This is a genomic window from Pseudactinotalea sp. Z1732, from assembly GCF_049724975.1.
In the GTDB taxonomy this organism is placed as follows: domain Bacteria; phylum Actinomycetota; class Actinomycetes; order Actinomycetales; family Beutenbergiaceae; genus CALKWS01.
Genome location: NZ_JBMPQC010000003.1, coordinates 170624 through 284791, shown reverse-complemented (window position 1 = coordinate 284791; position 114168 = coordinate 170624). Strand labels below are relative to the sequence as shown.

Below are 114168 nucleotides of genomic sequence, written 5' to 3'. Positions count from 1 at the left end.
AGGGGTCCCGTCCGCGAGGTCCAGCGCCAGGTCGAGTCCGGCGCCATCGGCCACGCGCGGGGCCTGGATCAGCACCAGATCATCGAGCACGGCCATGGAGACCGCGCCGAGGTCGGCTTCGGGTGCGCCGGGTACACGGTGGGTCCAACGATGTTCCCCGGAATCGCCCGAGCGCATCACGCTGATCGCCTCGGCATCGGAGTACACGGTGATGTGTCCGCCGTCGTGGGGGAGTGCGGCCTCGAGCCCGGGTTGCACGGTGCGGCCGGTCTCGCCGGAGGCCATCGTCATCTCGATCAGTTCCGATCGGGCCCCCTGTCGGCTCACGCACGCGATGTCGGCCTCCTCCCGTCCGCACTGCATCTGTGGGGCCCGCACCTCCCAGACCACGTCGCCGGCGTCCAGGTCCACACCCCGGACGAGGGTGGGGCTGGCCGCGACCACCCGGTTCTCACCGAGCCAGACGTGCCCGTCAGAGGACCCTCCGGCCTGGATCGGCAGGTGCCACTGCAGTTGCGGCTCGGATTCGAGAGAGGCGACGAGGCCGCGCTCACCCGGTTCGGGGGTGGGGGCGAGCACGACGCCGATGGCGACGAGCACGAGCCCGAGCAGGAAGAAGCCGACGGCGGAACGGGCCGGGCGGGCTGGCTGCGGCGGTGACGTGGCGGCCGGAGGAGGAGCTTCGACATCGAATTCCTCATCCGGGCGGGTCATGGGGCGATTGTGTCAAATCGTCCGACGGCGCATGCCGGGCCGCCCATGGGGCCCGCGCCGTATCCGGGTGGGTGGTGGCACCGGCCGGTCGCCTACGGACGGCGGGCTGCGCCGTCGTCGGGGGTGGTGGCACCGGCCGGTCGCCTACGGAGCGCGGGCTGCGCCGTTGTCGGCCCTTACAGGTGGGGTGCCACCAGTTGGGTGTAGCGCCGGGCCATGGTGGCCACGGTCCGCGCGCCCGGAGCGGCCCAGATGTCGGCGTTGAAGATCTCCACTTCGACATCCCCGGTGTAGCCGGCCTCGGAGACCCATGAGGTGATGGTGGGGAAGTCGACGTACCCATCGCCCATGAAGCCGCGGGACAGCAGCGTGTCCGCGGCCAGTGGCAGGATCCAGTCGCACACCTGGTAGGAGGCGATCCTGCCGGCGGCGCCGGCGCGGTTGATCTGCTCGCGCAGGTCCGGGTCCCACCACACGTGGTAGGTGTCCACCACCACCCCGACGGTCTCGGCCGGGAACGGCTCGGCCATGTCCAGGCACTGCTTCAGGGTGGTCAGCACCGCCCGGTCCGCAGCGAAGATCGGGTGCAGGGGTTCCAGCACCAGGCGCACGTCATGCTCGGCGGCGAAGGGCGCCAGTTCGGCGATCCGCTCAGCCACCCGCGTGCGTGCGGCGACGATGTCCTTGTCCCCGTCCGGGCGTGCCGGCCCGCCGGGTTCGGTGGCGGCGTCCAGGCCGCCGACCACCATGACCAACTCCCGGGTGCCCAGGGTCGCGGCCTCCTCGATCGCGGCGCGGTTGTCCTGCAGTGCTGCGGCGATTCCCTCGGGCTCGGCGGTGCTGAGGAACCCGCCCCGGCACAGTGATGACACTCGGAGGCCGGCCTCCTTCACGATCCGGGCCGACTCGTCAAGCCCGGTCTCGGCGACCCGGTCCCGCCACAGCCCGACCGCGCCCAGGCCGGCCTCGGTGGCCACCTGCACGGCCTCCGGCAACGTCAGCGCCTTGGTGGTGGCGGTGTTCAGGGACAACCGGGACAGATCAGCCATGTGTTCCTCCATCGCCACGCTCGCTGCGGGCTCGGCTCGTGTGTGGTGCCGTGCCGGCGGGGTCCGCCCGCCGGCGGGGTGATCAGAGTTCGATCGGGGAGAGTTCCACTCGCTTGCCCTGTGCGCTGGAGGCCAGGCCGGCCTCGGCCAGTTGGACGCCGCGGGCGGCCGAGAGCAGGTCGTAGCGGTGCTCACGGCCGGCAAGGACGTCGCGCAGGAACTCCTCCCACTGCACCTTGAAGCCGTTGTCGAGGTCGGCGTTGTCGGGCACCTCCAGCCACTGGTCCCGGAAGGACTCGGTGACCGGCAGATCGGGGTTCCACACGGGCTTGGGGGTGTGGGCGCGCTGCTGGGCCACGCACTTGCGCAGTCCCGCCACGGCCGAGCCGTGGGTGCCGTCCACCTGGAACTCCACCAACTCGTCCCGGTAGACCCGCACCGCCCAGGAGGAGTTGATCTGGGCCAGGATCGGGTCACCGTCGGGGGAGGTGACCTCGAAGAACCCGTAGGCGGCGTCGTCGGCGGTGGCGTCATAGGCCTGCCCCTGCTCGTCCCAGCGGGTGGGGATGTGGGTGACGGTCTTGGCGGTGACGGCGTCCACGGTGCCCAGGATGCCCTCGAGCACGTAGTTCCAGTGGCAGAACATGTCGGTGGTGATGCCGCCGCCGTCCTCGGTGCGGTAGTTCCAGGAGGGTCGCTGGGCGGTCTGGTGGTCACCCTCGAAGACCCAGTACCCGAACTCACCGCGCATGGACAGGATCCGGCCGAAGAACCCCTCCTGCACCAGTCGGCGCAGTTTCACCAGGCCGGGCAGGTACAACTTGTCATGGACGACGCCGGCGGTCACCCCGGTGGCATTGCGCACCCGGGCGAGTTCGATCGCCTCTTCGAGGGTCTCGGCGGTGGGCTTCTCGGTGAAGATGTGCTTGCCGGTCTTCATCGCCGCGGTCAGCGCTGCGTAGCGACGGGAGGTGACCTGGGAGTCGAAGTAGATGTCGATGCTGGGGTCGGCGATCACCGCGTCGACGTCGGTGGTGTAGTGCTGCACGTCGTGCTCGCGGGCGATCTCGGCCAGGGCGTGCTCGCGCCGGCCCACCAGGATCGGTTCCACCTGGACCTTGGTGCCATCGTCCAGCACCACCCCGCCGGCGTCCCGGATCGGTAGGATCGAGCGCAGCAGGTGCTGGCGGTATCCCATCCGTCCAGTGATGCCGTTCATGGCGATACGCAGGGTGGTGGTGCTCATTGATGCCTCCCGGTCGATGCGCAGTACCATGTGCGGAATGCGCTTTCCGCAGAGCGTACGCGGGCTGGGTCAACCCCGTCAAGGCACCGATCCGGCTGCGCGGGTGCTCAGGTCTTCAGGCGCGACGGGGTGGAGTCCCGCAGCACCACGGTGCCGCGCACGCGCACGTGGCGGATTCCGTCCTCGCCGGTCTGCGTGGTCACCTCGGGGTCGCCCTCACGGTCGGCATCCGCGTGCTGCCCGGCATCGCTCAACGGGAGGCCCAGGGCGAGCTGGGTGGCCAGCACTCCGGCCTGGTGCAACGGCACTCGCACGGTGCTCAACGAGGGAGTCACGTCGCGCAACGTGGCGATGTCGTCGAATCCCGCTACACCCACATCGGCGCCCACTCGCAAGCCGGCATCGCGGGCCGCGGCCATCGCCCCCACCGCCATCACGTCGTTGACGGCGAACACCGCATCCACCTCGGGGCCACGCAGGTCGACCCGCTCGATGAGTTCGGTCATCGCCGCGTACCCACCGTCGCGGGTGAAGGCCGAAGCGACCACATACTGGGGTGCCCCGGCTTCCGCCTCGGTCGCGTCGTCATCCCTGCCTGTCAGGCCGGAGGTGAAACCCCGAAGTCGTTCCCGGGCGGTCAGATGCCCGGGCGGGCCGGCCAGCACCGCGAAGGAGTGGTACCCCCGCGCCACCAGCGCGGCAGCCAGATCGGCGGCGCCGCTGACGTTGTCGATCGCGACGGTGTCCGCCTCGAGCACCGGTTGGCTGACCATCGCCACCGCGCCCCCGCCGGCCCGGTAGGCGGCCAGCGCCGCCCCCAGTCGCGCGTGCATCAGATCATCATCGTGGCGGCCACCGGCAATCACGATCGCCCGGGCGCGCTGGCGGTGCAGCACCCCGACCAGGGCGAGTTCGCGTTCGGGGTCGTGCTGGGTGTTGCCGAGCGTGACCATCAGGTCCGACCGCTCGGCGGCGGCGCCGACACCGGAGGCGATCGCGGAGAAGTAGGGGTCGGCGATGTCGTGCACGATCAGACCGAGCGCGGTGGTGCGGCCCCGGGCCATCGCCTGGGCATTGGCATCGGGCAGATAGTTCAGTTCTGCGGCGGCGGCCAGCACCCGCTCGCGCAGTTCCGGACGCACCGTGCGCGTCGCGCTGCCATTGATCGCCCTGGAGGCAGTGGCGAGGGAGACGTCGGCAGCGCGAGCGACGTCCGCAAGGGTGACGGAACCGGCCATGGAGCACAGGGTAAGCGCTTGCACGCCCGGGTGGGAGACTTGCCGCCATTTCGCAGTTGCGAGTTTCGCCCGGGCGGACCCGGCCCGAGCATCGGCGCAGGCGCCCTCGCCCCGGTGCAGCGGGCTCCGGAAACCCGACACCTGCTCCGGCTCCGGGCGCTACCGTAGGGCCAACATGCCGGCCCATGCCCACTGCCACCTGTCTCGGTGGTGGCCGCCGGAAGACTCGTGTCCATCGGGGGTGCCGGGAGCGCGCGTGGCGAGTAGACGCAGGACTGGAGGGGACGTGGTCACGATCCGGGAGGTGGCCCGTCGGGCCGGGGTCTCCATCGCGACCGTGTCGCGCTCGCTGAACAACCAGGACCGGGTGAGCGCCGCAACCCGCGAGCGGGTCCTGACTGCGGCTGCAGAGCTGGACTACCGGCCCTCGCAGGCGGCCCGGGGCCTGGTCACCGGCCGGCTCGACACCGTCGGTGTGGTGCTACCCGATGTCACCAACGGCTTCTTCACCCCGATCCTGGCCGGTATCGAGCAGTACGCCCAGGAGCGCGGGCTGGGCGTGCTGCTGGCGGACTCGCGCGAGGATGCCAACGCCGAGCGGGAGCTGGTGCGTCGGATGAGTCAACTGGTGGACGGGGTGGTGCTGGTGGCTTCCCGGCTGCCCGACGACGAGATCCTGGAGTTCGTCCAGATCCGGCCCACGGTGCTGGCCGGCCGGGTGGTGGAGGGCGTGGACGCGATCGCGGTGGACTCCGGGGTGGGCACCGACCAGATCCTGACCCACCTGGCCGAGCTGGGTCACCGGGACGTGCTGTACCTACACGGCCCGCGTCAGTCCTGGGCGGGCGAGCGCCGGGTGGCCGCGGTGCGCCAGGCGGCCGAGCGTCTGGGTGTGCGCCTACAGGAGAGCGAACCGATGGCCCCCAACTTCGCGGCGGGACGGGCCGCCACCGAGTACGTGCTGGCCCAGCAGGTGACGGCGGTGATCGCCTACGACGACCTGATCGCCTGGGGCCTGCTCACCGGCCTGGAGGACGCCGGAATCGCCGTTCCCGAGCGGCTCAGCGTGGCCGGGTGCGACGACGCCTTACAGGCCGGGATGTCCCGCCCTGCCCTGACCACGGTCACCGCAGACCTGGACCGGATCGGGACCACTGCGGCAGAACTGCTGTTCGACCGGATCGCCGATCCCGGCGCCCCGGTCCGGACCTCGGTGCTCGGCTCGGCGGCAGTGCTCCGTGCTTCCACGGGGCCGGTGCCGGTCTGACCTGACTGCGCCGGCCGCGCGACCTACCTGCTGTCGTGGCTCACGCACGCGGGCACCAGAGCCGGCACGGCGTCGCGGTAACGGGTGTATCGCCTTCCGAACCTCTGGCTCAGGTAGGTCTCCTCCGGCTCGATCACCCAGCGCCGCAGTGCTCCCAGCACGGCGGGGAGCGCGAGCAGCGGCCACAGCGATCCGAGCCGCAGGCTCACGCCCAGGTAGATGAGGAGGTCAGCGGCGTATATCGGGTTGCGCACGTGCGCGTAGGGCCCGGAGGTGACCAGTTCATCGACGCGTGCCCAGGGCACCACGGTGGTGTGATGGCGCCGCATCGTCCAGAAAGCCGACAGCATCAAACCCAGGCCGGCTGCGGCCAGTAGCGCGCCGGCGAACCGCTCCCGACGGCTCGCTCGGGGCGAACCGACGCCCCCGCGCCGAGCCGGCAGCGGTCGGCGCCGGTGCATCAGCGCGGCCAGAGCCAGCGGCACCCCGAACAGCGCTGGCGGCAGCACCCGCACGTGTGCACCGGAGGTGTCCAGCCACCGCGACTCCTGCCGTTGCTCAGTCATCGCCGGTGTCCTCATCCACCCAGTCGAAGGTGCGAGTGACCGCCTTCTTCCAGTTCCGGTACAGACGCTCGCGCTCATCGGCGTCCAGAGTGGGGCTCCAGCGCCGTCCCTCGGCCCAGTTGTCGATCACGTCCTGCTCACCGGACCAGAAGCCCACCGCGATCCCGGCGGCGGAGGCCGCGCCCAGGGCGGTGGTCTCCGAAACCTGGGGCCGCACCACGTCCACACCCAGGATGTCGGCCTGGAACTGCATCAGCATCTCGTTGCCGACCATGCCGCCGTCCACCCGCAACTCGGTCAGTTCCACCCCGGAGTCGGCGTTCATCGCCTCCAGCACCTCGCGGGTCTGGTAGGCGGTGGACTCCAGCGTGGCCCGGGCCAGGTGGCCCTTGCCCACGTACCTGGTCAGGCCCACCAGGGCACCGCGGGCGTCGGGGCGCCAGTACGGGGCGAACAGCCCGGAGAAGGCCGGAACGAAGTAGGCCCCGCCGTTGTCGGGGACGGTGGCGGCCAACTCCTCCACCTCTGCGGCGGTCTCGATCAACCCCAGGTTGTCGCGCAGCCACTGCACCAGAGATCCGGTCACCGCGATGGAACCCTCCAGTGCGTACACCGGGGCGTTGTCACCGATGCGGTAGGCCACCGTGGTGAGCAGGCCGTTCTCGGAACTGATGGCCTCTGCCCCGGTGTTCAACAGCATGAAGTTGCCGGTGCCGTAGGTGTTCTTGGCGTCGCCGGTCTCGAAGCACGCCTGCCCGAAGGTGGCCGCCTGCTGGTCACCGAGGATCCCGGCGATCGGGACCCCTGGCACCCCGGAGTCGTCATGACCGGTGCCGTAGACCTCGGCGGAGGACCGGATCCGGGGCAGCATCGAGGTCGGGATGCCCATCTCCGCTGCGACGTCACCGTCCCACTCCAGGGTGTGCAGGTCCATCAGCAGCGTGCGTGAGGCGTTGGTGACGTCGGTGACGTGCAGCCCACCGGAGGCGCCACCGGTCATGTTCCAGAGCAGCCAGGAGTCGGTGTTGCCGAAGAGGAGATCACCGGCCTCCGCCCGGGCGCGGGTGCCGTCGACGTTGTCCAGGATCCACTTCACCTTCGGCCCGGAGAAGTACGTCGCCAACGGCAGACCGGTGGTCTCCCGGTACCGGCCCGGCCCCTGGGCTCCGCCGAGCTCGTCCACGATCCGCTGGGTACGCGTGTCCTGCCAGACGATGGCGTTGTGCACGGGTTCGCCGGTGTGCTTGTCCCAGACCACCACGGTCTCGCGCTGGTTGGTGATGCCCACCGCGGCGAGGTCGTTCGCGCGCAGGTCGGCCTTGGCCAGGGCCTGCGCGATGACCTCGCCGGTGTTGTGCAGGATCTCGTTCGGGTCGTGCTCCACCCAGCCGGCGCGAGGCAGGATCTGCTGGTGTTCGAGTTGGCCGCCGGCCACGATCCGGCCGCTGTGGTCGAAGACGATCGCGCGGGTGCTGGTGGTGCCCTGATCGATTGCGAGGACGTGCTCGGCCATGAACCTACCTTTCGCTCGAGAAGCCCACAGTACCGAGGCCCGGACCGCCGCGAACAGCACCACCGGTCGCGCCGGACGCTACGGAACGGGCAGAGTAGGGGCGTGAGCGACTCCATGATCCAGATCCGTCCCGCGCTACCGGCCGACGTCCGGGCCATCAAGCGACTCGTGGAGCCCTACGCCCAGCAACGCATCCTGTTGGCCAAGGACCTGGTGGACTACTACGAGTCCGTGCAGGAGTTCTTCGTCGCGGAGACCGACGATGCGCTGGTGGGTTGCGGAGCGCTGCACGTGATGTGGGAGGACCTCGGGGAGGTGCGCACTCTGGCGGTCGATGAGCAACTGCTCAAGACCGGCATCGGGCACACCCTGCTGGAGCGGTTGCTGGAGCGGGCCCGTGAACTGGGCCTGACGCGGGTCTTCTGCCTGACCTTCGAAGTGGACTTCTTCCGCGAGCACGGGTTCGAGCCGGTGGCCGGGGCGGTGGTGGAGCCGGAGGTGTTCACCGAGATCCTGCGCTCTCGCGATGACGGAGTCGCTGAGTTCCTGGACCTGGCCCGGGTGAAACCGAACACCCTGGGCAACACCAGGATGTTGCGCAACCTGTGACCCCGGATCGGTCGGTGACCGAAGCGTGCGGCTGCCGCCGGAGCGTGCCGCCGGCGACATCGTGGAGCCGGACGCCGACGCTCAGCGAGACCGCGCCAGCGGGGCCCGACGACGGAGCGAGGTCCGACGACGACGCTGCACCCGTAGCGGCCGGTGCCTCAGGTGCTGCGGTGCTGGGGCAACGTGCTGAGCGCCCGGTGCAGGATACCCACGCGCACCAGTGCCACCACCACCCCCACCTGGGCCACCAGGATCGCGCCCACGATCGCCCCGGCCAGGGCGGAGACGTCGATGAGGGCCCACACCACGACGCCCAGCACCGCCGCGGCACCGATCACCTTGATCATCGTGGCCAGGTTCTGGATGGTGCGGGTGAGCACCTTGACAGGTTGGCCCGAACCCGCTGCTCGCCGCGAGTCCGAACTTCCGGGAGTGCCAGCACCGGACAGCAGGGCGAACAGCCCTCTGCCCACCAGGACCCCTGCGATCACGCCCAGGACCTGGCCCTGGGCGATCATGCTCACCCCGGCCACCGCCGGCGGGTCCTGACCGTACGGGCCGGCCATGCTCAGTGCGGCCGCACCCAGCCCGGCCAGTACCAGCGGAACCGCCAGCACCGCCAACAGGGCCCGGGTATGGGCCTTGACCGCTCGGGCGATGACAACGTCGGCGGGCATCGGCTCCTCCGGCCCGGGTGGGTCCGGGGTCTGGCTGTTCACGGCTCCTGAGCCTAGCCGTTCGGTCCGCCGGATCCGGGACGGCCGTTCCCCGAGGTCCGTTCCGCGGTGGCATCCGGCGCCATGACCGAGGTTCGCGTATCCGATGACTCGATGGTGTTCGGCGTTGCCGCCCGGCTGACTGCGGGCCCGTATGCGCCGGGGAGGCGATAGCCACCGGGGCCCTGCTCGGCGAGTCCGTCCCGGACCAACCCGGCCAGGGCCCGCTCGAACTGGGTGGTTTCCGGCCACAGGGGCACCAGGTCGTGGACCGGTACCACCCCCTCACTGGCCCGCAGGGCGGCCATGATCCGACCCCGCACCTGGCGGTCGGTGCCGGCCCACGCCTGCCGGCGACGTCGGTGGGCGTGGCGGTCCTGCGGTCGACCCGCTGCCAACCAGAGGCACCGGTCCCGCACCGGGCAGTCCCCGCAGCGCGGGGCCCGGGCGGTGCACACCAGCGCACCCAACTCCATCAGTGCGGCGTTCCAGCGGGCGGACCTGTCCGCCTCGGCCGGGAGCAGGTCGGCCGCACGCCGGCGTTCGGCGTTGGTGAGGGCGGGTGCCGGCAGCGCGCCCGCACCGACCAGGCGCTCCAGAACCCTGCGCACGTTCGTGTCCAGCACCACCGCGCGGCGCCGGTGCGCGAAGGCGGCCACGGCCGCCGCGGTGTACTCACCCACGCCCGGCAACGATCGCAGTTCCGCTTCGGAGGCGGGGACCACGCCGTCGTGCTCTTCGACGATGGCCCCGGCCGCCCGCTGCAGTCGCAGCGCCCGGCGCGGATAACCCAATCGGTCCCAGGCGCGCAGGACCGCCGCGCTCGGTGCGGCGGCCAGGTCGGCCGGGGCGGGCCAACGGTCCATCCACTCCACCCAGCGCGGCAGGACCCGGGCCACCGGGGTCTGTTGCAGCATGATCTCGCTGACCAGCACGCCCCACGCGCTGACGTCCGGCCCGCGCCAGGGCAGGTCGCGGCCGTGCTCGCTGAACCAGTCGAGCAGCACCTGATGCAACGGTGAGGGGCCCATCTGCCCATCGTCCCATCGCCGCGGTTGTGTCACGATGCTCGCATGGCCAGATCCAGAGGTCGCGGTATGGGAGGACGCCGTACCAGCGGGCGAGCCTCGTCGAGCCGGTCCCGATCGACCAGGTCGCGTTCGGGGGCCTCCCGCCCCAGCAGGGGTCGGTCGAGGTCGTCCAGTTCGGGTCGATCGCGTACCTCGCCGCGGTCGAGTTCATCGGGTACCTTCGGCGCCCGCAGAAGTAGCGGCGGGGGCCTGGGCGGCGCCGGCTCGCGCGGCCGCAGTGCCGCCAGGCGCAGTTCCAGCAGTGCGTCCTTCGGACGGTCCACGCCCCGAGGCAGGCGCTCCTACGGCCGTTCGCACCGCAACCGCGGTTACGGACATCAGCACGGGTACCGCCGCCGCCGCGGTGGCAGCATTCTCGGCGGGGTGGTCGGCGTGATCGTGGTGATCGTGGTGCTGCTCATCCTCTGGGCGATCCTGGTCTGAGCCCACGCCGCTGCGGCTCCGCCCGGGTGGTGACGGCCCGGCTTAGCATGATCGCCGATGGCCCGCAGCACACGACCCGCATCCGGGACCGGCAGCGCGACGAAACGTCAGCGCCCCGGCCCCGGCTCGCGGCGTCCGACGTCGTCACGCACCGGTCCGAGTCAACGCCGTGGACCGGGACGGACGGGCGATCGCCGGCGCAACCCGAATCGTTGGCGGTTCTATGTGTTACTTGCCGTGCTCGGGTTGATCGTGGCCGCCGTGGTGTGGTTCACGGTGGGTCGCGAGGCGTGGGCCTCCTTCATGGACGGCCGGAGCGAAGCCGCCCAGGAGCAGCCCGTGGCCGACGGCGGCACGGGCGAGCGCGAGGACGAAGCCGGTGATACCGGCGACGACGGCGACACCGAAGCCGGTAGCGGACCGGCCCCCGCCAGCAGCGACACCGAGGAGCCGGACGAGGACGCCCTGGCCAACCCGGTCCAGTGCCGCAGCGATGCCATCAGCGTGGAACTGGACGTGGGTGGGTCGCGCCACCCGGCCGGGGATGCGTTACCGATCTCGGTGTCGGTGGCCAACACCGGTCCGGTGCCGTGCCTGGTGGATCTGGGTCACCACGCGATGCAGATCGACGTCACCTCAGGTGATGACGAGATCTGGACCACCGACGAGTGTCCCCGCGGGGAGGGCACCCGGGACCTGCTGTTGGACATCGATGCCCGTGTGGGGCACACGGTGACCTGGAACGGGCAGCGGTGCGGCTCCGATGCCGCGGCGCAGGCAGGCACCTACCGGATCACTGTGTCGGTGTCCGGCAGCGATGGCCCCGCGCGGACCGGGGCGGTCCTGGAACTGACCTGACCGGCCGATCCGTCTGACCCGGGCCGGATGAGCCCGGGTCAGACGAATCGCTCCAGCAGGGAGGACTCGGCCTGCCGGGACAACCCCTCACGAACGGTCCGGGCCCGTTGTGACCCCACACCTTCGACCACCTCGAGGTCATCGATCGTGGCCGAGAGCATCCGCTGCAGCGATCCGAAGTGGCGAACCAGGGCCTCGATCACCGAGGGGGGCAGCCGCGGCACCCGGGTCAGCATCCGGTGCCCGCGCGGGGCGATCGCCGAATCCAGCGACTCGCCCTTGCGCCCGCCCAGGCCGAGCACCCGCGAGATCTGGACCAGGTCGATCAGCTCGGTGGAGTCCAGGTCGGTCAGGTCATCCAGCACATCGTCGAGACTGCGGGCGCTGCGGTCGTCCAGGTAATCGCGCACCACAAGTTCCAGGTCCGGACCCACGCCGGAGATCAGTTCGTCGAACTGCAGTGCCAGCAGGCGCCCGTTGGTGCCGAGTTCCACCACGTAGTCGGAGATCTCCGCCGAGATCCGGCGGACCATCTCCAGCCGTTGCACCACCGCCGCCACGTCGCGGACGGTGACCAGGTCCTCGATCTCCAGGGCCGAGAGAGTCCCGGAGACCTCATCGAGCCGGGCCTTGTACCGCTCGAGCGTGGCCAGGGCCTGGTTCGCCCGGGACAGGATGACGTCGGAGTCCTCCAGGACGTAGCGTTGATCGCCCACGTACACGGCCACGATGTGCATCGACTGCGACACCGAGATCACCGGGAACCCGGTCTGCTTGGCCGCGCGTTCGGCGGTGCGGTGCCGGGTTCCGGACTCGGTGGTCTCGATGGTGGAGTCGGGCAGCAACTGCACGGCCGCGCGCAGGATCCGTCCGGCGTACTGGTCCACCACGATCGCGCCGTCCATCTTGGCCAGTTCGCGTAACCGGGTGGAGGAGAAGGGCACATCGAGTTCGAACCCACCCGAACACATCCCGGCGACCACGTCGTCGTAGCCGAAGACGATCAGGGCTCCGGTGCGTCCGCGCAGCACCCGCTCCAACCCGTCCCGTAGTTCGGTGCCCGGGGCGACCGCGCGCAAGGTCTCGCGCATCAGCGCGGGCAGTGCCGTACCGGCCACGTAGCACCTCTCGCAGATCGGCTGATATCGACGGCGACGCCACGTTGTCGCACCGCCGTACCGCGGCTGGCGCGGTGCTGCACAGTGTAGAGGCTGACCACGGTCGCGATGGCGCCGGTGGTGCCGGTGCTCAGGGCGTGGACAGGGCGTTCAGCGCACCGGGCGCGGACGCGGGCGGGCCAGCTCGATCGCCTCGGCGAGGTCGGGTGCCTGCAACACCTGCATCCCGGCCGGCCCTCGCACCGGTTCGGACCCCGGACGGGGGCGGGGCACGATCGCGGTGTGGAAGCCGAGTCGGTGCGCCTCGCCCAGGCGCCGCTCGGTGCCGGTCGCCGCACGCAGTTCACCGGCCAGGCCCACCTCGCCCACCGCGATCATGCCGGCGGTGGTGGGCATCTCCTGCACGGCGCTGGAGACCGCCAGCGCGATGGCCAGGTCCGCGGCCGGCTCCACCGCGCGGGAGCCCCCCACGGTGGACACGTACACATCGGTGTTGGTGGTGGCCAGCCCGCACCGTGCCTGCAGCACCGCCAGGGTCATCGCGAGCCGGGAGGAGTCCACGCCGGAGGTGGTCCGCCGGGCGTGCGGGTTGGGTGTGGGGGCGACCAGGGCCTGGATCTCGATCGGCATCGGGCGCCGCCCGTCCAGGGTCACGGTCACGCACGTACCCGGCACCGGTTGGCGGGCCCCGGACAGGAACAACCCGCTGGGATCGGGCAAGGAGTGGATGCCGGACTCGGTCAGGGTGAAGCACCCGACCTCATCGGTGGGCCCGTACCGATTCTTCAGCGCCCGCACCATCCGCAGTTGGGCGTGCTTGTCTCCCTCGAACTGGCAGACCACGTCCACCAGGTGCTCCAGCACGCGCGGTCCGGCGATCGAGCCGTCCTTGGTCACGTGCCCGACGAGGACCACCGGCACCGCGGCACGTTTGGCCACAGCGATCAGGGCGGAGGCCACCTCGCGAACCTGGGTCACCGAGCCGGCGCTGGACTCCACCTGGTCCGAGGAGATCGTCTGGACCGAGTCCACGATCACCAGGTCGGGGGTGGTCTTGCCGATGTGGGCCAGCACCGAACCGAGGTCGGTCTCGGCGGCCAGCAGCAGTGACGGTTCCAGGGCGCCGATGCGTTCGGCGCGCAGCCGCACCTGGCTGGCTGACTCCTCCCCGGTGATGTACAGCACCGTGGCGCCCGCACGGGCGGTTCGGGCGGCGGTATCGAGGACCAGGGTGGACTTGCCCACACCGGGCTCCCCGGCCAGCAGCACCACCGCTCCGGGAACCAGTCCACCGCCGAGCACCCGGTCGAACTCACTGACGCCGGTGGAGCGGAACCGGGCACGTTGGGAGTCCACCTGCTCGATCGGCAGCGCTGGGGTGCGCACGCTGGCGGCGGCTTTGGTACGGGGGCCGCCCTGTTCGGCCCCGGCCTCGATCACGGTGCCCCAGGCTTGGCACTCCCCGCATCTCCCGACCCACTTGCTGGTCGTCCAACCGCATTCGCTGCAACGGAAGGCGGATCTTGTCGCAGGGGGCATGCCCGGAACTCTACCCATCGGCTCCGACACCCGGGCTCGCGCGCCGAGCCTGTGGGCCCGCCGATGGCGTCGGCGCAGCCGGCGTATCGCCGGGTGCGCGACCCCGGCCCCAGGAGCACGGCCCGACGGTGGTGCTACTGCGCCAGCCAGGCGGCGAAGGCGTCGAAGGAGTAGGGCCGGCCGAGGAAGTCGGCCACCAGATCCGCCGCGTCCCTGCTGCCGCCGGGCACCAGCACCGTCTCCCGGTACCGATGGGCGATCTCAGGGGCGAACATGTCCTCCCGCTCGAACGCCGAGAACAGGTCCTTGGCGATCACGAGCGACCACATGTAGGTGTAGTAACCGGAGGAGTACCCGTCCAGGTGCCCGAACGCCGCGGCCAGGTGGGTCCCGGGGATGTAGGGGAACAACGAGTACTGCTCCTGCAACTGCGCGGTCCGGGCGGTCAGGTCCGCCACCTGATTGACGTGGAAGTCGTAGGACATCGCCGCGTAGAACATCTGAGTGCGCGCGTCGAAGCCCTTGCCGAAGTCATCGGCCCGGCGCATCCTGGCCACCAGGTCCGCCGGGATGGGATCACCCTCGGCGTTCACCGCGAAGGTGGCGAGCACCTCGGCATCCCAGGCCCATTCCTCGAGCATCTGACTGGGGGCCTCCACGAAGTCCCACTCGGTGGCCACCCCGGAGAATCGCAGCCACTCACCGCGCCCGGCGAGCACGTGGTGCAGCAGGTGGCCGAACTCGTGGAAGAGGGTCACCACGTCGTCGTGCTCCATCAAACCGCGGGAGAAGTTGCAGGCGAGCACCCCCTCGGGCAACTGCACCCCGGCCACGCCCGGCACGAGGTCGAACTGGGCGGCGTGCTTGAACTTGCCCTCCCGGGGGTGCAGGTCCAGGTAGATCCGGCCCAACGACTGCCCGGGTGTCTCTTCGCCCGGACGGCCTTGCTGCCCGCCCGCCGAGGCGGCGTCGTCGGCACGTCCGGTGCCGCCGTCGTCGGGACTCCCGTCGGCAGGGTCCGCAGCGTCCTGCCGCGGGTACACGTCGTACACCGCCACGTCCTCGTGCCAGACCGGCACCTGGACCGGCCGGTAGACGAGACCGAACAACCGGCCGGTGACCTCCAGCAGCCCCTGGCGTACGCGCGTGAAGTCGAAGTACGTGCGCACCTGCCCCGAGTCCACCCCGAAGCGTTCCTTGCGGACCAGTTCGGTGTAGTAGGTCAGGTCAGCCGCATCGATCGTGGTGGCCTCCGGCCGGTCCTGGCGCAGCCGGTCCAGCAGCACCTCTCGGTCCCGTTCGCCGGACTCGGTGGCCGCAGCCGCGATGGAGTCGATGAACTCCTTGATCGCCGTGCCGGAGCCGATCATCTTCACCTCGGCGTCGTAGTCGGCCCAGTTGGCGTAGCCCACCAGGCGGGCGTACTCGGCGCGCAGGGCGAACAGTTCCTGCAGCAGTTCATCGCCCGCCGGCCAGCCCCGGTTCAGGAACTCGATCCGCAGTTCCCGGCGGGCGCCGGCGTCGTGGGCGAAGGTGGCGAACGGGATGACGTCGGGGTAGTCGGTGGTGACCTGCACCAGCCCGTCCGTACCGGCGGGGTGGGTATCGATCCAGTCCTGTGGCAGGCCGGCCAGGCGGTCGGGGCTGAGCCGGATGGAGCGCACGTCCTGGCGGATGTTCCTGCTGAAGTCCTGGCTGATCACCACCAGGCGCTCGGAGATCTCACGCAGGCGCTGCCGGGTGGCTTCGTCCCGGTCCACGCCAGCCCGGCGGAAGTCCTGCAGCACCTTGGCGTGCAGCCGCGCAGCCAACCGGTCCAGGCCGGAGGGGTCGAGGCGCTCGAAGACGGCGAACAGGTCGGTGTCCAGTTCCAGTTCGGTAGTGAGGCGCTCCACGTCCTGCAGGGTGTCGTCCCCTTTGGTGCGGGCCTGCTCGGAGGTGTGCATCTCACTGAACACCGAGGCGATCGAGGCCAGCGTGGAGATGGTCCGTTCGACCTCGTTCCACCTGCGCATCACCTCGGTGGCATCGAGGCCGGTGGCGGCCTTGAGGTCACCGACCAGGCCTCGCGCACGGGCCAGGTCGTGCGTGGCGCGGTCCTGCAGCCAGGAGGGCGCGCCGGCATCGGTGGGCAGGGTCAGGGAGTTCGACGTCGTCACACCGACCGAGCGTAGCTGCCCGGGAGGATGCCCCGATGGTGCTGCGCGGATCCGGCAGCGGCGGCGCGGCAACGGCGCGGGTGCGCTGTTGGGACGCACCTGCGCCGTGCGGGTGCGTACTCTGGCTGTCATGTCCGGCCGACACGTTGATTCTCCCGAACCCGCAGGCGGCGCAGGTGAGGCTGCGCACTCCGGTGCCGGGACCAGCGGCCGGACGGCTGCGCACTCCGGCACCGCCGGAGCGGGGACTGGCGGCACCACGGCCGGCCGCCGGGTGCAGAAGCCGGGCCGGGGCCGGGTGCTGTTGATCGTCGTGATCGTGGCCCTGGTCGTGGTGGCGGCGATCGTGACCGTGCTGCTGATCCAGAACCAGCGCCAGAGTCAGGCCGAGCCGGAGGTTCCGGACCCGGTCACCACCACCCTGCCGACGCCGACCCCGGCCGGGGACCCGATGGAGGTCAGCGAGGACAGCCAGCTGGTGCAGGCGTTGCCCACCACGGTGCTGGACCACGTCCTCACCGAACTGGCGGCCGATCAGGATGCCTTTGCCGAGCACGAGGCTCTGGAGGGCTGGTTCCTCACCTACAGTGCGCCCGGCTCGGACATCGAGGTGCACGTGCTGCAGTGGGAGAGCGCCGATGAGGCCGCCGCCCACGCTGAGGACGTGGCCTCCGGACCGGAGGGACTGTCCGACGGCGAGGGCCGGCGCAGCGGGGACGTGGCGGTGCAGGGGGAGTCGGTGGGCCGCTACGAGATCGGGGTGCTCGCCGGGGAGCAGCAGCCCGCCGAGCCGTCCACGCCGGCCGAGGACGACTCCGAACCGCTCGCCACGCCGGAACCGCTGGGGCCGGGAATGGCAGTGTGGAGGAACGGCACGGTGGTGTTCGTGGCCACGGGTGACGCGGGACGGCTGGCCCGGTTCTACGACAACTATCCCTTCTGATCACCTCCGGCGATCCGGGCGGTGGGACAGCATGAAGACGGAGGAACCATGAGTTGCAAGGTGGCCTTGATCGGCACCGGGGTGATGGGGCAGGCGGTGCTGCGTTCGGTGGTCGAGCACACCGGGGCCGACCAGGTGCGCGTGCACGACGTGCGAACCGAGGCCGGCCGGAAGGTGGCGCAGGAGCACAAGGTGATGTGGGCCGAAACGGTCGGAGCCGCCGGGGACGGCGCAGAGGTCGTGATCGTGGCCGTCAAACCACACGACGTGTCCGGCGTGCTCGCCGAGCTCGGCCCGGTGCTCACCGACAGCACGGTGGTGGTCAGCATCGCCGCCGGAGTGAGTACCGCAAGGATGGCCGAACACCTTCCCGAGGGCACCGTCACGGTGCGCGTGATGCCCAATACCCCGGCCCTGATCGGGCAGGGTGTCAGCGTGCTCAGCCCGGGCCCGCACGCCACCGAGGAGCACCTTGGTCTGGTGCGCGACCTGATGGCCGGCACCGGCTTCGTGACCAGCGTGGCCGAGAACCACCAGGATGTGGTCACCGCGATCAGCGGCTCCGGTCCGGCCTACGTGTTCTACCTGATCGATGCCCTGGCCGAGGCTGCGGTGCTGGGCGGGCTCGGCAGGGACCTGGCGCTGGAACTGGCCCGGCGCACGGTGGCCGGTGCCGGTGCGATGGCCGCGGAGTCGGCGGACCATCCGGTGGTGCTCCGCGAGCGCGTCTCCTCGCCGGGTGGCACCACCATGGCTGCGCTGGCCGAACTCGACGACCGCGCGGTGCGGGCCGCGGTGGTGGCCGCCGCGCAGCGTGCGTGGGAGCGGGCCGGGGAACTGGGGCAGGGCTGATGACCGCCCGGGTGCAACTGCCCTGGAGTCCGGAGCTGCTGACCTACAACTTCGGCCCGGGCCATCCGATGGCGCCGGTTCGCACCCGGCTGGCATTCGCGCTGCTGGAGCACCTGGGCCTGCTGCAGAGCCCGCAGGTGCACCTGATCGAGGCGACTGCGGCCGACGACGCGATGCTGGGCACCGTGCACGAGCCCGGGTACATCCAGGCGGTGCGCCGGGGCGGGCGGGGAACACCGGATGAGCAGCGCGGCCTGGGCACCATGGACAACCCCCTGTTCGAGGCGATGCATGATTCCTCGGCCCTGATCGCCGGGGCCTCGGTGGCGGCAGCGCGCGCGGTGTGGACCGGGCAGGTGCCGCACGCGGTGAACATCGCCGGCGGGTTGCACCACGCCATGGCCGGACGGGCCGGAGGCTTCTGCATCTACAACGATGTGGCGATCGCGATCCGCTGGCTCCTGGACCATGGCGCCGAGCGGGTGCTGTACGTCGACGTCGATGCCCATCACGGCGACGGGGTGGAGGCGGCGTTCTGGGATGAACCGCGCGTGGTGACCGTCTCGGTGCACCAGAACGGGGAGACGATCTTTCCCGGCACCGGCTTCGCCCAGGACATCGGTGGGCCGAACGCGCAAGGGCATGCCGTGAACGTGGCATTGCCACCAGGGGTCGATGACAAGCCGTGGTTGCGGGCCGTGGAGGCGGTACTGGTACCCGTGGCCAAGGAGTTCGGGCCGCAGGTGATCGTCAGTCAGCACGGGGCCGATGCCCACCGGCACGACCCGCTGACGCAGATGGACGTCTCGGTCGACGCCCAGGTTGCGGCCGCGCAGATGATCGCGCAGGTGGCTGCTGAGCACGCCCAGGACCGGTGGGTGGCCACCGGCGGTGGCGGATACGACGTGGCCGCCACGGTGCCGCGGGTGTGGGCCCGGTTGGTGGCTGCGGCAGCCGGGGTGGACATTCGCGCCGATACACCCACGCCGCAGGCCTGGCGGGACCTGGTCGCCGACCTGGGGCTGGGCCCCGCACCGGAGACGATGGGGGAGGGCATGGACACCGGCATCCGCTCCTGGGTGGATGGATACGACCCTGCCGACTCGGTGGACCGGGCCATCATGGCCACCCGCCGCAGCGCGTTCCCGGCACTGGGGCTGGACCCGCTGACCGCCTGGTGAACACCGGACCGAGCCGCAGGTGGCACGGGATCGGAGCAACCGGGATCTCGATCGTCACACCGTCCACTTCCTTCCCAGGCCGTTCTCCCATAGGATGCTGAACTGTCCGGCACCGCGACAACGATGACGGATGCCTCGATACCCGACCCCATGGCGGGTCCGAACCGGAAGGAACAGCCGATGGCAGATGCCCAGGCACCGAAGTTCCTGACGGTGGCCGAGGTCGCCGACATGGCTCGGGTCTCCCGGATGACCGTGTACCGGATGGTGCACTCCGGTGAGTTGCCGGCGGTCCGGGTGGGCAAGTCCTACCGGGTACCCCAGGCCGCGGTCGAGGAGATGCTGTCCGAGGGCCTGGACTGGCCCGGATCGGCATCGGCGTCCGGTCGCTGATCGAGCGCGTAGACTACCTCCGCAGTACCCACCGCCGCTGCGGCTGACGCAGGGGTGGTGCGCTTTGATCCTGTTTCTGTCTGTTCCAACTGTGTGAGGTCCCGTGGGCTCGGTAATCAAGAAGCGTCGCAAGCGGATGTCGAAGAAGAAGCACCGCAAACTGCTCCGCAAGACGCGCCACCAGCGCCGCAACAAGAAGTAGCCACCGATTGGGGGCCCGCCCCGGTGCGGTCCCTCAGCCCTGGCGGTGGCCCACGAGCCGGCGCAGCAGTGCCTTGCTCAGGGCGCGCAGACCGGTGGCCACGGCCCAGACGGCACCGGCCTGGCCCGCGGTGCGTAGCCCACTTCGCACGTTGCGGCGCCGCCGGCGGAAGTCCCGTACCGGCCAGCCGATATCGGCGGCGAACAGTCGCAGCCGTGGGTCGGGATTGATCGCGCACGGCTCACCCACGGTGCGCAGCATCGGGATGTCGTGGCTGGAGTCGCCGTAGGCGGCGCACTCGGCCAGGTCCAGCCCCTCCCGTTCGGCGATCTCGCGTACTGCGGCGGCCTTGTGCTGCCCGTGCATCATGTCTCCGACCAGCCGCCCGGTGTAGACCCCGTCCTGCTCCTCGGCCACCGTTCCCAGCACCCCGGTCAGGTTCAGCCGCCTGGCCACCAGTTCGCCCACCTCTCGGGGTGCGGCGGTGACGATCCAGACCTGGTCGCCCTGCGCCAGGTGATCGTTGAGCAGGTCCCGGGCGCCCGGGAAGATGCGGTGGGTCAGGACCTGTTCGTAGAGTTCTTCGGCCACCGCGAGCATCTCGGCCACCGAGTGCCCCTCGATGGTGGCCAGCGCGCGGGCCTGGACCCTGGCGATGTGCTTCTTGTTCTCCCCGAACAGGAAGTAGTAGAAGGCGTGCGCGGCGAAGAAGACGATGTCACGGCGCCGGAACATGCCCCGGCGATGCAGTTCTCTGGCCAGGTGGTAGGAGGACGCGCCCCGGACGATCGTGTTGTCGACGTCGAAGAACGCTGCGGACCCGGATGTCACGGGCCCACCCTAACCATGCCCGCCGCGTTCCCACGAACACTCACGGCCCGGAGCCGCGGAGATTTCCGGACGCGGCGGGGCGCACCAACGCGGCCGGTCCGGGTGCACGCCGGCCGCGTGGACCGGTGCCGCGGCGGCCGGAAGGATACCGGCGCGGGCCGGTATCGTGGATGCGTGGATGAGTCGATGGTGCGGGTCGAACTGGTGGTGCGGGAGCAGTGCCACCTGTGTGAGCAGGCGCGCCGGGTGGTGCGCTCGGTCTGTGAGCCGGCGGCCGTGGACTGGGTCGAGGTGGATGTCGACGAGGACCATGCACGGCAGCGCCGGTACGGCGAACTCGTGCCGGTGGTGCTGGTCGACGGGGTTCAGGTGGACTACTGGCAGATCGACCCGGAGCGGCTGCGGGCGGCCGTGCAGGGAGCGGGCACGCCCGGGCGGCGTGGGCTTCGCGATCTGCTGCGCCGGCGCCGGCAGCAGTAGCGGCAGCCCGCCGGGCCCATGACGGGCGGGCAGGCGGGGGAGCGAGCGAGCGCCCGGGCCGCGGCCCGGGCGCTCGCCTTCGGTCTGGGCAGCGATGCTGCCGGCAGTGCCGGTGTCAGCCCTGCAGGATGCCCACGACCTCCAACTCGATGGCGACCTTATCGCCCACCAGGACGCCGCCGCCCTCGAGGGCCACGTTCCAGGTCAGCTCGAAGTCCTTGCGGGAGATCGAGGTGGTCCCGGAGAACGCGGCACGGGTCTCCTGCTCCGGGCCGGTGCCCACGCCGTCGAGTGCGGCGTTCAGGGTGACCGGCTTCGTGACGCCATTGATGGTCAGGTCGCCGGAGACCTCCAGGTCGTCGGCGGTGCCGCTGACCGAGGTGGAGGTGAAGTTCCAGGTCGGGTTCTGCTCGGCGTTCCAGAAGTCAGGGCTGGTCAGGTGCTGGTCTCGCTGCTCGTTGCCGGTGTCCACGCTGGCTGCGTCGATCTGCACGCTCGCCGAGGACTCGGTGATCGGATCGCCGACGGTCAGTGAGCCGGAGAAGACGGCCATCGAGCCGCGCACCTTGGCGATGCCGGCGTGGCGGACCGAGAAGCCCAGGTTGGAGTGGGCGGCATCGATCTCGTAGGTACCGGGGGTGAGGGTGGACATGCAGTGACTCCTTGAGTGGTAGGTAGTTCAACGTTCAAGCATGTAGTTGAACATGGAACTATCCCTGTGTCAAGATGGTGCCCATGAACGAGACCGGAACCCGCTGGCTGACCCCGCATCAGCAGCAGCAGTGGCGCGCGATCCAACGCGGTATGGCATTGGTCACCGATCGCCTCGACCGTGACCTGGTGGCGGCCGAGGGGCTGAGCCTGCATGAGTACGAGGTGATGGTGCGCCTGTCGGAGGTCCCGGAACGCCGGCTGCGGATGTCCACGCTGGCCGATCAGCTTGTCCACTCCCGCTCGCGACTGACCCACACCGTGGGCCGGATGGAGGCCAAGGGCCTGGTCAGCCGGTGCAAGGCCGACGGCGACGGGCGGGGGGTGCAGTGCGTGCTGACCGACGCCGGGTTCGAGCGGCTGGCCGCAGCAGCACCCACCCACGTCGCTTCGGTCCGGCGGCGTCTGGTCGATGTGCTCGACGACGACCAGCTGGACGCACTCGGCGCTGCCTTCACCCGGATCGCCGCGGTGATCGAGGAGTCGACGACGACGCAGCCCCAGCCCGCCCTGGCGGGACCGGCCGAAGGGGTCGCCCGGGGCTGAGCCGGCACCGCTGGCGCAGAAGGCCGTGGAAGTTTGCGAGACTGGTGCCATGCGTCGAACCGTCGTCCATCTCCTGCGTCATGGTGAGGTCTACAATCCGGCCGGGGTCCTCTACGGCCGTGCCCCCGGCTACCACCTGTCCGAGCGCGGAGAGGCGATGGCCGAGCGGATCGCACAGACCTTCATCGACCGGGGCGCCGACGTCACCCACGTGGTGGCCTCACCGCTGTTGCGGGCCCAGCAGACCGCGACGCCGCTGGCCCGGGCCTACGACCTGGGCATCCACACCGATGCGCGCGTGATCGAGGCGCGCAACCACTTCGAGGGGCTGGCGCTGAACTCCAACCCTCGCGAACTGCTCAAGCCGGTGCACTGGCCGTTCCTGCTCAACCCGTTCCGGCCTTCCTGGGGCGAGCCCTACACCTCCCAGGTCCGCCGGATGTTCGCCGCGATCCGCCAGGCCCGCAGCGCAGCCGCCGGCCATCAGGCGGTCATCACCGCGCACCAGCTTCCCATCTGGCTGACCCGCCTGGAGCTGGAGGGCCGGCCCAAGTACCACGATCCGCGAAAGCGCGAGTGCGCGCTGGCCTCCCTGACCAGCCTCACCTTCGACGGCGCCACCCTGGTGGACCTGACGTATACCGAGCCGGCTGCCGACCTGCTCGACCCCACCTCGGCGAGCGTCGGTGCGTGAGAGCGAGCGTGGGCGCATGAGGAGGACCGTCCAGGCCGCCGTGGCGGCCCTTGCCGCGTTGGCGCTGCTGGCCGGCTGCGCAGGGTCCGACGGCGGCGCCGGCGCCACCGCGGACGTGCCGGGGTCCGGATATGTCTCCGGGGACGGCAGCGTGGAGACGTGGGCGCCGAGTGAGCGGGGCGAGGCGGTCGAACTGGCCGGGGTCTCCTACGGGGAGGAGGACATCGATCTGGCCGACCTGCACGGCCAGGTGGTGGTGGTCAACTTCTGGTACGCCAACTGTCCGCCGTGCCGTAAGGAGGCCCCGGACCTGGCGGCACTGTCGGAGCAGTATGGGCCCGATGGCGTGCAGTTCCTGGGGGTCAACCACACCGACGCTCCGGGCACGGCACAGGCCTTCGAACGCCGCTTCGGCATCCCCTACCCCTCGTTGCACGATCGTGAGTCCGCCGGGGTGGCGGCGTTCCAAGGGGTGGTGCCGTTGCGCGCGATGCCCACGACCGTGGTGCTGGACACCGAGGGACGAGTCGCCGCGCGGATCCTGGGACTGGCCGAGCGCAGCATGCTGTCCACCTTGATCGACGAGACCCTCGCCGAGTGATGGGCTGGCTGGAGCAGGTGGGCGAGAGTTTCGCCCAGGCCATCTACGGCGGTCCGATGCTGGCGGCGTTGCCGATCGCACTCCTGGCGGGGTTCATCTCGTTCGCCTCGCCGTGTGTGCTGCCCCTGGTGCCCGGCTACCTCGGCTATATCTCCGCCATGAGCGGGGCCGACGCCGGCGGCAAGGGTGCCGCACGCGGATCGCGGCTACGACTGGTCGCGGGCGTGGGATTGTTCATCCTGGGCTTCACTGCGGTGTTCGTGCTGCTGACCATGGCGCTCAGTACCGCCGGGTTGTTCCTGGTGCGATGGCAGGACCTGATCACCCGGCTGCTCGGCGTGCTGGTCGTGGTGCTCGGTCTGGCCTTCATCGGGCGGATCCCGTTCCTGCAGCGCCAGCGCCGCCTGCAGGTCAACCCGAAGGCCGGGGTGTTCGGCGCGCCGGTGTTGGGTGTGGTGTTCGGCTTGGGCTGGACGCCGTGCATCGGCCCGACCCTGGCTGCTGTCCTCGCCCTGGCGCACGAGGCCGCTGCCCCGGGCCGGGCGCTGGCGTTGGTGATCGCCTACTGCCTGGGGCTGGGGGTGCCGTTCATCATGGTGGCCATGGGGCTGAAGTCCTCCGAGCGCATGATGGGCTTCCTGCGCCGCCACCGGGTGGTCATCATGCGGATCGGCGGGGTGATGCTCGTGCTGATCGGTCTGGCCCTGGTCACCGGCCTGTGGGGTGCCCTCACCCAGTGGATGCAGGGCTACATCGCCGACTTCGAGACCATCATCTGATGGCTCGGTACACCCCCGAGGGGTTGCGCGGTGCGCAGGAGGACGACGCCGGCACTGCTGCCGGTCCCGGAGGTGCAGCGGGCCGGAAACAGTCCGCTGCGGCAGTGGGCGCGGCGGGCAACAGGGGCGTTGCGCCGTCCTCGGGCCCGGCCAAGGGGCTGGGCGTGCGCGGTTGGGCGCGCTGGATGTGGCGCCAGCTGACGAGCATGCGGGTGGCACTGCTGCTGCTCCTGCTGCTGTCCGTGGTCGCGATGCCGGGGGCGTTCTTCCCCCAGCGGCGGGTGAACCCGCACCTGGTGGCCCAGTACTACGAGGACAACCCCGCCATGGCGCCCTGGCTGGACCGGGCGTACATGTTCGACGTGTTCTCCTCCCCGTGGTTCTCCGCCGTCTACCTGCTGCTGTTCACCTCCCTGATCGGGTGCATAGTGCCGCGCACGATCACCCACGTACGGGGCCTGCGTGCCCAGCCCACCCGGGTCCCCTCCCGGTTCACCCGGTTCCCGGTGCGCTCCGAGCGTCCGGTACGAGCCCCCGCCGCCAAGGTGGCCCAACGCCTGCACACCTCGTTCGGGTGGCGGTACCGCACCACCGCGGCCACCGAGGAGGGGCGGGGGGCGGGCAGTGCCGGGGAGGCCGTGCACACCATCTCCGCCGAGCGCGGCTACGGCAAGGAGACCGGCAACATCGTCTTCCACCTGGCCCTGGTGGGGCTGTTGGTGGTCACCGCCTGGGGCGAACTGGTGCATTACCGCGGGCAGGCCATGGTCATCGAGGGCACCACGTTCGTCAACTCCGCCCTGGACTACGACTCGTTCGAGTCCGGAGCGCTTTTCGATGCGGACTCGGTGGACCCCTACCGGATCCGGCTGGATGAGTTCGTACCGGACTTCACCGCCGACGCCCAGCCCCGTGACTTCACCGCCCACGTGACCTTGATGCAGACCGATGGGACCACCGCCGACGAGACGATCAGGGTGAACCATCCCCTCGGGGTATCGGGATCCCGGGTGTACCTGATGGGCAACGGCTTCGCGCCGGATCTGACCATCACCGACGCAGCCGGCGAGATCGCGCACGACGGCCCGGTGCCGTTCCTGCCGGCCGACAATGACCCCGGATACACCTCCACCGGCGTGGTGATGGTGCCGGATGCCAATGAGGGACAGCCGCAGTTGGCCTTCAACGGCTCCCTGCTGCCCACCGCACTTGAGGGGGAGGACGGGACCTACCTGGGCTCGGCGTACCCCCAGCCGCTGGACCCGGTGATGATCCTGCAGATGTACGTCGGTGACCTGGGCCTGGACGAGGGCTTCCCCCGCAGCCAGTTCGTGCTCGACACCACCGGCCTGGACCAGGCCACCACCACCGGGGAGGACGGCCAGGAGCGCCCGGTGCAGTTGGAACTGCGTCCCGGAGAGAGCGTGGACCTGCCCGACGGGCACGGCACGCTGACCTTCAACGAGTTGCCGCGGTTCGTGGCACTGGATCTGCGATACGATCCCGCACCGATCTGGCAGGGCCTGTTCGCCACGTTGGCCTTCGGCGGCCTGATCGCCTCCTTGTTCCTGCCCCGGCGGCGGGTCTGGGTGCGTGTGGTTCCCGGCTCCGACGGGACTAGTGTGGTGCACGCTGCGGCGCTGGCCCGTCACGACGATCCCGGGTTGCGCTCCGAGCTGGATCGCATCCTGGGTGTGCTGCCCGACCCGGGCTCGAAGGAGAAATGATGTACGAACTGGAGACCCTCAGCACGCTGCTGGTCTACGGCACAATCGTCAGTTACGTCGTGGCCATGGTGTCCTTCGCCATCGACCTGTCCGGCTTCGGCAGGGATGCCGATTCGAACCGTTCCCGGCGCGCGGCCGGTATCGCGATGAGCACCAGTTGGATGGGCCTGGCCTTCCATGTGCTGGCCGTGCTGCTGCGCGGGATCGCCGCCGAGCGGGTCCCGTGGGCGAACATGTACGAGTTCACGCTGATGTCCACCATGTTCACCATGGCGGTGTTCCTGGTCATCAACCGGTTCACCGACATCCGTTACCTCGGGGTGCTGATCAGCCTGGTCAACGTGACCGGCCTGTTCGTGGCGATCCTGTTGCTGTACGTGGGGGCCGAGGGCGTGCAGCCGGCACTGCAGTCCTACTGGCTCGTGGTCCACGTCTCGGTCGCCACCCTGGCGACCGGGCTGTTCTGCGTCGCCGCGGCGTTGTCGGTGCTGCAGTTGGTACGCGGTCGCGACGAGGTGCAGCGCACGGCGGCCGCGGACCGGACGGCGGAGCCGGACGGCCCCGGTCCCGAGCCTGGTTCCGGGGGTGCGGGCGTCGCGGATGAGGCAGCCGGTGACACACTGGTGGCGGCGCCGGCAGCGAAACGGACCGAGGTCGAGGCGCGATCCCAGGATGGCGCCGTGGCGGTGGACCTGGACGTCCAAGAGCCGGCGCTGCCCCCGGCGCGGGACACGTTCTTCTCCCGGTTGCTCGATGCCTTCCCGTCCGCCCAGTCCCTGGAGCGGCTGTCCTACCGGCTCAACGCGGTGGCGTTGGTGGGATGGACCTTCGTGCTGATCACCGGGTCGATCTGGGCCGAGTACGCCTGGGGCCGTGCCTGGAACTGGGACCCCAAGGAAGTGGTCACGCTGGTGGTCTGGCTGATCTACGCCGCCTACTGCCACGTGCGCCTGACCACCGGCTGGGACAAGAAGACGTTCGCCTACTTCTCCCTGGCCGGGTTCGCGGCGCTGATGTTCAACTACTACGGCGTGAACATCTTCATCAACTCCCTGCACTCCTACTCCGGCATCTAAGGGGCACCGCCCAAGGACCGGCGCGCCGAAGGCATCCAGCATCCGGGTTCGTGCATCGCCGAGCCCGTCGCTCCGCGCGCCGGGTGCGTCCAGGGCGCCGGATGTGTCATGAAAATCTCGTGCCCCCGGTCAGGGACGACGACTAGCCTGCTCTGGTGGATGACAGGCATGACCACCTCGACTGGCGGCCAGTGGTGGCGGCGTTGGCCAATCCGCACAGCCGCCGGATGTTCGCTCACATCGTCCTGGGTGACGATCCCGCAGCAGCCGGTCGCGAACTGAGCCCCTCACGCAGGAGCCACGCGCTCGAGGTGCTGCGCCGGGCGGGCCTCATTCGGGCAGTCGACGGCGGCTACATCGAGCAGAGCGACGTCTTCGGGCGGTTGCTGGCCGCAGCGCCCGGGCCGGAGCGCCCCAAGGGCGTGGAGCGCTTCCTCACCGGGGCGGGAAAGATCGATCGGTATCCCTCGGACGCCCAGGAGCGCCGGGAACTGCTGGAACTCCTCGCGCGGCGCGCCGTCGAAGAGGGAGAAGTCGTACCCGAAGCCGTCCTCAATGACCGGCTCAGCGCGTTCAGCGACGACACCGCGACGCTCCGGCGCTACCTGGTGGACCTCGAGATTCTCGAGCGCACCCCATCGGGCTCGGAGTACGCCCGAGTCGTAGGCACCCGTGCGGGTTGAACCGGAGCTGCGCCGAGCCGGGTGAGGCGCCTCAGCGGCGCCCGTTCTCGTCCTCCTCGGGATGGCGCTTCTCGGCCCTGCTCCCGGAGCGCCCGTCCCGCTCGGGGGTCTCGTCCTCATCCGCCGGGCCGGGGTCGTCGTCCTGACCATCACCGGATCCGCTGCGGTCGTGGTCGCCGCCGGCCGGGTGATCCTCGCCGAGCAGGTCCGGCACCTGGAACTCCTCGGGAACATACAACGGTTCGTCGTCGCCGCCGGCCCCGGAAGACACCGGCCGGTCAGCCCCGGGCGTGCCACCACCCGCGCCGCGATCGCCGTCGGCCGCTCCGGGCTCATCGGTCGGCTCCGGGTCGGGGGCCCCGGTGTCCGCGGGCCGAGGAGGCGCAGCGTCGCGTTGCTGCTGCGCCCGGCGCCGGTCGCGTTCCAGGCGGAACAAGAAGTCCGGGTCATCGTCGGGCGCGAGCGGACCCCGGGGGCGCCGTTGCGGGCCCGAGGAGGGACCGTCGTCGTACTTCCGTCGCATCACCGCGGACACGATCAGCCAGGTCAGGGCACCGGCAAAGGGCAACAGGATGATGATGGCCACCCAGAACCAGTGCGGCAGCCCGAGCCGGATCCGGCTGTCCTGGGTACGCACAGAGTCGATGACGGCGTACGTCATCATCCCGATAGTGATCAGACCGAGGAGTACGTAACGCATTCAAAGAGCCTACGCTGGGAATCATGCCGCTGCTCACTTACACGTTGCTCCGCGTCGCCCTGGTGGTGGGTGCCGGGGCGCTGCTCTATGTGCTGGGTGTGCGGAGCTGGCTGTTGGTGGTCCTCGCGGTGCTCATCGGTGCCGGGCTCTCCTATGTGCTGCTGGCCGGGCCGCGGCAGGCAGCGGCCGACGATCTGGAACGGCGCACCGGTGGGCGCCCCACCAATCTGGAGAAGTCGTTGGCCCGCGACGGTGACGACGAGGACGCCCAGTTCGACCCCCGGGGGCAGGACTACGCCTCCGTGGTCGAGGGCGAGGAGGCGGAGGCGGATGCCGCCCCGCAGGTTGCTGAGCACACCGATCGAGGCGCCGACGAGCACGGCGGTGCCCCTACCGGGGACGACACCGACGGTCCGGCCTCTCCCCGCGTGTGACCGGGCTCGGACGCGGGGGAGCGGGCTCGGATGTGATGAGCGCACAGATGTGACCGAGACCACCTCAGGCCAGCGTGAGCACCCCGCCGAGGAGCAGACCCAGACCCAGCACCACGAAGCCGCTGTCGCGCAGCGTGAGGATCAACGCACCTGTCTGCGCTCCGCGTAGCACCCGGCGGGACAGCACCACCGCCGGCCCTGCCAGTACGGTCACCAGCAGCGCCCACGGCTCCCAGAGGGCCACCGCCACGCCTGCGAGCACACCCAGTGCCATCATCGCGGCGTAGGCACGCCGTGCCCGCACCTGACCCAGGCGCACCGCCAGGGTGCGTTTGCCGGCCGGGGCGTCGGTATCGATATCGCGGATGTTGTTCACCATCAGGATCGCGCAACTGAGCAGGCCCACCGCGAACGCACCCAGCACGGCAGGGGCGTTGATGGTGCCGGCCTGGGTGTAGGTGGTGCCGAGCGTGGCCACCAGGCCGAAGAACACCAGCACGGCCACCTCGCCCAGCCCGGCGTAACCGTAGGGGGAGGACCCGCCGGTGTAGAACCAGGCCGCGAGCACGGCCACGGCTCCCACCCCGATCAACCACCAGGCTCCGGCCAGCGCGCTCAGCACCAGGCCCAGGACCGCGGCCACCGCGAAGGAGGCGAATGCGGCCCGTCTGACCGTGACCGGCCGCACCGCCCCGGTGGCGGTCAGCCGCATCGGTCCCACCCGCTGGTCGTCGGTGCCGCGGACGCCGTCGGAGTAGTCGTTGGAGAAGTTCACCCCGACCTGCAGGGCCAGGGCCACACCGGTGGCGAGCAGCGCGCGGGGCACCGAGGCCGCGCCGGCCCAGGCGGCGGCCCCGGTCCCGATCAGCACCGGGGCGATCGCTGCCGGCAGGGTGCGCACCCTGGCGCCGTGCACCCACGCTGTGAGTGTGGCCATGGTTCTCCGTTCCGACTGACGCGGCGCGACGCGTCGCCGCGAGGCTGGCTGGCGCAGGAGTGTGCGTTCCGAGCGATCCGATCGGCGGGATCGGGTGCGGCCGGTTCGGCGCCCCTGCGCAGCGGGACCGATCGAGGATACCCCTGCCCCTCCGGTGCACCCGGCCGTCTCAGTCGGGGTGGCGCCGCCCCGCGCCGCGGGCCAGGGCCGCGGCAGCCCGCCGGGCCAGCGCTCGTCGGTCCACCTTGCCCGGTCCGCGCAGGGGCACCTCATCCAGCGCCACGGCCGCTCGCGGCACCTGCGGCCCGGACCCGAGTTCGGCGGCCACCACCGAGCGGATCCCGGCCAGATCAGGTGCCTGCGGGCCGGGGCCGTGCAGCACCGCGGTCACCAGCTGCCCCCACTGCGGGTCATCCACCCCGACGACGGCCACCTCGGTGCCGTGGGCCCAGGTGCTCAGCACCCGCTCGATGGGCCCGGGGTGGACATTCACCCCGCCGGTGACGATCACCTCATCCAGACGGCCCAGGACCCGCAACCGGCCCTCGGTGAGGGTGCCGGCGTCCGGGGTGCGCAGCCAGCGCACCCCTCCGGCGAGCACGAACTGATCGTCCTGTCCCGGTTCCTCGCCCAGGTACCCGGTGGCCAGGACGGGCCCGGCGATCAGCACCCGCCCCTCCTCGATCCGCACCTGCACGCCGTTCAACGGCGCCCCGTCATAGACGCACCCACCGCTGGTCTCGGTCATGCCGTAGGTGCGCACCACACGGATCCCGGCGCCAGTGGACTCGCGGAGCAGGGCCGGCGGTAGCGCGGCCCCGCCCACCAGGATCGCACTGCAGGTGGCCAGCGCGGCTCTGACCTGCGGCCCGGCCGTCATCGCGCGGTGCAACTGGGTGGGCACCAGGGACAGGTAGCGCGGCACGTCATCGCGCATCGAGTCGATCGCCCGCGCCAGCGCATGGGGGTCGAAGTGTCCCGGCGCCAGCACCACCGGATCGTGCCCGGCCAGGATCGAGCGGACCAGCACCTGCAGGCCGGCGATGTGTGCACCCGGTACCGCCAGCAGCCACTGCCCCGGGCCGCCCAGTCGCTCGTGGGTGGCCGTGGCCGAATGACGAAGCGCCGCCGCCGCCAGGGCCACCGCCCGTCCGGTCCCGGTGGTGCTGCCCGAGGTGCGCACCACCACCGCGGTGCCCGGTGGAGCCGGCGCCGGGCGCGCGGCGCCGGTCAGGTCCAACCGCACCGGCTCTCCGCCGGCCAGGGCGGTGCGCAGTCGGGCCAGCAGGCTCATCGCGGTGCCCGGGTTCGTCATGACGATAAGGGTAGTTCGCCTAGAGTGGGCCGGGTGAGGTTGAGGTTCCGGGCGTCCCGCAGGGCCGTCGTCGTGCTCGTCGCCGCAGCGATCGGCCTGGCCGGGTGTGCCGGGTCCGAGCCGGAGCCGCTCGAGCCCGAGGTCGTCACCGAAACCCCCGAGCAGTCGGTGGACAAGACACACGCCCCCGACCCGCAGATCGAGGAGGCCTGGCCACTGACCGGGGTCGCCGGTGAGGTCGCCGCCCGGGACGTGATGTCGGTGAAGGTGGAGAACTCGGTGGCCGCCCGGCCGCAGACGGGCCTGCAGAGCGCCGACATCGTGTGGGAGGAGATGATCGAGGGCGGGGAGACCCGGTTACTGGCGGTGTACCACTCCACGGTGCCGGAGACCATCGGCCCGATCCGCTCCCTGCGCCCGATGGACATCCCGCTGGCCACCCCGTTCGGGGGGCAGCTGATCTTCTCCGGTGCCCAGCGCGCGTTCCTCGACGCCGCGCACGCCTCCCCGCTGCAGATCCTCACCAACGATGCCGGTGCGGCCGGCTTCTACAGGTCCGCGGACCGGCGTGCCCCCCACAACGTCTACGGCAACACCGCCGACTTCATCGCCCAGGGCTCGGGGGACGAGGACGTGGAGGCAGCGTTCTCCTATGCCCCCGAACCCGAGTTCGCCACCGCCGTGGCCGAGGGCGAGCCCACCGGGTCGCTGCAGTTGAGTTTCCCGAACACCTCACCGAGTTGGACCTGGGCCACCGATGCCGATGCCTGGCTTCGCAGTGAGGCCGGGGCCGATGCGATGACCACCGACGAGGGCAGGGTGTCCGCGGTGAACGTGCTGGTGCTACGGGTGGAGGTGCACAACACCTCCTATACCGACCCCTCCGGCTCCCCGGTGCCCGAGACGGTCGTGACCGGTTCGGGCGAGGCGATCATCGCCACCGGCGGGCACACCGTCAGCGGCACCTGGAGCAAGGACGCCGACGACGCCCATGTCCAACTGCGCACCGAGGATGGCGATGAGGTGCTGCTCGCCGCGGGTAACACCTGGGTGGAACTGCTGCCCGTCTCGGGCTCCTCGGTCTCCCTGAACTGACGGTGCCGCTGCGGCTTCGGCCCCGCCGGACTGCGACCAGGGTCTGACCCGGCGCACCCCCGTAGGTGGAACCCGGCACCCCGGCTCGATCCCGTCGGGGGACGCGGCGGGAGGCTGCCGCGGCGCACGATCGGGGTATGACCACTCCTACTCCACCACAGCAGAGCACCGCGCATGGAATCGCCATCCCGGCCGGCCGGGCAACCCTGGGTCGGGCCGGCCGCGACTCGCTGCGGCACGACCTGGTGCCGGCCGCGGTGGCCATGCTGATCGTGGTCGTGGTGGTGAGTGCGATCGGGATGGGACTGACCGCGCTGATCACCGGGGTGGCAGGCTTCTTCGGCGGATGAGTCCGTCGTTGCGGACTCAGTAGTAGTACGGGAAGGCGGACCAATCCGGCTCGCGGCGCAGCAGGAACGCATCGCGTCCCTCGACGGCCTCATCGGTCATGTACGCCAAGCGCGTCGCTTCCCCGGCGAACACCTGTTGCCCGGCCAGGCCGTCGTCGGCGAGGTTGAAGGCGAACTTGAGCATCCGGATCGCCTGCGGGGACTTGGTGGCGATGATCCGGGCGTACTCCAGTGCCCGGTCCTCCAGTTCGGCGTGCGGGACCGCCTCGTTGATCGCTCCCCAGGACTCGGCCTGCGCGGCGGAGTACTCCCGGGCCAGGAAGAAGATCTCCCGTGCCCGTTTGTCCCCGACCTGGCGGGCCAGCAGCGCCGAACCGTACCCGCCGTCGAAGGAGCCGACGTTGGCATCGGTCTGCATGAACTTGGCGTGCTCGGCCGAGGCGATGGTCAGGTCCGCCACCACGTGCAGGCTGTGCCCGCCGCCGGCGGCCCACCCCGGGACGACGGCGATGATCACCTTGGGCATGGTGCGCATCAGTCGCTGCACCTCCAGGATGTGCAGACGGCCGGCCCGGGCCGGATCCACGGTCTCCGCGCCCGCGCCGTCGGCGTAGCGGTAGCCGTCCCGGCCTCGGATGCGCTGGTCCCCGCCGGAGCAGAACGCCCAGCCGCCGTCCTTGGGGCTGGGTCCGTTCCCGGTCAGGAGCACGGCGGCCACGTCCGGGCTCATCCGGGCGTGGTCCAGGGCGCGGTAGAGCTCATCGACGGTGTGCGGGCGGAAGGCGTTGCGCACTTCCGGCCGGTCGAACGCGATGCGCACCACGGGCAGGTCCGCGGTGTGCTCGCCGCTGCGGTCCACGCCCCGGTGGTAGGTGATGTCGGTGAAATCCATCCCCGGCACCTCGCGCCAGCGGGCGGGGTCGAAGGTCTGGGAGACCTGGCGGGGCAGTTCGGCACTGGCACGGGGCTGATCGATCACGCCGTCCACCCTACGGCGCCCCGCGTCATCCTGCGGCGGCGCGCGCCCCCCGGACCGTCAGCACCGGCGTACGTCTGATCGGGCCCTGCCGATGCCTGCCCGGCGAGCGGGCTCGGGGGAGCGGGTACGCGCGGCGGGCCTATCCTGGCCAGGTGCCTACGCCGTCGCCCTTCACCTACTCCGTGGGCCTGCGAACCCGTTTCCGCGGTCTTACTGTTCGAGACGGCGTGCTGCTGCGCGGCGAGGCGGGGTGGGCGGAGTTCTCCCCGTTCTGGGACTACGACGACGACGAGGCCCGTACGTGGTGGCGCGCCGCCCGCGCCAGTGCCGACGACCCGTGGCCGGAGCCACGGCGGCACCGGATCCCGATCAACGTGACCGTGCCTGCGGTCGGCCCCGAACGCGCCGCTCAGATCGTGCGCGAGGGCGGGGGGTGCCGCACCGCGAAGGTGAAGGTGGCCGAGCCCGGCCAGGGGGTGGAAGCCGAGCAGGCCCGGCTGGAGGCGGTCCGCGACGCCCTGGGCCCCACCGGGCGGATCCGCATCGACGCCAACGGCGCCTGGGACGTGCCCACCGCGCTGGACCGGCTACGACTGCTGGATCGGGCCGCCGGGGGGCTGGAGTACGTTGAGCAGCCCTGTGCCACCGTGCCCGACCTGGCCACGGTGCGCCGACGCAGCAACGTCCCGGTGGCGGCCGATGAGTCGATCCGCCGGGCCGCGGACCCGATGCAGGTGGCCCGGGCCGGCGCCGCCGATGTGGTGGTGCTCAAGGTGCAGCCCCTCGGCGGCGTGACCGCGGCGCTGCGCATCGCGGAGGACGTGGGCCTGCCGGTGGTGGTCTCCTCGGCGTTGGAGACCTCGGTCGGAATCGCGGCCGGGCTGGCGCTCGCGGCCGCCCTACCGGACCTGCCCTACGCCTGCGGTCTGGGCACGGTGAACCTGTTCACCGAGGATGTGGCGGCCCGGCCGTTGGTCCCCACTGACGGGGTGCTGCCCGTGGGCCGGGTGGCTCCGGATCCGGACCGCCTGGCACGTTGCGGCGCCGATGAGCCGACAAGGCGCCGGTGGCAGGGGAGAATGGCGGCCATGGACGAATGGGCACCGGAGTGAACCTACCCGACCATCCAGCGGCGCTGACCGCCCGGGAGATCGTACGCGCCCTGGTCGCGGCCGGGGTGGATGAGGTGGTCCTGGCGCCCGGTTCGCGCAGCGCCCCGCTGGCGTATGCCCTGCACAGTGCCGAGGCGGCCGGCTGGTTGAACATGACCGTCTGCGTCGATGAGCGCAGTGCCGCCTTCGTGGCCGTGGGGATCGCCCGGCACCGTCCCGTCGCGGTGGTGACCACGTCCGGCACGGCGGTGGCGAACCTGCACCCGGCGGTATTGGAGGCCTCCCACGCGGGGTTGCCGCTGGTGGTCCTCAGCGCCGACCGGCCGCATGAGTTGCGCGGCGTGGGAGCGAACCAGACCACGAACCAGGTGGGCATCTTCGCCACGGCGGTGCGCTGGCAGGGGGAGGTCCCGGCGGCGGACACCGCGACCTCGGCGGTCGTGGGCGTGAACGTCGCGGTGCTGCGTGCGGTCACCGCCGCGCGCGGCTCACGAAGCGCCCATCCCGGGCCGGTCCACCTGAACGTGGCGTTCCGCGACCCACTCGTTCCGGCCGCGGTGTGGGAGCCGGAAGACCGGCCGGTGGATCAGGTGGTCTCCACCGGTGACGGCACCGAGGTGATGCCGACCCTGCTGCCCCGTGGGCCCCGCACCGTGATCGTGGCCGGGGACGGCGCGGGCGCGGCGGCGGTGGAACTGGCGCGGGCCGGGGGTTGGCCGGTGCTGGCCGAACCCACCTCCGGGGCCCGGTCCGCGGCGCAGGCCGTGGCCGCACCCGCTGTGCTCGCTGAGATCCTGGGCGATGAGGTCCAGCGGGTGGTGGTGCTGGGCCGGCCCACGCTGAGCCGGCAGGTCAGCGCCCTGCTGGCGCGCCGGGAGGTGGAGATCGTGGTGGCCGCACCCGGGCCGGACTGGGTGGATGTGGCCGGCTCGGCCGCACTGGTCACCCGGGCCGTGACGGTGCTGGATGAGCCGGGGGCGAGCGAGGTCGCCTGGTTGGACCGGTGGCTCCGCGCCTCCGACCAGGCGCACCAGGTGCTGGAGAGCCTGGCTGCCGAGCGCCTCGGCGGCCCGCAGGTGGCGAGGGCTCTGCTCGGTCCGCGCAACACGGCCGGCACCGTGGTGCTGGGGTCCTCGATGTCGGTGCGCGATGCTGATCTGGCCGCCGGCGTGGGGGCTGGATTCACCCGCGTTCCGGTGCTCGCCAACCGGGGGCTGAGCGGGATCGACGGCACGATCTCCACCGCGACGGGCGTGGCGGTTGCCACCGGTGAACCGGTGCGGGCGCTGATCGGTGACCTGAGCTTCCAGCACGATGTGGGCGGCTTGGCCCGGGGCCGGCTGGAACGGGAGGTGAACGCGCAGGTGATCGTGCTCAACGACGACGGCGGGTCGATCTTCGCCACCCTCGAGCACGGTCGTCCCGAGCTCGCCGAGATCTATCCCAGGGTGTTCGGCACCCCGCAGGGACTGGATATCGAGGCCCTCGCCCGCGGGTTCGGCGCCGCGTATCGCAGCGTGGAGGATGCCGGGGAGCTGGTGGCGGTGCTGGCCGAGCCGGTGCGTGGGCGCTCGGTGGTGGAGGTCAGGCTCGACGGTGCCGCGGCACGCGAGCGGGCCCTGGACCTGCAGGCCCGGATCCGGGACCACGTGGTGGGTGCCGGCGACGGGTGAGGTCACCGGGCCGGTGGTGGCGGAATGCCGCTTCGTCCTCGACCAGTACCGTTGGATCCATGAGTCTCGAGGATGCCCAGCAGAAGATGCGCGACGCCGGCGTGCACGATCGCGCAATCGATGTCTTCACGCACTACTACCGCGAACTGGCCTCCGGTTCGACCGGCATGATCGCCGAGGCCGACATCACACCCCTGACCGACGTGCCCCGGATCGATTCGGTCGAGGTCGCCGCCGAACCGGCCCGCGACGCGCTCGCGCACACGGCGATGATCAAGTTGAACGGCGGGCTCGGCACCTCGATGGGCATGGACCGGGCCAAGTCGCTGCTGCCGGTGCGTCCGAAGATGAGCTTTCTGGACGTGATCGTGGGACAGGTTCGCCACGCCCGGAAGCGCTACGATGTGCTGCTGCCGCTGTTGTTCATGAACTCCTTCCGCACCCGGGCCGACACCCTCGCGGCGCTCGCGGCCTACCCGGACCTGGAGGTAGGGGATCTGGGCCTGGACTTCCTGCAGAACCAGGAGCCGAAACTGCTGGTGGAGGACCTGTCCCCGGTGAGCTGGCCGGCCGATCCTGCCCTGGAGTGGTGCCCGCCCGGGCACGGAGACCTGTACACCGCCCTGGAGGTCTCCGGAACACTCGAACGCCTGCTCGCTGCCGGGTTCCGGTACGCGGCGATCTCCAACTCCGACAACCTCGGCTCGGCGCCTGATGCCCGCATCGCGGGCTGGTTCGCCGCTTCCGGGGCCCCGTACGCCGCCGAGGTGTGCCGGCGCACGCCGGCCGACGTCAAGGGTGGTTACCTGGTGCGCCGGCGCAGTGACGACCGGTTGGTGCTGCGCGAGACGGCGCAGACGCGTGAGGAGGACATGGCCGAGGCGATGGACATCGGCAAGCACGCCTACTTCCACACCAACAACCTCTGGTTCGACCTGCGGGTGCTGCAGCGCACGCTGACCGAGCGCCAGGGGGTGCTCGGTCTCCCGCTGATCCGCAACCTCAAGACAGTTGACCCCACGGACAAGACCTCGGCGCGGGTGTACCAGATCGAAACGGCGATGGGTGCGGCGGTGCAGGTGTTCGAGGGCGCCCGGGCCATCGAGGTCGAGCGCAGCCGGTTCCGTCCGGTCAAGACCACCAACGATCTGCTCGTGCTCCGCTCCGACACCTACGAGTTGGGCGAGGACTTCGTCCTCACCGACCGTGCCGAGACCCCACTGGTGAATCTCGACGAGGAGTACTACAAGAAGATCGCCGACTTCGATGCGCGCATTCCTGATGCGCCCTCCCTGGTCGGTGCCGAGGCCCTGACCGTGACCGGGGACTGGACGTTCGAACCGGACGTGACCGTGCGCGGGCGGGTGCACCTGCGCGGTGATGCCGAACCACGCACCATCCCCTCCGGCACGGTGTACGACGACGTGGACCTGGACGCCACCGCGGACTGACGCCCGCGGCTCACCCCCGCCCGCCCCGCCGCTCCCGCTCCCGCTCCCGCTCCCGGCCCCGCCGCTCCCACTCCCGCGCCGGCCCCGCCGCTCCCACTCCCGCGCCGGCCCCGCCGCTCCCACTCCCGCCGCTCCCGCGCCGGCCCCGCCGCGCCGGAACCATCCAATTGGATGATTCGGGCGCGATTGGCCGGTTGGGCCCCGCCCGAACCAACCAATTGAACCCTTCGGGCGAATTGGTCGAGCGTGGTAGGTGGGCAGGGGCAGGTGGCTGGTGCCGACCTGGCACCTGGTGAGCGGAGCGGTCGCGGCTGTGGATAAGTCCGGGGTCGCGCGTCCGCGATCTGCCAGGGTCGTGTCATGGCCAGCCTCGACCGGACACGTCCGTTCACGGTCCGCCAGGCCCTGGCGGCAGGGGTCACGCCTGCGAGTCTGAAGAACCCGCGCCACTACCGGAGGCTGTTCCGGGGTGTGTATGTCGGCGCAGAGGCCAACGTGGACCTGCAGACTCGCGCTCGCGCCGCGCTCCTGTTGCACCCATCCGGAGCGGTCGCCTCGCACACCACGGCAGCCGCGTTGCAGCGGATCCCGGTGCCGATCGACGCCGATGTCCATGTGACTGTCCTCAAGGAGTCGCATCGGCGCCGTCGCCCGGGCTTGCACAGCCACCTCCGGACGGAAGCGCGCGGACGCGTCGTCGACGGTGTCCCATGTTCCTGGGGTGCCCAACTGTTCACCGAACTCGCCCAGAAACTGCAACTCGTCGACCTGGTGATCGCAGGCGATGCCATGGTCAGGATCGAACGTGTTGCGCCGTCAGTCTTGGTGCCGGCAACCGGTCCGGGCCTGGGGCGGGCCCGCCGTGCGGCAGCCCTGGTGCGTTCCGGGGTGGAGTCCCCGATGGAGACCAGAGTGCGGTTGCTCCTGATCTGGGCCGGCTTTCCGGAGCCGATGATCAATCTGGCACTCAGGCACAGTGCAGGCACCTACCGTCCCGACCTGTGCTGGCCGGACCTCCGACTGGCCGTGGAGTACGACGGGCAGCACCACCGCACCGATCTCGACCAGTGGGAGTCCGACATCCGCCGGCGGGAATGGTTTCAGAGTCAGGGTTGGACGATCCTGACCCTGATTTCGCGGGATGTGTTCCGGCAGCAACAGGAGACGATCCATCGGGTCCACGAGGCGTGGAAAGCGTGCGGCGGCGCGCCCTTCGCGCTCCAGGCGCACTGGCAGGTGCCTTTCGGGCTGGCTGCCGTCGCCTGAACACCGCCGAAACCATCCAATTGGTGCGCTTCAGCGAGGTCAGAGGTCGCAGCCCCGCCGGAATTGTCCAATTGGATGGTTAGGGCGCGTGGGGCTGGGGGTGAGGGGGCGGACGGGACGGATCAGTGCGGGCAGGGCGAACCGCGCGGGTCAGATCCGCAGCGCTGCGCGCATCGGGGCCAGCTTCGCCTCCGCCTCGCCCAGTTCCGCCACCGGGTCGGACGCCGCGACGATGCCGCAGCCGGCAAACAACCGCAACTCCCGCCCGGACGGCTCCACCTGCGCACACCGCAGCGCGATCCCCCACTCGCCGTCGCCGTCGGCGCCGATCCATCCGACCGGACCGGCATAGCGACCCCGGTCCATCTGCTCGTGCTCGGCGATCATCTCGGCGGCTTCGGGCGTCGGGGTGCCGCACACCGCGGCTGTGGGGTGCAGGCGCGCGGCGAGATCGAGGGAACTCAGGTCGGCGTGCTCGGTGGCCAGGACCGCAGTGACGTCGGTGGCCAGGTGCATCACGTTCGGAAGGTGTAGGACGAACGGCGCGTCCTGGGCATTGGTGGAGGCAGCCACCGGGCGCAGGGAGTCCATCAGCGACTGCACCGCGAACTCGTGCTCCTCCAGGTCTTTGGAGGAGCGGGCCAGGGACGCCGCATGGGTCAGATCCGCCTCATCATCCCCGGTGCGCGGGATCGTGCCGGCCAGTACCCGGGACGAGACCAGGCCGCGTTCACGGCGGACCAGCAACTCCGGTGTCGCCCCAATCAGACCGTCGACGGCGAAGGTCCAGGTGGTGGGATAGGCGTGCGCCAGCTGTGTCAGCACCGGGCGTACGTCCAACTCCTCGGTGACTTGGGCGTGCTCCTCCCGAGCCATCACCACCTTGGCCACGTCGCCGCGGCGGATCCGGGCGATCACCCGCTCGACCTGCTCCACCCACTCATCGGCATTCAGGGCGCCGGGCAGGACCTGTACCCCCCGGTGCGGTCGCAACGGACTGACCTGCTCGCGCAACTGCGCCAGCGTCGGAGCCGGGCCGAGCGGGGGCAGCGAGGGCTTCTCATCCACCGGGTCCACCGGGCTCACCGTGGTGATCCAGGTGCGCCCGTCCCGCGAACCCAGCACCACCTCCGGAACCAGCAGCACGCTCGGGGCGCTGGTGGCGGGCGCGAACGTGAACGCCCCGAACGCCACCGGCCCGCTACCGGGCAGGCCCACCTCATCACGAACCACCAGGTGCTCGGTGAACTCGCGCCAGGCGCCCATCGCGTCGGCGAACCGGTCCGGCCCACTGGAGGTGAATCGGGCAACCTGCCCCCAGCCCACCAGACCCGCACCGCGCCGCAACCACAGGTGCGCGGCGTCGGCGCGGGGGCGGGGCAACAGCCCGATCAGATCCCCGTCCGACAGCGTCTCACCGCCGGTGTCGAGTTCACGGGTGCGGACCAACAGCGATGGGGAACCCTTGGAAGCGGGCTGCGGAACGGAGGCGGACATCCCGGTCACCTTAATGTGCCCGGCCATGATTCAGCGCATCGGAGCAGATCGCACTCCGGGCGTTCCCCGCGCGGCCCGGAGTGCGCGAGGATGTCCCCATGTCACGCGCATCCCTGGCCAAGGACCCACGCGACGTTGCAGGAATGTTCGACGGCGTCGCACGCAACTACGACCTGACCAACGACGTGTTGTCGATGGGGATGGACCGGTTGTGGCGCCGCTCCACGTTCCGGGCGGTCGGCGCCGGACCGGGTCAGCGGGTGCTCGACCTGGCCGCCGGCACCGGCACCTCCAGCGAGGACTACGCCGACGCCGGGATCGACGTGGTCTCCTGCGACTTCTCGCCCGGCATGGTCGCCGTAGGAAAGGCCCGCCGCCCGGATCTGGCGTTCGTGGTGGCCGACGCCCTCCAGTTGCCCTTCGCTGATGCCAGTTTCGATGCGGTGACGATCTCGTTCGCGCTGCGCAACCTCGTGGACCCGGTGGCCGGCATGCGGGAGATGGCCCGCGTGACCCGAGCCGGCGGGCGGCTGGTGGTGTGCGAGTTCTCCACCCCGCCCAATGTGGCCTGGCGGGGCCTCTACGGGTTCTACCGCGATCAGGTGCTCCCCCGGATGGCGCAGGTGGTGGGCTCCAACAGCGAGGCGTATGACTACCTCTCGGAGTCGATCGCGGACTGGCCCGACCAGGACGCGCTGGCCGTGCTGATGCACCAGGCAGGGTGGCGCAGTGTGGCCTACCGCAACCTGTCCGGTGGGATCGTGGCCCTGCATCGGGCGACCAAGCCGGTATAGCACCGAGCACCCGGCCCGGGCGCTGGTGATGTCTGTCACAGGGGGTGGCGGCAGGTGGGGCCGGCCGACGACGACGCCGGCCTGGCCGGTCCGGGCGCGCGGCCTGCGGCGGGGCTCGGTGGACAGTGGGAACGCGCGTAACCGCTTACCGGTGACGGTTGAGACCGCCTCGTCCAAATGGCGACAAGCACCCTGAATTAAGCAAGCCGCCCGTCATAGAAATTAGCGGATTTGCACCGCATTCCGGCGCAGGGCAGGCTTGCGATTACCGACCGCCCCGGGCGGGGTAGCCTACCTGTGGGAGCGATCCGCGAACGCGCGGCACTAGTTTGGACAAGGACGAGGAAGAGTCCCGGAACCGACCGGGAGCCATCGCAACCCCACCCCGAACCCCAGACCCTGAGAACGAGGAAGCCGAAAGCCGTGGCCACCGTGGCATACACCCCCGATGCGGACGCCATCGTTGTCGGTGCCGGACCAGCGGGATCTGCCACGGCGCACTACCTGGCCAGTGCGGGCCTGGAAGTACTGCTGCTGGAGAAGGCCACCTTCCCGCGGGACAAGATCTGCGGGGACGGTCTGACGCCGCGTGCGGTCAGCGAACTCGTGCGCATGGGCGTGCCAACCCCGGCCCAGGACGGCTGGATGCGTAACAAGGGCTTGCGGGTGCACGGAGGCGGGCACGTGGTGCACCTGCCCTGGCCCGAGATCCAGCGCTACCCCAACTTCGGCATGGCCAAAGCCCGCGGCTCCCTCGATATGACCCTGGCCCATCACGCCCGCGCCACCGGGGCCAAACTGATGGAGGGCATGAACGTCACCGGCCCGGTGCTGCACGAACGCACCGGCCGGATCATCGGGGTGCGCGTGCGCCAGGTGGACGCGAAGGGCAAGCGACTCCCGGAGGAGGCGGGGGCCGAACGAGTCCTGCACGCTCCCGTCGTCGTCGCAGCGGACGGGGTCTCCTCCCGCCTGGCCACCCAGATGGGTCTGGCCAAGCGTGACGACCGGCCCATGGGAGTGGCGGTGCGCACCTACTTCCGCACACCCCGTCACGACGACGAGTGGATGGAATCGCACCTGGAACTGTGGGAAGGGGAACCGAACGCCTCCCCGCTGCTGCCCGGGTACGGGTGGGTCTTCCCCCTCGGTGACGGCACCGCGAACGTGGGGCTCGGATCGGTCTCCTCCACCGGACGCGCGACCAAACTCGACTACCGCTCCCTGATGGCCACCTGGATGAAGAACGCGCCGGCCGAGTGGGAGTTCACCAAGGAGAACCAGATCGGGCCAGTGCGTGGTGCGGCGCTGCCGATGGCGTTCAACCGGGCGCCGATGTACTACCGCGGGATGCTCATCGTGGGTGATGCCGGCGGCATGGTCTCCCCGTTCAACGGGGAGGGCATCGCCTACGGGCTCCAGGCCGGCCGGATCGCGGCCGACGTGATCGCCCAGGCCCATGTGCGCACCAACGACCTCGCCCGCGAACGCACCCTGGCCAGTTACGCCAGCCGCATGCGAGAGGATCTGGGCGGGTACTTCACGCTGGGCCGGGCGTTCGTCAGCCTGATCGAGCGTCCCGAGATCATGCGCATCTGCACCAAGTACGGTCTGCCCAGACCATTGTTGATGCAGTTCGTGCTGAAGTTGCTATCGGACAGTTACGACACCCGTGGCGGGGACGCCATGGATCGTGTCATCACCGCTCTGACCCGTATCGTCCGGGCTGCGTGAGAGAAGGTCGACTATGTACAGCCCCTTTATCCCGATCCTGATCATGGCGGGCCTGGCAGTGCTGCTGGGTTTGGGTGGTCTGCTCGCCAGCCGGGTCATCGGGCCGCAGCGTTACAACAAGATCAAGGTCGACGCCTACGAGTGCGGCATCCAACCGACCGAGAACGCGCGCGGGACGGGCCGGTTCCCGGTGAAGTACTACCTGGTGGCGATGACCTTCATCATCTTCGACATCGAGGTGGTGTTCCTGTACCCGTGGGCTGTGGCGTTCAGTGAACTCGCGGTGTTCGGACTGATCGCGATGATCACGTTCGTGTTCCTCATCACGGTGCCCTTCATCTACGAGTGGCGCCGCGGCGGACTGGATTGGGACTGAGAGGCGATACACATGGGACTTGAAGAGAAACTTCCCGCCGGCTACGGCCTGGGCAAGGTGGAAGACCTCGTCGGGTGGGTGCGCTCCTCGTCGATGTGGCCGGTCACGATGGGACTGGCCTGTTGCGCGATCGAGATGATGGCCGCCGGTACGCCACGCTTCGACATCGCCCGGTGGGGCATGGAGGTGTTCCGCGCCTCCCCGCGCCAGGCGGACCTGATGATCGTCTCCGGCCGGGTCAGCCAGAAGATGGCGCCGGTGCTGCGTACGGTCTACGACCAGATGTCGGACCCCAAGTGGGTGATCTCCATGGGCGTGTGCGCCTCGTCGGGCGGGATGTTCAACAACTACGCGATCGTCCAGGGCGTGGACCACATCCTGCCGGTGGACATCTACCTGCCCGGCTGCCCCCCGCGCCCGGAGATGTTGATCAACTCGATCCTGGAACTGCACAACCAGGTGATCAAGGGGGCCCCGCTGGGCGCGCACCGCGCCGAGACCGTCCGCAAGGTGGAGGAGGCGGCGCTGAACGCGGTGCCCACCGAGGAGATGAAGGGGTTGTTGGCGTGAGCGACAGCACCGAGGCCGGCAAGCCGGACAGCGACAGCACCGAGGCCGGCACCCCGGACAGCGGCACCACCGGCGCCGGCACCGAGGCCACTCGGCACGTGGCGCACGAAGCCCAGGAGGCCGGTGCCCAGCAGGTGGTCCAGCCGGAGGGCCGGACCCCGCTCGATGTGATCAAGGTCCGCGAGGGACTGTTCGGTGTCACCGGCTCGGGGGACACCTCCGGTTTCGGGCGGCTGGTGCGCCCGGTGTTCATGCCGGGACCGACCGAACGGCCCTACGGGTCCTACTTCGATGAGATCGTGGACATCCTCACCGAGGTCCTGGCCGAGGCCGGAGTGGACTTCGACGACGCGATCGAGAAGGTCGTCGTCTTCCGTGCCGAACTGACCCTGTACACCCGCCGCGAGTACCTGCATCTGGTCGCCAGGAGCCTGCGCGATGACCAGGACCTGAGGTTCGAGATCTGCCACGGCGTCTCCGGCGTGCACTACCCGGAGGACACCGGGCGGGAACTGCACGCGGTCTACCCGTTGTACTCCATCACCCACAACCGCACCATGCGCCTGGAGGTGGCGGTGGCCGACGCGGACCCGCACATCCCCTCGCTGACAGCGATCTACCCGGCCAACGATTGGCACGAGCGGGAGGCATGGGACCTGCTCGGCATCATCTTCGACGGACACCCGGGCCTGTCCCGGATCCAGATGCCCGACGACTGGCCCGGGCACCCGCAGCGCAAGGACTACCCGCTGGGCGGGATCGAAGTCGAGTACAAGGGCGCGACAATCCCGGCCCCGGACGAGCGGAGGGCGTACAACTGATGTCTGCGACAGCAACGGGAGCGGCCTCCGACTTCGCCGAGGACGCCCGCGAGTACTCCGCCTCCGGTGGCGACTGGGACGAGATCGTCGATGCGGCCCAGCGCGCCGGTGACGAGCGGATCGTGGTCAACATGGGCCCGCAGCACCCCTCCACACACGGCGTGCTGCGGCTCGTCCTGGAGATCGAGGGGGAGACGGTCACCGAGATCCGCGGTGGGATCGGATTCCTGCACACCGGGATCGAGAAGAACATGGAGTTCCGCACCTGGACCCAGGGCGTGACCTTCTGCACCCGGATGGACTACGTGGCCCCGTTCTTCCAGGAGGTGGGCTACTGCCTGGCGGTGGAGAAGCTCCTGGGTATCACCGACCAGGTCCCGGAGCGGGCGAGCCTGATCCGGGTCCTGCTGATGGAACTGAACCGGGTGGCTTCCCACCTGATCGCGATCGGCACCGGCGGTAACGAACTGGGCGCCACCACGATGATGACCGTCGGCTTCCGGGGCCGGGAGGAGATCCTGCGGATCTTCGAGGCGATCACCGGCCTGCGGATGAACCACGCCTACGTGCGTCCCGGCGGCGTGGTCCTGGACCTGCCCGGCGGACTGCCCGCCCTGGTGCGGGAGAAGATCCCCGAGATCCACCGCTCGATCGCCGAGCAGGAGAAACTGGTCCTGAAGAACCCGATCTTCATCGGCCGTTCCCAGGGCGTGGGTGTGCTGCCGCTGGCCGGCGCCGTCGCGCTGGGCACCACCGGGCCGCTGCTGCGCTCGGCCGGTGTGCCCTTCGACCTGCGCCGGGCCCAGCCCTACTGCGGATACGAGACCTACGACTTCGAGGTCCCCACCTCCACCGACGCCGACGCCTACTCCCGCACGGTGCTGCGGTTCGCCGAGATGCGCGAGTCGCTGAAGATCGTCCAGCAGGTCCTGGACCGTCTGGAGGCCCAGGACCGCCAGGGCAAGCACCCGGTGATGGTGGCGGACAAGAAGATCGCCTGGCCCGCCCAGCTCTCCGTCGGCAGTGACGGGCAGGGCAACTCCATGGATCACATCCGCCACATCATGGGCACCTCGATGGAGGCCCTGATCCACCACTTCAAACTGGTCACCGAGGGCTTCCGGGTCCCAGCCGGTCAGGTGTACAGCCAGATCGAGCACCCCAAGGGCACCCTGGGCGTGCATCTGGTCTCCGACGGCGGCACCCGGCCCTACCGGGCGCACTTCCGTGATCCCTCGTTCAACAACCTGCAGGCGCTGGGCATGATGTGCGAAGGCGGCAGCATCGCCGACGTCGTCATCGCGGTGGCCTCCATCGACCCCGTGATGGGAGGGGTGGACCGTTGATGACTCCGCACAAGGGTGAGTACCCCGCGGACGTGCGGGCGCGGCTGGACGCCGACGCACGCGAGATCGTCTCGCGCTATCCGCAGGCCCGCTCCGCGCTGCTCCCGCTGCTGCACCTGGTGCAGTCCGAGGACGGCTACATCAGCCCGGCCGGCATCCACTTCTGCGCCGAGGTGCTGGGCCTGGCCCAGTCGTCGGTCTCGGCCGTGGCCACGTTCTACTCCCAGTACAAGCGCCGTCCCAACGGCGACTACACCGTCGGGGTGTGCACCAACACGCTGTGCGCGGTGATGGGTGGGGACATCATCTTCGACCGGCTCTCGGAGCACCTGGACATCGGTCACGACGAGACCACCGAGGACGGCAAGATCACGCTGGAGCGCCTGGAGTGCAATGCCGCGTGCGACTTCGCCCCGGTGATGATGATCAACTGGGAGTTCTTCGACAACCAGACACCAGCCTCGGCGGTGGAGGTCGTCGACGCTATCCTGGCCGGTGAGGACGTACGCCCCACCCGCGGCTCCGACCGGGTGGCCACCTTCAAGGAGACCTCCCGGGTGCTGGCCGGTTTCGACGACGGTCGCGCCAACGAGGGCACTGCGGGCGGCCCGGCCACGATGGTCGGCCTGGAACTCGCCCGTAGCGAGGGTTGGCACGCCCCCGGTTACAGCGCCAGCGGAGGGACGAGGCGGCCGGAGACCGACGACGGCGAGCCCGACGTGGGCGAGGCCGGCTCCAGTGCGGATCGCCCCCCGGTGTCCGCAGGCGACGTCAGCGCCAGCGGTCCTGGCGACCCGGAACCCCGCGGTGCCGGTGCGGACCTGGACGACGGCGCGGTGGAACCGGCGGCCGACGGGCGGAGCCCGGAACGTGACCAGGCTCAGGAGGGAACAGAACAATGACCACTCTCGCCCCCGTCCTCTCCGACATCTGGGACGCCGAACGCCCCTGGACGATGGACTCCTACAACGAGAACGCTCATGGCTACGAGGCCTGGCGCACCGCGTTGAAGACCGATCCGGCCGACCTGATCAGCATGGTCAAGGACTCCGGCCTGCGTGGTCGCGGTGGTGCCGGATTCCCCACCGGTATGAAGTGGGGCTTCCTGCCCGAGCCCGATGGCGGCCCTCGCTACCTGGTGGTCAACGCCGACGAGTCCGAGCCGGGCACCTGCAAGGACATCCCGTTGATGATGGCCAACCCGCACTCCCTGATCGAGGGAGTGGCGATCACCTCCTTCGCCATCGGGTGCCATCACGCCTTCATCTACGTCCGTGGTGAGGTGGTCCACGTGTACCGCCGCCTGATGGCTGCCGTGGCCGAGGCTCGCGCGGCCGGGCTGCTCGGCACGAACATCCTGGGCACGGGCTTCGACTTGGAGGTCACCGTGCACGCCGGTGCCGGCGCCTACATCTGTGGTGAGGAGACCGCGCTGCTGGACTCCCTGGAAGGCCGTCGCGGTCAGCCCCGGCTGAAGCCCCCGTTCCCCGCCGTGGCCGGTCTGTACGCGCGTCCCACGGTGGTCAACAACGTGGAGTCGATCGCCTCGGTGCCCGGGATCGTGCGTAACGGTGGCGACTGGTTCGCCTCGATGGGAACCGAGCGCTCCAAGGGGCACGGCTTGTTCTCCCTGTCCGGTCACGTCACGAGACCCGGCCAGTACGAGGCGCCGCTGGGTATCACGCTGCGGGAACTGCTGGAGATGGCCGGCGGTATCCGGGACGGGCACAGGTTGAAGTTCTGGACCCCCGGGGGATCCTCCACGCCGATCCTCACCGATGAGCACCTCGACATCCCACTGGACTTCGAGGAGGTCGGTGGGGCCGGGTCGATGCTGGGTACCCGGGCGTTGATGATCTTCGACGAGACCACCTCGGTGGTCCGGGCGGTGTCGCGCTGGACCGACTTCTACGCCCACGAGTCGTGCGGCAAGTGCACCCCGTGCCGCGAGGGCACCTTCTGGATGAAGGCCATCCTGCACCGTCTCGAGGCCGGTCAGGGCACCGAGGCCGACGTGGACACCCTGCTCGATGTGGCCCACGAGATCGACGGCCGGTCCTTCTGCGCACTGGGTGACGGTGCCGCGCAACCGATCAAGAGCGGGATCAAGTACTTCCGCGAGGAGTTCGAGCAGGGGGTGCACACCCCCGCCTGGGAGTTGTTCCCCTACGAAGCCAACGCTGTGTTCTCAGGAGTCACCCGATGACGGCAACCACGTCCAGTTCCGCCTCCGGCGACGTTGCTCCGGAGCCGGAGGTCACCTTCACCATCGACGGTGTCGAGGTCGGTGTGCCCAAGGGCACCCTGGTGATCCGCGCCGCTGAGCAGGTGGGGATCCAGATCCCCCGGTTCTGCGACCACCCGCTGCTCAAGCCTGCCGGCGCCTGCCGCCAGTGCCTGGTGGAGGTCTCGGCGCCGGACCGGGAGGGCAACCTGCGGCCGATGCCCAAGCCGCAGACCTCCTGCACCCTGGAGGCCACGCCCGGCATGGTCGTCTCCACCCAGCACTCCTCCCCGGTGGCGGACAAGGCCCAGCACGCCCAGATCGAGTTCCTGCTGGTCAACCACCCGCTGGACTGCCCGGTCTGTGACAAGGGCGGTGAGTGCCCGCTGCAGAACCAGGCGATGAGCAACGGAGCGCCGGAGTCGCGGTTCCTGGACATCAAGCGCACATTCCCCAAGCCGATCAAGATCTCCACCGAGATCCTGTTGGACCGGGACCGGTGCATCCTGTGCCAGCGGTGCACCCGGTTCCAGGACGAGATCGCCGGCGACCCCTTCATCGAACTGCAGGGCCGCGGCGGCGGTGCACCCGGGATGGAAGTGCACTCGCTGCACGGACAGCAGATCGGCACCTTCGACGAGGCCGTGCTCGGGTTCATCCCGCGCGGTGAGGATGAGGCACCGGACTACGCCGACGGCACCGATCTGGCCGGACCCGGCGGGGCCGCGGGCGTTCGCGGTGGAGCGGTGCGGTCGGTGGGCGCTGCGGCGACCGATGTCTCCGGCCGACCCTTCTCCTCCTACTTCTCCGGCAACACCATCCAGATCTGCCCGGTGGGTGCGCTGACCTCAGCCACCTACCGGTTCCGTTCGCGCCCATTCGACCTGGTCTCGAGCCCTTCGATCGGTGAGCACGACGCGTGTGGTTCGGCGATCCGGGTCGACCATCGGCGTGGCGTGGTGCTACGCCGTCTCGCCGGTGATGACCCGGTGGTGAACGAGGAGTGGATCACCGACAAGGACCGCTTCGCCTTCACCTGGCAGAACGCCCCGGACGTGCTCGAGGCACCGATGGTGCGCGATGAGGAGGCCGGGGAACTGGTCGCCACCAGTTGGTCCGAGGCGCTGGCGGTAGCCGCCGAAGGGCTGCAGCGTGCCCGCAGCGCCGGGGGCGTGGGCGTACTGCCCGGCGGTCGGCTGACCCTCGAGGACGGCTACGCCTGGTCCAAGTTCGCCCGGGTGGTGCTGGGCACCAACGATGTGGACTTCCGCGCCCGCGTGCACAGCGACGAAGAGGTACAGTTCCTCGGCCACCACGTGGCGGGCTCGGAGATGGACGTGACCTTCTCCGACCTGGAGCGCGTACCCAGGGTGCTGCTGGTGGGCCTGGAGCCGGAGGACGAGGCCGGCACCATCTTCCTGCGCCTGCGCAAGGGAATGCTGGCCGGGAGGGTCCACGTGACCACTATCGCGCCGCTGGCCTCCCGCGGTACCACGAAGATGCGCGCCGACCTGATCTCCACCACTCCCGGTGGGGAGGCTCAGGTGCTCGACGCCCTGGCCGGTAGCGTCGGCCTCGATGAGGCCGGTTCGGAGATCCCCGCCGATCTCGCCGAGGCCCTGGCCGAGCCGGGCGTGGTGGTCCTGGCGGGTGAACGACTCGCCGCGAGCCCCGGTGCACTGAGTGCGCTGCTGCGTTACTCCCGGGCGCGTCAGGCCCGGCTGGCCTGGGTGCCACGGCGTGCAGGTGACCGTGCGGCTGTCGAGGCGGGCCTCCTGCCCACCCTGCTGCCGGGCGGGCGTCCGGTGACCGACGCCGAGGCCCGGGTCGACCTGGCCGCGCTGTGGGGGTCGGACTCCCTGCCCCAGACCCTCGGACGTGACCACACCCAGATCGTTGCCGCCGCCGGTTCCGGCGAACTGGGCGGCCTGCTGGTCGGGGGCGTGGACCTGTCCGACCTGCCCGATCCTGCCGGGTCGGAGCGAGCCATCCGGGACGCCGGTTTCGTCGTCCAGCTCGAGGTACGGCACTCCCTGGTGACCCCCCACGCCGATGTGGTGCTGCCGGTGGCGCCGCCGACGCGCAAGTCCGGCACCTTCCTGACCTGGGAAGGCCGCCCGCGTCCGTTCGAGGAGGTCTTCACCTCTCACGACATCTCTGATGCCCGGGCGCTGGACCTGCTGGCCCGCCAGTTCGGTGTCGAACTCGGCACCGGATCGGTGACCGAGATCCACCATGAACTCGCCGAACTCGGAGGCTGGTCCGGAGCCCGGATCCCGGCTCCGGACACCGCGGCCGACACCACGCGGGTGCCGGGCGCCGGTAACGAGGCTGTCCTGGCCACCTGGCGGTTGATGCTCGACGCCGCTCGCGGTCAGGACGGCGAGCCGCACCTGGCCGGAACGGCCCACCGGCCGGTGGTGCGGATGTCGGCCCGGACCGCCGAGGCCGCAGGTGTGGCCGGAGCGGGCAAGGTGACGGTAGTCGGCCCGAAGGGGTCGATCACGCTGCCACTGGTCATCACACCGATGCCGGACCAGGTGCTGTGGTTGCCGCAGCATTCCCCGGGTTCCTCGGTACACCGGATGCTCGGCGTGACCGCCGGTCAGTCGGTCACCGTCAGTGCCGTTACTGCGGAGGTCAGGTCATGAGCCCCGTCCAACTCCTCGCCCAGTCCGCGCCGGCGGCCCCGGCGTCGGACTTCAGCAACGACTCGATCGGGCTGATGATCGGCAAGGCCGTGGCGATCCTGCTGTTCCTGCTGCTCTCGGTGCTCTTCGCGCTGTGGTTCGAGCGCCGCGTCATCGCCCGTATGCAGCAGCGCCTGGGCCCGAACGTGCGCGGGCCCTGGGGCCTGGTGCAGTCCATCCCGGACGCGCTGAAGCTGGTGCTGAAGGAGGACATCACCGTCAAGGGCGCAGACAAGGTGATCTACTTCATCGCGCCGCTGATCTCGGTGGTCACCGCGTTCCTGGTCTTCGCCGTGATCCCCTTCGGGCCAGAGGCGCGGATCCCGTTCACCGACATCGTCACCCCGCTCCAGTTGACCGACCTGCCGGTCGCGGTGCTGTACTTCTTGGGCGTGACGGCCCTGGGTGTGTACGGCATCGTGCTGGGCGGCTGGTCGTCCGGGTCGACCTACCCGCTGCTGGGCTCGGTGCGCTCCACCGCCCAGGTGATCTCGTACGAACTGAGCATGTCGCTGGCCCTGGTCAGCGTGCTGATCGTGTCCGGTTCGATGGCCACCTCCCAGATCGTGGCCGCGCAGGAGACCACCTGGTGGGCCTTCGCCCTGCTGCCCGCCTTCGTCGTGTACTTCATCTCGATGGTCGGCGAGGTCAACCGGCTACCGTTCGACCTGCCCGAGGCCGAGGGGGAACTGGTCGCCGGTTACCAGACCGAGTACTCCTCGATGAAGTTCGCCTGGTTCTACCTGGCCGAGTACATCAACATGCTGAACGTCTCGGCAATCATGGTCACCGTCTTCTTCGGGGGCTGGCGGGCGCCCTGGCCGCTCTCCCAGATCAACGACGGCATGTTCAACGAGGGCTGGTGGCCGGTCCTGACCTTCGTCATCAAACTGTGGATGGCGATGTTCGTGTTCGTGTGGCTGCGCGGGACACTGCTGCGCTTCCGGTACGACCAGTTCATGCACTTCGGCTGGAAGGTGCTGATCCCGGTCTCCCTCGTCTGGGTGATCGTGGTCGCCGTGTGGCAGGCCGTCCAGCAGTTCACCGTGGTAGGCACCTACGACCTGCGCACCTGGTTGTTCGCCGGAGCCGGCGTGCTGCTGGCGATCGCGCTGGTCCTGGCGCTGCTGCCGGAGAAGAAGAAGGACGAGGAGGACTCCTCCGGTCCCGAACTCACCGACGCCGCGCGGCGCAAGCAGGTAGCCACCACCGCTGAGGGCGAGACGGAGGGGGAGTACTTCGACGCGTTCGCCGGGGGCTTCCCGGTGCCGCCGCTGCCCGGGCAGAAACTCCCGCCGTCGCCACGCAAGATCAAGGTCGCCACGCCGGCCGGTGAGACCGACGGGGGCGCGCAAGCCTCCACCGCCGGCACGGACCCGGACGACCAAGCCCCCGACGGCAAGGAGAGCAACGATGGCTGAGCAGGGCAAGGACAAGGAAGTTGCACGGGATGAAGCGGCCGGACGCGGTCAGGACGTGGACCGCGCGGGCGGCAAGCCGGCGGCGCAGCAGTTCGACGTCGACGCCGACCTGGACAAGAACGCCCTCCAGGAGCTGTTCGCCCCCGTGGCCGGCTTCGGGGTCAGCCTGTCGACCATCTTCCGTCCCACCGCTACCGAGCAGTACCCGTTCGAGAAGGTCGGCACCTTCCCGCGGTACCACGGCCGCCACCAACTGAACCGGTACGCCGACGGACTGGAGAAGTGCATCGGGTGCGAACTGTGTGCCTGGGCCTGCCCGGCGGACGCGATCTACGTCGAGGCCGCCAACAACGCCCCCGGCGCCCAGTACTCGCCCGGGGAACGGTACGGGCGGGTCTACCAGATCAACTACCTGCGCTGCATCTTCTGCGGCTACTGCATCGAGGCCTGCCCCACCCGGGCGCTGACCATGACGAACGAGTTCGAACTGGCCAGCACCAACCGGGCGGACATGATCTACGAACGTCAGGACCTGCTCGCACCGGTGGCCGACGGGATGCTCTCCGCGCCGCACCCGATGGCACCCGGCACCACCGACGTCGACTACTACCAGGAGAAGATCACCGGACCCACCACCGAACAGGTGGACTGGGTCCGGGAGCACCGGCCCGACGACCCGTCGCTGGAGGGCGCCGCCAAAGCCGCCGGCGCGGGGACCGGCGAACGGGACGAGGACCCCGCCGCCAGCCGCTCGAAGAAGGGATCCGGGCGATGAACCTGATCGCACAGACCGGGCTGGAGATCTCCGCCGGTGAGGCTGTGCTGTTCTGGGTGCTGGGTCCGTTCTCGGTGCTGGCTGCCCTGAGCCTGGTGTTCAGCCGCCGCCCCGTGCGGATCGCGGTGGCGATGGCCGGGGTGCTGGTCAGCCTGGCCATCTTCTACATCATGAACGAGGCGTTCTTCCTGGGCGTGGCCCAGATCGTGGTCTACACCGGCGCCATCATGATGCTGTTCCTGTTCGTGATCATGCTCGTGGGTGTGGACGCCTCGGAATCGCGCAAGGAACCGCTGGTCGGTCAGCGCTGGATGGCCGGGGCGGTCGCGCTGGGCCTGCTCCTGCTGCTGGTGGCGATCGGCGCCCGGGTCGCGATTCCCGCCGGCGCCGGGTTGGCCGAGGCCAACGCCGAGACGAACGCGGTGGGCGTGGCCAAGTTGATCTTCGGACAGTACGTCTACGTCTTCGAGCTCACCGCGGCGCTGCTCATCACCGCCGCGGTCGGGGCGATCATCTACACCCACCGGCAGCGCGTGGAGCCCAAGGTCGGACAGGCCGAGCTCGCCGAGCGTCGCCTGGCCGCCTTCGCCGCGGGCACTGGTACGGTCGCACCGCGGCCGTCGCCGGGTGTCTACGCACGCCACAACTCTGCGGACATGCCGGCACTGGATGCCAGCGGTGAGCCGATCGAGGACTCGGTGACCACGGTGCTGCGCATCCGCGGCCAGAGCGCACAGGTCGACATCTCCGAGATGGATGAGATCGAGGCCACGGCGGAGACCACCAGCACCAGGGAGATTGACGGATGAGCCTGACCCATTACCTGGTCCTGGCCGGGATCCTGTTCGTCGTCGGCGGTGTGGCCGTGATGGTTCGCCGCAACGCCTTGGTGGCGTTCATGGGCGTGGAGTTGATGCTCAACGCCGGAAACCTGGTGCTGGTCACCTTCGCCCGGATGCACGGCAACCTGCACGGACAGGTGTTGGCATTCTTCGTCATGGTCGTAGCCGCCGCCGAGGTGGTCATCGGGTTGGCGATCATCGTGGCCATCTTCCGAACACGCGGGTCGGCGTCGATCGATGACGCCGCCCTGCTGAAGAACTAAGGGGTCTGCGGCGTGGACATTCTGAACCTTGCCTGGCTGCTGGTGGCGATCCCGCTGGTCAGTTCCACTGTGCTGCTGCTCCTGGGGCGCCGGTCCGACGGCTGGGGTCACTGGTTGGGCGTGCTGTCCTCAGCGGTTCCGGCGGTGTTGGCGATCTGGATGCTGGCGGAGATGCTGGGCGCCTCGGCGACCGAGCGCAGTACCCGCGTGCACCTGTTCGACTGGATCAACGCCGGGGACTTCACCGTGCAGGCCGGGTTGCTGGTCGACCCGCTCTCGGTGACCTTCGCCCTGCTGATCACGTTCGTGGGCACCCTGATCCACATCTACTCGGTGGGCTACATGGCCGCCGACCCCGATCGGCGGCGCTTCTTCGCCTACCTGAACCTGTTCATCGCCGCGATGCTGCTGCTGGTCCTCGGGGACTCCTTCGCCCTGCTCTTCGTGGGCTGGGAGGGCGTGGGCCTGGCCTCCTACCTGCTCATCGGCTTCTGGAACGCCCGCACCGAGTACGCGGTCGCGGCGAAGAAGGCCTTCGTGATGAACCGCGTGGGTGACATGGGCCTCCTGGTGGCGATGATGGCGATGTTCGCCACCTTCGGCTCGGTGGACTATGAGACGGTCTTCGGCGCCGTGGAGGGCGCCAACGAGGGTGTGCTGACCGCGATCGGGCTGCTGCTGCTGCTGGGCGCTTGCGGCAAGTCCGCACAGGTTCCGCTGCAGGCCTGGCTCGGGGACGCGATGGCCGGCCCCACCCCGGTGTCGGCGTTGATTCACGCCGCCACCATGGTCACTGCCGGTGTGTACCTGATCGTGCGCTCCGGGGCGATCTTCGAGGCCGCCCCCGTCGCCCAACTCGTCGTGGTCATCGTGGGTGCCGCCACGCTGCTCTTCGGAGCGATCGTCGGTTGTGCCAAGGACGACATCAAGAAGGTCCTGGCGGCCTCCACGATGTCCCAGATCGGGTACATGATGCTGGCGGCCGGACTGGGCCCGGTCGGGTACGCGTTCGCGATCTTCCACCTCATCACGCACGGATTCTTCAAGGCCGGGCTGTTCCTGGGCGCCGGGTCGGTCATGCACGGCATGAACGACGACGTGAACATGCGTCACTTCGGTGCGTTGCGCACCTCGATGAAGATCACCTGGGCCACCTTCGCGCTGGGCTGGCTGGCCATTCTCGGCATCCCGCCGTTCTCCGGCTTCTGGTCCAAGGACAAGATCATCGAGGCTGCGTTCACCGGATCGGGCTGGCAGCCCTGGGTCTTCGGCATCGTGACGTTGCTCGGGGCCGGGATCACCGCCTTCTACATGTCCCGGTTGTACTTCATGACCTTCCACGGCAAGGGTCGCTGGCACGCGCCCGGGCAGGACGGCCCGGGCCCCGAGCGCAAGCCGCACGAGTCCGGTGCGCTGATGACGGTGCCGATGATCATCCTGGCCGCTGGGTCGGTGGGCCTGGGCCTGGTGCTGTACCAGGGCGTGCCGTTCCTGGAGTTCCTGGCGCCCGTGACCTCCGACCCGGGTCACCTGGAGCCGGTGCTGCCGGTATGGCTGCTGATCACGCTCACCCTGGTGCTGGTCGCGGTCGGTGTGGCGGTCGCCTGGTTGCAGTTCGGTGCCCGGGACGTCCCGCTCGAGGCGCCGGAGGGTTCGGTGCTCACCCGCGCGGCCCGGGCAGACCTGTACGGCGACGCGATCAACGAGACCCTGGCGATGCGCCCCGGCCAGGCCCTGACCCGCACCTTGGTGGCGACCGACCGGGACGTCATCGACGGTGCGGTGCACCGCCTTGCCGGCGACACCACCGGGCTGGGGCAGTGGCTGCGACGGTTGCAGAGCGGTTACGCGCGCAGTTACGCCGTCACCATGACGATCGGTGTGATCGTGGTCCTTGTCCTCGTCCTCGCCACGCGAGTCTGAGCCGGAGGAAGATACATGTTCGGACTTGAAGACTTCCCCTGGCTGACGGCGATGATCGCCGTGCCGGCGGTGGCAGGTGTGGCGGTGTGGCTGCTCAAGCCGCTGCGCCGGATCGCCCGCCCGATCGGCCTGGTGGTCAGCCTGGCGGTGCTCGGGGGTGGGGTGGTGATGGCCACCGGCTTCGATGTCGGCTCGGCCGACCAGGTGCAGATGAGCACCACCGCCTCGTGGATCCCGGCGCTGGGGATCAGTTACGACGTCGGCGTGAACGGGATGGGCCTGTCCCTGGTGCTGCTGGCGGCCCTGCTGGTGCCCATCGTGCTGGTGGCCGCCTGGAACGAGGTACGCGCACCCGAACGGGTGGCCGTGACCACTTCCGGCGGCGACTCCGTCGAGGCGACCGGGGATGCGGTCGACACCGAGGCGCTGGAGAGCCGGCAGGCCACGTTCGTCGGCCTGATCCTGATCCTGCTCGCGCTGATGGTGCTGGTGTTCGCCGCGCGTGACCTGTTCCTGTTCTATCTCGCCTTCGAGGCGATGCTGATCCCGGTGTACTTCCTGATCGGCGTCTTCGGTGGCCCCGACCGCCGTGCGGCGGCGGTGAAGTTCCTCATCTACTCCCTGGCCGGTGGGCTGATCATGCTCGCCGGGTTGGTCGTGGTCTTCGCCCAGACCTGGGGTGACGCCGAGGGGATGCGGATGGACAACCTCTCCGACGTCTTCGCGGACAACCCGACGATGGGCATGTGGGTCTTCCTGTCCTTCTTCGTGGCCTTCGCCGTCAAGGCGCCGATGGTGCCGGTGCACACGTGGCTGCCTGACTCGGCCGCGCAGGCGACACCGGGCACCTCCACCCTGCTGGTCGGTGTACTCGACAAGGTCGGGACCTTCGGGATGATCGCGATCCTGCTGCCGATTTTCCCCGGTGCAGCCGCCCAGGCGGCGCCGGTGATCATGGTGCTGGCGGTGATCTCGATCATTTACGGCGCGTTGCTGGCCCTGGGGCAGAACGACCTGATGCGGATGATCGCCTTCACCTCGGTGTCCCACTTCGGGTTCATCGTGCTGGGCATCTTCGCCGGCACCCAGACCGCCATGGTCGGTTCGATGCTCTACATGCTCGCGCACGGGCTGTCCACAGCCGCGATGTTCCTCATCGCCGGGTTCCTCATCCAGCGCGGCTACAGCGCGGACATGCGGACCTACTCCGGGATGCAGCGCGTCACCCCGGTCCTGGCCGGTACCTTCCTGTTCGCCGGGCTGAGCACCTTGGCCCTGCCGGGACTGAGCGGGTTCATCCCCGAGTACCTGGTGCTGATCGGCAGCTACGAGGCACACCCGGCCTGGGGTGCCGCAGCGGTGATCGGTGTGGTCCTGGCTGCGCTGTACATCCTGATGGCCTACCAGCGCGTGTTCACCGGCCCGATTCCCGGACCGCCCGCGGGCCGGACCCTCGGGCTGCCGGCGCGGGCCGGCCTGAGCGACCTGGTGGCTCGGGAGAAGTGGCTGCTGGTGCCCCTGGGCCTGGCCATCGTGTTCCTGGGCGTGTATCCCGCCCCGGTGCTGGACCTGTTGTCCGGCGTCGCTGATTCGTTCGCCTCGATCCTCGGGAGCGCCTGATGAACCCCTTCGAACCGCCGGTCGTGCAGTGGGGCGGGATCACCCCGGTCCTGATCGTGTTCGGCGCCGCCGTGCTCGGCGTGCTGCTGGAGGGGTTCCTGCCCCGCAAGGTCCGCCGGGTCGTGCAGGTGGTGCTGGCGATCGGTTCGCTCGGTGCGGCGCTGGTGGCGGTGGGCTGGCGCTGGAGTGTCGTCCAGGCCACCGGCCCCAGTGAGCTCATCGGTGGCGCGGTCATCGAGGACGGCCCGGCCCTGGCCACCCAGGCGGTGCTGCTGGTGTGCGCACTGGTCGGTGTGCTGGTGATGGCCGACCGCGCCGGTGGTGAGGACGCCTTCACCGCCTCCGCATCCGCGGCCCCCGGCAGCCGGTACGAAGCACTCACCCGGACCAAGGGTCTGGTGCAGACCGAGGTGTTCCCGCTGACGTTGCTGGCGGTGACCGGGATGCTGGTCTTCCCGTCCTCGGGCACGCTGCTGACGCTGTTCATCGCCCTGGAAGTGCTGTCACTGCCGCTGTACCTGCTCGCCGGGCTGGCCCGTCGGCGTCGGCTGCTGTCCCAGGAAGCGGCCCTGAAGTACTTCCTGCTCGGTGCCTTCGCCACAGCCTTCGTGCTGATGGGTATCGCCCTGCTGTACGGCTACTCCGGGTCGTTGCGCCTGGACGAGATCGCTGCAGCGGTTCCGGCGATGGCGGGTATGGACGGATTCCTCCTGGCCGGGATCACCCTGGTGCTGGTGGGGCTGCTGTTCAAGATCGGCGCGGTGCCCTTCCACAACTGGGTGCCGGACGTGTACCAGGGCGCGCCCACCCCGGTTACCGGATTCATGGCCGCCTGCACGAAGATCGCCGCGCTCATGATCATGATGCGCCTGGTCTACGTCGTGGCGCCGGGGCTGGCCTGGGACCTGGGACCGATGCTCTGGGCGGTCGCGATCGCCACCATGGTGCTGGGCACCGTGCTGGCGTTGGTGCAGAGCGACGTCAAGCGGATGCTCGCCTACTCCTCCGTGGCGCACGCCGGGTTCCTGCTGCTGGGCGTCATCGCGCTGGACGCCTACGCCGTACCGGCGGTGTTGTTCTACCTGCTGGCCTACGGCCTGGCCACCGTCGGCGCCTTCGCCCTGGTGACCCTGGTGCGCGAGCGTGATGCGGACGGCAACGTGACCGGTGAGGCCCTCTCGATGAACCAGTGGGCCGGGCTGGGGCGCACCAATCCGTGGTTGGCCGCGAGCATGGGCCTGTTCCTGCTGTCCTACGCCGGCATCCCGCTGACGGGTGGGTTCATCGGCAAGTTCACCGTGTTCTACGCCGCCGTCGCCGGTGGGGCGTGGCCGCTGGTGGTGATCGCGGTGCTGGCCAGCGCGGCCGCGGCGTTCTTCTACGTCCGGTTGATCGTGGCGATGTTCTTCACCGACCCGGGCCCGGAGACCGGGCGTAGCACCGTGGTCGTGCCCAGCGAGGGAATGACGGTGGTGGCCGTCGGGATCGCCGCGGTGGGGACGGTCCTGTTGGGTGTGCTGCCCGGACCGGTGCTGGACGTGCTGGGCGACGCCGCTATGTTCCTACTGTGACCACCACACCCCTCCCGCTCGGCGATCCCGACGTGGACGCCACGATCGGGGCCGAGCTGGCCGCCATCGAGGAGCGGCTGATCGAGATGGCTCAGTACAACGAGCCACTGATCGAGCAGGCCTCGGAGCACCTGATCGCCGCCGGCGGGAAGCGGATGCGCCCCGCGCTGGTGCTGTTGACCTCGCTACTGGGAAAGGGCGTCGACGACCGCGTCCGGCAGGCCGCGCTGGCCACCGAACTCACGCACCTGGCCACGCTCTACCACGATGACGTGATGGACTCCGCACCGCTGCGCCGCGGTGCCCCGAGCGCCCACGAGGTGTGGGGCAACACGATGGCGATCCTGACCGGGGACCTGCTGTTCGCCCGCGCGTCCCGGCTGGTCTCCGAACTCGGCCCGGTTGCGGTGCGGATCCAGGCCGACGCCTTTGAACGGCTGGTACTGGGCCAGATGCACGAGACCCTCGGCCCGCGGGAGGGCCAGGACCCGATCGAGCACTACCTGGGCGTGCTGGCGGACAAGACCGGATCGTTGATCGCGGCTGCGGCCCGGTACGGCACCTACTTCTCCGGCGCCGACGAGCAGGTGCAGGCCGCCGCCGTGGCATACGGGGAGAAGGTCGGGGTGGCGTTCCAGCTCGCCGACGACGTGATCGACCTGTCCGCGGACGCCGCCACCACCGGGAAGATTCCGGGCACGGACCTGCGCGAGGGTGTGGCCACGATGCCGGTCCTGCTACTCCAGGCCAGAGGGGAAGGCCTGGACGCCGAGGGCCGGGCGATCCTGACCGCACTGCAGGGTGACCTCTCCGACGACGACGCCCTCGATGAGGTGGTACAGCGGCTGCGTACCCACGAGGTGACCGAGGAGGTGCGCGTCCTGGCCCGGCGGTGGGCTGCCGACGCGGTCGCCGACCTGGAGCCGGTCGCGGACTCCACCGCCCGGCGGGCCCTGGAGACCTTCGCCACCCTGCTGGTGGACCGCCTCGCCTGATATGTGGGGCTTGTTTGTCAAGTGGGCAGGGTGAAGCGCCGCCGGACTGGCCGTGTCTGGCGGCGCTTCGTCGTTCGCTGGGGGCGGGTCGGGGTGCGGCGTGTCTGGTGACGCGTGGTCAGTCTGATATGCGCGGGTTGGTTACCGCATGACCGTGTTCCGGCGAGAGCGTCCGAGCGTGTCTGAGGTCGAGCGTGGCCGGCGGGTGCCGGCTGCTCACAGGCGAATCGCTGGTGCGCTCCTCACGCTGCATGCTCCCCGGCCCGGTGGCCGGCGAACGAGCTTTCGGGTGGCTAGTCCATGGTGGCCAGGGACCAGCACCAGCCGGCGAGTTCGCGGGCGATCGCGGTGTTGGCGATGGTGTGCTTCTTCTTGTGGCTGGTCAGGACCTGCCAGCGGTGGTGCAGTCGCCGGTTGCCGGCGTCGCCGCGCGCGGCCACGGTGGCGGGCGCCAGGGCCCACCGGTCCCGCATGGTCTTCCCGGGCCGGTAGTCGCTCTTGTGGTGCCAGGCGGCCTCGATCAGCAGCCGGCGGGCGTGGGTTTTGCCGGTCTTGGTGATCGCGCCCAGGTGTCGGGTGCCGCCCGAGGAGTGCTCACTGGGCACCAGGCCGAGGTAGGAGGCGATGGTGCGGCCGGTGAACCGGTGCCAGTCGCCGATCTCCACCGCGAGGGCGAACCCGGTCAGGGTGGAGATCCCGCGCAGGCAGCCCAGCCGGCGAGTGGTCGCGGTGAACTCGCTGTCCGCGGCCGCGGTGAGGATCTCGCGGTCGAGGCGGTCCCGGCGGGCACCGATCGTGGTGACCGCGTCGTAGGCGGCGTCGAACGCCGCCAGAGTCCCGGCCCCGGCATCCTCGAGCCCCTCCCGGCGGACCCGCCGCAGCCACGCGTCGTGAACCCCGGTCCAGGCCGCCTTGCCCTGGTCGTAGACGATCCCGCGGCGCAGCAGCAGCTTGCCCTGCCGGTGCCTGGCAGCCATCAACTCCACCCGGGCGTCATCACGGGCACGCACCAGGTCCCGGGCGGCCTCCTCGGCCACCGTCGGGACGCGCACCGCCACCAGCTCCTCCATCCGCAGCAACCGCGCCAGAAGCAGCGCGTCGCGCTTGTCGGTCTTGACCCGTTCCCCGGCGGGACGCAGGATCTTCGATGGCGCCGCGACCGTGACCGGCACCCCCGCCGCGATCAGCTTCCGGGCGAGCCCGAAACCCGTCGGGCCCGCCTCGTACGCTGCGTGCACCAGCCCATGACCAGCCGCGATACCTGCCACCCACTCGGTGACCTGCCCGCCATCCGCAGGTAGCCCCACCTCGATCAACTCACCGGTCGAGGTGTCCAACGCCGCCGCTCGCACGCTACGCGCGTGCACATCCAACCCAATCGCCGTAACCTCACTGAACACCAGGGCCTCCGCTGCATGTCGGCACCCCCAGCCACTCTGGGGGATGATCCACGAATCTGCACCGTGAGGCCCTGGACCCGTCAAGACTCAGAACCCCACCACCCTCATATGGTCTGAGCCGGCTACCCGGGCTGACCCGTCGCCGCAGTGCCGTTCCCGGCTCAGTGCTGGGACTTCCCGGCTCAGTGCTGGGAAGGGTTGTGGGAGAGTTGGACCACCTGGACGCCCTTTGCCCGGGTGACCAACTGGCCACGACCGGGCGGGCCGGGCTGGGGCTTGGCGGTACCGATCAGGGCCCCCTCGTCCTTGCTGCCCGAGAGCACCACCCCGGGGGCGGCCAGGTCCTTCAGGGACTGGATGATCGGCTCGAACATCGCCCTGCTGGCACCACCGGTACGCCGGGTCAGGATCAGGTGCAGGCCCACGTCGGAGGCTTGCGCCAGCAGCGGTTGCAGGGAGGCCACCGGGTTCCCGCTCGAGGTCGCGACCAGGTCGTAGTCGTCCACCAGCACGTACACCTCCGCGCCGCTCCACCAGGATCGTGCCCGCAACTGTGCGGGGGTCACGTCCGGGCCGGGCAGCCGGGTCCGCAGGTACTGCGCCACCGCGGCCAGCTCCTCCGTCGCCTGCTCTGCGGTGGTGAAGTACCCGGCCAGGTACTCCTCGGGGATCTCCGCGAGCATCGAGCGGCGGAAGTCCACCACGAAGATCTGCGCCTCCTTCGGGGTATGCAGGCGCTGAACCTCCTTGGCCACCCCGCGCAGGAACGAGGACTTGCCCGAACCGGAGTCGCCGAACAGGTACAGGTGGGAGTCGCTGCGCGGGTCGAAAGCGACCGGTGCCAGGGCGGCCTCGTCGATGCCGAGCAGGATCTTGGCACGCTCGGTCTCACCGGCCAGATCCAGGACCTCCTCGGCGGTGATCACCTCCGGTAGCAGCCGCAACTTCGGCGCCCGGGGCCCGGTCCAGGCCTGGTTCACCCGGGCGATGAGTTGTTCCACGCCTTCCCCGAGGGTCTCGGCGTCCCCGGAACCGTCGATCCGGGGCAGCGGAGTCAGCACGTGATGCTTGCTCACCACCAACCCGCGACCGGGCCGGTTCCTCGGCACGTTCTGGGCCACCCGGCGATCGAACTCCGAATCCATCGGATCACCCAGTCGCAGCTCCACCCGGGTGCCGAACAGGTCCTTGACCTGGGTGCGGAAATCCATCCAGCGCCCGGTCGCGGCGACCAGGTGCATGCCGAAGGTCAACCCCCGGGCCGCGACCGCCTGGATCTCCATCTCCAGCCCGTCGAACTCCGATCGCAGGGTCGGCCAGCCGTCCACGATGAGGAAGATGTCCCCGTAGCCGTCGTCGGCCCGGCCCTGGCGGCGGCGTTGCCGGTAGGTCTCCATCGAGTCGATCCCGTTCTCCCGGAAGTACACCTCCCGGTCGTTGACGAGCCCGACGATCTCGGCCAGGATCCGGCGCACCACGTCCGGTTCGGACCGGGTGGCCACTCCGGCCACGTGCGCCATGCCGGCCATCGGGGTGAACGTCCCGCCCCCGAAGTCCATTACGAAGAACTGCACTTCCAGCGGGCTGTGCGTCAGCGCCAACCCGGTCAGCACGCTGCGGGCCACGGTGGACTTACCACTGCGCGGCCCGCCCACGATCGCCATGTGGCCACCGGCACCGGACAGGGAGATGGACAGGGTGTCCCGGCGCTGTTCCAGTGGGCGGTCCACGATGCCCAGCGGGAAGGTCAGCGCACCGGAGTTGCGCCAGGACGGCGAGATGAGGCCGAGGTCGGCGTCGGTGGTCAGATCCGGCATCATCTGGTCGTAGGTGGAGGGGGTCACCAGCGGCGGCAACCACACCTGGTGGGCCGGGGGGCCCTGCCCCTTCATCCGTTGCACCGCGATGTCGAACGTGACGCGCTTCTCCTCCGGCTCGTTGCTTCCGACCGGTTCGGGTTCGTCCTGGGTCTCGGGCAGCAACACCGGCGCAGCGGTGTAGGGCTCCAACCGGATCTGCTGGGGTGCCGCCGCGGTGCGCGCCCGCCCGGCCCCCCGCCGTCGGGTCTTCGGCGGCGCGGACACGTACGCGGCCCTGAACTGGATCAGGGTGGAGGCGTCGGGCTTGAGGAACCCGTGGCCGCCGCCGCCGGGTAGTTCGAACGCGTCGGGCACCCCGATCACCGCCCGGGAGTCCGCCCCGGAGAACGTCTTCAGCCCGATCCGGTAGGACAGGTGCGACTCCAGGCCCCGCAGGCGGCCCTCCTCCAGCCTCTGGGTGGACAGCAGCATGTGCATCTGCAGCGACCGCCCCAGCCGGCCGATCGCCACGAACAGTTCGGTGAACTCGGGTTTGGCGGCCAACAACTCGGAGAACTCGTCGGCCACGATCAGCAGCGCGGGCAGCGGCTCCAGGTCGGTGCGCCCACCCTTGCGAGCCTTCTCGTAGTCGGCCACATTCGCGAAGTTGCCCGCCGAGCGCAGCAGTTCCTGACGGCGCACCATCTCACCCTTGAGGGCGTCCTGCATGCGATCCACCAGCGTCAGCTCCTCGCCGAGGTTGGTGATGATCGCCGAGACGTGCGGCATGTCCGCCATGCCGGCGAAGGTGGCCCCACCCTTGAAGTCCACCAGCACGAAGTTCAGGTCCTCGGAGGAGTGCGTCATCGCCAGGGCCAGCACCATGGTGCGCAGCACCTCGGACTTGCCCGAACCGGTGGCTCCGATCAGCAAGCCGTGCGGGCCCATTCCCTGCTGCGCCGACTCCTTGATGTCCAGGGCCAGCGGCTGCCCGTGGCTGGTCAGGCCGATCGGCACCCGGAGCCGGTCGCGGGGCAGGCGTGGTTTCCAGGCCACCTTCGGGTCGAAGTCGCGTACGTCGGGTTGGCCGAGCAGATCGGTCAGTTCGGCCGAGACCGCCTGTTTGGAGGTGGACTCCTCCCCGCCGGAGACCAGCATCGGCATCAGTCGGCGAGCGGTGGCCTCGGCCTGCGGGATGGACATCTCATCGGCCAGGCCCCGCACCGGCGGGTGGCCCCGGTGCAGCACCTGCAACGGCACCCGTCCACGATCGGGGCCGCTGGCGATCCGGGGGTGCAGCAGCAACCGCAACGTGTTCCAGTCGGTCAGTTCCTCCCAGGTCTCCGGCAGTTCCAGCACCGTGATCCCGCTGACCCCCTCCTCGGTGATGAGGGCGTTACCGGCCGGGACGTGCCCGCCGTCGAGCACGATCACCACGTGCGGTTCGGCCGTGGCACCACCGCGCTGGAACCGGGGGCGATCCGGCAGTCCCGCGGGCAGCAGGGACTCCACCTCCGCCAGGGACTCACCCACCATCCGGGCCGCCCCCACACCGTCGCGCTCGGCCCCGGACTGGGCGTGCGGCAGCCACTTGACCCACTCCCAGTCGGCTTGCACCGCCGCGGCGGCCACCACCGCGATCTGCAGTTGCGCAGGCTCGACGAACGTGGCCAGATGCATGAGCATCGCCCTGGCCTGGGCGCGTGCGCTCTGTTCGTCCCCGGCGATCTGCACCCGCGCGACATCGCGCAGGTCGATCGAGTCCGGTAGACCCGGCTGCTCGGCGTGGGTGAGTAGGAACCTGTGCGCGGCGCTGGCGGCGACCGGGTCGAGTTGGGACACCGGTGAACTCTGCGGTGCCTCCAGCGTCATCGCCAGGGGCTGGGTGGAGCGGCCCACGCGCACCCGGAGCAGATCGGCGTCGCCGCTGTCCCGTTCCCAGACCCGGGTGCGGTCCTCGGCGAGCATCACCAGCGCATCGGGTTCGGGCAGGAACCATTGCAGGAACCGGCGCTGCCGGCGGGCGGCGGAACGGACCGTGGCGCGCATCTCGGCCAGGTAGGCCAGGTACTCCCGCCGCATGTCGGTGACCTCGCGGGCGTGCTGGCTCTTCTGCCGCCAGATGTTCATTCCCACCATGGACAACGCCATGAACAGGAACATCCCACCCATCAGGTAGATCCGATTGCCGGTTCCCTGGCTGAAGGAGATCATCGCGATCGAGCCCATCGACCCGACCATCGGCAACGCCGTCATCAGCGTGTTCGAGGCACCTTCGGGCTTGATCAGTTCCGGTGGGGGCTGGAGCTGGAGGTGTCCGGTGGGTGCCTTGGGCGGGCTGAGGCGCTCTGCTTGTGCAGTCACCGTCACGACCTCCATCCCCTCGGGACAACCTCGGTCAAGACTAGTATGGGAACGGCCGGTTTCAGGCATGTCCAGCGCTGAGTGGGGGGTCAGGTGAGTACGTCGACGGCGTTGCTGCGCGTGGCGCTGCTGACCGGGTCGGGCAGGTTGGACCTGGCCGTGACGCCCGAGGCCCGCCTGGCCGATATCCTGCACAGCGCCGGGATCGACGCCGAGGCCACGATGGTCACCTCGACCGCCGGTACCGAGATCGACCTGCAGGCCCCGATCGCGGATGAGATCTCCGACGGCGCCGTGCTCAGTGTGGTCGCCGACGACCGCACCACGCCTGACCGGCCCGGGCGCGCCGCCGATACGCCCTCCCGGTTCCGGCGGTTGCCGGCCGGTCTGGCCGGTTGGGTCGTGTGCGGGCTCGGGCTCGCGCTGTGCGCGGTGATCGTGGCCTCCCATGCGGCGAACCTGCTCGCCGGGGCTGCGCCGTACCCCCGTTGGTTGGGGGTGGGCGCCCCGGTTCTGCTCGGCGCAACCGGGGTGCTGCTCGCCGTCCGCCGGCTGCCACTGGACGCTGGTGCCGCCCGCAGCGGGGCGGGGCCCGACGGCCCCCCGGCGCGGGAACCGGGGCGATCCGACGGCGCCGCAACCGGTGACCTGAGCGGCCGGGCCGACCATGGGCTGCTGGATGAGACGGTGCTGGCCCCGGTGTTCGGTTTCGCGTCGGGGTTCCTGGTCGCCGAGCCCGGACAGTACGGGGCGCTGCGCCTGGGTCTGGTGCTGGCGCTGCTCAGCGCCTCGGTGCTGGCGGTGCTGCGATACGCCGTCAGCCGGCGCGAGATGGCCCCCTCCCACGGGATCGCCGCGGTGCTGGCCGGGGTATGGACGGCGGTCGCGGCCCTGTTCGCCCTGGCGCTGCTGCTGGACCTTCCTGCCTATGTGGTGCCTGCGCTCATCCTCGGCGCGGCCCCCCTGATGATCCGGTCGATGCCGAGCGCGGCGTTGGACATCCCGGAGGAGCAGGCGCTGGACATGCCCTTCCTGGCCCGGACCGCGATGTCGGTGCGGGGAGTGCTGCCGCGTTCCCCGGCGCGAGTGCGCATCGACCACGTCTCCCGGCGGATCCGTCAGGCCGAGCACCGGGAGCGTGCCGGGATGATCTCGGCGAGTGTGCTGGTGGCCGCGATGATCCCGGTGGTGCTGGCCGGTTACGAACCCGGCGGTCTGCGCGGCTGGGGCACGGTGGCCCTGGTGGCGTTGCTGGTGCTGTTCCTGACGTTGGCTCCACGCTCCTTCCGGCGGCCGGCGGACAAACTCCCCCCGCGTCTGGCCCTGTTCAGCGTGTTGGTCCAGTTGGCGGTGGGGGTGCACAGGTTCCCCGACGCGCTGGCCTGGGGACTCGTGTTGATCGTGGCTGCGGTGGGGTTCGCGTTCCTGGCGGTTCCGCTGGCCCGCGGGTACCGCTCCGTGCGCTTTTCCAGGATGGGCGACATCCTCGAGGCGATCACGGTGGGGCTGGTGCTCCCGGCGGCGTTGCTGGCGGCCGGTGCGGTGGAGGGATTGCAGACGTTGACTGCCCGGTAGCGGCATTAGACTCCACACCAGCGAGCAGGACAGGGGTTAGTGCGAATGAGCGTGCAGATGGCGTCCGCGCCGCAGGTGAACAGGGGTCGTGCCGCAGCCCCCTTGCCGGCATGCGGTCCGGGCCGGCGCATTCTTGCCCACGGCATCGACCTGGCCGCGGTCGGCGCGGTGACCGCGGCGGCCTACCTGCCCACCGGAAGTGTGCTGCTCGGGGCGGTGCTGCTGCTGGAGGCGGCCCTGGGGCTGGCGGTCTGGGAAGCGCGATCCGGCCGCACCCTGGGCAAGCACCTACTCGGTGTCCGTGCCGCACAGGCCCGGTCGGACTACGCCCCCGGCCTACGCCGCGGCATGGTGCGCTCACTGCTGCTCGGAGCCTCCCACGCGGTGGTCCTGGTGGGTCAGTTCCTCCTGATCGCCACCACGGTGCTGGACCGCGCGGGAAGGGGCCAGGCCTGGCACGACCGCGTGGCGGGCACCCGGGTGGTGAACGTGCGTCCCGATGCCCACCGGAAGGCACCGGCGCCCCGATACGCACCCGCCGTCCCACCCGCCCCGCCCGGCCCGTACGGCTCCGGCGCATCCGGCTATGCCGGAGGTCAGGGCGCTGGACACCCTCACCCTGCGGCGGTGCCCTCTGGTCAGCTGCCCCCCGCTGCCGGTTACGGACAAGGATCCGGTGGTGCGGGCCCGCACTCATACGGTCCCCCTCCCGGCGGACCCGTCCCGCAGGCGCCGGCTGCGCCCCCGGCTGGTCAGGTGCCAGCAGCGGGAGGACCGCCACCTCCCGGACCGGACGCGGCGCCCGACGGGCAGCACAGCGCGCCGGGACCGGCGGGCCCGGTCGCTGACCTCCCGCAGGGTCAGGGGCTGCCCGGGCCACCGACCGGTGCGGTCGCCCCCGCGCACCCCTGGAGCGGCGATCTCCCGGGCACGCCGGGGCACCAGTACGGCGGTGCCGGTGCCGGTACCGCCGGGACAGAACAGGCTGGCCCGGTTGCGCCGCTCCCCCCGCCGGTCCCGGGCCGGTCTGCGCCCGGTGCGTCCACGCAGGCCGGTCTGCCCGAGCACACCTTCGATCCCGCACAGCCAGGAGCCACTCCCGCAGACCCGCGCACCCTGCACCCCACCGAACTGCCGGACCTGGAGGACGTGCGCGACTCCGGGGCCAGTGCGGTCTTCGTGCTCACCGTGGACGACGGCGTGTCGGTGACGGTCAGCGGAAACGGACTGATCGGGCGCCGTCCGCAGGCCGGCCCCGGTGAACGAGTCGCGCACCTGGTCGCCGTGGATGACCCCGGCCGTTCGCTGTCGCGCACGCACGCCGCCTTCGGTATCGACGCCGATGAACTGTGGGTGCAGGACCGCGGATCGGCGAACGGCACCGTGGTCGTCAGCGCGGACGGGACCACCACACGGGCGTTCCCGGGCACGCGGGTACCGGTGCCCGAGGACGGTCGCATCGAGGCCGGTGAACGCTCCATCACGGTGCAGCGCTGGCGGTCCTGACCGCGTGCCGACAGTCCTCATCGTGCTGCCGGCACTACTGATCGGCGTGCGGGTTACTCCCGGCGGGGGGATGAGGGACCGGCGAGGTGGCCCGCACCGGGCGGGTGCCCGTGGGCACTTACCCTTCGTCAGTCACCACTCGTCGTTCTCATCGTCGGGTGCGGGGGCCGGTGCCACGCTCGCGCGGGAGCCGGCGTCGGCGCCGGTGCCCAGCGACACGGTGGCGGCGTCCTCCTCCAGGGAGTCGGCCAGCAGTCCTTGGGCGGTATTGCGCCGCTTCTTCTTCTCACCCTTGCCGCCGGGGTCGCCCATCAGCCCGGCACCACCGGCACCGCGCCCTCCGGCTCCGGCACCTGGGCCGCGACCGGCACCGGGCGTGCTAGCGCCCCGCCCGCCACTACCGGCAGCACCGGGAACCATGCCGCCGACCATCGGCCGCCCGCCGGCCCCCGCAGTACCGGCACCCGGACCACCGAGCGTTCCGGCCGCTCTCGGACCACCGAGCGTTCCGCCCGCTCTCGGACCACCGAGCGTTCCGCCCGCTCTCGGACCACCGAGCGTTCCGCCCGCTCTCGGACCACCGAGCGTTCCGCCCGCTCTCGGGCCACCGCCAGCCGCCGAGAGCGCACCACCGGCAGCGCCGCCCGCTACGCCCAGGCCGGCACCGATCGCGCCGGGACCCCCGAACGCCCCTGCACCGGGGCCCCCGACCCCTCCCGCACCGGGACCACCGGTGCCACCAATCCCGGCGCCGGGGCCGTCCGGTCCCACGATGCCACCGCCGGGACCATCGATCGAGGTATCCGGTGGGGTGGGGCCAGGGCCGCCGGTGCCGTACTCCGGCGGCTCGACGCCTGGGCCGTACCCGGGCGGGTGACCGATACCCGGCGGGTCGAGCTCACCGGGCGGCACGGGACTGACCCCACCGGGAGGCGGGGTGCCGGGCTGCGGGCCCGTCCCCGGGGGCGGGTAGGGGTGGCTTCCGCCGGGGGGCGTGGAGGTCCCACCGGGCGGGGAGTTGATGCCGGGCCCCGGACCACCACCCTCACCGGGCGCGGTGCTGCTCGGCGGGGGCGTGCCGGGCTCCCCCTGGTCTCCGGGCCAACCGGAACCGTCCGGGACGCCGGGCACTCCGGGCCCGCCCGGGCCGCCGGAACCACCGCCGGAGGCGGGCACGTCGGCGACCGGGACCAGTGCAGCCTCAGCCTCGGCCATCCGCCGGTCCAGTTCGGTCATCGACTCGCGCGCCTGCTGCTCGCGGAGCCCGTCCTTCTGGTCCCACCAGAAGGAGGTGGCTTCGCCGAGCGGCACGGACCTGCCGAGCTCGGCGACGTAGATGTTCTGCTCGCCGTGCTGCTGGTGCATACGGACGGAGTCCTGCTGGTTGGCGTCCAGGCCACGGGGCGGCAGGGCCTCGTAATGCACACCACCGTCGCGCAGGACCCCGAGGGCGAGTTCGGCGCCGACCGGAATCGCACCGATCTGCTCGGAGGCCCCGTTGAGTTCCCCGATCAAGGTGTTCATCGCCGTCCAGGCCGCAGCCCCGGAGCGGCCCTCGATCCCGGTCTCCGATCCGATCCGGCCGATCCGCTGGGCGATCTCCTGCAGGTTCTCCGACCAGGTGCGCACCTCGTCGGCGTCCTTCTGGATCAGGTCGAGGGTGGACTCGGTGCGCTCGTGGTACATCTTCAGGCACTCGACGTTGTCGGTCATTCCAGGCCTCCCGTCATACCACCGTGTGCTGGTGGCCGCCCCCGGCGGGCACGCGTCGCTCGGGGACGTCCCCGAGCAACTCGTCAAGGTTGTTCAACTCACTCTCGATGGTGCCCTCGAGCAGGTTGAAGGACTCCGCGGTCGCCCGCAGTTCATCGGACATGTCCTGGACGCGGCTGCGCAGACTCCGCAGGGCGTCCTCGGCCTCGGTGAGTCTGGTCCGGTAGGTCTGCACGAACTGCTGGGCAGCCGTGTTGGTCGTCCAACGGCCGCTGTGCTGGCGGACCGGTAGGAACCACGAGCCGTCCAGCATCTCGTCGATATCGGCGACGATCTCACGGAGCTGGATGATCCGACGTTCGAGGACCGGTGCTGTGATCTCCACACCGTAAGTCATGGCTTGTATCCCCCAGGTACGTGCGGGCGGACCGGGTTCCTCCGAGAGGCGGACAAATGGCGGCACGTGCCGAAACCGCTGGCTTCGGCACGACCGTCACGTGTTCGCGCGGGCTCAGGCGAACCGGTTCGCGTTCTGGCTGTCGGTGGTCTGGTAGTCCTGACCGCTCTGGGTGACAGCGGCGCCGATCTCGGCGAGCAACTGCTTCATCTCGTTGATGGTCTGGGTCCAGGTGGCCCGGGCCTGCTCGTAGGCGTCCGATGCCGCACCGGTCCAGTCCGACTGCAACGGACGCAACTGGGTGTCCATGTCGTTGAGCTGCTGCTCGATCTTGTTGGCGCCGTTGACGATGTCCGCTCCGGCCGTGCTGATGCTTTCGAAATTAGCCTTGAACATGTGGGTTCCTCCCGATCAGCCGAGCCGGCCCTGAAGATTGGTCATCGCCTGTGAGGCGGCGTCGTCGGACGCGGTGTACGTGGTCTGGGACTGCTTGAGGTTCTCCTCGAAGTTCTCGAGGCTGTTGATGATCCTGTTGGACTTCTCCCGCCACTGCGCCATCACATTGGCAAACGCTGCAGAACCGGAGCCCTGCCACTGTGCCCCGATGCCGGAGAGTCGTCCTTCGAGGGAGGCGAGCTCCCCATGCAGTGCGGCCTTCGACTCGGCCACGATGTTCGCACCCCGCTGGAGTGCGCCGTCTGCTGCTGAGACTTCGTGTCCCACAGTCACCTCCTGTGTTGTGGCCCCCTCGGGCCGCCTTACTACCACCACCAGGGTGGGCTCACCGTGTGTGGTGAATACCTGCCACTGTACGAACTCACCCCCGGTGCGTACATGGGCAGAGGTCCCCATCGGGGCCACCGAGCGACGTGCCCATGGTGTCCCCATCGGCTTGGCGCGCCCTTTACAGTGACGACATGAACCCAACTCGGACGCGCCGAACGGGCCTGCGCACGGGACCCGTCGCGCTCGTGGCGCTCGCCGTCGGCCTGGCCCTGGCCGGGTGCAGCGACGAGGAGCCGCACGAGGGGCCGAGGACGCCGGAGGTGTCGGTGGCCGGTGCCGCCCCCGAGGAGACCGAACCGGAACCGGACGCCGAGGCCGCGTCCGAGCCGGAGCCGGACCTCCCGCGCGTCGAGGTGGGCGAGACAGTCCAGACGGTGGAGGGCGGCCCGGGAGAGTGGGAGGGCACCCTGGTAGTCGCCGAACGCGGCGTGGTGATCCTGGAATCGGTGGCCGGAACGCGGAACTCACGCACCGAACTGACACTGACCGGGCCGGACGGGCAGGTGTACGCCGACAAGGTCGGCAGCCGGGACCCGGGCGAGGCGCGCTTCAGCGATGCCTCCCAGATCGATCCGCTGGTGATCCGGACGCTGGACGCGGGGGAGTACCGGGTGCACGTCCGTGGCTTCGACGAGCGTGCCTCCACCGACTTCGAGGACGGGGCGCAGTTGCGATCGTGGGTGCCCGACCGGGTCGAGATCGGCTCGACCACGGAGATCGACTTCGCCGAGGGCTTCGGGGGTGGCTGGCACGGGGCGGTGACGATCCCGGAAGGCGGTGAGTACACGTTCACCGCATCCCGCACCGATGAGCACTCCCAGCCGGTGCTGCTGGTGGTGCAGGCATGGGAGGGATCGGAGCCGGACCAGGATCTGCCGGACCTGTACGACGTGCACGTCGATGGCGTGGCGCAGTTGCAACATGAGCTCCCGGCGGGGGAGTACGTGGTCATGGTCGCCGAGGGGCTGGAAACGTCCGGGGCGGCGACGATCGAGATCGCGGGGCCGTGAGTATCGCCGGGGTGCGGACCGGTGCTGGGCGCCCGGGCGAAGCGGGACGTGCCGGTGCGATGCGGGAGCGTGGCAAGGTAGTTCATAGATGGGGTAGTAGTAACTCGGACTGTGCTGAGCCGAGGATTCGGGCGGGGATGAGATGAGTGAGACCACCAGCACCGAGCGGGCTGTGGGCCAACGTGTGCGGGTGTCCGTCGTTGCGGGCGACCGCCGGATGGACATCGCCGCACCCGCCGGCGTCCCGGTCGTGGAGATCACCCCGGGCCTGGCCCGGCACCTGAACATGCTCGAGGCCGGCACCGCCTACGCCGGATACCGGCTGACCCGCGCCGACGGCCACGAGTTGGACGACGACCGTAGCCTGCAGGCCCAGGGTGTGGTCGATGGTGACGTGCTCACCCTGGTGTCGGGGGTGGACAGCGCCGAACTACGGGTTTACGACGACATCGTCGAGGCCGTGGCCGACGTGGTCGAGAGTGAACAGAAGCCGTGGTCGCCCCAGGACGCTGCCACCACGGCGGTGCTGGCCGCGGTGACGCTGCTGACCACCGTGGCGATCATGCTCACCGCAGCGGGGCTGGGCGGCGCATCGGCGCTGGTGACGGTCGCAGCCGCCCTGACCTCGGTGATCCTGCTGTTCTCGGCGGCGGTGATCGGGCGCATCGGCGGGCCACCGGCGGCACCTGTGGCGCTGGTCCAGGTGGCCGCCCTGTACGCAGCCGTGGCCGGATTCACCCTCAGCGCGGCCGAATCGTTGTGGGGAGCCCCGGCACTGTACGCCGGTGCCGGGGCCGCAGTGACCGGAGTGCTGGGCCTGTTGCTGCTGCGCGACAACCGCGAGTTCACGCTGGTCCCGGCGATCCTGGGCGCCGCAGTGGCGGCCGTCGGGGCGATCGTGGAGTTCACGGGTTTCGAGCCCGGCCATGTGCTGGCCATCGCCGTGGCGGTGGCCGGCCTGGCCGGCATCGGTATCCCGTGGCTGGCACTGTCGGCCACCCCGTTACGGGTGGCCACCGCAAGCGCCGATGAGGAGATCCTGGCCGACCCCGAGGAGTTGGATGCCGAGGAGGTGGCGGGGCTGTGGCATCGCGGGCACCGGATCCAGGTGTCCCTGCGCATCGCGGTCGCACTGCTCACTCTGATCGCCACCCCGATGGTGCTGGGCACCGGGCTGTTCGGACTGGTCCTGCTGTTGCTTGCCTACGCCGGGATGATCCTGAGCGTGCGTGAGTCCTACGCCCGCTTCGACGTCGGCGCGGTGATGTCGCTGGCGGTGCTGGGATTGGCGCTGACCGGGGTGGTCGGTGCGCTGCTGCACCCGACCTGGCGTATCGGTGTCACGCTCGGGGTCGGCATCGTGGCCGCCGCCATCGTGGGCCTGTCCCTGGTGGCACCTAAGCAGCGGCTCTGGCTGGGTCGGCTGGCCGACGCCGCCGAGCTGGCCTGCCTGGCGCTGTTGCTCCCCGCCGCGATCGTGGCCGCCGGGCTGGTGTAGCCGATGGCCTCGAAGAAGGAACTCCTGCAGGCCCAGACGTTCTCCCGGCGCCGGCTCCTCACGGCCTTCGTCTCCGGGGCGCCCGGGGGGCGCGAACTCGAACCGGCCAAGCCGCTGCGCGGGGTGATCACGGGGATCGTGCTCAGTGTGCTGGTGGTAGGCGGCAGCCTGATCGCCGGGCTGTTCACCGGGGAGCAGGATGACGACTGGAAGGTCAACTCCCTGGTGGTGGTCAGCGAGACCGGGGCGCGGTACGTGGCCGTCAACGGCGAGCTATACCCGGTGCACAACATCACCAGTGCCCGGTTGCTCGCCTTCGCCGAGACCTTCCGGGTGGTCAACCTCAGCGAGACACAGCTCAGCGATGTCCCGCGCGGCACGATGACCGTGGGAATCCCGGGGGCACCGGATGCCCTGCCACCACTGGAGAACCTGATCAACAACCAGTGGCTCTCCTGTGCCGTCGGTCCGGAGCGGGAATGGACCTCGCTGAATCCGGACCGCGCTGCACCGGAAGAAGGCAACGCGGCACTGGTGAGCGTCAACGGGCAAACCCACTACGTGCACGGCGGGCACCGCTACCGGATCGCCGATGACGACCTGAACGCGGTCAGCCACGCCCTGGAGTTCCACCCGGACAACGTCTCGGCGGTCGGGGGGCGCTGGCTGAACATCTTCACCGAGGGCACCCCGCTGGCCCCGTTCACCATGGAGAGCCTCGGGTCCACCCCACCCGGGCCGGCCGCCCAACTGGACGTGGACCTGAGGGTCGGCACGGTCACCCTGCTGCGCAACGCGCAGGGCGAGACCGGCGCACCCCACGTGCTCACCGACGAGGGAGTGCTGGTCGAGCTCAGCCCCCTGGCGGTAACGCTGTACTACCTGGGTACCGGCCTGGGGCCCGACGACGTGGTGACCCTGGACTACTCCGAGCGCCAGAGCCTGCAGGTCGACCCGGCTTCGGACCTGGTGCCCTCCGACTGGCCCGAGGAGGTACCCGCGGCGCTGGAGTCGGAAGCGACCCCGTGCGTGCAATTGGACCGCGCCGAACCGGAGGACAACGACGACGCCCCGTCGGCTACCCGCCTGCACGTGGTCGGCACCGAGGAGGAGGTGGGATCCGAGCCGGTGGACGTTGCCGCCGGGCACGGCGCCGTGGTGCGCCAGGACGGGGGCGGCGACCTCGGCGCCTGGATGGTGATCGATGAACGCGGCACCATGTACCAGGTCCCGCCCGGGCACGAACAGGTGCTGGGGCTGCTGGGCTACGACGAACTCGAGCCGCCCCCGGTCCCGGGGTCCTGGGCCGGGTTGTTCCGGCCGGGCCCGACGCTCACGGTCGAGGCGGCGCGCTCCGGGCTTCCGGCCGAGGCGGTGCAGGGCATGGACGAACACGTCCCTGAGCCCGCGGAGGAGGAGTGACCCAGCGCGGTGGTGCACCGGTGACGTGGCGTCGCACCCTCGCGGCGGCGCTGGCCGGCGCCCTGACCGTGGGTCTGGTCGCGGTGTCGGTCTCCGGACCAGGCGCCGCACCGGCGAGGGCGCTGGCCCCCGGACAGGAGTGTGATCCGGAGGATCCACAGTTCGTCACCCAGGCACCGCCCGCCTTCGACGCGCTCGGCATCCCCAGGGCACATCAGTACTCCCGGGGAGCGGGTGTGACGGTGGCCGTGGTGGACTCCGGGGTGCACGCACAGAACGAGCACCTGCGCGAGGTGGTGGTCGACGGGGTGAACGTGGTCGAGGACGACCCCCACGACCGGGATGCCTTCGAGCACGGCACCGCGGTGGCCGGCATCATCGCCGCCCGCCACGTGGACGGATCGGCGGTGCTGGGGGTGGCGCCGGAGGCGATGCTGCAGTCGGTGCGGGTCTACTACGCCGACTCCGAGCGCGCAGAAGAAGAGGATGTGCACCCCAAACCGCAGCGGATCGCGGACGGGATCGCCTGGGCGGCGCAGAACGGCGCGCAGATCATCAACGTCTCGATGAGTACCACCGAGGACCACCCGGATCTGCGTGCTGCGGTTCAGGCTGCCTCCGACAACGGCGTGCTGGTGGTGGCCAGCACCGGCAACCGCGGGACCGCCCAGGTGCAGGAAGCCGTGCCCCGTTACCCCGCCGCCTACGACGGCGTGCTCGGGGTCTCCGGGGTGGACCGGGCCGGGATCTGGCATGCGGTCGCCTCCTTCGAGAGCGAGCACGTGGATGTCGTCGCCCCGGGCCAGCATGTGCCCTCGGCGTACCTGTTCGGCGGGGACTGCATCTTCTCCCCGGGGGACTCGGCGCCCTCGTCCAGCTGGGCGACCGCCTACGTCTCCGGGGCCGCGGCTCTGGTGGCGGCGCGGTATCCCGACGAGACGCCGCAGCAGTGGGCCCACCGCCTGCAGGCCACCGCAACCCGGGCCAGCACCGCCGAGCGCGACGACCGGATGGGCTGGGGCCTCATCCAGCCGGTCGCAGCCCTGCAGTTCATCGATGACGGCACCGCACCCGGGCCGGCCTCACCGGTCCACGGACCCGCGCAGCCACTGCCCGACCCGGCGGCGGATCTGGACCTGGTCGCCTACCCGGACCCGATGGCCCCCGCGCAGCAGCTCACCCGGGCCTGGCTCGTCGGTGCCGCTGCGCTGATCGTGCTGGCGCTGCTGTACTCGCGCGTGCCGCGACGTCCTCGGCCGCGCTGATCGCCGGACCCGCCCGACGACGGCGGGCACGCCGCGCCCCGGAGCGCCCTGCCGAACGCGCGCCTCAGGACCGGGTGAGGCTTCGCCGTCGCCGGCTCCTGGCCTGCTGCCCCTCCACTCCCAACAGCACCAAGCCCACCCAGACCAGCACGAACCCGGCCAGGCGCGCCGGTGGCATCTCCTCACCCAGCACCAGCACGCCCAGTGCGAACTGCATGATCGGTGCGATGAACTGCAGCAATCCGACGGTGCTCAGCGGTAACCGGCCCACGGCTGTCGCGAACAGCATCAGCGGCACCGCGGTGGCGATCCCGGCGCCCATCAGGACCAGGCTGTGCCAGGGCTGTCCCAGTGCCGTGCCGGCAGAACTGACGGCGAAGGTGCCGGTACCCAAGCCCGCCAGCAACAGCAGGTACAGCAGTGCCACCGGGGTCAGCGCCGCGGTCTCCACGACCAGCCCCGGCAGTGCCGGTACGGTTCGGCCCAGCCGGTTCTTGGCGAGCCCGTACAGGCCGAAGCTACTCGCCAGCACCACCGCGATCCAGGGCACCGTCCCGTACCCGATCGCGATCACCACCACCCCGATCGCGGCCACGCCCACCGCCGCCCACTGGCCGGGACGCAGCCGCTCGCGCAACACGACAACCCCCAGCAGGATGGTGACCAGTGGGTTGACGAAGTAGCCAAGGGCGGCATCGACCACCCGGTCGGTGAACACCGCATAAAGGAACGTCACCCAGTTCGTGGCCAGCAGCACCGCGGCCACCGACAACCCCACCAGCACCCGCCGGTCGGCCAGCAGCGTGCGGACCTGGCCCAGTTTGCGCATCAGCATCAGCAGCCCGGCGCACAACACCAACGACCAGAGCACCCGGTGCGCACCGATCTCCCACACCCCGGCCCCGTGCATCAGCGGGAAGTACAGGGGCAGCAGGCCCCACAGGGCGTAAGCGCTCACCCCGGCGATCAGCCCGGAACGCGAGGTCGGCTCGGCCTGCGGCCGGGGGGTGAGGGGCACAGCGTGAACCTATCCCTCCTTGCGCGAAACAGGCACATCGGTGAGACCAGCCACACACGACCCGCACTGCCCGCCGTGGTGCTGGTTGCCTACACTGGCAGGTAAGACTTCCTTCTTCTCGAAAGGCAACACCATTCCCACTCCACAGTTGCGGGTCGCCATCGTGGGAGCCGGGCCGGCCGGCATCTACGCCGCCGATATCCTCGCCAAGACCGATCTGGACGTGGCGATCGACCTGTTCGAGCGACTGCCCGCGCCCTACGGACTGGTGCGCTACGGCGTGGCCCCGGACCACCCCCGGATCAAGGGCATCGTGAACGCGCTGTACAAGGTGCTGCAGCGTGGGGATATCCGCCTGATCGGCAACGTGGATGTCGGCACCGACCTGACCGTGCCGCAACTGCGGGAGTACTACGACGCCATCGTCTTCTCCACCGGCGCGATCCGGGACGCGGACCTGAACATCCCCGGGGTGGACCTGCCCGGCAGTTACGGTGCCGCCGACTTCGTCTCGTGGTTCGACGGCCATCCCGATGTCCCGCGAACCTGGCCGCTGGAAGCCGAGAAGGTCGCCGTGATCGGCAACGGTAACGTGGCGCTGGATGTGGCCCGGATGCTGGCCAAGCACGTCCCGGACCTGATGGGAACCGAGATCCCGCAGAACGTGATCGACGGCTTGGCCGCCAACCCCGTGACCGATGTGCACGTCTTCGGACGTCGGGGCCCGGCCCAGGCCAAGTTCACCCCGTTGGAGTTGCGCGAGCTGGGCAAGGTGCCCGGTGTGGACGTGGTGGTGTACCCCGAGGACTTCGAGTTCGATGAGGGTTCGGAGGAGGCGCTGGCGGCCAGCAACCAGACCCGGCAGGTGGTCAAGACCCTCACCGACTGGACCATGCGCGATCCCGCCGAGATGACCGCGTCGCGACGGATCCACCTGCACTTCCTGCACCGGCCCGTGGAGGTCCTGGGCACCGATGCCGTCACCGGGCTGCGCACCGAGCGCACCGAACTGACCGGGGACGGTTCGGTCCGGGGGACCGGCCGGTTCGAGGAGTTCGAGGTCCAGGCGATCTACCGCGCGGTGGGCTACTTCGGCTCCTCCGTGCCGCAGGTGCCCTTCGACCCGGTGGCCGGAGTGATCCCGAACGAGACCGGCCGAGTGCTGGACGACGACGGTGAGCACGTACGCGGTTTGTATGCCACCGGGTGGATCAAGCGGGGGCCGGTGGGACTGATCGGGCACACCAAGTCCGATGCGCAGGAGACCATCGCCAACCTGATCCAGGACGTCCAGGCGGACCTGCGGGCCGGCGTGTTGCCGGGAGCACCGAAAGTTGATCCGGAGGCGATCCTGGAGCGGTTGCGGGCCGACGGTGTGCCCTATACCTCCTGGACCGGCTGGGAGTTGCTGGACGCCCATGAGCGTGCCCTGGGCGAGAAGCAGGGGCGCGAGCGCGTCAAGGTGGTCCCTCGCGAGGAGATGACGGAGATCTCCCGCGGGGGTATGTTCGTCGAGGCTGGTGCGGGCGGCGCACCCCCGGTGGCTTAGGAGGTCACCACCATGGGAACCGGTGTGGGCAACACGGTCAAGACCGCAGGCCTGTTCGCGGTGATGTGGGCGGTGACGATGGCCCTGGGCGCCCTGGTGGCGGCCGGGACCGGGAACTCCTCATTGATCTGGGTCTTCGCCGGCGTGGGCGTGGTGATGACCTTCGTGAGTTTCTGGAACTCGGACAAGATCGCCATCCGGGCGATGAAGGCCCAGCCGGTGACTGAGGCCCAGGCCCCGCAGATGCACCGAATCGTGCGCGAACTGGCCGCCAGGGCCGAACAGCCGATGCCGCGGCTGTACATCTCGCCGACCCGGTCCCCGAACGCCTTCGCCACCGGCCGCAACCCCCGCAATGCCGCGGTGTGCTGCACCGTGGGCATCCTGGAACTGCTGGACGAGCGGGAACTGCGCGGGGTGCTCGGGCACGAGTTGATGCACGTGTACAACCGGGACATCCTCACCTCCTCGGTCGCCGCGGCCATGGCCGGTGTGATCACCTCGGTGGCCCAGTTCCTGCTGTTCACCGGTGGCGCCGGCCGGCAGCGTACCGGGGGAGCGCTGGCACTGGTCGGGATGCTCGCGATGGCCCTGCTGGCCCCGTTCGCCGCCGGACTGATCCGGATGGCCATCTCGCGCACGCGTGAGTACGACGCCGACGCCTCCGGGGCCGATCTCACCGGTGACCCGTTGGCGCTGGCCTCCGCGCTGCGGAAACTGGAGCGGGGCACCGCCGCTCGGCCGCTGAAGCCGGCCGGCGACCTGGCCGATGTCTCGCACCTGATGATCGCCAATCCGTTCCGGGCCGAGGCGGTCTCCAGACTCTTCGCCACCCACCCGCCGATGAGCGAGCGGATCGAACGCCTGGAGCGCAGGGCGACCGGGCAGCGCTGACCTGCTCTCCTCGGCCGCCCGGCCCGTCGGCCCGGCGGCTCGCCCCTCCGGTCCGGGCGGAGGCGATGCGCTACCCCCTACCGCCTATCGATGCCTGCGCACGCAACGGAGCCCGGACCCTCGTGTGGGTCCGGGCTCCGTGGTGGTGGCGGGTGCAGGATTCGAACCTGCGAAGCGTGACGCGGCTGATTTACAGTCAGCTCCCTTTGGCCGCTCGGGCAACCCGCCGTATGGTCGGCACTAGCGCCGGATGGCAGAATACCAAGTTCGCGGCGCGGCTGTGACCATCGGGTCGCCAACGTCACATCCCCAGTTCCCCCAGCACCAAGGAGGGCCACCGTGGCCAGCGTTGCCTCGTTCGACGTCGTCAGCAAGATCGACCGCCAGGAGGTGGACAACGCGCTGAACCAGGCCGCCAAGGAGGTCTCCCAGCGTTATGACTTCCGGGGCGTGGGCGCCGGGATCCAATGGTCCGGCACCGAGGCGGTGGTCCTGACCGCTAACTCCGCCGAACGCGTGTTGGCGGTGCTGGACGTGTTCCAGAGCAAGCTGGTCCGCCGGGGCGTCTCGCTCAAGGCCCTGGACACCGGTGAGGGGGAGCCGCAGCCCTCCGGCAAGGAGTACCGCCTCGTGGCCACCCTCAAGGAGGGCCTGTCGAGTGAGAACGCCAAGAAGATCACCAAACTGATCCGCGAGGACGGGCCCAAGGGCGTCAAGACCCAGATCACCGGGGACGAGGTGCGGGTGAGCGACAAGTCCCGGGATCATCTGCAGGCCGTGATCGCGATGCTCAAGGAGGCAGATGACATCGATGCGGCCCTGCAGTTCGTGAACTTCCGCTGAACTGGCTGCGATGAGACGTGGTCATTGTCACGTCCCGACGATTTCGCTGAACGGGCACTGACGTTGTAGCCTCGTTGCGCCGCCCCGATAGCTCAGTCGGCAGAGCGTCTCCATGGTAAGGAGAAGGTCAAGGGTTCGATTCCCTTTCGGGGCTCTGGTTCATCGCGCGGGCTCTGTGGCACCATGCGTTGAGCACGGCGGGGTAGCTCAGACGGTAAGAGCGCACGACTCATAATCGTGAGGTCGCGGGTTCGATCCCCGCCCCCGCTACACGGAGAATCACCAGCACCACCACCTGCCGACCGTCGCGGCAGGACCTGCGAGCGTAAGGAAGACCAGTGGCCAGCAAGTCCGCGGACGTCCGCCCCAAGATCACCCTTGCCTGTGAGGTGTGCAAGGAGCGCAACTACATCACCAAGAAGAACCGTCGGAACAACCCCGACCGGTTGGAACTGGCCAAGTACTGCTCCCGCTGCAACGCCAAGACCAACCACAAGGAGACGCGCTGAATCGGCGCTAGCATGAACGGCATGGCCCAGGTCGATGCCGACTACCTAGGGCGGGTGTTCACCGGAACCCCGCCCTACGTCGTCTCCGAAGTCAAACTCGCCGAGTTCGCCGACGCCGTCGGCGCGACCTCCCCGTTGCACACCGATCCCGAGGCGGCGCGCGCCCGCGGCTACCGCCACGTGATCGCGCCGGCGACCTTCGCCGTCGTCGTCGCGCAGCGCGCCGAGGCAGAGTACATCTCCGATCCCGGGTCCGGGATCGACTTCTCCCGCGTGGTCCACGCCGAGCAGGCCTTCGACCACCACCGCCCGATCACCGCCGGGGACCGGCTGCACACCGCTGTGCACGTGGCCGGCATCACCGAACGCGCCGGCATCACGATGGTCACCACTCGTACCGAGATCGCCGACGACGACGGCGCACCGGTCTGTGCGGTCACCTCCACCCTGGCCGTGCGCGGGGAGGGGCGATGAACCCGCTACGCGCCGGCGTCGAGCCCGGCACCGAACTGTTCACCGTCACCACCGAGGTGGATCGTGACCGACTGGTGCGCTACGCCGGTGCCAGCGGTGACTTCAACCCGATCCACTACAACGACCGCATCGCCACCGAGGTCGGCCTGCCCGGGGTGATCGCCCACGGGATGCTGACCATGGGCCTGGCTGCCTCCGCCCTGGGTGATCACCTGGGCGATCCCGGGGACGTGCTGGGCTTGGCCACCCGGTTCACCCGTCCCGTCCCGGTACCGGACCCCGGTCAGGTGCAGGTACGCATCAGCGCCACCGTGCGCAGCGTTGAGGGCGACGTCGCGCTCGTGGACCTGGCCGTGAAGGTCGAGGACCGGGCGGTGCTGGGCAAGGCGCGGGCGAAGGTCCGGCTGCACTGAGATGACCGGTACCCCCTCGCTGGCGGAGTTGACCACCCTGCGCGTGGGTGGGCCGGTGCACACGTTCGTGGCCGCAGCCGACCAGGCGACGATCATCGAGACCGTGCGGGGCGCCGACGCCGACTCTCGCCCACTGCTGGTGCTCGGTGGCGGGTCGAACATCCTGGCACCGGATGCCGGATTCGACGGGATCGTGGTCCAGGACCAGCGCACCGGGGTGTCGGTGCAGGAGTCCGGGACCGGCCAGGGCGTGACCGTCACCGTCCCCGCCGGCCAGGACTGGGACGGGTTCGTCGCCCGGGCGGTAGCCGAGGGGTGGCAGGGGGTGGAGGCGCTGTCCGGAATCCCCGGGTCCACCGGCGCCACCCCGATGCAGAACGTGGGCGCCTACGGTCAGGAGGTCAGCGAGGTGATCGTCGCGGTGCGCACCTGGGACCGGGCCGAGAGACGGATCCGCACCCTGTCCCGGACCGACCTGGCCTTCCACTACCGCAACTCGGTGCTGAAGGAGTCGCTGTACGCCCCGGACTCGCCGTGGTTCCCCACACCCAGGTACGTGGTGCTCCAGGTGCAGTTCCAGATGGTGCGGGCTGACGCCTCCGCACCGATCCGGTACGCCGAACTGGCCAGGACGCTCGGGGTGGCGGTGGGCGAGCGGGTGCCGTCGGCACAGGTGCGCGAGGCGGTGCTGGCCCTGCGGCGCGGTAAGGGCATGGTGCTGGACGCCGATGATCACGACACCTGGAGCGCCGGGTCCTTCTTCACCAACCCGATCCTGGACGCCACCCGGGCCGCGGGGCTGCCGCCGCAGGCGCCACGGTTCGACGCCGGGCAGGGCCGGGTGAAGACCTCGGCTGCATGGCTGATCGCCCAGGCCGGATTCGACAAGGGGTACGGGCTGCCCGGAGCGGCCGCGTTGTCCACCAAGCACACCCTGGCGCTGACCAACCGTGGCGGCGCGCGCGCAGCCGATCTGGTCGCCCTGGCGCGCACGGTGCGCGCCGGCGTGCAGGAGCGCTTCGGGGTGGAACTGGTCCCGGAGCCGGTCGTGCTGGGCGGGAGGCTGTAGCGCCGACGCTCTCGCGGTGTGGCGTATCCGCCCCTGACCGGTGGCCCGGAGGTACCTGCCGTCAGACTCCGGCGAGCCAGTCGTCCACACCGGTCAGCAACCGCCGGCGCACCGAGTCGGAGGCCAGGCTTGCGCGGATCGAGGAGCGTGCCAACTCGGCCAGTTCGGCGTCTGTGAACCCGTGCACCTCCCGGGCGGTGCGGTACTGGTCGGTGAGCCGGGAGCCGAAGAGCAGCGGGTCGTCGGCGCCTAGCGCCACCTGCGCTCCGGCGCCCACCAGTGTGCGCAGCGGAACCTCATCCGAGCCCGGGTAGACACCCAGGGAGACGTTCGAGCCCGGGCACACCTCCAGAGCGATCCCGGCATCCACCACCCGGTCCAGCACGCGGGGATCCTCCGCCGCCCGGACCCCGTGGCCGAGCCGATCCGGTCGCAGGGTGCCCAGGACCTCCTCGATATGGTCCGGACCGAGGAGTTCCCCGCCGTGGGGTACCAGGGCCAGCCCGGCCCGGGCCGCGATCGCGAAGGCAGGGCCGAACTCGCTGGTGTCACCGCGCCGTTCGTCATTGCTCAGCCCGAACCCGACCACACCGCCCGGGGAGTCCGAGGCATACCGGGCCGCCAGTCGGGCCAGCACGCGGGCATCCAGGGGGTGGCGCACCCGGGAGGCGGCCACCACGACGCCGATATCCACTCCGGTGGCCGTGCTGGTCTGCTCGGCCTCATCCAGGACCACCTCCAGGGCCGGGGTCAGGCCGCCCACGAACGGGGCGTACGAGGTGGGGTCGACCTGGAGCTCCAGGCGACCGGAGCCCTCCTCGGCATCAGCCTGTGCGGCCTCCCGCACGATCCGGCGCATGGCCGACTCCGAGCGGACCACTGCCCGGGCGGCGTCGTACAGGCGCTGGAAGCGGAACCAGCCGCGCTCGTTGGCCGGCAGCCGCAGTGGGTCCAGCCCGGCGGCATGCTCCCGCAGGCTCTGCGGCAACCTGATGCCCGCCTCGTCAGCCAGGTCCGACAACGTCTGCGGGTGCATCGACCCGGTGAAGTGCAGATGCAGATGCGCCTTGGGCAAGGAGGAGAGATCGCGAGGCACGGTCCTACCCTAGGACCCCTCCGGCACTGCCCCGGGCCGGTGCTGCGGCCGGTAGCGGGTCCCCGACGTGATGGGCACCACCTCGCCGCCGGGCCGCTGCGGTCGCCTAACCGCTGCCCGCGCGCGAGGATGAGAGGGTTCTCATCCGGGGTTCATCCGATCGTCATCGTGTTGGAGTGTGGTGCCACAATGACCTCCTCCGGGGCCACGTCCCGCACCGATGCCGACTCCGAGCACGCCGACCTCGCACTCCTGCGCGGTTCCGGCCGCACCGCCATGGTCGAGGCGGCCCTGACCGGCTCGAAGCAGTTCGATCCGGGAACCGACACCGACCTGCAGGTCAGCGTGCACCAGGTGCACCACCGGCCGGGCGCCGGCGTCAGCGTGGGCTACTCGGTGAGCTTCCTCTCCCGGGGGCGTCGGGTGCACGACTACGTGGTGGCGTCCACGTCCCCTGCGGCGACCGGTGGGGAGGGGGTGGCCCTGCTGGACGACGGCGTGCGTCAGGTCCGGATGTGGCGCCGCCCGTTCGACCCGCTGCTGCCCGGGCTGCGCTCGGCAAGCGACCCCGAGGTGGTGAGTTCCTGGCTGGCGGCGATCGGGTTGGGCAGTGCCGGTGCGGTGACCATGCGAACGGTCAGTTACCGGCCGACCCGTCGAGCGGTGCTGCGGGTGGAGAGCGCTGCGGGCACGGTGTTCGTCAAGGTGCTGCCCGAGCGGAAGAGTGCCGACCTGATCGCTCGGCACCAGTTGCTCGAATCTGCCGGGGTACCGGTCCCGCGAGTCCTGGCCACGCCCGTGCCGGGCGTGTGCGTGCTCAGCGCGGCTCGCGGCTCGCCGTTGGCTCAGGCGATCGCCGGTGCCGACACCCATCCCGAGAATCTGCCCGAGCCTGCGGAACTGGTGCGCTGGCTGGATCTGCTGCCCGAGCAGACCCTGACGCTGCCCCGGAGACCGTCCTGGTCGGATCGGCTGGACTTCCACACCGCAGCGGCCGCCGCAGCACTTCCGGAGCAGGCCGATGAGGTGGTGGACCTGGGCGCCCGCCTGGCCGAGGCGTTGACCGCGGTACCCGAGGAGGAGGTGCCCACCCACGGGGACTACTACGAGGCCAACGTGTTCACCAGTGGTGGCGCGGTCAGCGATGTGATCGACATCGACTCCCTCGGGCCCGGCCGGCGCAGTGATGATCTGGCGACGATGCTGGGGCACGTGGCGGTCCTGCCGGACCTGGCTCCCCGGGTCTACGCCCACACGCCCGAGGTTCTGCAGCGGATGCGGCAGGACTTCGAAACCCGGGTCGGTGCGCACGCGTTGCGCGTGCGCACCGCCGCCGTGGTGCTGTCCCTGATCGCCGGTGCCACCCCGGAGCAGGCCCGGGCAAGGCTGCGGATCGCCACCCAGTGGGCGCACGCCTCGGTCCGCACCCGGCGCGGGGCGAACTCCAATCTGAGAGACCTCTCATCTGCATCTCCGGTCCCTCTCATGCACGCCACCGATGATGAAGCCATCGCGAACTCGCTCGAACAGAAGGACGGATGATGAGTAGACGTACATGGACGGCCGCCGGCGCACTGGGTGTGCTGGGCGTGGCCGGTGGCGGCATCGTGGCCATGGCCGATGCCCCGAACGACGCGAGCCTCGAGGGGGTGTCCCTGGCCGGTCAGAACGCGGACCAGAGCGCGGTGGAACGCAGCGGGACCGCGGTGAGCCAGGTACGCGCCGCTTCCGGTCTGACCAAGGCCGAGCCGGGGAACGTGAGTTTCTCCGCACCCTCACTGACCAGCCCGGTGAGCCCGGACAGCCCCGCAACGCCGCCGAGCCCGAACTCCCCGCCATCGCCGGTGAGCCCGCCCAGCCCGAACACACCGCCGTCTCCGCCCAGCCCGGACACTCCTCCGTCTCCGCCCAGCCCCGCCAGCCCGCCCAGCGCCGAGTCCCCGGATTCGCCGGACTCCCCGCCGTCGGCTGACTCCGGCGACTGAGGCAGCCGGTCTCCACCGGTGGCGGCCTCAGGGCGAACTGAGTCGGTAGCCCATTCCGCGCACGGTCTCGAAGTGCTCAGCGCCGAGTTTCTTGCGTAGGTAGCGCACGTACACATCCACCACGTTGGAACCCGGGTCGAAGTCGTAACCCCACACCCGGGAGAGCAACTGCTCGCGGCTGAGGACCTGGCCGGGGTTGCGCAAGAACGTCTCAGCAAGGGCGAACTCGCGTGCGGACAGGTCAACGGCCTTGTCACCCACGTGAGCCTTACGGGTGCGCAGGTCCAGGGACAACCCTCCATGGCGCAGCACGGTCGTCTCGCCGGAACTGCCGTCGGTGCGCAGCCGCAACCGCACCCGGGCGAGCAGTTCCTCGAACTGGAATGGCTTGGCCATGTAGTCATCCGCGCCTCCCTCCAGCCCGGCCACGGTGTCGGAGACCGAGGAGCGAGCGGTCAGGATGATCACCGGCATCATGCTCTGCATCGCCCGGATGCGCTTGAGCGCGGTGAAGCCGTCCTGGTCCGGCAGGCCCAGATCCAGTATGAGCAGGTCGAACTCTCCGGTGACGGCGAGGTCCACCGTCTCCCTGGCGGTGCCCACCACGGTCGGCGAGTAGCCGGCAGCGCGTAACCCCTTGGCCACGAACGAGGCGATTCGTGGTTCATCCTCGGCGATGAGGATCTGACTCATGCTGGCTGCTCCGTCCTGTCGAGCTGATCGGTGAGGCCGTACAGGGGCAGGACCAGGGTGACCGTGGTGCCTTGTCCGAGCGCGGACCGGATGGTGACGTGCCCTCCGTGGGCCTCGGTGATGGATCGCACGATCGGCAGGCCAAGCCCGGAGCCCTCGATCGCCGGATCCAGCCGCTCGAACCGCCCGAAGATCTTCTCGAAGTTCTCCTCGGCGATCCCGCTGCCCTCGTCGCGGACCCACAGGTGCAGGGCGGACTGCTCAACGCGGGACCCGACCGCGATCCGGCTCCCGGGCTCGGAGAAGCGCACGGCGTTGACGCACAACTGCAACAGGGCCTGGGTCAGCCGTTGGGGGTCCACCGGGGCGGTCACCTCGGCCAGGGAGTCCAGGCTCCACTGACGCTCCCCGAGCAGGCGTGCCTTGCCCAGCACCTCGTCGGTCAACATCGCGATGTCGGTGGGGCGCGCGGCCACGAAGTCCGGTCGGCGGGCGCGTGCCAGCGTCATCAGGTCGTCCACCAGGCGGTTCATCCGGCCGATCTCGTCCAGCAACACGTCCTTGGTGGCCCGGGCGTCCCCGGGGTCGCTGGGGTCCATCAGTTCCAGGTGTCCCTGCACGATCGTCAGCGGCGTGCGCAGTTCGTGGCCGGCGTCGTCGAGCAGTTGGCGCTGGGAGGCGAAGGCCTGCTCCAGGCGTTCCAGCATCTGGTTGAACGTGCCCGTCAGTGCGGCCAGGTCGTCATTGCCCACCACCGGTATCCGCAGCGACAGGTCGGTGGAGGAGATCGACTCGGCAGTCTCACCCAGCAACCGGATCGGGCGCAGCACCCGGCCCACGGTGAACCAGCCGATCGCACTGATCACCAGCAGGGAAACCACACCCACCAGGGCGTAGAGCTGGTAGGTATCGGCCATGGCCGTGTGCTCGGCGCCCCGGTCGAAGGCCATCACCAGCGTGCCCAGACTCTCGTCGCCCTCGATGCGCACCGGCACTACCGCCGCGCGGTAGGTGGTCTCGGAGGTCTCGATCATGGTGAGCCGGCCCTGCGGGGTGGTGCCGGCGGCGCCTGCGGCGGCCTGGGCGGTGAGGATCTCACCCAGAGCCGCCATCAACTCCGGATCGTCCTCCAGCCGGAGCTCGACGGTAGTGGGCGCGGTGTTTCGGAGTTCGCCCTCCAAGAAGGCCAGGCTGCCCTCGTTCGGGGACATCGCGATGCGTTGCAGGCCAGTGCGCAGCAACGCCGCGACCGAGTCGAAGGGCGCACCGGTGCGCGGGTCCAGTCCCTGATCTGCCAGGGTGTGGAACTCGCTCACGTTGCGTTCCAGCGCGTCGTCGATCTGGGCGTCCACCCGCTCGCGCTCGAAGTAGAACGCCGTCAGCCCGGCCACCGCCAGCGCGAGCATCGCCATGAACACAAGGCTGCCCAGTACGCGCGTACGCACGCTGATCCCGTGGCGTCCTGCCTTGGTGTTCACCCGGCAAGTATGACCCGTCCACACCCGTGGCCGAGGCGCATCGTCCGCCCGGGCCACGCGACAGCTGAACGGCTGCTGACGTGATCTTGGCGACGGTGGTTCGACCTCGGGGTCGGATGCGCGTACACTCGAGGCCGGTGGTTGACGTGCACCAGGCTGGTGTGTGCCCTGAATCAGGGATTCCCGGTCGTCACGACAGCATCGAAGGGCAGTGGCGCAATTGGTAGCGCACCGGTCTCCAAAACCGGCGGTTGTGGGTTCGAGTCCCGCCTGCCCTGCAGAGCAGGTCGTCCCAGGGACGACCGGCCGAGCACCTTCGCGAGTTGCGTTGAGTGCACCACCTGGACACCCATGGAGTAGGGGAAGACTGTTGTGAGCACATCCACGAACGCGCCCGGTGATCCCGGACGCGACCGGGATGATGACGCCGCCGATCCCGACGGCGCTCAGGCGCAACCTGCCGAGGGTGTCGACAAGGCCCGGGCGAACCCGGCTTCCGCGGGTGAGGATGCCGGCGCCGGCGCGGAGGGCACCGCAGTATCCAGTGGCCGCGATGTGACCAAAAAGGTACGCCAGGAGGCCCGCAGGTCCGAGGCGGCGGCACGCAAGACCGGGGGCGCCGAGGGCAAGCGGCCTGCGCGCAAGCCGACCCCGAAGACCTCCGCCGTTCCCGGTCGGGAGGGTGAGGACCTGGGGTTCTTCGCCAGGATCGTCTTGTTCGTGCGTCAGGTCATCACCGAGATCCGCAAGGTGGTCACCCCTACCCGCAACGAACTCGTCACCTTCTCCGTGGTGGTCGTCGTGTTCATCCTGGCGATGATGGCCTATGTGGGCGTGCTGGACTACGCCATCGGCCGGCTCGTGCTGTGGGTGTTCGGCAACTAGTTCTATGACCGGGTTGTGCCACCCGGCCCCAATCAAGTGAGGAAAGCAGGACAGGACGTGTCTGAGGAGACCCCCGACGTGCACGAGCGGACCGACGACGCCGTCGGCGACGGCGCGGCCCCGGCCGAGACCGCCGAGCAGGAGGCGACCGAGGCGCCTGTGACGACGACGCCAGAGTCCACCGAGCAGGACGCGACCGAGGACCAGGCGCCAGAGTCCACCGAGGTGGACGAGAGCGCTGCGGCCGGACCGAGCGAAGGCGACGCGAACGGCGACGGCGCGGCCGCCGCCGTGGAGGACGAGGACCCGGTGGAGGCATTCCGCAGGGAACTGCGGACCCTGCCCGGCGAGTGGTACGTGATCCACTCCTACGCGGGGTACGAGAACCGGGTGAAGGTCAACCTGGAGTCGCGGATCCAGTCCTTGAACATGGAGGACTACATCTTCCAGGTCGAGGTGCCGATGGAGGAGGTCGTGGAGATCAAGAACTCCGTCCGCAAGGTCGTCAAGCGCGTCCGGGTGCCAAGTTACGTGTTGGTGCGTATGGACCTGACCGATGAGTCCTGGGGAGCGGTCCGCCACACCCCTGGGGTGACCGGCTTCGTCGGGCACGCCCACGCCCCGGTGCCGCTGACCCAGAACGAAGTGGTCTCCATGCTCTCGCCGATGATCGAGCAGAAGGCCCCGGTGCAGCGCGCCGGTGCCGCCGCCTCCGGCGCACCCGCAGTGCAGGTGGACTTCACCGTCGGGGAGTCGGTCACCGTCACCGACGGCCCCTTCGACACTCTCCCGGCTACGATCTCGGAGATCAACGCCGAGGGCCAGAAGCTCAAGGTGCTGGTGTCGATCTTCGGCCGGGAGACCCCGGTGGAGTTGTCGTTCAACCAGGTCGCCAAGATCTAGTCGGGGAACGAATCAGATGTGGGGGATCCACCCCCGAACCGGGAGCGCCGCTCTCGGATGCAACCGGGTCATCGCCCATGGCGTGGGCCCACAACACAGGAGAGAAACATGCCCCCCAAGAAGAAGGTCGCAGGCCTGATCAAACTCCAGATCCAGGCTGGTGCCGCCAACCCCGCGCCGCCGATCGGCCCCGCGCTGGGTCAGCACGGCGTGAACATCATGGAGTTCTGCAAGGCCTACAACGCCGCCACCGAATCTCAGCGCGGGAACGTGGTCCCGGTGGAGATCACGGTGTACGAGGACCGCTCGTTCACCTTCATCACCAAGACCCCGCCGGCCTCCGAACTGATCAAGAAGGCCGCCGGTGTGGCCAAGGGGTCGGGCACCCCGCACACCTCCAAGGTCGGGTCGCTGACGGCGGACCAGGTCAAGGAGATCGCCCAGACCAAGATGGAAGACCTCAATGCCCGGGACGTGGACGCGGCGGCGAAGATCATCGCAGGCACCGCCCGCTCGATGGGCATCACGGTCCAGAACTGATCAACCGATCACCCCAGTGGGAGGGCCGGCGCGGCCCGCACCACGACTGCACAAGGAGAAGCAGATGACACAGCGCAGCAAGACCTACCGCAAGGCGGCCGAGAAGGTCGACCGTTCCCGCACGCATAGCCCGATCGAGGCGATCCGGCTGGCCAAGGACGGCTCGGGCACCAAGTTCAACGCCACCGTGGACCTGGCCCTTCGCCTGGGCGTGGACCCTCGCAAGGCCGATCAGATGGTGCGTGGCACCGTGAACCTGCCCCACGGCACCGGTAAGACCGCCCGCGTGGTGGTATTCGCCGTCGGCGAGCGCGCCGAGCAGGCCCTGGCCGCAGGTGCCGACGAGGTCGGCGGTGACGAGCTGATCGAGAAGGTCGCCGGCGGGTACACCAACTTCGACGCCGCCGTGGCCACCCCGGACCTGATGGGTAAGGTCGGTCGGCTGGGCCGGGTGCTGGGCCCCCGTGGCCTGATGCCCAACCCCAAGACCGGGACCGTGACGATGGACGTGGCCAAGGCCGTCACCGACATCAAGGGCGGACGCATCGACTTCCGCGTGGACAAGCACGCCAACCTGCACCTGATCATCGGCAAGACCTCCTTCTCCGAGACCCAGCTCGCGGAGAACTACGGTGCGGCCATGGAGGAGATCCAGCGGCTCAAGCCCGCCTCCGCCAAGGGCCGCTACATCAGCAAGGCGACGCTGAGCACCACGATGGGTCCGGGCATTCCGGTCGACCCGACCCGCACCCGGAACTTCACCGAGGAGGATGAGTGAGTCACTGACTCACCTCCGCCTGCGACGGCCCGGTACCCACGCGGGTACCGGGCCGTCGGCCTGCCAGGCCTGTGGTGGTGTTCACAGTGCCCGGACTTGGAGCCGCGGATCGACCGCGCTACAGTGGAGGTTGCCCAAGACCGCAGGTCGCCCGTCACCCGACGGGGCTAAGCCCGCATGACGCGGGGCCGGCGCAGGTGATTGAGTTCGGCCCGGAGTTTGCCTCCGGTCCACGAGCCCCGTCACGTGCGCGGGGCTTTTGTCATGTCAGGCCCGGCTCGCGGCAAGCAACGCGAATAGGAGGGCCCATGGCACGCCCTGACAAGGCAGCCGCGGTTGCCGAACTGACGGAGCGCTTCCGGCAGTCCGACGCCGTTGTGCTGACCGAGTACCGCGGGCTGACGGTGTCCCAGCTCAACGAGTTGCGTAACTCCCTCGGTGCCACCACCACCTACCGGGTGACGAAGAACACCTTGACCGCGATCGCGGCCAAGGAAGCCGGTGTCACGGCCTTCGACGACCAGCTAAACGGTCCCACTGCGATCGCCTTCATCGACGGCGACCCCGTCGAGGCGACCAAGGGTCTGCGCGACTTCGCCAAGGACAACCCGAGCCTGGTGATCAAGGCCGGTGTCCTGGACGGACGCTCGCTCAGCGCCGAGGAGATCAACAAGATCGCCGACCTGGAGTCGCGCGAGGTGCTGCTGGCCAAGTTGGCCGGGGCCCTCAAAGCGACCCTGCACCAGGCGGCCTATGTCTTCAACGCCCCGGCGGCGAAGGCAGTGCGCACCATCGAAGCCCTGCGTGAGAAGCAGGACAACCCAGAGAACTCTGCCGCGGCCTGACCGCCCGGAGACTCACCATCCCCACTGCTTCTCCCGCAAGCAGTACCAACCAGGAAGGAACGCCAACCATGGCGAAGCTCAGCACCGAAGAGCTCATTGACGCTTTCAAGGAACTGACCCTGCTCGAGCTCTCCGAGTTCGTCAAGCAGTTCGAGGAGACCTTCGAGGTCACCGCTGCCGCCCCGGTCGCCGCTGCTGCTGCCGGTCCGGCCGCTGGTGGCGGCGAGGCCGAGGCTGCCGAGGAGCAGTCCGAGTTCGACGTCGTCCTCGAGTCCGTCGGGGACAAGAAGATCCAGGTCATCAAGGAGGTGCGCGCGCTGACCAGCCTGGGCCTGAAGGAGGCCAAGGACCTGGTCGACGGTGCACCCAAGCCGGTCCTGGAGGGGGTCGACAAGGAGGCCGCGGACAAGGCCAAGGAGGCCCTCGAGGGCGCCGGAGCCACCGTCAACCTCAAGTGATCCTGCACACGGGCAGGTTGTCCACCAGCCTGCCCGTGTGATCTCGGCCGAGGCCGAGGCGAGGCCCGCATCCCTGCGAATCAGCGGATGCGGGCCTCGCCCGACCGGCCGCCGCTCTCCTCACGGCCCGGACCGGGGATGTGAACCCCTCGGATCACCTCCCCGACACGTCGCCGCACCAGTCACGCTGTTGGACAAGACTCGCGTCAACGGCTATGCTGTCGCTTTGCGCTGTCGTATGCCCCTGGCGGCCCCAACCGGACACCCGCGCAAGTCACGAATCCATACCGATTCGTCGTGTGCCCGGGCCGGAACCCGGGAAGTCGCCACCGGGATCTAGCAGCGCGCGTGCTCACGATCTGCAGGGAAGGACCCCTCTTGGCTGCCTCGCGCACCCCTTCTGCTCCCACCACCGAAGCTATCGAACAACGAACCGCTTCCCGTCGCGTTTCCTTCGCCAGGATCCACGAACCCCTCCAGGCCCCGGACCTGCTCGGTCTGCAGACCAACAGTTTCGACTGGCTGCTGGGTAACGACCGATGGCTGGCCCGCCTGGAGAAGGATGGCGACCCGGCCACCAACTCCGGTCTGGAGGAGATCTTCGAGGAGATCTCCCCGATCGAGGACTTCGGCGGCACCATGTCCCTGTCCTTCCGCGACCACCGCTTCGAGCCCCCGAAGTACAGCGCGGAGGAGTGCAAGGAGAAGGACTTCACCTACTCGGCGCCACTGTTCGTCACCGCTGAGTTCGTCAACTACACCACCGGTGAGATCAAGTCCCAGACGGTCTTCATGGGCGAGTTCCCGTTGATGACCGATCGCGGCACCTTCATCATCAACGGCACCGAGCGCGTCGTCGTCTCCCAGTTGGTGCGGTCCCCGGGGGTGTACTTCGAACGTAGCCCGGACAAGACCAGCGACAAGGACATCTTCACTGCCAAGGTGATCCCCTCCCGGGGCGCCTGGCTCGAGTTCGAGATCGACAAGCGCGACGCCGTGGGCGTGCGGGTGGACCGTAAGCGGAAGCAGTCGGTCACCGTCTTCCTCAAGGCTCTGGGGATGACCGAGTCCGAGATCCGCGAGGAGTTCGCCGACTACCCGGCCGTGCTGGACACCCTGGAGAAGGACACCGTCTCCACCCAGGACGAGGCACTGCTGGACATCTACCGCAAGATCCGGCCGGGCGAGCCGCCCACGGTCGAGGCGGGCCAGGCGCTCCTGGACAACTTCTACTTCAACGCCAAGCGCTACGACCTGGCCAAGGTGGGCCGCTACAAGCTGAACAAGAAGCTCGGTCTGGACGCCCCGCTGTCGGACTCGGTGCTCTCCCGTGCAGACGTGGTCGCCACGATCCGGTACATGGCCGGCCTGCACAAGGGCGATCGGTCCATGGAGGGCGTGCGTGCCGGGGAGCCGATCGAGTTGCCGGTGGAGACCGACGACATCGACCACTTCGGTAACCGGCGCATCCGCGCCGTGGGTGAGCTGATCCAGAACCAGGTGCGCACCGGGCTGTCCCGGATGGAGCGTGTGGTCCGGGAGCGGATGACCACCCAGGACGTGGAGGCGATCACACCGCAGACGCTGATCAACATCCGTCCGGTGGTGGCCTCGATCAAGGAGTTCTTCGGCACCAGCCAGCTCTCCCAGTTCATGGACCAGAACAACCCCCTGGCCGGGTTGACGCACAAGCGTCGTCTGTCCGCGCTGGGCCCGGGTGGCCTGTCCCGTGACAGGGCCGGCATGGAGGTGCGCGACGTGCACCCCTCGCACTACGGCCGGATGTGTCCGATCGAGACCCCTGAGGGTCCCAACATCGGACTGATCGGCTCGCTGGCGACCTACGCCCGGATCAACCCCTTCGGCTTCGTCGAGACCCCCTACCGCAAGGTCGTCAAGGGTGTCGTCACCGATGATGTGGAGTACCTGACGGCCGACGACGAGGACCGCTTCGTCATCGCCCAGGCCAACGCCGCGGTCGATGAGAAGGGCCGGTTCACCGAGGAGACCGTGCTGGTCCGCACGCGTGGCGGTGAGGCGATCGACGTGCCCGCCGACCAGGTGGACTACATGGACGTCTCGGCCCGCCAGATGGTCTCGGTTGCCACCGCGATGATCCCGTTCCTGGAGCACGACGACGCCAACCGCGCCCTGATGGGTGCGAACATGCAGCGTCAGGCGGTGCCGTTGTTGCGCTCGGAGGCCCCGTTGGTGGGTACCGGGATGGAGCGGCGCGCAGCGGTGGACGCCGGCGACGTGATCGTGGCCTCCAAACCCGGTGTGGTGACCGAGGTCTCCGCCGACGCCATCGTGGTGGCGCTGGACGACGGGGGCACCCAGACCTACCGGGTGGCCAAGTTCAACCGCTCCAACCAGGGCACCTCCTACAACCAGCGGGTGCTGGTGGACGAGGGCCAGCGCATCGAGGTCGGCTCGGTGCTGGCCGACGGCCCGGCCACCGATGAGGGCGAACTGGCACTGGGCAAGAACCTGCTGGCGGCCTTCATGTCCTGGGAGGGGCACAACTTCGAGGACGCCATCATCCTGTCCCAGCGACTGGTGCAGGACGACATCCTCTCCTCCATCCACATCGAGGAACACGAGGTCGACGCCCGCGACACCAAGTTGGGCCCGGAGGAGATCACCCGGGACATCCCGAACGTCTCCGACGAGGTGCTGGCCGACCTGGACGAGCGCGGCATCATCCGGATCGGCGCCGAGGTCGGAGCCGGCGATGTGCTGGTCGGCAAGGTCACACCCAAGGGTGAGACCGAACTGACCCCCGAGGAGCGGCTGCTGCGCGCGATCTTCGGTGAGAAGGCGCGCGAAGTGCGCGACACCTCCCTGAAGGTTCCGCACGGCGAGTCCGGAACCGTGATCGCGGTGCGGGAGTTCAACCGGGACGACGGCGACGAGTTGCCCCCCGGCGTGAACCAGCTCGTGCGGGTCTACATCGCCCAGCGACGCAAGATCACCGATGGTGACAAGCTCGCCGGGCGGCACGGGAACAAGGGTGTGATCGCCAAGATCCTGCCCGTGGAGGACATGCCGTTCCTGCCCGACGGCACCCCCGTCGACATCATCCTGAACCCCCTGGGCGTGCCCCGGCGGATGAACGTGGGCCAGGTGCTCGAGACGCACCTGGGCTGGGTGGCCAAGCACGGCTGGGACGTCGGCGTGGAGCAGGCCAAGAGCGGCAAACTGCCCGCATGGGCCGAGCACTTCGCACCTGAGGCCCTCAGGGGCGATCCGGAGAGCCCGGTGGCATCGCCGGTGTTCGACGGGTTGCACGAGGAGGAGGTACGCGGCCTGCTGGCCTCGACCAACCTCACCCGCGACGGTGAGCAGTTGGTGGACTCCTCCGGCAAGGCGGTGCTGTTCGACGGCCGTTCCGGAGAGCCCTACCCCGAGCCGGTCTCGGTGGGCTACATGTACATCTTGAAACTCCACCACCTGGTGGACGACAAGATCCACGCCCGCTCCACCGGTCCGTACTCGATGATCACCCAGCAGCCACTGGGCGGTAAGGCACAGTTCGGTGGCCAGCGGTTCGGGGAGATGGAGGTCTGGGCCCTGGAGGCCTACGGCGCCGCCTACACCCTGCAGGAGCTGCTGACCATCAAGTCCGACGACGTGCCGGGCCGGGTCAAGGTGTATGAGGCCATCGTCAAGGGTGAGAACATCCCCGACTCGGGCATCCCGGAGTCGTTCAAGGTGCTGCTGAAGGAGATGCAGTCCCTGTGCCTGAACGTGGAGGTGCTCTCCTCCGACGGAACCTCCATCGAGATGCGTGAAACCGATGAGGAGGTCTACCGGGCTGCAGAGGAACTCGGTATCGACCTGTCTCGTCGTCCCGACGCCAGCAGCGTCGAAGAGATCTGAGGCGCCGCCCTGCCCGGTCCGCGCACGCGCGATCCGGGCAGGGCGAAGCGGCCCATCGCAAAGTTCCACACGGTGATCCACCGAAGGAAGTAGGAAAAGTGCTCGACGTCAACGTCTTCGACGAGCTCCGTATCGGCCTGGCTACAGCGGACGAGGTGCGCGCCTGGTCCCACGGCGAGGTGAAGAAGCCCGAGACCATCAACTACCGGACCCTCAAGCCGGAGAAGGACGGGCTGTTCTGCGAGAAGATCTTCGGTCCCACCCGGGACTGGGAGTGCTACTGCGGAAAGTACAAGCGGGTTCGTTTCAAGGGCATCATCTGCGAACGGTGTGGTGTCGAGGTCACCCGCTCCAAGGTGCGCCGCGAGCGGATGGGCCATGTCGAGCTCGCCGCCCCGGTGACCCACATCTGGTACTTCAAGGGTGTGCCCTCCCGCCTGGGCTACCTGCTGGACCTGGCCCCGAAGGACCTGGAGAAGGTCATCTACTTCGCGGCGTACATGATCACCTGGGTCGACGAGGAGGGCCGGCACGAGGACCTGCCCAGCCTGCAGAACGAGATCGACCTGGAGGCCGAGCAGATCACCAAGCAGCGTGATCTGAACATCGCCCAGCGCGGTGAGAAGCTCGAGGCCGACCTGGCCGAGCTCGAGGCCGAGGGCGCCAAGGCCGACGCACGCCGCAAGGTCAAGGACTCCGCCGAGCGGGAGATGGCCCAGATCCGCAAGCGCGCCGACGCCGAGCTGGAGCGCCTGGAGCAGATCTGGGACCGGTTCAAGAACCTCAAGGTCGCCGACCTCGAAGGTGACGAACTGCTCTACCGCGAGCTGCAGAGCCGCTACGGCACGTACTTCGAGGGCTCGATGGGCGCCGGTGCTATCCAGAAGCGCCTGCAGTCCTTCGACCTGGAGGCCGAGTCCGAGGCACTGCGTGAGGTGATCCGCACCGGGAAGGGCCAGCGCAAGACCCGGGCCCTGAAGCGACTGAAGGTCGTCAACGCGTTCCTGACCACCACCAACTCGCCCGAAGGCATGGTGCTGGACTGCATCCCGGTGATCCCGCCGGACCTGCGCCCGATGGTCCAGCTCGACGGTGGCCGGTTCGCCACCTCGGACCTGAACGACCTGTACCGCCGGGTGATCAACCGGAACAACCGGCTCAAGCGGCTGCTGGACCTGGGTGCCCCGGAGATCATCGTCAACAACGAGAAGCGGATGCTGCAGGAAGCCGTGGACTCGCTGTTCGACAACGGTCGCCGTGGCCGGCCGGTCACCGGACCGGGGAACCGCCCCCTGAAGTCCATCTCGGACATGCTCAAGGGCAAGCAGGGCCGGTTCCGGCAGAACCTGCTCGGCAAGCGCGTGGACTACTCCGGCCGGAGCGTCATCGTGGTGGGTCCGCAGCTCAAGTTGCACCAGTGCGGCCTGCCCAAGCAGATGGCCCTGGAACTGTTCAAGCCGTTCGTGATGAAGCGGCTGGTAGACCTCAACCATGCCCAGAACATCAAGTCCGCCAAGCGGATGGTCGAGCGTGCCCGCTCGGTCGTGTGGGACGTGCTGGAGGAGGTCATCACCGAGCATCCGGTGCTGCTGAACCGTGCACCCACCCTGCACCGCCTGGGCATCCAGGCGTTCGAACCGCAACTGGTCGAGGGTAAGGCGATCCACCTGCACCCGCTCGTGTGCGCGGCCTTCAACGCCGACTTCGACGGTGACCAGATGGCGGTGCACCTGCCGCTGTCCGCCGAGGCTCAGGCCGAGGCCCGGATCCTGATGCTGTCCAGCAACAACATCCTCAAGCCCTCCGACGGGCGTCCGGTGACCATGCCCTCGCACGAGATGATCGTCGGGCTGTTCCACCTGACCACCGCCCAGCCCGAGGGTGTGGGTGCCGGCCGCACCTTCTCCTCCATCGCCGAGGCGATCATGGCATTCGACGCCGGTGATCTGGCACTGGGTGCCCCGATCGGCATCCGGATGACGGACCTGGTGCCCCCGACCAGCGGTTGGGACGCACCGGAGGGGTGGAGCGAGGGCGACTCGGTCACCTTCCCCACCACCCTGGGCCGGGCGCTGTTCAACGAGGCGCTACCGGTGGACTTCCCGTACGTGAACTCCCTGGTGAACAAGCGGTTGCTGTCCTCGATCGTGAACGACCTGGCCGAGCGCTACCCGAAGGTGGCCGTCGGGGCCAGCCTGGACGCGCTCATGGACGCCGGGTTCTACTGGGCCACCCGTTCGGGTATCACCATCGCGATCTCCGACGTGGTCGCCCCGCCGACCAAGAACGAGATCCTGGCGGCCTACGACGAGAAGGCCGCCAAGGTCCAGGCCCAGTACAACCGCGGTCTGATCACCGACGACGAGCGTCGTCAGGAACTGATCGAGATCTGGACCCAGGCGACCAACGAGGTGGACGAGGCGATGCGGGAGCACTTCCCGCAACTGAACCCCGTGTACCGGATGGTCGACTCCGGCGCCGCCGGTAACTGGATGCAGGTGCGTCAGGTCGCCGGTATGCGTGGGTTGGTGGCCAACCCCAAGGGTGAGATCATCCCGCGTCCGATCAAGTCCAACTACCGTGACGGACTGTCGGTGCTGGAGTACTTCGTGGCCACCCACGGTGCCCGGAAGGGCATGGCCGACACCGCGCTGCGGACGGCCGACTCGGGGTACCTGACCCGGCGCCTGGTGGACGTCTCCCAGGACGTCATCATCCGCGAGCACGACTGCGGCACCGAGCGTGGGTTGACGCTGAAGATTCTGGAGACCGCACCGGACGGCGCCACCTGGCTGGCCGACACCGTGGAGACCTCGGTGTACGGGCGCTCCCTGGCCGGCCAGGTCACCTCCGCCGACGGTGAGGTGCTGGGTGAGAACGGTGACGACGTCGGTGACGTCCTGATCAGCAAGCTGCACGCCGTCGGGGTCACCGACCTCAAGGTCCGCTCCGTGCTGACCTGTGAGTCCCGCGTGGGCACCTGCGCTACCTGCTACGGACGCTCGCTGGCCACCGGTAAGCTGGTCGACATCGGTGAGGCCGTCGGCATCATCGCCGCCCAGTCCATCGGTGAGCCCGGTACCCAGTTGACCATGCGTACCTTCCACACCGGTGGTGCGGTCAGCACCGAGGACATCACCCAGGGTCTGCCCCGTGTGACCGAGTTGTTCGAGGCCCGCACCCCCAAGGGTGAGGCACCGATCAGCGAGGTCGCCGGACGAGTGGCGATCGAGGAGACCGAACGCTCCCGCAAGCTCGTCGTCACCCCCGACGACGGCAGCGAGGAGATGTCCTACCCGGTCACCAAGCGTTCGCGTCTGCTGGTCGCCGACGGCGATCACGTGGCCGTCGGACAGCAACTCGTGGTCGGTGCGGTGGACCCGAAGAAGGTGCTGCGGATCCTCGGCCCCCGTGCGGTGCAGAAGCACCTGGTAGACGAGGTGCAGGAGGTCTACCGCTCCCAGGGCGTGGACATCCACGACAAGCACATCGAGGTCATCGTGCGCCAGATGCTGCGCCGGGTGACCGTGCTGGACTCCGGGGACTCCAGGCTCCTGCCCGGGGAGCTCTCCGAGCGCACCGTGTTCGAGGACGAGAATCGCCGGACCGTTTCCGAAGGTGGCCAGCCCGCCTCCGGACGGCCCGAGTTGATGGGGATCACCAAGGCCTCCCTGGCCACCGATTCCTGGTTGTCCGCGGCCTCCTTCCAGGAGACCACCAAGGTCCTCACCGAAGCCGCGATGAGCGGACGCTCGGACTCCCTGCGTGGCCTGAAGGAGAACGTCATCCTCGGTAAGCTCATCCCCGCCGGCACCGGACTGCCCCGCTACCACAACGTGCGGGTCGAGCCCACCGAGGCGGCCAAGGCCGAGTTGTACCCGAGCTTCGGTTACGACGAGATCGACTACGGTCCGGCCGGCGACGGCGGTGAGTCCATCGCGCTGGAGGAACTGGATCTCGGGCAGGGGTACGAGGCGCCGTACCGCTGACCTCCTGCTCGACACTGAACGGCCCGGCACCGACACAGGTGCCGGGCCGTTCGTTGTTCGCCGCCGGTAGCGGCTCCTCAGGTCCGGATGTTCGCCGCCGCCAGGTCGTGGTGCAGATCGCCGGAGACCAGCAACTGATACTCCCAGACGCATTTGCGTGAGTCCGCAGCGTCGGAACCGAGGTGAGTCGCGCCGTCGCGGCCATGCTCGCCCGAACGAGACGTCCCGACCGGCGTGCGCCCGCCCGGGTGGGACCCGCTGTGGTGCGCCCGACCGCCGGGGCGGGTTCCGAGGTCGGGGGCCCGGCTGCCGGGGCGGGCCCCGTCGTCGCCGGCTCGGCTGCCCGGGCGAGTCCCGTCGTCGTCGGACTCGGTCCCGGAAGGGACAGCAGGGTGCAGGAAGACCTCGCTGCGGCCGGCCGGCAACTGGGCGATCAGGGCCCGGTAGTGGGCGCGCAGGTCGCCGTAGCCGGAAACCTCCTGCCCCGGCCGGAAGTCGGTGCAGATCGCCTCGGGCAGGGCGACCCCGGCCTCGTCCGCCGCTGCCAGGAGCGCCGCGTGTCCCTCGGTGCCGTCGGCGAACCCCGGGGGCAGCACGCGGGGCAGCCGCAGCGGCACCCGGTGCGCGGCCGCCACCGCCAGCGCCTCGACGAGTACCCCGCCCGGACGCAACGCCTCCGCGCCCACCCCGTACAACGCGGCCGTGTGCAGGTCCAGGTGCGCCGGTGTGCGGCCGTGGCGGACCATCCGGTCCCACTGGCGCTCGATCTCGGCGTGGATCTGCTCGCCGGTGGCCCCGGCAAGCATGGCCGGCGCCAGGGCCACGTGAAGACCGACGGCGATCGGCACCTGGGCTTCGAGGGCCGCCGCGGCATGGGGTGCCTCCACCAGCACCGAGGCGGCGTGCAGCCGACCGGAGACGCTCAGTTCGATGATCGCGGCGTTGACGGCGGGGTTGAGGCCGAAGTCGTCGGCGGTGATGGTCACGGACCGGGCCGTCATCGGCTGCTCGGGTCCGTTCCGGTACGGGGAGTGGCCGGCTCCTCGAGGGCCTGCTCCGACGGGCGCGCGCCGGCCTGCTCCGGTCCGGGCACCAGCGCTACCTCGGAGATTGCGGGGCGCTGGAACCGGACGAACACCGACAGCACCACGGCCGCCGACACCGCTAGGGCCGGCATGTAGGAGATCAGGAAACGGGCCGCGTCGCCGGGCCGCTCGCCGGGGACATCCCCGCTGATGAACCCGTACCGAGCCTCCACCAGCAGGAACGCCAGGCCGATGAAGGCGGCATTGAGCCGGTTGAAGAACCCGAACGCGGCCAGGAACATCCCTTCGCGGCGCTGCCCGGTGCGGGCGGTGTCCTCATCCAGCAGTCGGGCCACGATCAGGTCCATCGTGGCCATCACCCCGGAGTAGCCCAGCCCGACGCCCAGCCCGTAGGCGATCGCCGTGGCCAGGGATTCGGCCCGGGACAGGTTCAGCAGCGCCAGCGCCAGCGTGAGCAGTGCGATCCGCCAGACGAGTTCGGGTCCGAAGCGCCGCACCAGCAGCGTCCAGAGCGCCAGGCACAGCACCGAGGAGCCGATCACCGCAGCGAGCAGATAGGTGGCGTAGGCCAGATCCAGGTCCAGGGTGAAGGTGACGAAGAAGGACACCGCGGCCAGCACCAGGGCCATCCCGGAGGAGTAGGCCCCCGAGGTGAGCGCGATCAGCCAGAACTTGCCGTTGCTCGCCATCGCCTTGATGGAGGCGACGATCCTGGGGCGGTCGGTGCCCAGGGCGGCCGGGTCCTCCCGGGCGCCGAGTGCGGAGAAGGTGATCACCACGGCGGCCACGCCCCCGAACACCACCGCCACGCTCACGTAGCCGAAGGCGTCGACCAGCATCGGGGAGGCGGCCACCGAGATGATCATCGCGAGCAACTGGAAGCCCTGGCGCATCCCGTTCGCCAGCGCACGGCGCTTCTCGTTCCGGAACAGTTCGGGCAGCAGCGCGCCGTAGTTGGCGTTGATCATCGAGTCGGTGGTGCCGGTGATGATGGTGAAGACGGCGAACCAGACCACCAGTGCAGTGCCGGTGAGGGCATCGGGGGGCCAGAAGAAGCAGATCAATCCGATCGCCAGGGCCGGGGTGGCCAGGACCATCCACGGCTTGCGCCGTCCGAAGCGGGTGCGGGTCCGGTCCGACAGGAAGCCGTACACCGGGTTGTCCAGGGCGTCGATGGCGGCGTAGATGCCCATGGCCGCAGCGAAGGCCCTGCCGTCCATGCCCAGGGCCACCACGTAGAAGTAGGTACCCAGGGTGTTGAACATGTTGATCGGGATGGAGGTGCCGAACATCCCGACGGCGTAGCGGGCCGGGGAGGTGGCACGCACGCCCGTTCCAGGGGCGCCGGCGCCGTCGGGAACCGGCCCGCTCGGTCGCGCCATGGTGATCCTCACCTCGGTGGGTGCGCCCGCTGCGAACCCGTCCAGAGCACGATAGCCCGCGGGTCGTCGCCGGCGGAGGGGTTGGGGCATGCGGTGCGGCGCGTTGCGCCGCACCGCAGCGGTGGAGCCACTAAGGTGCTGTCTGTCGCCGCCGAACGACCGTGGCGAACGGCCGGGTACGGTTCCCGTCGCCCGGGCGTCGAGGTCGTTCACCGACGCGCCACAGGGCGGGAAGTGGTCAAGACCACAGCCCGCAGGCACGATGACGCCTTTGACCATGCCGGGCGCGGGGAGTACTCTTGTCGCCAGTGCCCGCTTCGTCGGGCCTTTGCGTGCGTGCGCAGGCATGTGTGGATGAGCCATTCATCCACCGAGTCGGCCGCCAGGTATGTCGCACCTGCCGACACCCACCGGGATCGTTCTCACGGTGGCGCTGTGGTGCCGGGGCTCGACACACCCGAGCGCGGGGGTCCAACGGGGTGGAATGCCGGAACCGCCGGCAACGATCGGCAGATCACCCCCCACGAAGCAACCGAATTTTCGAGACGGAGATTAAGTGCCCACCATCCAGCAGTTGGTCCGCAAGGGCCGCAGCACCAGGACCGGTCACGGCAAGACGCCGGCCCTGAAGGGAAGCCCGCAGCGACGTGGCGTGTGCACGCGTGTGTACACCACCACCCCGAAGAAGCCGAACTCCGCGCTGCGTAAGGTCGCGCGTGTGAAGCTCTCCAGCGGTATCGAGGTCACCGCCTACATCCCGGGCGTGGGTCACAACCTGCAGGAGCACTCCATCGTGCTGGTCCGTGGCGGTCGTGTGCGTGACCTGCCGGGTGTGCGCTACAAGATCGTGCGCGGTGCGCTGGACACCCAGGGTGTGCGCGGCCGTCAGCAGGCTCGTAGCCAGTACGGCGCCAAGAAGGAGAAGAAGTAATGCCTCGTAAGGGCCCAGCGCCGAAGCGGCCGGTCGTCGCCGACCCGGTCTATGACTCCCCGACCGTGACCCAGTTGGTCAACCGGGTCCTGGTGGACGGTAAGAAGTACACCGCCCAGCAGATCGTCTACGGGGCGCTCGACGGCGTCCGGGACAAGACCCAGACCGAGCCGACCGTGGTGCTCAAGCGGGCACTGGAGAACGTGCGCCCCACCCTGGAGGTGCGTTCGCGCCGCGTGGGTGGTGCGACCTACCAGGTGCCGGTCGAGGTCCGCGCGAGCCGCCAGACCAACCTGGCGCTGCGCTGGCTGGTCGACTACGCCCGGGCGCGCCGGGAGAAGACCATGACCGAGCGTCTGATGAACGAGATCCTGGATGCCTCCAACGGACTGGGTGCCGCGGTGAAGCGCCGTGAGGACACCCACCGCATGGCCGAGTCCAACAAGGCGTTCGCCCACTACCGCTGGTAGACGCCACTTCCGGGGCCGGTCCGCCGGCACCGATGATTGACCTGAGCTCAGACGACTAAGAAGAGAGCAAACGTGGCACTCGACGTGCTGACCGACCTGAAGAAGGTCCGCAACATCGGCATCATGGCCCACATCGATGCCGGTAAGACCACCACCACCGAGCGCATCCTGTTCTACACCGGGGTGAACTACAAGATGGGTGAGACGCACGATGGTGCGTCCACCACCGACTGGATGGACCAGGAGAAGGAACGCGGCATCACGATCACCTCGGCCGCGGTGACCAGCTTCTGGGACGGCACCCAGATCAACATCATCGACACCCCCGGGCACGTGGACTTCACCGTTGAGGTGGAGCGCTCCCTGCGGGTGCTCGACGGCGCGGTGACGGTCTTCGACGGTAAGGAGGGCGTGGAGCCCCAGTCGGAGACGGTGTGGCGTCAGGCGGACAAGTACGACGTGCCACGCATCTGCTTCGTCAACAAGATGGACAAGCTCGGTGCGGACTTCTACTACACCGTGCAGACGATCGTTGACCGCCTCAAGGCCAAGCCGCTGGTCATCCAACTGCCGATCGGTGCGGAGAGCGACTTCGAGGGCGTCGTGGACCTGGTGGAGCAGCGCGCGCTGACCTGGCGCGGCGAGACCTCCCTGGGCGAGGCCTACGAGGTCGAGGATATCCCGGCGCACCTGGCCGACAAGGTCGAGAAGTACCGCAGTGAACTGATCGAGGCGGTGGCCGAGTCCGATGAGGAACTCCTCGAGAAGTACCTCAACGGCGAAGAGCTCACCGTGGCCGAGATCAAGGCCGGTATCCGCAGGCTCACCCTGGGCGGCGAGGCCTACCCGGTGCTGTGCGGCTCTGCGTTCAAGAACAAGGGCGTGCAGCCGATGCTGGACGCGGTCGTGGACTACCTGCCCTCGCCCCTGGACGTGCCCGCCATCGAGGGGCACGCCGCCGGGGACCCCGACGAGGTCATCGAGCGCCACGCCGACGCCACCGAGCCGTTCTCGGCGCTGGCGTTCAAGGTGGCCTCGCACCCCTTCTTCGGCAAGCTGACCTACATCCGGGTGTACTCGGGCACGATCGCCTCGGGCCAGCCGGTGATGAACTCCACCAAGGGCAGGCGGGAGCGGCTGGGCAAGCTCTTCCAGATGCACTCCAACAAGGAGAACCCGGTGGACACGGTCTCTGCCGGACACATCTACGCCGTCATCGGCCTGAAGGACACCACCACCGGCGACACCCTCTCGGCGATGGACTCCCAGGTGGTGCTGGAGTCGATGACCTTCCCCGAGCCGGTGATCTCGGTGGCCATCGAGCCCAAGACCAAGAGCGACCAGGAGAAACTCTCCGAGGCGATCCAGAAGCTCGCCGAGGAAGACCCCACCTTCCAGGTGCGCCTGGATGAGGAGACCGGCCAGACCGTGATCGCCGGAATGGGCGAGTTGCACCTGGACATCCTGGTGGACCGGATGCGGCGGGAGTTCAAGGTCGAGGCGAACGTGGGTAAGCCCCAGGTCGCCTACCGCGAGACCATCCGCAAGACCGTGGAGAAGGTCGACTACACCCACAAGAAGCAGACCGGTGGCTCCGGCCAGTTCGCGAAGGTGCAGGTCACCTTCGCGCCGCTGGACACCGAGTCCGGTGAGATTTACGAGTTCGAGAACAAGGTCACCGGTGGTCGCATCCCGCGGGAGTACATCCCCAGCGTCGACGCCGGTATCCAGGACGCCATGCAGGTCGGTGTCGTGGCCGGCTACCCGATGGTGGGCGTGAAGGCGACCCTCCTGGATGGTCAGTTCCACGACGTCGACTCTTCGGAGATGGCGTTCAAGATCGCTGGTTCCATGGTCTTCAAGGAAGGCGTCAGGCTGGCCAGCCCGGTGCTGTTGGAGCCAGTGATGGATGTCGAGGTACGCACACCCGAGGAGTACATGGGTGAAGTGATCGGCGACCTGAACTCCCGTCGCGGCCAGATCCAGTCAATGGAGGACGCGAGTGGCGTCAAGGTTGTTCGAGCCTTGGTGCCGTTGTCGGAGATGTTCGGATACATCGGTGACCTGAGGTCGAAGACCCAGGGTCGCGCGGTGTACGCGATGCAGTTCTCCAACTACGCCGAAGTTCCTCGGAGTGTTGCCGAGGAGATCGTGGCAAAGACCCGGGGCGAGTAGTCCCACTGGTCGACCTGTAACACAACAACCCAAACCGACCCGTAGGATCTGCGAAGCCGGAAAGATCGAGAATCTCGATCCGCAAGCTGCGTACAACTACCCGAGTTCCAGGAGGAACCACAGTGGCGAAGGCCAAGTTCGAGCGGACCAAGCCGCACGTCAACATCGGCACCATCGGTCACGTTGACCACGGCAAGACCACCCTGACGGCTGCCATTTCCAAGGTGCTGGCCGACAAGTACCCCGACCTGAACGAGTTCAAGTCGTACGATCAGGTCGACAACGCTCCGGAGGAGCGTCAGCGTGGGATCACCATCAACGTCTCCCACGTGGAGTACCAGACCGAGAAGCGCCACTACGCGCACGTCGATGCCCCCGGTCACGCTGACTACATCAAGAACATGATCACCGGTGCCGCCCAGATGGACGGCGCGATCCTGGTGGTCGCCGCGACCGACGGCCCGATGGCCCAGACCCGTGAGCACGTGCTGCTCGCCCGTCAGGTGGGCGTGCCCTACCTGCTGGTCGCCCTGAACAAGGCCGACATGGTCGACGACGAGGAGATCCTCGAACTCGTCGAGATGGAGGTCCGTGAACTGCTCTCCAGCCAGGACTTCGACGGCGACAACGTGCCCGTCATCAAGGTCTCCGGCCTGAAGGCCCTGGAGGGTGACGAGAAGTGGGTCAAGTCCATCGAGGAACTGATGGAGGCGGTGGACGAGTCCGTGCCGGACCCGGTGCGTGACACCGACAAGCCGTTCCTGATGCCCGTCGAGGACGTCTTCACCATCACCGGCCGCGGCACCGTGGTGACCGGCCGGGTGGAGCGCGGGACCCTGAACGTGAACGACGAGATCGAGATTCTCGGCATCCGGGCACCGCAGAAGACCACCGTGACCGGTGTGGAGATGTTCCGGAAGTTCATGGACTACGCCGAGGCCGGCGAGAACGTGGGTCTGCTGCTGCGCGGCACCAAGCGTGAGGACGTCGAGCGTGGGCAGGTCATCGCCAAGCCGGGTTCGATCACCCCGCACACCGACTTCGAGGCCCAGGTCTACATCCTGGCCAAGGACGAGGGTGGACGGCACAACCCGTTCTACTCCAACTACCGTCCGCAGTTCTACTTCCGCACCACCGACGTGACCGGCGTGATCACCCTGCCCGAGGGCACCGACATGGTGATGCCCGGTGACAACACCGAGATGTCCGTGGAACTGATCCAGCCGATCGCGATGGAAGAGGGCCTCGGCTTCGCCATCCGTGAGGGTGGGCGCACCGTCGGCTCCGGCCGGGTCACCAAGATCACCAAGTGATCCAGCGCTGGGCGCTCCGCCTGGCACAGTGAGTCCCACAGGGCCCGTCAGCCTCGGCTGGCGGGCCCTGACTCATGCCCGTCCCGTGCCTGCCACGGCACCGTCGGCAAGCGGGTTGGCGCGGGTGCTGTGAGCACTAGGATCGGCTCCCATGGCATGGTTCACCACCGGCAAGCAGGTCAGCCCCACGGCCGCAGAGGCGGAGGCGCTCTGGGACGACGAGCCGCCCGCACCGGGACGGGACACCGGGGTGCTGCGTCTGGTCGGCGCCTTCCAGGTGGCCGGTCAGCCGGTTGTCTTCACCGGCTGGGTGGAGAACGGGACCTTCCGTAAGGGGCAGGGTGTGCTGATCCACGGCAGGTCCGGCTTCGCGCGGGGGGTCCTGGGCGATATCGCCGACGGCCCCAGGAAGGTCAGCGAGATCAGTGCCCGGGCCTACGTGAGTGTGCAGGTGCGCAACATCAGTGTTCGCCTGGAGATCCTGGGCCTGGACGAGGGGTGTCGGATCACCGGTATCTGACGAACCTCGGTCTGGTCCGGGTCAGGTGTGGCCTATCCCACGGCGGTGAATCCGATCTGCGGCTTGGGTTCTCCACCGTGCTGTGGCAAACTAATCAAGTTGCCTCGTCGCGGGTGATTGATTCGGTGTGCATCTGATGTGAGTCGGTGCCTTCGGGTCCGGAACCGACGAGTAACCAACCAGAAGATCGGCTGACTGCCCTCCGGTAGGCGGACGAACTTCACCAGTCATCTCCGACCATCACCTTTATGGTGCCTGCCGGTGTGGAGTGTTGCGAGAGCGACACGCCCGAGCGCGGGGGTCGGTCAAGCGGTACGAGAGAGAGAGTCAGACGACGCATGGCGGGACAGAAGATCCGCATCCGGCTCAAGTCCTACGACCACGAGGTCATCGACAGTTCGGCGCGCAAAATCGTCGACACGGTGACCCGCGCTGGTGCGACGGTCGTGGGCCCGGTGCCGCTGCCAACCGAGAAGAACGTGTTCGTTGTCATCCGTTCACCGCACAAGTACAAGGACAGCCGCGAGCAGTTCGAGATGCGGACCCACAAGCGGTTGATCGACATCGTGGACCCGACGCCCAAGGCTGTGGACTCGCTGATGCGCCTGGACCTGCCTGCGGACGTCAACATCGAGATCAAGCTCTGAGGACGCACCCATGACTTCACTTCCCCAGGCTTCCGAGCGCGCCGTCAAGGCGGTGCTCGGCACCAAACTCGGCATGACGCAGGTGTGGGACGACGAAGGTCGTCTGCACCCGGTCACCGTGGTGCGGGTGGACACCAACGTGGTGACCCAGGTCCGCACCCCGGAGCGGGACGGGTACTCAGCGGTTCAGATCGGCTTCGGCCAGATCGACCCGCGCAAGGTGACCCAGCCGCTGCGCGTGCGTGCCGAGAAGTCCGACCTGACGCCTCGTCGCCACGCCGCCGAGTTCCGCACCTCCGACGCCGCTGAGTACATCGTCGGGCAGGAACTGACCGCGGAGACCTTCGAGACCGGCCAGTTGGTCGACGTCGTGGGCACCACCAAGGGCAAGGGCACGGCCGGTGTGATGAAGCGGCACGGCTTCGCCGGTGCGACGGCCTCCCACGGTGCGCACCGCAACCACCGCAAGGCCGGCTCGATCGGTGGCGCCGCCACCCCGGGCCGGGTCTTCAAGGGCTTGCGTATGGCCGGGCGGATGGGCCACGAGCGCCAGACCACACAGAACCTGACCGTCCAGGCCGTGGATGCCGACAAGGGCTTGCTGCTGATCACCGGCGCGGTTCCCGGCCCCAAGGGCGGCCTGGTCATGGTCCGTACCGCTGCGAAGGGTGCGTGAACGCCTTGACTACCCGAACTGCTTCCCGAACGGTGGACGTGCTGGACGCCACCGGCAAGGCAACCGGCTCCGCCGAACTGCCCGCCGCCATCTTCGATGCGGCTGCCAACGTCCCGCTGATCCACCAGGTCGTGGTGGCCCAACTGGCCGCAGCCCGCCAGGGCACCCACGCCACCAAGTCCCGCGCCGACGTGCGCGGCGGTGGTCGTAAGCCCTGGCGTCAGAAGGGAACCGGCCGCGCCCGGCAGGGCTCGATCCGGTCCCCGCAATTCACCGGTGGTGGCATCGTGCACGGCCCGGTGCCGCGTGACTACAGCCAGCGCACCCCGAAGAAGATGAAGGCCGCCGCCCTGCGCGGGGCCCTGTCGGACCGGGCCCGCGGGGGTCGTGTGCACGTGGTGAGCGCCTTCGCCGAGACCGATGTGCCCTCAACCAGCACCGCGGTGAGCCTGCTGAACCAGGTGGCCCCCAGCCGGCACGTGCTGGTTGTTCTGGCCCGCGGGGACGACCTGACCTGGAAGTCGCTGCGGAATGCACCCACTGTGCACCTGATCCACCCCGATCAGCTCAACACCTACGACGTCCTGGTCTCCGATGACGTGGTCTTCACCACCGAGGCACTGGAGGCCTTCGTCTCCGGCCGGGCCCCCGGCGCCGGCTCGACGGATACCACTGAGGAGGACCAGTGAGCACGCCGACCATGAACAAGGACCCCCGGGACGTGATCCTGGCCCCGGTGGTCTCGGAGAAGAGTTACAACCTGCTCGATGAGGGCAAGTACACCTTCCTCGTCGACCCGCGTGCGAACAAGACCGAGATCAAGGTCGCGATCGAGAAGATCTTCGACGTCAAGGTCGACAGCGTCAACACCGCGAACCGACTGGGCAAGACCCGCCGGACCCGGTTCGGGATGGGTAAGCGTAAGGACACCAAGCGCGCGATCGTGACGCTGCGCGAGGGCACCATCGACATCTTCGGCGGCGCGGTCTGAGAAGGCCGGCAGCCAGTAAGAGATTGAGGACGACACTTCATGGCCATCCGTAAGTACAAGCCGACGACACCGGGCCGACGCGGCTCCTCCGTCGCCGACTTCGTCGAGGTCACCCGAACCACGCCGGAGAAGTCGCTGGTCCGACCGCTGAGCAAGAGCGGTGGGCGCAACTCCTCCGGGCGGATCACCGCCCGGCACATCGGCGGCGGTCACAAGCGGGCCTACCGCGTGATCGACTTCCGTCGCAACGACAAGGACGGCGTGCCCGCGAAGGTCGCACACATCGAGTACGACCCGAACCGGACCGCACGCATCGCGCTGCTGCACTACGCAGACGGGGCCAAGCGCTACATCGTGGCGCCGGTCAAGCTCAAGCAGGGCGACATGGTCGAGTCCGGTCCCGGTTCGGACATCAAGCCCGGCAACAACCTGCCGCTGCGGAACATCCCGGTCGGTACCGTGATCCACGCGGTCGAACTCAAGCCCGGTGGGGGCGCCAAGATCGCCCGCTCGGCCGGATCCTCGGTGCAGTTGGTGGCCCGTGAGGGCGGCAACGCCCAGTTGCGGATGCCGTCCGGGGAGATCCGCAACGTGGACGTCCGCTGCCGCGCCACCGTTGGTGAGGTCGGCAACGCCGAACAGGCCAACATCAGTTGGGGCAAGGCCGGTCGGATGCGGTGGAAGGGTAAGCGTCCCACCGTGCGCGGCGTGGCGATGAACCCGGTGGACCACCCCCACGGTGGTGGTGAGGGCAAGACCTCCGGTGGTCGCCACCCGGTCAGTCCCTGGGGCCAGAAAGAGGGCCGAACCCGCCGTCCGAACAAGCCGAGCGACAGCCAGATCGTGCGCCGTCGTCGCACTGGCAAGAAGCGCTGATAGGGAGCCACGATCATGCCTCGTAGTCTGAAGAAGGGCCCGTTCGTCGACGACCACCTGCAGAAGAAGGTGGACGCACAGAACGAGGCCAACACGAAGAACGTCATCAAGACCTGGTCCCGTCGGTCGGTCATCACCCCCGACTTCCTTGGCCACACCTTCGCGGTGCACGACGGTCGCAAGCACGTCCCGGTGTTCGTCACCGAGTCGATGGTCGGCCACAAGCTGGGCGAGTTCGCCCCGACCCGTACCTACCGAGGGCACGACAAGGACGACCGTAGGGCGCGGCGTCGCTGAGAGGCGCGCCCGAGGACACTGAACACTTGTGATCGAGAAAGCAGGACTAACGATGGAAGCCAAGGCGCAGGCGCGATACGTGCGCGTCACGCCCCAGAAGGCTCGGCGGGTCGTGGACATCATCCGCGGCAAGCAGACCGATGAGGCCCTCGACGTTCTTCGCTTTGCCCCGCAGGCAGTGGCGCAGGACGTGCGCAAGATCGTGGAGAGCGCGATCGCCAACGCCCGCGTCAAGGCGGATGAGCAGTCGGTGGCGTTCAACGCCGGCGACCTGGTCATCTCCCAGGCGTACGTGGATGAGGGCCCGACCCTCAAGCGCTTCCGCCCCCGCGCGCAGGGGCGAGCGAACCGCATCCTCAAGCGCACCAGCCACATCACCGTGATCGTGGCCGATGAGCGTCAGATCAAGGGAGGGCCTCGCTGATGGGCCAGAAGGTACACCCCACCGGATTCCGCCTGGGCATCACCACCGACCACCGGTCGCGCTGGTTCGCTGACTCCACCACCAAGGGCCAGCGCTACCGCGACTACGTGAACGAGGATGTCCAGATCCGCAAGTTGATGGCCTCCGGGCTGGAGCGCGCCGGGATCTCCAAGGTCGACATCGTCCGTACTCGCGACCGGGTGCAGGTGGACCTGCACACCGCTCGCCCGGGCATCGTGATCGGGCGCCGTGGCGCCGAGGCCGACCGCCTGCGCGGTGAGTTGGAGAAGCTCACCGGCAAGCAGGTGCAGTTGAACATCCTCGAGGTCAAGAACCCCGAGATCGACGCCCAGCTCGTGGCCCAGGGTATCGCCGAGCAACTCGCCTCGCGCGTGTCCTTCCGTCGTGCGATGCGCAAGGGCATGCAGTCCGCTCAGCGGGCCGGCGCCAAGGGCATCCGGGTGCAGGTTTCCGGTCGGCTCGGTGGCGCCGAGATGAGCCGGAGCGAGTTCTACCGCGAGGGCCGGGTGCCCCTGCACACGCTGCGCGCGTTCGTGGACTTCGGCTTCTTCGAGGCCCGCACCACGTTCGGTCGTATCGGCGTGAAGGTGTGGATCTACAAGGGCGACCAGACCGAGAAGGAGTTCGCCGCCGCGCAGGCCTCGGCGGCGCCCGCGCGTGGACGCGGCCGTGACCGTGACCGTGGCGAGCGCGGGGGCCGTGGCCGCCGTCCTCGTGAGGGCGCACCGGCATCCCAGCCCGCGCCCGGATCGCAGCCCAGCGAGACTGCGGGCGCTCCCGCCAC

Annotated in this window: 107 protein-coding genes and 4 tRNA genes (2 of these 111 only partly in view); 79 read left to right on the top strand and 32 right to left on the bottom strand. The window is 69.5% G+C overall.

The genetic code is table 11. The features are described from left to right. The 4 genes from ACPL7H_RS08610 to ACPL7H_RS08595 form a co-directional block, all read right to left on the bottom strand. On the bottom strand, positions 1-714 hold the 5' portion of the coding sequence (locus ACPL7H_RS08610; protein ID WP_424796540.1) for a PQQ-binding-like beta-propeller repeat protein. 567 nt of this gene lie to the left of the window's left edge; 714 of the gene's 1281 nt are visible here — the first part of the coding sequence; its start codon is at positions 712-714; its stop codon lies beyond the left edge, outside the window. 176 nt (positions 715-890) lie between these two features. Next, positions 891-1763, bottom strand: a complete 873-nt coding sequence (locus ACPL7H_RS08605; RefSeq protein ID WP_424796539.1) for a sugar phosphate isomerase/epimerase family protein — start codon at positions 1761-1763, stop codon at positions 891-893. 82 nt (positions 1764-1845) lie between these two features. Beyond that, on the bottom strand, positions 1846-3009 hold the full coding sequence (locus tag ACPL7H_RS08600; RefSeq protein WP_424796538.1) for a Gfo/Idh/MocA family protein: 1164 nt from the start codon (positions 3007-3009) through the stop codon (positions 1846-1848). A gap of 107 nt (positions 3010-3116) precedes the next feature. Continuing rightward, positions 3117-4247 (bottom strand): LacI family DNA-binding transcriptional regulator, encoded by a 1131-nt coding sequence (locus ACPL7H_RS08595; RefSeq protein WP_424796537.1) that lies wholly within the window; start codon positions 4245-4247, stop codon positions 3117-3119. Between the two features lie 286 nt (positions 4248-4533). Between ACPL7H_RS08595 and ACPL7H_RS08590 the strand changes: the two genes are divergently transcribed. Then, positions 4534-5514, top strand: coding sequence for a LacI family DNA-binding transcriptional regulator (locus ACPL7H_RS08590; protein WP_424796536.1), 981 nt, complete (start codon positions 4534-4536; stop codon positions 5512-5514). A 23-nt stretch (positions 5515-5537) separates the two neighbouring features. Here ACPL7H_RS08590 and ACPL7H_RS08585 read toward each other — a convergent pair whose 3' ends face one another. Continuing rightward, positions 5538-6080 (bottom strand): methyltransferase family protein, encoded by a 543-nt coding sequence (locus tag ACPL7H_RS08585; protein ID WP_424796535.1) that lies wholly within the window; start codon positions 6078-6080, stop codon positions 5538-5540. After that, positions 6073-7593, bottom strand: a complete 1521-nt coding sequence (gene glpK / locus ACPL7H_RS08580) for a glycerol kinase GlpK (RefSeq protein ID WP_424796534.1) — start codon at positions 7591-7593, stop codon at positions 6073-6075. Before glpK ends, ACPL7H_RS08585 begins: the two co-directional genes overlap by 8 nt. A 114-nt stretch (positions 7594-7707) precedes the next feature. Here glpK and ACPL7H_RS08575 point away from each other — a divergent pair, with 114 nt between their 5' ends. Next, entirely contained in the window at positions 7708-8202 is a 495-nt protein-coding gene (locus tag ACPL7H_RS08575; protein WP_424796657.1) for an amino-acid N-acetyltransferase, read from the top strand. A 158-nt stretch (positions 8203-8360) separates the two neighbouring features. Here the strand turns inward: ACPL7H_RS08575 and ACPL7H_RS08570 are convergent, their stop codons facing one another. The 3 genes from ACPL7H_RS08570 to ACPL7H_RS08560 are packed head-to-tail and all read right to left on the bottom strand — an operon-like array spanning position 8361 to position 10272. Then, complete coding sequence (locus tag ACPL7H_RS08570) at positions 8361-8921, bottom strand: hypothetical protein (RefSeq protein ID WP_424796533.1); 561 nt, start codon at positions 8919-8921, stop codon at positions 8361-8363. A gap of 11 nt (positions 8922-8932) precedes the next feature. Then, a complete protein-coding gene (locus ACPL7H_RS08565) occupies positions 8933-9949 on the bottom strand; it encodes an A/G-specific adenine glycosylase (RefSeq protein WP_424796532.1) in 1017 nt (338 codons plus the stop codon). A 29-nt stretch (positions 9950-9978) separates the two neighbouring features. Next, on the bottom strand, positions 9979-10272 hold the full coding sequence (locus tag ACPL7H_RS08560) for a hypothetical protein (protein WP_424796531.1): 294 nt from the start codon (positions 10270-10272) through the stop codon (positions 9979-9981). A gap of 397 nt (positions 10273-10669) precedes the next feature. On the opposite strand from ACPL7H_RS08560, the gene ACPL7H_RS08555 reads away from it, so the two are divergent. Further along, on the top strand, positions 10670-11290 hold the full coding sequence (locus ACPL7H_RS08555; protein WP_424796530.1) for a hypothetical protein: 621 nt from the start codon (positions 10670-10672) through the stop codon (positions 11288-11290). Positions 11291-11328: 38 nt separating this feature from the next. Here the strand turns inward: ACPL7H_RS08555 and disA are convergent, their stop codons facing one another. From disA to ACPL7H_RS08540, 3 genes are all read right to left on the bottom strand, one after another. Then, complete coding sequence (disA, locus tag ACPL7H_RS08550) at positions 11329-12381, bottom strand: DNA integrity scanning diadenylate cyclase DisA (RefSeq protein ID WP_424786653.1); 1053 nt, start codon at positions 12379-12381, stop codon at positions 11329-11331. A gap of 177 nt (positions 12382-12558) precedes the next feature. Then, entirely contained in the window at positions 12559-13947 is a 1389-nt protein-coding gene (radA, locus tag ACPL7H_RS08545; protein WP_424796529.1) for a DNA repair protein RadA, read from the bottom strand. Between the two features lie 134 nt (positions 13948-14081). After that, complete coding sequence (locus ACPL7H_RS08540) at positions 14082-16106, bottom strand: M3 family metallopeptidase (RefSeq protein WP_424796528.1); 2025 nt, start codon at positions 16104-16106, stop codon at positions 14082-14084. Positions 16107-16236: 130 nt separating this feature from the next. Here ACPL7H_RS08540 and ACPL7H_RS08535 point away from each other — a divergent pair, with 130 nt between their 5' ends. The 5 genes from ACPL7H_RS08535 (at position 16237) to ACPL7H_RS08515 (ending at position 19677) form a co-directional block, all read left to right on the top strand. After that, positions 16237-17049 carry a hypothetical protein gene (locus ACPL7H_RS08535; RefSeq protein WP_424796527.1) on the top strand — a complete coding sequence of 271 codons (813 nt, stop codon included), beginning with the start codon at positions 16237-16239 and terminating at the stop codon, positions 17047-17049. A gap of 48 nt (positions 17050-17097) precedes the next feature. Then, complete coding sequence (gene proC / locus ACPL7H_RS08530; RefSeq protein WP_424796526.1) at positions 17098-17901, top strand: pyrroline-5-carboxylate reductase; 804 nt, start codon at positions 17098-17100, stop codon at positions 17899-17901. Further along, on the top strand, positions 17901-19082 hold the full coding sequence (locus ACPL7H_RS08525) for an acetoin utilization protein AcuC (protein ID WP_424796525.1): 1182 nt from the start codon (positions 17901-17903) through the stop codon (positions 19080-19082). The genes proC and ACPL7H_RS08525 overlap by 1 nt, the downstream gene beginning before the upstream one ends. Positions 19083-19262: 180 nt before the next feature. Beyond that, the gene (locus ACPL7H_RS08520) at positions 19263-19475 is read left to right on the top strand and encodes a helix-turn-helix domain-containing protein (protein WP_424786383.1); all 213 of its coding nucleotides are present in this window, start codon (positions 19263-19265) and stop codon (positions 19473-19475) included. A 103-nt stretch (positions 19476-19578) separates the two neighbouring features. Then, positions 19579-19677, top strand: coding sequence for a 30S ribosomal protein bS22 (locus tag ACPL7H_RS08515; protein WP_005504750.1), 99 nt, complete (start codon positions 19579-19581; stop codon positions 19675-19677). Between the two features lie 33 nt (positions 19678-19710). On the opposite strand, the gene ACPL7H_RS08510 is transcribed toward ACPL7H_RS08515, so the two are convergent. After that, positions 19711-20508, bottom strand: coding sequence for an HAD family hydrolase (locus ACPL7H_RS08510; RefSeq protein ID WP_424796524.1), 798 nt, complete (start codon positions 20506-20508; stop codon positions 19711-19713). Positions 20509-20682: 174 nt separating this feature from the next. On the opposite strand from ACPL7H_RS08510, the gene ACPL7H_RS08505 reads away from it, so the two are divergent. Continuing rightward, complete coding sequence (locus ACPL7H_RS08505) at positions 20683-20988, top strand: glutaredoxin family protein (RefSeq protein ID WP_424796523.1); 306 nt, start codon at positions 20683-20685, stop codon at positions 20986-20988. 115 nt (positions 20989-21103) lie between these two features. Here the strand turns inward: ACPL7H_RS08505 and ACPL7H_RS08500 are convergent, their stop codons facing one another. Then, entirely contained in the window at positions 21104-21640 is a 537-nt protein-coding gene (locus ACPL7H_RS08500; protein WP_424786380.1) for a YceI family protein, read from the bottom strand. An 83-nt stretch (positions 21641-21723) separates the two neighbouring features. On the opposite strand from ACPL7H_RS08500, the gene ACPL7H_RS08495 reads away from it, so the two are divergent. From ACPL7H_RS08495 to ACPL7H_RS08465, 7 genes are all read left to right on the top strand, one after another. After that, positions 21724-22245: a MarR family winged helix-turn-helix transcriptional regulator gene (locus ACPL7H_RS08495; protein ID WP_424796522.1), complete on the top strand. Its 522-nt coding sequence runs from the start codon at positions 21724-21726 to the stop codon at positions 22243-22245. Between the two features lie 49 nt (positions 22246-22294). Next, complete coding sequence (locus ACPL7H_RS08490; RefSeq protein WP_424796521.1) at positions 22295-22939, top strand: histidine phosphatase family protein; 645 nt, start codon at positions 22295-22297, stop codon at positions 22937-22939. A 16-nt stretch (positions 22940-22955) separates the two neighbouring features. Beyond that, positions 22956-23540, top strand: coding sequence for a TlpA family protein disulfide reductase (locus ACPL7H_RS08485; protein WP_424796520.1), 585 nt, complete (start codon positions 22956-22958; stop codon positions 23538-23540). Further along, entirely contained in the window at positions 23540-24319 is a 780-nt protein-coding gene (locus ACPL7H_RS08480) for a cytochrome c biogenesis CcdA family protein (protein ID WP_424796656.1), read from the top strand. Before ACPL7H_RS08485 ends, ACPL7H_RS08480 begins: the two co-directional genes overlap by 1 nt. Next, positions 24319-26046 carry a cytochrome c biogenesis protein ResB gene (resB, locus tag ACPL7H_RS08475; RefSeq protein ID WP_424796519.1) on the top strand — a complete coding sequence of 576 codons (1728 nt, stop codon included), beginning with the start codon at positions 24319-24321 and terminating at the stop codon, positions 26044-26046. The genes ACPL7H_RS08480 and resB overlap by 1 nt, the downstream gene beginning before the upstream one ends. Continuing rightward, complete coding sequence (ccsB, locus tag ACPL7H_RS08470; protein ID WP_424796518.1) at positions 26046-27122, top strand: c-type cytochrome biogenesis protein CcsB; 1077 nt, start codon at positions 26046-26048, stop codon at positions 27120-27122. Before resB ends, ccsB begins: the two co-directional genes overlap by 1 nt. A 155-nt stretch (positions 27123-27277) precedes the next feature. Next, positions 27278-27805, top strand: a complete 528-nt coding sequence (locus ACPL7H_RS08465) for a DUF2087 domain-containing protein (protein ID WP_424796517.1) — start codon at positions 27278-27280, stop codon at positions 27803-27805. Between the two features lie 31 nt (positions 27806-27836). Here the strand turns inward: ACPL7H_RS08465 and ACPL7H_RS08460 are convergent, their stop codons facing one another. Then, positions 27837-28505, bottom strand: a complete 669-nt coding sequence (locus tag ACPL7H_RS08460) for a PLD nuclease N-terminal domain-containing protein (RefSeq protein ID WP_424796516.1) — start codon at positions 28503-28505, stop codon at positions 27837-27839. Between the two features lie 23 nt (positions 28506-28528). Between ACPL7H_RS08460 and ACPL7H_RS08455 the strand changes: the two genes are divergently transcribed. Then, on the top strand, positions 28529-28939 hold the full coding sequence (locus tag ACPL7H_RS08455; protein ID WP_424796515.1) for a DUF4229 domain-containing protein: 411 nt from the start codon (positions 28529-28531) through the stop codon (positions 28937-28939). Between the two features lie 64 nt (positions 28940-29003). On the opposite strand, the gene ACPL7H_RS08450 is transcribed toward ACPL7H_RS08455, so the two are convergent. Both ACPL7H_RS08450 and menE read right to left on the bottom strand, forming a co-directional pair. Next, complete coding sequence (locus tag ACPL7H_RS08450; protein WP_424796514.1) at positions 29004-29876, bottom strand: 1,4-dihydroxy-2-naphthoate polyprenyltransferase; 873 nt, start codon at positions 29874-29876, stop codon at positions 29004-29006. Between the two features lie 169 nt (positions 29877-30045). Further along, a complete protein-coding gene (gene menE / locus ACPL7H_RS08445) occupies positions 30046-31191 on the bottom strand; it encodes an o-succinylbenzoate--CoA ligase (protein WP_424796513.1) in 1146 nt (381 codons plus the stop codon). Positions 31192-31224: 33 nt separating this feature from the next. Here menE and ACPL7H_RS08440 point away from each other — a divergent pair, with 33 nt between their 5' ends. Together ACPL7H_RS08440 and ACPL7H_RS08435 are read left to right on the top strand one after the other, a co-directional pair. Next, positions 31225-32286, top strand: coding sequence for a DUF3048 domain-containing protein (locus ACPL7H_RS08440; protein WP_424796512.1), 1062 nt, complete (start codon positions 31225-31227; stop codon positions 32284-32286). A gap of 137 nt (positions 32287-32423) precedes the next feature. Then, the gene (locus tag ACPL7H_RS08435; protein ID WP_424796511.1) at positions 32424-32636 is read left to right on the top strand and encodes a hypothetical protein; all 213 of its coding nucleotides are present in this window, start codon (positions 32424-32426) and stop codon (positions 32634-32636) included. A 16-nt stretch (positions 32637-32652) separates the two neighbouring features. On the opposite strand, the gene ACPL7H_RS08430 is transcribed toward ACPL7H_RS08435, so the two are convergent. Beyond that, on the bottom strand, positions 32653-33615 hold the full coding sequence (locus ACPL7H_RS08430; protein WP_424796510.1) for a 1,4-dihydroxy-2-naphthoyl-CoA synthase: 963 nt from the start codon (positions 33613-33615) through the stop codon (positions 32653-32655). Between the two features lie 152 nt (positions 33616-33767). On the opposite strand from ACPL7H_RS08430, the gene ACPL7H_RS08425 reads away from it, so the two are divergent. The 4 genes from ACPL7H_RS08425 (at position 33768) to ACPL7H_RS08410 (ending at position 39117) form a co-directional block, all read left to right on the top strand. After that, entirely contained in the window at positions 33768-34727 is a 960-nt protein-coding gene (locus tag ACPL7H_RS08425; protein WP_424796509.1) for an o-succinylbenzoate synthase, read from the top strand. Next, entirely contained in the window at positions 34712-36400 is a 1689-nt protein-coding gene (gene menD, locus ACPL7H_RS08420) for a 2-succinyl-5-enolpyruvyl-6-hydroxy-3-cyclohexene-1-carboxylic-acid synthase (RefSeq protein ID WP_424796508.1), read from the top strand. Before ACPL7H_RS08425 ends, menD begins: the two co-directional genes overlap by 16 nt. Positions 36401-36459: 59 nt before the next feature. Then, positions 36460-37851, top strand: a complete 1392-nt coding sequence (locus ACPL7H_RS08415) for a UTP--glucose-1-phosphate uridylyltransferase (protein ID WP_424796507.1) — start codon at positions 36460-36462, stop codon at positions 37849-37851. A 360-nt stretch (positions 37852-38211) separates the two neighbouring features. Then, positions 38212-39117: an endonuclease domain-containing protein gene (locus ACPL7H_RS08410; protein WP_424786363.1), complete on the top strand. Its 906-nt coding sequence runs from the start codon at positions 38212-38214 to the stop codon at positions 39115-39117. Positions 39118-39267: 150 nt separating this feature from the next. Here ACPL7H_RS08410 and ACPL7H_RS08405 read toward each other — a convergent pair whose 3' ends face one another. Continuing rightward, a complete protein-coding gene (locus tag ACPL7H_RS08405) occupies positions 39268-40614 on the bottom strand; it encodes an isochorismate synthase (protein WP_424796506.1) in 1347 nt (448 codons plus the stop codon). 98 nt (positions 40615-40712) lie between these two features. Between ACPL7H_RS08405 and ACPL7H_RS08400 the strand changes: the two genes are divergently transcribed. From ACPL7H_RS08400 to ACPL7H_RS08320, 17 genes are all read left to right on the top strand, one after another. Beyond that, the gene (locus ACPL7H_RS08400; protein WP_424796505.1) at positions 40713-41408 is read left to right on the top strand and encodes a demethylmenaquinone methyltransferase; all 696 of its coding nucleotides are present in this window, start codon (positions 40713-40715) and stop codon (positions 41406-41408) included. Between the two features lie 423 nt (positions 41409-41831). After that, positions 41832-43142, top strand: a complete 1311-nt coding sequence (locus tag ACPL7H_RS08395) for a geranylgeranyl reductase family protein (protein ID WP_424796504.1) — start codon at positions 41832-41834, stop codon at positions 43140-43142. A gap of 13 nt (positions 43143-43155) precedes the next feature. Beyond that, positions 43156-43518: an NADH-quinone oxidoreductase subunit A gene (locus ACPL7H_RS08390; RefSeq protein ID WP_424786359.1), complete on the top strand. Its 363-nt coding sequence runs from the start codon at positions 43156-43158 to the stop codon at positions 43516-43518. Between the two features lie 12 nt (positions 43519-43530). Next, complete coding sequence (locus tag ACPL7H_RS08385; RefSeq protein ID WP_424786358.1) at positions 43531-44088, top strand: NADH-quinone oxidoreductase subunit B; 558 nt, start codon at positions 43531-43533, stop codon at positions 44086-44088. Next, positions 44085-44909: an NADH-quinone oxidoreductase subunit C gene (locus ACPL7H_RS08380; protein WP_424786357.1), complete on the top strand. Its 825-nt coding sequence runs from the start codon at positions 44085-44087 to the stop codon at positions 44907-44909. The genes ACPL7H_RS08385 and ACPL7H_RS08380 overlap by 4 nt, the downstream gene beginning before the upstream one ends. Continuing rightward, positions 44909-46255, top strand: coding sequence for an NADH-quinone oxidoreductase subunit D (locus ACPL7H_RS08375; RefSeq protein WP_424796503.1), 1347 nt, complete (start codon positions 44909-44911; stop codon positions 46253-46255). The genes ACPL7H_RS08380 and ACPL7H_RS08375 overlap by 1 nt, the downstream gene beginning before the upstream one ends. Further along, positions 46255-47157, top strand: coding sequence for an NADH-quinone oxidoreductase subunit NuoE (gene nuoE, locus ACPL7H_RS08370; protein ID WP_424786355.1), 903 nt, complete (start codon positions 46255-46257; stop codon positions 47155-47157). Before ACPL7H_RS08375 ends, nuoE begins: the two co-directional genes overlap by 1 nt. Further along, positions 47154-48461, top strand: a complete 1308-nt coding sequence (gene nuoF / locus ACPL7H_RS08365) for an NADH-quinone oxidoreductase subunit NuoF (RefSeq protein WP_424790364.1) — start codon at positions 47154-47156, stop codon at positions 48459-48461. Before nuoE ends, nuoF begins: the two co-directional genes overlap by 4 nt. After that, entirely contained in the window at positions 48458-51130 is a 2673-nt protein-coding gene (locus ACPL7H_RS08360; RefSeq protein ID WP_424796502.1) for an NADH-quinone oxidoreductase subunit G, read from the top strand. The genes nuoF and ACPL7H_RS08360 overlap by 4 nt, the downstream gene beginning before the upstream one ends. Then, on the top strand, positions 51127-52590 hold the full coding sequence (nuoH, locus tag ACPL7H_RS08355) for an NADH-quinone oxidoreductase subunit NuoH (protein ID WP_424796501.1): 1464 nt from the start codon (positions 51127-51129) through the stop codon (positions 52588-52590). Before ACPL7H_RS08360 ends, nuoH begins: the two co-directional genes overlap by 4 nt. Continuing rightward, positions 52583-53365 carry an NADH-quinone oxidoreductase subunit NuoI gene (gene nuoI / locus ACPL7H_RS08350; RefSeq protein WP_424786351.1) on the top strand — a complete coding sequence of 261 codons (783 nt, stop codon included), beginning with the start codon at positions 52583-52585 and terminating at the stop codon, positions 53363-53365. Before nuoH ends, nuoI begins: the two co-directional genes overlap by 8 nt. Beyond that, the gene (locus ACPL7H_RS08345) at positions 53362-54174 is read left to right on the top strand and encodes an NADH-quinone oxidoreductase subunit J (protein WP_424796500.1); all 813 of its coding nucleotides are present in this window, start codon (positions 53362-53364) and stop codon (positions 54172-54174) included. The genes nuoI and ACPL7H_RS08345 overlap by 4 nt, the downstream gene beginning before the upstream one ends. Next, positions 54171-54470, top strand: coding sequence for an NADH-quinone oxidoreductase subunit NuoK (gene nuoK / locus ACPL7H_RS08340; protein ID WP_424786349.1), 300 nt, complete (start codon positions 54171-54173; stop codon positions 54468-54470). Before ACPL7H_RS08345 ends, nuoK begins: the two co-directional genes overlap by 4 nt. A gap of 18 nt (positions 54471-54488) precedes the next feature. Continuing rightward, the gene (nuoL, locus tag ACPL7H_RS08335; RefSeq protein ID WP_424796655.1) at positions 54489-56393 is read left to right on the top strand and encodes an NADH-quinone oxidoreductase subunit L; all 1905 of its coding nucleotides are present in this window, start codon (positions 54489-54491) and stop codon (positions 56391-56393) included. 15 nt (positions 56394-56408) lie between these two features. Further along, positions 56409-58013 carry an NADH-quinone oxidoreductase subunit M gene (locus tag ACPL7H_RS08330; protein WP_424786347.1) on the top strand — a complete coding sequence of 535 codons (1605 nt, stop codon included), beginning with the start codon at positions 56409-56411 and terminating at the stop codon, positions 58011-58013. Beyond that, positions 58013-59584 carry an NADH-quinone oxidoreductase subunit NuoN gene (nuoN, locus tag ACPL7H_RS08325; RefSeq protein ID WP_424796499.1) on the top strand — a complete coding sequence of 524 codons (1572 nt, stop codon included), beginning with the start codon at positions 58013-58015 and terminating at the stop codon, positions 59582-59584. Before ACPL7H_RS08330 ends, nuoN begins: the two co-directional genes overlap by 1 nt. Then, positions 59581-60579, top strand: coding sequence for a polyprenyl synthetase family protein (locus ACPL7H_RS08320; protein WP_424796498.1), 999 nt, complete (start codon positions 59581-59583; stop codon positions 60577-60579). The genes nuoN and ACPL7H_RS08320 overlap by 4 nt, the downstream gene beginning before the upstream one ends. A 293-nt stretch (positions 60580-60872) precedes the next feature. On the opposite strand, the gene ACPL7H_RS08315 is transcribed toward ACPL7H_RS08320, so the two are convergent. Together ACPL7H_RS08315 and eccCa are read right to left on the bottom strand one after the other, a co-directional pair. After that, positions 60873-61979, bottom strand: coding sequence for an IS110 family transposase (locus ACPL7H_RS08315; protein ID WP_424796497.1), 1107 nt, complete (start codon positions 61977-61979; stop codon positions 60873-60875). Positions 61980-62161: 182 nt separating this feature from the next. Then, on the bottom strand, positions 62162-66142 hold the full coding sequence (eccCa, locus tag ACPL7H_RS08310) for a type VII secretion protein EccCa (RefSeq protein WP_424796496.1): 3981 nt from the start codon (positions 66140-66142) through the stop codon (positions 62162-62164). 93 nt (positions 66143-66235) lie between these two features. On the opposite strand from eccCa, the gene ACPL7H_RS08305 reads away from it, so the two are divergent. After that, on the top strand, positions 66236-67717 hold the full coding sequence (locus ACPL7H_RS08305) for a hypothetical protein (RefSeq protein WP_424796495.1): 1482 nt from the start codon (positions 66236-66238) through the stop codon (positions 67715-67717). A 45-nt stretch (positions 67718-67762) separates the two neighbouring features. Continuing rightward, positions 67763-69223: an RDD family protein gene (locus ACPL7H_RS08300; protein ID WP_424796494.1), complete on the top strand. Its 1461-nt coding sequence runs from the start codon at positions 67763-67765 to the stop codon at positions 69221-69223. Between the two features lie 132 nt (positions 69224-69355). Here the strand turns inward: ACPL7H_RS08300 and ACPL7H_RS08295 are convergent, their stop codons facing one another. The 4 genes from ACPL7H_RS08295 to ACPL7H_RS08280 all read right to left on the bottom strand — a co-directional run bounded on the left by ACPL7H_RS08295 (position 69356) and on the right by ACPL7H_RS08280 (position 72056). Beyond that, complete coding sequence (locus tag ACPL7H_RS08295; protein WP_424796493.1) at positions 69356-70936, bottom strand: hypothetical protein; 1581 nt, start codon at positions 70934-70936, stop codon at positions 69356-69358. Between the two features lie 13 nt (positions 70937-70949). Then, positions 70950-71333 carry a hypothetical protein gene (locus tag ACPL7H_RS08290; RefSeq protein ID WP_424796492.1) on the bottom strand — a complete coding sequence of 128 codons (384 nt, stop codon included), beginning with the start codon at positions 71331-71333 and terminating at the stop codon, positions 70950-70952. Positions 71334-71447: 114 nt separating this feature from the next. Then, the gene (locus tag ACPL7H_RS08285; RefSeq protein ID WP_424786339.1) at positions 71448-71729 is read right to left on the bottom strand and encodes a WXG100 family type VII secretion target; all 282 of its coding nucleotides are present in this window, start codon (positions 71727-71729) and stop codon (positions 71448-71450) included. A 15-nt stretch (positions 71730-71744) separates the two neighbouring features. After that, a complete protein-coding gene (locus ACPL7H_RS08280) occupies positions 71745-72056 on the bottom strand; it encodes a WXG100 family type VII secretion target (protein WP_424790377.1) in 312 nt (103 codons plus the stop codon). Between the two features lie 194 nt (positions 72057-72250). Here ACPL7H_RS08280 and ACPL7H_RS08275 point away from each other — a divergent pair, with 194 nt between their 5' ends. The 4 genes from ACPL7H_RS08275 to ACPL7H_RS08260 all read left to right on the top strand — a co-directional run bounded on the left by ACPL7H_RS08275 (position 72251) and on the right by ACPL7H_RS08260 (position 77314). Next, complete coding sequence (locus tag ACPL7H_RS08275) at positions 72251-73129, top strand: hypothetical protein (RefSeq protein WP_424796491.1); 879 nt, start codon at positions 72251-72253, stop codon at positions 73127-73129. Positions 73130-73271: 142 nt separating this feature from the next. After that, complete coding sequence (locus tag ACPL7H_RS08270) at positions 73272-74627, top strand: EsaB/YukD family protein (RefSeq protein WP_424796490.1); 1356 nt, start codon at positions 73272-73274, stop codon at positions 74625-74627. Positions 74628-74630: 3 nt separating this feature from the next. After that, on the top strand, positions 74631-76049 hold the full coding sequence (gene eccB, locus ACPL7H_RS08265) for a type VII secretion protein EccB (RefSeq protein ID WP_424796489.1): 1419 nt from the start codon (positions 74631-74633) through the stop codon (positions 76047-76049). Continuing rightward, positions 76046-77314, top strand: coding sequence for a S8 family serine peptidase (locus ACPL7H_RS08260; protein ID WP_424796488.1), 1269 nt, complete (start codon positions 76046-76048; stop codon positions 77312-77314). Before eccB ends, ACPL7H_RS08260 begins: the two co-directional genes overlap by 4 nt. A 64-nt stretch (positions 77315-77378) precedes the next feature. Here the strand turns inward: ACPL7H_RS08260 and rarD are convergent, their stop codons facing one another. Further along, entirely contained in the window at positions 77379-78332 is a 954-nt protein-coding gene (gene rarD / locus ACPL7H_RS08255; RefSeq protein WP_424796487.1) for an EamA family transporter RarD, read from the bottom strand. Positions 78333-78465: 133 nt separating this feature from the next. Here rarD and ACPL7H_RS08250 point away from each other — a divergent pair, with 133 nt between their 5' ends. Continuing rightward, positions 78466-79881 carry an FAD-dependent oxidoreductase gene (locus ACPL7H_RS08250; RefSeq protein WP_424796654.1) on the top strand — a complete coding sequence of 472 codons (1416 nt, stop codon included), beginning with the start codon at positions 78466-78468 and terminating at the stop codon, positions 79879-79881. 12 nt (positions 79882-79893) lie between these two features. Then, on the top strand, positions 79894-80775 hold the full coding sequence (gene htpX, locus ACPL7H_RS08245; RefSeq protein WP_424786332.1) for a zinc metalloprotease HtpX: 882 nt from the start codon (positions 79894-79896) through the stop codon (positions 80773-80775). Between the two features lie 143 nt (positions 80776-80918). On the opposite strand, the gene ACPL7H_RS08240 is transcribed toward htpX, so the two are convergent. After that, positions 80919-81003: transfer RNA gene (locus ACPL7H_RS08240), tRNA-Tyr, on the bottom strand. A gap of 111 nt (positions 81004-81114) precedes the next feature. On the opposite strand from ACPL7H_RS08240, the gene ACPL7H_RS08235 reads away from it, so the two are divergent. The 7 genes from ACPL7H_RS08235 (at position 81115) to ACPL7H_RS08205 (ending at position 84083) form a co-directional block, all read left to right on the top strand. Beyond that, positions 81115-81618: a YajQ family cyclic di-GMP-binding protein gene (locus ACPL7H_RS08235; RefSeq protein ID WP_424796486.1), complete on the top strand. Its 504-nt coding sequence runs from the start codon at positions 81115-81117 to the stop codon at positions 81616-81618. Positions 81619-81699: 81 nt separating this feature from the next. Then, positions 81700-81772, top strand: a tRNA-Thr gene (locus ACPL7H_RS08230). Between the two features lie 42 nt (positions 81773-81814). After that, positions 81815-81888: transfer RNA gene (locus ACPL7H_RS08225), tRNA-Met, on the top strand. A 68-nt stretch (positions 81889-81956) separates the two neighbouring features. Continuing rightward, positions 81957-82127 (top strand): 50S ribosomal protein L33, encoded by a 171-nt coding sequence (gene rpmG, locus ACPL7H_RS08220; RefSeq protein ID WP_424786330.1) that lies wholly within the window; start codon positions 81957-81959, stop codon positions 82125-82127. Between the two features lie 21 nt (positions 82128-82148). After that, positions 82149-82601: an FAS1-like dehydratase domain-containing protein gene (locus tag ACPL7H_RS08215; RefSeq protein ID WP_424796485.1), complete on the top strand. Its 453-nt coding sequence runs from the start codon at positions 82149-82151 to the stop codon at positions 82599-82601. Then, complete coding sequence (locus tag ACPL7H_RS08210) at positions 82598-83014, top strand: MaoC/PaaZ C-terminal domain-containing protein (protein WP_424796484.1); 417 nt, start codon at positions 82598-82600, stop codon at positions 83012-83014. The genes ACPL7H_RS08215 and ACPL7H_RS08210 overlap by 4 nt, the downstream gene beginning before the upstream one ends. A 1-nt stretch (position 83015) precedes the next feature. Then, positions 83016-84083 carry a UDP-N-acetylmuramate dehydrogenase gene (locus ACPL7H_RS08205; RefSeq protein ID WP_424796483.1) on the top strand — a complete coding sequence of 356 codons (1068 nt, stop codon included), beginning with the start codon at positions 83016-83018 and terminating at the stop codon, positions 84081-84083. Between the two features lie 61 nt (positions 84084-84144). Here ACPL7H_RS08205 and ACPL7H_RS08200 read toward each other — a convergent pair whose 3' ends face one another. Next, positions 84145-85179 carry an adenosine deaminase gene (locus ACPL7H_RS08200; protein ID WP_424796482.1) on the bottom strand — a complete coding sequence of 345 codons (1035 nt, stop codon included), beginning with the start codon at positions 85177-85179 and terminating at the stop codon, positions 84145-84147. Between the two features lie 189 nt (positions 85180-85368). On the opposite strand from ACPL7H_RS08200, the gene ACPL7H_RS08195 reads away from it, so the two are divergent. After that, entirely contained in the window at positions 85369-86721 is a 1353-nt protein-coding gene (locus ACPL7H_RS08195; RefSeq protein ID WP_424796481.1) for a phosphotransferase family protein, read from the top strand. Next, positions 86721-87164 (top strand): hypothetical protein, encoded by a 444-nt coding sequence (locus tag ACPL7H_RS08190; protein ID WP_424796480.1) that lies wholly within the window; start codon positions 86721-86723, stop codon positions 87162-87164. Before ACPL7H_RS08195 ends, ACPL7H_RS08190 begins: the two co-directional genes overlap by 1 nt. A 27-nt stretch (positions 87165-87191) precedes the next feature. On the opposite strand, the gene ACPL7H_RS08185 is transcribed toward ACPL7H_RS08190, so the two are convergent. Continuing rightward, positions 87192-87857, bottom strand: coding sequence for a response regulator transcription factor (locus ACPL7H_RS08185; RefSeq protein WP_424786323.1), 666 nt, complete (start codon positions 87855-87857; stop codon positions 87192-87194). After that, positions 87854-89335 carry a sensor histidine kinase gene (locus ACPL7H_RS08180; RefSeq protein ID WP_424796479.1) on the bottom strand — a complete coding sequence of 494 codons (1482 nt, stop codon included), beginning with the start codon at positions 89333-89335 and terminating at the stop codon, positions 87854-87856. The genes ACPL7H_RS08185 and ACPL7H_RS08180 overlap by 4 nt, the downstream gene beginning before the upstream one ends. Before the next feature lie 205 nt (positions 89336-89540). Between ACPL7H_RS08180 and ACPL7H_RS08175 the strand changes: the two genes are divergently transcribed. From ACPL7H_RS08175 to ACPL7H_RS08135, 9 genes are all read left to right on the top strand, one after another. Further along, positions 89541-89613 (top strand) — tRNA-Trp (locus ACPL7H_RS08175). 94 nt (positions 89614-89707) lie between these two features. After that, positions 89708-90220, top strand: a complete 513-nt coding sequence (gene secE, locus ACPL7H_RS08170; protein WP_424796478.1) for a preprotein translocase subunit SecE — start codon at positions 89708-89710, stop codon at positions 90218-90220. A gap of 57 nt (positions 90221-90277) precedes the next feature. Further along, positions 90278-91123 (top strand): transcription termination/antitermination protein NusG, encoded by an 846-nt coding sequence (gene nusG, locus ACPL7H_RS08165; protein ID WP_424786320.1) that lies wholly within the window; start codon positions 90278-90280, stop codon positions 91121-91123. A 108-nt stretch (positions 91124-91231) separates the two neighbouring features. Beyond that, a complete protein-coding gene (rplK, locus tag ACPL7H_RS08160; RefSeq protein WP_424786319.1) occupies positions 91232-91663 on the top strand; it encodes a 50S ribosomal protein L11 in 432 nt (143 codons plus the stop codon). Between the two features lie 64 nt (positions 91664-91727). Next, a complete protein-coding gene (gene rplA / locus ACPL7H_RS08155) occupies positions 91728-92441 on the top strand; it encodes a 50S ribosomal protein L1 (protein WP_424786318.1) in 714 nt (237 codons plus the stop codon). Between the two features lie 308 nt (positions 92442-92749). Further along, positions 92750-93286: a 50S ribosomal protein L10 gene (rplJ, locus tag ACPL7H_RS08150; protein ID WP_424786317.1), complete on the top strand. Its 537-nt coding sequence runs from the start codon at positions 92750-92752 to the stop codon at positions 93284-93286. Between the two features lie 68 nt (positions 93287-93354). Then, complete coding sequence (gene rplL / locus ACPL7H_RS08145) at positions 93355-93744, top strand: 50S ribosomal protein L7/L12 (protein WP_424786316.1); 390 nt, start codon at positions 93355-93357, stop codon at positions 93742-93744. Between the two features lie 378 nt (positions 93745-94122). Next, the gene (gene rpoB, locus ACPL7H_RS08140; RefSeq protein WP_424786315.1) at positions 94123-97626 is read left to right on the top strand and encodes a DNA-directed RNA polymerase subunit beta; all 3504 of its coding nucleotides are present in this window, start codon (positions 94123-94125) and stop codon (positions 97624-97626) included. Between the two features lie 98 nt (positions 97627-97724). Then, positions 97725-101615, top strand: a complete 3891-nt coding sequence (locus ACPL7H_RS08135; RefSeq protein WP_424796477.1) for a DNA-directed RNA polymerase subunit beta' — start codon at positions 97725-97727, stop codon at positions 101613-101615. 77 nt (positions 101616-101692) lie between these two features. Here the strand turns inward: ACPL7H_RS08135 and ACPL7H_RS08130 are convergent, their stop codons facing one another. Beyond that, positions 101693-102616, bottom strand: a complete 924-nt coding sequence (locus ACPL7H_RS08130; protein WP_424796476.1) for a ChbG/HpnK family deacetylase — start codon at positions 102614-102616, stop codon at positions 101693-101695. Further along, positions 102613-104043, bottom strand: a complete 1431-nt coding sequence (locus ACPL7H_RS08125; protein WP_424796475.1) for an MFS transporter — start codon at positions 104041-104043, stop codon at positions 102613-102615. Before ACPL7H_RS08125 ends, ACPL7H_RS08130 begins: the two co-directional genes overlap by 4 nt. A 556-nt stretch (positions 104044-104599) precedes the next feature. Here ACPL7H_RS08125 and rpsL point away from each other — a divergent pair. The 13 genes from rpsL to rpsC form a co-directional block, all read left to right on the top strand. Further along, positions 104600-104974 carry a 30S ribosomal protein S12 gene (rpsL, locus tag ACPL7H_RS08120; RefSeq protein WP_424786311.1) on the top strand — a complete coding sequence of 125 codons (375 nt, stop codon included), beginning with the start codon at positions 104600-104602 and terminating at the stop codon, positions 104972-104974. After that, complete coding sequence (rpsG, locus tag ACPL7H_RS08115) at positions 104974-105444, top strand: 30S ribosomal protein S7 (protein ID WP_424786310.1); 471 nt, start codon at positions 104974-104976, stop codon at positions 105442-105444. Before rpsL ends, rpsG begins: the two co-directional genes overlap by 1 nt. A 72-nt stretch (positions 105445-105516) precedes the next feature. Next, positions 105517-107619 carry an elongation factor G gene (gene fusA / locus ACPL7H_RS08110; RefSeq protein WP_424796474.1) on the top strand — a complete coding sequence of 701 codons (2103 nt, stop codon included), beginning with the start codon at positions 105517-105519 and terminating at the stop codon, positions 107617-107619. A 122-nt stretch (positions 107620-107741) separates the two neighbouring features. Further along, positions 107742-108932: an elongation factor Tu gene (gene tuf, locus ACPL7H_RS08105; RefSeq protein ID WP_424790403.1), complete on the top strand. Its 1191-nt coding sequence runs from the start codon at positions 107742-107744 to the stop codon at positions 108930-108932. A gap of 151 nt (positions 108933-109083) precedes the next feature. Beyond that, on the top strand, positions 109084-109452 hold the full coding sequence (locus ACPL7H_RS08100; RefSeq protein ID WP_424796473.1) for a hypothetical protein: 369 nt from the start codon (positions 109084-109086) through the stop codon (positions 109450-109452). Positions 109453-109790: 338 nt separating this feature from the next. Beyond that, positions 109791-110099, top strand: coding sequence for a 30S ribosomal protein S10 (rpsJ, locus tag ACPL7H_RS08095; protein ID WP_424786306.1), 309 nt, complete (start codon positions 109791-109793; stop codon positions 110097-110099). 10 nt (positions 110100-110109) lie between these two features. After that, on the top strand, positions 110110-110775 hold the full coding sequence (gene rplC, locus ACPL7H_RS08090) for a 50S ribosomal protein L3 (protein WP_424796472.1): 666 nt from the start codon (positions 110110-110112) through the stop codon (positions 110773-110775). Positions 110776-110780: 5 nt separating this feature from the next. Continuing rightward, positions 110781-111464 carry a 50S ribosomal protein L4 gene (gene rplD, locus ACPL7H_RS08085; RefSeq protein ID WP_424796471.1) on the top strand — a complete coding sequence of 228 codons (684 nt, stop codon included), beginning with the start codon at positions 110781-110783 and terminating at the stop codon, positions 111462-111464. An 11-nt stretch (positions 111465-111475) separates the two neighbouring features. Continuing rightward, positions 111476-111766, top strand: coding sequence for a 50S ribosomal protein L23 (gene rplW / locus ACPL7H_RS08080; RefSeq protein ID WP_424786650.1), 291 nt, complete (start codon positions 111476-111478; stop codon positions 111764-111766). A gap of 39 nt (positions 111767-111805) precedes the next feature. After that, complete coding sequence (rplB, locus tag ACPL7H_RS08075; protein ID WP_424796470.1) at positions 111806-112642, top strand: 50S ribosomal protein L2; 837 nt, start codon at positions 111806-111808, stop codon at positions 112640-112642. A 15-nt stretch (positions 112643-112657) separates the two neighbouring features. Next, positions 112658-112939 carry a 30S ribosomal protein S19 gene (rpsS, locus tag ACPL7H_RS08070; protein WP_424786302.1) on the top strand — a complete coding sequence of 94 codons (282 nt, stop codon included), beginning with the start codon at positions 112658-112660 and terminating at the stop codon, positions 112937-112939. A 52-nt stretch (positions 112940-112991) separates the two neighbouring features. Next, a complete protein-coding gene (gene rplV / locus ACPL7H_RS08065) occupies positions 112992-113363 on the top strand; it encodes a 50S ribosomal protein L22 (RefSeq protein WP_424786301.1) in 372 nt (123 codons plus the stop codon). Then, positions 113363-114168, top strand: partial view of a 30S ribosomal protein S3 gene (gene rpsC, locus ACPL7H_RS08060; protein ID WP_424786300.1) — the 5' portion only. Its footprint extends 52 nt past the window's final position; only the first 806 of its 858 coding nucleotides appear in the window; it begins with the start codon at positions 113363-113365; its stop codon lies beyond the right edge, outside the window. Before rplV ends, rpsC begins: the two co-directional genes overlap by 1 nt.

Coding starts and splice junctions, on each gene's coding strand:
- ACPL7H_RS08605 (WP_424796539.1), bottom strand. CDS start 1,763: ATGGCTGATCTGTCCCGGTTGTCCCTGAACACCGCCACCACCAAGGCG.
- ACPL7H_RS08600 (WP_424796538.1), bottom strand. CDS start 3,009: ATGAGCACCACCACCCTGCGTATCGCCATGAACGGCATCACTGGACGG.
- ACPL7H_RS08595 (WP_424796537.1), bottom strand. CDS start 4,247: ATGGCCGGTTCCGTCACCCTTGCGGACGTCGCTCGCGCTGCCGACGTC.
- ACPL7H_RS08585 (WP_424796535.1), bottom strand. CDS start 6,080: ATGACTGAGCAACGGCAGGAGTCGCGGTGGCTGGACACCTCCGGTGCA.
- glpK (WP_424796534.1), bottom strand. CDS start 7,593: ATGGCCGAGCACGTCCTCGCAATCGATCAGGGCACCACCAGCACCCGC.
- ACPL7H_RS08575 (WP_424796657.1), top strand. CDS start 7,708: ATGATCCAGATCCGTCCCGCGCTACCGGCCGACGTCCGGGCCATCAAG.
- ACPL7H_RS08565 (WP_424796532.1), bottom strand. CDS start 9,949: ATGGGCCCCTCACCGTTGCATCAGGTGCTGCTCGACTGGTTCAGCGAG.
- disA (WP_424786653.1), bottom strand. CDS start 12,381: ATGCGCGAGACCTTGCGCGCGGTCGCCCCGGGCACCGAACTACGGGAC.
- radA (WP_424796529.1), bottom strand. CDS start 13,947: ATGCCCCCTGCGACAAGATCCGCCTTCCGTTGCAGCGAATGCGGTTGG.
- ACPL7H_RS08535 (WP_424796527.1), top strand. CDS start 16,237: ATGTCCGGCCGACACGTTGATTCTCCCGAACCCGCAGGCGGCGCAGGT.
- proC (WP_424796526.1), top strand. CDS start 17,098: ATGAGTTGCAAGGTGGCCTTGATCGGCACCGGGGTGATGGGGCAGGCG.
- ACPL7H_RS08525 (WP_424796525.1), top strand. CDS start 17,901: ATGACCGCCCGGGTGCAACTGCCCTGGAGTCCGGAGCTGCTGACCTAC.
- ACPL7H_RS08520 (WP_424786383.1), top strand. CDS start 19,263: ATGGCAGATGCCCAGGCACCGAAGTTCCTGACGGTGGCCGAGGTCGCC.
- ACPL7H_RS08500 (WP_424786380.1), bottom strand. CDS start 21,640: ATGTCCACCCTCACCCCCGGTACCTACGAGATCGATGCCGCCCACTCC.
- ACPL7H_RS08495 (WP_424796522.1), top strand. CDS start 21,724: ATGAACGAGACCGGAACCCGCTGGCTGACCCCGCATCAGCAGCAGCAG.
- ACPL7H_RS08490 (WP_424796521.1), top strand. CDS start 22,295: ATGCGTCGAACCGTCGTCCATCTCCTGCGTCATGGTGAGGTCTACAAT.
- ACPL7H_RS08485 (WP_424796520.1), top strand. CDS start 22,956: ATGAGGAGGACCGTCCAGGCCGCCGTGGCGGCCCTTGCCGCGTTGGCG.
- ACPL7H_RS08480 (WP_424796656.1), top strand. CDS start 23,540: ATGGGCTGGCTGGAGCAGGTGGGCGAGAGTTTCGCCCAGGCCATCTAC.
- resB (WP_424796519.1), top strand. CDS start 24,319: ATGGCTCGGTACACCCCCGAGGGGTTGCGCGGTGCGCAGGAGGACGAC.
- ccsB (WP_424796518.1), top strand. CDS start 26,046: ATGTACGAACTGGAGACCCTCAGCACGCTGCTGGTCTACGGCACAATC.
- ACPL7H_RS08460 (WP_424796516.1), bottom strand. CDS start 28,505: ATGCGTTACGTACTCCTCGGTCTGATCACTATCGGGATGATGACGTAC.
- ACPL7H_RS08455 (WP_424796515.1), top strand. CDS start 28,529: ATGCCGCTGCTCACTTACACGTTGCTCCGCGTCGCCCTGGTGGTGGGT.
- ACPL7H_RS08450 (WP_424796514.1), bottom strand. CDS start 29,876: ATGGCCACACTCACAGCGTGGGTGCACGGCGCCAGGGTGCGCACCCTG.
- menE (WP_424796513.1), bottom strand. CDS start 31,191: ATGACGAACCCGGGCACCGCGATGAGCCTGCTGGCCCGACTGCGCACC.
- ACPL7H_RS08435 (WP_424796511.1), top strand. CDS start 32,424: ATGACCACTCCTACTCCACCACAGCAGAGCACCGCGCATGGAATCGCC.
- menD (WP_424796508.1), top strand. CDS start 34,712: ATGGGCACCGGAGTGAACCTACCCGACCATCCAGCGGCGCTGACCGCC.
- ACPL7H_RS08415 (WP_424796507.1), top strand. CDS start 36,460: ATGAGTCTCGAGGATGCCCAGCAGAAGATGCGCGACGCCGGCGTGCAC.
- ACPL7H_RS08410 (WP_424786363.1), top strand. CDS start 38,212: ATGGCCAGCCTCGACCGGACACGTCCGTTCACGGTCCGCCAGGCCCTG.
- ACPL7H_RS08405 (WP_424796506.1), bottom strand. CDS start 40,614: ATGTCCGCCTCCGTTCCGCAGCCCGCTTCCAAGGGTTCCCCATCGCTG.
- ACPL7H_RS08400 (WP_424796505.1), top strand. CDS start 40,713: ATGTCACGCGCATCCCTGGCCAAGGACCCACGCGACGTTGCAGGAATG.
- ACPL7H_RS08390 (WP_424786359.1), top strand. CDS start 43,156: ATGTACAGCCCCTTTATCCCGATCCTGATCATGGCGGGCCTGGCAGTG.
- ACPL7H_RS08385 (WP_424786358.1), top strand. CDS start 43,531: ATGGGACTTGAAGAGAAACTTCCCGCCGGCTACGGCCTGGGCAAGGTG.
- ACPL7H_RS08375 (WP_424796503.1), top strand. CDS start 44,909: ATGTCTGCGACAGCAACGGGAGCGGCCTCCGACTTCGCCGAGGACGCC.
- nuoE (WP_424786355.1), top strand. CDS start 46,255: ATGACTCCGCACAAGGGTGAGTACCCCGCGGACGTGCGGGCGCGGCTG.
- nuoF (WP_424790364.1), top strand. CDS start 47,154: ATGACCACTCTCGCCCCCGTCCTCTCCGACATCTGGGACGCCGAACGC.
- ACPL7H_RS08360 (WP_424796502.1), top strand. CDS start 48,458: ATGACGGCAACCACGTCCAGTTCCGCCTCCGGCGACGTTGCTCCGGAG.
- nuoH (WP_424796501.1), top strand. CDS start 51,127: ATGAGCCCCGTCCAACTCCTCGCCCAGTCCGCGCCGGCGGCCCCGGCG.
- nuoI (WP_424786351.1), top strand. CDS start 52,583: ATGGCTGAGCAGGGCAAGGACAAGGAAGTTGCACGGGATGAAGCGGCC.
- ACPL7H_RS08345 (WP_424796500.1), top strand. CDS start 53,362: ATGAACCTGATCGCACAGACCGGGCTGGAGATCTCCGCCGGTGAGGCT.
- nuoK (WP_424786349.1), top strand. CDS start 54,171: ATGAGCCTGACCCATTACCTGGTCCTGGCCGGGATCCTGTTCGTCGTC.
- ACPL7H_RS08330 (WP_424786347.1), top strand. CDS start 56,409: ATGTTCGGACTTGAAGACTTCCCCTGGCTGACGGCGATGATCGCCGTG.
- nuoN (WP_424796499.1), top strand. CDS start 58,013: ATGAACCCCTTCGAACCGCCGGTCGTGCAGTGGGGCGGGATCACCCCG.
- ACPL7H_RS08300 (WP_424796494.1), top strand. CDS start 67,763: ATGAGCGTGCAGATGGCGTCCGCGCCGCAGGTGAACAGGGGTCGTGCC.
- ACPL7H_RS08295 (WP_424796493.1), bottom strand. CDS start 70,936: ATGACCGACAACGTCGAGTGCCTGAAGATGTACCACGAGCGCACCGAG.
- ACPL7H_RS08290 (WP_424796492.1), bottom strand. CDS start 71,333: ATGACTTACGGTGTGGAGATCACAGCACCGGTCCTCGAACGTCGGATC.
- ACPL7H_RS08285 (WP_424786339.1), bottom strand. CDS start 71,729: ATGTTCAAGGCTAATTTCGAAAGCATCAGCACGGCCGGAGCGGACATC.
- ACPL7H_RS08275 (WP_424796491.1), top strand. CDS start 72,251: ATGAACCCAACTCGGACGCGCCGAACGGGCCTGCGCACGGGACCCGTC.
- ACPL7H_RS08270 (WP_424796490.1), top strand. CDS start 73,272: ATGAGTGAGACCACCAGCACCGAGCGGGCTGTGGGCCAACGTGTGCGG.
- eccB (WP_424796489.1), top strand. CDS start 74,631: ATGGCCTCGAAGAAGGAACTCCTGCAGGCCCAGACGTTCTCCCGGCGC.
- htpX (WP_424786332.1), top strand. CDS start 79,894: ATGGGAACCGGTGTGGGCAACACGGTCAAGACCGCAGGCCTGTTCGCG.
- ACPL7H_RS08215 (WP_424796485.1), top strand. CDS start 82,149: ATGGCCCAGGTCGATGCCGACTACCTAGGGCGGGTGTTCACCGGAACC.
- ACPL7H_RS08210 (WP_424796484.1), top strand. CDS start 82,598: ATGAACCCGCTACGCGCCGGCGTCGAGCCCGGCACCGAACTGTTCACC.
- ACPL7H_RS08205 (WP_424796483.1), top strand. CDS start 83,016: ATGACCGGTACCCCCTCGCTGGCGGAGTTGACCACCCTGCGCGTGGGT.
- ACPL7H_RS08195 (WP_424796481.1), top strand. CDS start 85,369: ATGACCTCCTCCGGGGCCACGTCCCGCACCGATGCCGACTCCGAGCAC.
- ACPL7H_RS08190 (WP_424796480.1), top strand. CDS start 86,721: ATGAGTAGACGTACATGGACGGCCGCCGGCGCACTGGGTGTGCTGGGC.
- ACPL7H_RS08185 (WP_424786323.1), bottom strand. CDS start 87,857: ATGAGTCAGATCCTCATCGCCGAGGATGAACCACGAATCGCCTCGTTC.
- rplK (WP_424786319.1), top strand. CDS start 91,232: ATGCCCCCCAAGAAGAAGGTCGCAGGCCTGATCAAACTCCAGATCCAG.
- rplA (WP_424786318.1), top strand. CDS start 91,728: ATGACACAGCGCAGCAAGACCTACCGCAAGGCGGCCGAGAAGGTCGAC.
- rplJ (WP_424786317.1), top strand. CDS start 92,750: ATGGCACGCCCTGACAAGGCAGCCGCGGTTGCCGAACTGACGGAGCGC.
- rplL (WP_424786316.1), top strand. CDS start 93,355: ATGGCGAAGCTCAGCACCGAAGAGCTCATTGACGCTTTCAAGGAACTG.
- ACPL7H_RS08130 (WP_424796476.1), bottom strand. CDS start 102,616: ATGACGGCCCGGTCCGTGACCATCACCGCCGACGACTTCGGCCTCAAC.
- ACPL7H_RS08125 (WP_424796475.1), bottom strand. CDS start 104,043: ATGGCGCGACCGAGCGGGCCGGTTCCCGACGGCGCCGGCGCCCCTGGA.
- rpsG (WP_424786310.1), top strand. CDS start 104,974: ATGCCTCGTAAGGGCCCAGCGCCGAAGCGGCCGGTCGTCGCCGACCCG.
- ACPL7H_RS08100 (WP_424796473.1), top strand. CDS start 109,084: ATGGCATGGTTCACCACCGGCAAGCAGGTCAGCCCCACGGCCGCAGAG.
- rpsJ (WP_424786306.1), top strand. CDS start 109,791: ATGGCGGGACAGAAGATCCGCATCCGGCTCAAGTCCTACGACCACGAG.
- rplC (WP_424796472.1), top strand. CDS start 110,110: ATGACTTCACTTCCCCAGGCTTCCGAGCGCGCCGTCAAGGCGGTGCTC.
- rplW (WP_424786650.1), top strand. CDS start 111,476: ATGAACAAGGACCCCCGGGACGTGATCCTGGCCCCGGTGGTCTCGGAG.
- rplB (WP_424796470.1), top strand. CDS start 111,806: ATGGCCATCCGTAAGTACAAGCCGACGACACCGGGCCGACGCGGCTCC.
- rpsS (WP_424786302.1), top strand. CDS start 112,658: ATGCCTCGTAGTCTGAAGAAGGGCCCGTTCGTCGACGACCACCTGCAG.
- rplV (WP_424786301.1), top strand. CDS start 112,992: ATGGAAGCCAAGGCGCAGGCGCGATACGTGCGCGTCACGCCCCAGAAG.